Annotated in this window: 96 protein-coding genes, 1 tRNA gene and 2 pseudogenes (2 of these 99 cut by a window edge); 54 read left to right on the top strand and 45 right to left on the bottom strand. The window is 73.3% G+C overall.

From position 1 onward, the window contains the following. Nucleotides 1-68, bottom strand: partial view of a TIGR03085 family metal-binding protein gene (locus IE180_RS13510; protein WP_190157096.1) — the beginning only. 568 nt of this gene lie to the left of the window's left edge; only the first 68 of its 636 coding nucleotides appear in the window; it begins with the start codon at nt 66-68; its stop codon lies off the left edge, out of view. An 84-nt stretch (nt 69-152) separates the two neighbouring features. Between IE180_RS13510 and hisI the strand changes: the two genes are divergently transcribed. From hisI to lgt, 11 genes are all read left to right on the top strand, one after another. Continuing rightward, nucleotides 153-521, top strand: coding sequence for a phosphoribosyl-AMP cyclohydrolase (gene hisI / locus IE180_RS13505; protein WP_190157095.1), 369 nt, complete (start codon nt 153-155; stop codon nt 519-521). A gap of 11 nt (nt 522-532) precedes the next feature. Continuing rightward, nucleotides 533-2,023 (top strand): anthranilate synthase component I, encoded by a 1,491-nt coding sequence (locus IE180_RS13500; protein WP_190157094.1) that lies wholly within the window; start codon nt 533-535, stop codon nt 2,021-2,023. A 14-nt stretch (nt 2,024-2,037) separates the two neighbouring features. Next, nucleotides 2,038-2,688: a TIGR02234 family membrane protein gene (locus IE180_RS13495; protein WP_190157093.1), complete on the top strand. Its 651-nt coding sequence runs from the start codon at nt 2,038-2,040 to the stop codon at nt 2,686-2,688. A gap of 137 nt (nt 2,689-2,825) precedes the next feature. Further along, nucleotides 2,826-3,080: an HGxxPAAW family protein gene (locus IE180_RS13490; RefSeq protein WP_190157092.1), complete on the top strand. Its 255-nt coding sequence runs from the start codon at nt 2,826-2,828 to the stop codon at nt 3,078-3,080. A gap of 320 nt (nt 3,081-3,400) precedes the next feature. After that, nucleotides 3,401-3,877 carry a DUF2752 domain-containing protein gene (locus IE180_RS13485; protein ID WP_190157375.1) on the top strand — a complete coding sequence of 159 codons (477 nt, stop codon included), beginning with the start codon at nt 3,401-3,403 and terminating at the stop codon, nt 3,875-3,877. A 144-nt stretch (nt 3,878-4,021) separates the two neighbouring features. Next, the gene (gene trpC / locus IE180_RS13480; RefSeq protein WP_190157091.1) at nt 4,022-4,831 is read left to right on the top strand and encodes an indole-3-glycerol phosphate synthase TrpC; all 810 of its coding nucleotides are present in this window, start codon (nt 4,022-4,024) and stop codon (nt 4,829-4,831) included. Nucleotides 4,832-4,895: 64 nt separating this feature from the next. Beyond that, complete coding sequence (gene trpM, locus IE180_RS36405; protein WP_373302772.1) at nt 4,896-5,126, top strand: tryptophan biosynthesis modulator TrpM; 231 nt, start codon at nt 4,896-4,898, stop codon at nt 5,124-5,126. Nucleotides 5,127-5,573: 447 nt separating this feature from the next. Further along, nucleotides 5,574-6,857: a tryptophan synthase subunit beta gene (gene trpB, locus IE180_RS13470; RefSeq protein ID WP_190157089.1), complete on the top strand. Its 1,284-nt coding sequence runs from the start codon at nt 5,574-5,576 to the stop codon at nt 6,855-6,857. Continuing rightward, nucleotides 6,854-7,672: a tryptophan synthase subunit alpha gene (gene trpA, locus IE180_RS13465; protein WP_190157088.1), complete on the top strand. Its 819-nt coding sequence runs from the start codon at nt 6,854-6,856 to the stop codon at nt 7,670-7,672. The genes trpB and trpA overlap by 4 nt, the downstream gene beginning before the upstream one ends. A gap of 64 nt (nt 7,673-7,736) precedes the next feature. Next, the gene (locus tag IE180_RS13460) at nt 7,737-8,558 is read left to right on the top strand and encodes a DsbA family protein (protein WP_190157087.1); all 822 of its coding nucleotides are present in this window, start codon (nt 7,737-7,739) and stop codon (nt 8,556-8,558) included. A gap of 77 nt (nt 8,559-8,635) precedes the next feature. Continuing rightward, nucleotides 8,636-9,646, top strand: a complete 1,011-nt coding sequence (gene lgt, locus IE180_RS13455) for a prolipoprotein diacylglyceryl transferase (protein WP_190157086.1) — start codon at nt 8,636-8,638, stop codon at nt 9,644-9,646. Between the two features lie 68 nt (nt 9,647-9,714). Here lgt and IE180_RS13450 read toward each other — a convergent pair whose 3' ends face one another. From IE180_RS13450 to IE180_RS13420, 7 genes are all read right to left on the bottom strand, one after another. Then, the gene (locus IE180_RS13450; RefSeq protein WP_229860491.1) at nt 9,715-10,509 is read right to left on the bottom strand and encodes an HpcH/HpaI aldolase/citrate lyase family protein; all 795 of its coding nucleotides are present in this window, start codon (nt 10,507-10,509) and stop codon (nt 9,715-9,717) included. 77 nt (nt 10,510-10,586) lie between these two features. Beyond that, nucleotides 10,587-11,825 carry a CaiB/BaiF CoA transferase family protein gene (locus tag IE180_RS13445; RefSeq protein WP_190157084.1) on the bottom strand — a complete coding sequence of 413 codons (1,239 nt, stop codon included), beginning with the start codon at nt 11,823-11,825 and terminating at the stop codon, nt 10,587-10,589. Then, nucleotides 11,822-12,742: a ribokinase gene (gene rbsK, locus IE180_RS13440; RefSeq protein ID WP_190157083.1), complete on the bottom strand. Its 921-nt coding sequence runs from the start codon at nt 12,740-12,742 to the stop codon at nt 11,822-11,824. The genes IE180_RS13445 and rbsK overlap by 4 nt, the downstream gene beginning before the upstream one ends. Further along, nucleotides 12,739-14,304: an ADP-ribosylglycohydrolase family protein gene (locus IE180_RS13435; protein ID WP_190157082.1), complete on the bottom strand. Its 1,566-nt coding sequence runs from the start codon at nt 14,302-14,304 to the stop codon at nt 12,739-12,741. Before IE180_RS13435 ends, rbsK begins: the two co-directional genes overlap by 4 nt. Next, nucleotides 14,301-15,452 (bottom strand): ADP-ribosylglycohydrolase family protein, encoded by a 1,152-nt coding sequence (locus tag IE180_RS13430; protein WP_190157081.1) that lies wholly within the window; start codon nt 15,450-15,452, stop codon nt 14,301-14,303. Before IE180_RS13430 ends, IE180_RS13435 begins: the two co-directional genes overlap by 4 nt. Then, nucleotides 15,433-16,668 carry an ADP-ribosylglycohydrolase family protein gene (locus IE180_RS13425; protein ID WP_373302771.1) on the bottom strand — a complete coding sequence of 412 codons (1,236 nt, stop codon included), beginning with the start codon at nt 16,666-16,668 and terminating at the stop codon, nt 15,433-15,435. The genes IE180_RS13430 and IE180_RS13425 overlap by 20 nt, the downstream gene beginning before the upstream one ends. Nucleotides 16,669-17,225: 557 nt before the next feature. Next, the gene (locus IE180_RS13420) at nt 17,226-18,221 is read right to left on the bottom strand and encodes an ADP-ribosylglycohydrolase family protein (protein WP_190157080.1); all 996 of its coding nucleotides are present in this window, start codon (nt 18,219-18,221) and stop codon (nt 17,226-17,228) included. Nucleotides 18,222-18,472: 251 nt separating this feature from the next. Between IE180_RS13420 and IE180_RS13415 the strand changes: the two genes are divergently transcribed. The 3 genes from IE180_RS13415 to IE180_RS13405 all read left to right on the top strand — a co-directional run bounded on the left by IE180_RS13415 (nt 18,473) and on the right by IE180_RS13405 (nt 25,766). Continuing rightward, nucleotides 18,473-19,201 (top strand): VIT1/CCC1 transporter family protein, encoded by a 729-nt coding sequence (locus IE180_RS13415; protein ID WP_190157079.1) that lies wholly within the window; start codon nt 18,473-18,475, stop codon nt 19,199-19,201. 549 nt (nt 19,202-19,750) lie between these two features. After that, on the top strand, nt 19,751-24,313 hold the full coding sequence (gene gltB / locus IE180_RS13410; RefSeq protein ID WP_190157078.1) for a glutamate synthase large subunit: 4,563 nt from the start codon (nt 19,751-19,753) through the stop codon (nt 24,311-24,313). Further along, nucleotides 24,306-25,766 (top strand): glutamate synthase subunit beta, encoded by a 1,461-nt coding sequence (locus IE180_RS13405; RefSeq protein WP_190157077.1) that lies wholly within the window; start codon nt 24,306-24,308, stop codon nt 25,764-25,766. Before gltB ends, IE180_RS13405 begins: the two co-directional genes overlap by 8 nt. Before the next feature lie 118 nt (nt 25,767-25,884). Here IE180_RS13405 and IE180_RS13400 read toward each other — a convergent pair whose 3' ends face one another. From IE180_RS13400 to IE180_RS13385, 4 genes and pseudogenes are all read right to left on the bottom strand, one after another. After that, nucleotides 25,885-26,340 (bottom strand): hypothetical protein, encoded by a 456-nt coding sequence (locus IE180_RS13400; protein ID WP_229860465.1) that lies wholly within the window; start codon nt 26,338-26,340, stop codon nt 25,885-25,887. Beyond that, complete coding sequence (locus tag IE180_RS13395) at nt 26,337-26,663, bottom strand: hypothetical protein (RefSeq protein ID WP_190157076.1); 327 nt, start codon at nt 26,661-26,663, stop codon at nt 26,337-26,339. Before IE180_RS13395 ends, IE180_RS13400 begins: the two co-directional genes overlap by 4 nt. Beyond that, the gene (locus IE180_RS13390) at nt 26,660-31,846 is read right to left on the bottom strand and encodes an HD domain-containing protein (protein WP_190157075.1); all 5,187 of its coding nucleotides are present in this window, start codon (nt 31,844-31,846) and stop codon (nt 26,660-26,662) included. The genes IE180_RS13395 and IE180_RS13390 overlap by 4 nt, the downstream gene beginning before the upstream one ends. 93 nt (nt 31,847-31,939) lie before the next feature. Beyond that, a pseudogene (locus IE180_RS13385) lies at nt 31,940-32,137 on the bottom strand (LLM class flavin-dependent oxidoreductase); the annotation flags it as partial. A gap of 168 nt (nt 32,138-32,305) precedes the next feature. Here IE180_RS13385 and IE180_RS13380 point away from each other — a divergent pair. From IE180_RS13380 to IE180_RS13360, 5 genes are all read left to right on the top strand, one after another. Beyond that, on the top strand, nt 32,306-32,896 hold the full coding sequence (locus tag IE180_RS13380; RefSeq protein WP_229860464.1) for a PadR family transcriptional regulator: 591 nt from the start codon (nt 32,306-32,308) through the stop codon (nt 32,894-32,896). Next, nucleotides 32,887-33,606, top strand: a complete 720-nt coding sequence (locus IE180_RS13375) for a vWA domain-containing protein (protein ID WP_190157073.1) — start codon at nt 32,887-32,889, stop codon at nt 33,604-33,606. The genes IE180_RS13380 and IE180_RS13375 overlap by 10 nt, the downstream gene beginning before the upstream one ends. Nucleotides 33,607-33,701: 95 nt before the next feature. After that, a complete protein-coding gene (locus IE180_RS13370) occupies nt 33,702-34,082 on the top strand; it encodes a VOC family protein (protein WP_190157072.1) in 381 nt (126 codons plus the stop codon). Nucleotides 34,083-34,309: 227 nt separating this feature from the next. Continuing rightward, the gene (locus tag IE180_RS13365) at nt 34,310-34,972 is read left to right on the top strand and encodes a TetR/AcrR family transcriptional regulator (RefSeq protein ID WP_190157071.1); all 663 of its coding nucleotides are present in this window, start codon (nt 34,310-34,312) and stop codon (nt 34,970-34,972) included. A 305-nt stretch (nt 34,973-35,277) separates the two neighbouring features. Then, nucleotides 35,278-37,047, top strand: a complete 1,770-nt coding sequence (locus IE180_RS13360; protein WP_190157070.1) for a DEAD/DEAH box helicase — start codon at nt 35,278-35,280, stop codon at nt 37,045-37,047. Here the strand turns inward: IE180_RS13360 and IE180_RS13355 are convergent. Beyond that, the gene (locus tag IE180_RS13355; RefSeq protein ID WP_190157069.1) at nt 36,972-37,871 is read right to left on the bottom strand and encodes a tyrosine-protein phosphatase; all 900 of its coding nucleotides are present in this window, start codon (nt 37,869-37,871) and stop codon (nt 36,972-36,974) included. The genes IE180_RS13360 and IE180_RS13355 overlap by 76 nt on opposite strands. Nucleotides 37,872-38,269: 398 nt before the next feature. Between IE180_RS13355 and IE180_RS13350 the strand changes: the two genes are divergently transcribed. After that, nucleotides 38,270-38,695, top strand: coding sequence for a ribonuclease domain-containing protein (locus IE180_RS13350; RefSeq protein ID WP_190157068.1), 426 nt, complete (start codon nt 38,270-38,272; stop codon nt 38,693-38,695). 15 nt (nt 38,696-38,710) lie between these two features. Here IE180_RS13350 and IE180_RS37185 read toward each other — a convergent pair whose 3' ends face one another. Together IE180_RS37185 and IE180_RS13340 are read right to left on the bottom strand one after the other, a co-directional pair. Beyond that, nucleotides 38,711-40,180 (bottom strand): ankyrin repeat domain-containing protein, encoded by a 1,470-nt coding sequence (locus IE180_RS37185; protein ID WP_190157067.1) that lies wholly within the window; start codon nt 40,178-40,180, stop codon nt 38,711-38,713. Between the two features lie 69 nt (nt 40,181-40,249). Then, nucleotides 40,250-41,134 carry a hypothetical protein gene (locus IE180_RS13340; RefSeq protein ID WP_190157066.1) on the bottom strand — a complete coding sequence of 295 codons (885 nt, stop codon included), beginning with the start codon at nt 41,132-41,134 and terminating at the stop codon, nt 40,250-40,252. Nucleotides 41,135-41,325: 191 nt separating this feature from the next. Between IE180_RS13340 and IE180_RS13335 the strand changes: the two genes are divergently transcribed. After that, nucleotides 41,326-42,093 (top strand): S1 family peptidase, encoded by a 768-nt coding sequence (locus IE180_RS13335; protein ID WP_190157372.1) that lies wholly within the window; start codon nt 41,326-41,328, stop codon nt 42,091-42,093. A 98-nt stretch (nt 42,094-42,191) separates the two neighbouring features. Here IE180_RS13335 and IE180_RS13330 read toward each other — a convergent pair whose 3' ends face one another. After that, complete coding sequence (locus tag IE180_RS13330) at nt 42,192-43,937, bottom strand: glycoside hydrolase family 35 protein (protein ID WP_190157065.1); 1,746 nt, start codon at nt 43,935-43,937, stop codon at nt 42,192-42,194. An 81-nt stretch (nt 43,938-44,018) separates the two neighbouring features. On the opposite strand from IE180_RS13330, the gene IE180_RS13325 reads away from it, so the two are divergent. The 6 genes from IE180_RS13325 to IE180_RS13300 all read left to right on the top strand — a co-directional run bounded on the left by IE180_RS13325 (nt 44,019) and on the right by IE180_RS13300 (nt 52,156). Then, nucleotides 44,019-44,906 carry a helix-turn-helix transcriptional regulator gene (locus tag IE180_RS13325; RefSeq protein WP_190157064.1) on the top strand — a complete coding sequence of 296 codons (888 nt, stop codon included), beginning with the start codon at nt 44,019-44,021 and terminating at the stop codon, nt 44,904-44,906. Between the two features lie 11 nt (nt 44,907-44,917). Then, nucleotides 44,918-45,241 (top strand): chorismate mutase, encoded by a 324-nt coding sequence (locus IE180_RS13320; protein WP_123451275.1) that lies wholly within the window; start codon nt 44,918-44,920, stop codon nt 45,239-45,241. After that, a complete protein-coding gene (locus IE180_RS13315; protein ID WP_190157063.1) occupies nt 45,241-46,227 on the top strand; it encodes an asparaginase in 987 nt (328 codons plus the stop codon). Before IE180_RS13320 ends, IE180_RS13315 begins: the two co-directional genes overlap by 1 nt. A gap of 51 nt (nt 46,228-46,278) precedes the next feature. Further along, nucleotides 46,279-48,762: an aminopeptidase N gene (pepN, locus tag IE180_RS13310; RefSeq protein ID WP_190157062.1), complete on the top strand. Its 2,484-nt coding sequence runs from the start codon at nt 46,279-46,281 to the stop codon at nt 48,760-48,762. A 608-nt stretch (nt 48,763-49,370) separates the two neighbouring features. Next, nucleotides 49,371-50,747 (top strand): pyridoxal phosphate-dependent decarboxylase family protein, encoded by a 1,377-nt coding sequence (locus tag IE180_RS13305; RefSeq protein ID WP_190157061.1) that lies wholly within the window; start codon nt 49,371-49,373, stop codon nt 50,745-50,747. After that, nucleotides 50,744-52,156, top strand: coding sequence for a lysine N(6)-hydroxylase/L-ornithine N(5)-oxygenase family protein (locus IE180_RS13300; protein WP_190157060.1), 1,413 nt, complete (start codon nt 50,744-50,746; stop codon nt 52,154-52,156). The genes IE180_RS13305 and IE180_RS13300 overlap by 4 nt, the downstream gene beginning before the upstream one ends. Nucleotides 52,157-52,181: 25 nt before the next feature. Here IE180_RS13300 and IE180_RS13295 read toward each other — a convergent pair whose 3' ends face one another. Continuing rightward, nucleotides 52,182-53,981 carry a bifunctional metallophosphatase/5'-nucleotidase gene (locus IE180_RS13295; RefSeq protein ID WP_190157059.1) on the bottom strand — a complete coding sequence of 600 codons (1,800 nt, stop codon included), beginning with the start codon at nt 53,979-53,981 and terminating at the stop codon, nt 52,182-52,184. A 125-nt stretch (nt 53,982-54,106) separates the two neighbouring features. Here IE180_RS13295 and IE180_RS13290 point away from each other — a divergent pair, with 125 nt between their 5' ends. Together IE180_RS13290 and pyk are read left to right on the top strand one after the other, a co-directional pair. Then, complete coding sequence (locus tag IE180_RS13290; RefSeq protein WP_190157058.1) at nt 54,107-54,781, top strand: SIMPL domain-containing protein; 675 nt, start codon at nt 54,107-54,109, stop codon at nt 54,779-54,781. 146 nt (nt 54,782-54,927) lie between these two features. Further along, nucleotides 54,928-56,355, top strand: coding sequence for a pyruvate kinase (gene pyk / locus IE180_RS13285; RefSeq protein WP_190157057.1), 1,428 nt, complete (start codon nt 54,928-54,930; stop codon nt 56,353-56,355). Nucleotides 56,356-56,441: 86 nt separating this feature from the next. Here the strand turns inward: pyk and IE180_RS13280 are convergent. Continuing rightward, nucleotides 56,442-56,514 (bottom strand) — tRNA-Leu (locus tag IE180_RS13280). A 115-nt stretch (nt 56,515-56,629) separates the two neighbouring features. Between IE180_RS13280 and IE180_RS13275 the strand changes: the two genes are divergently transcribed. Beyond that, entirely contained in the window at nt 56,630-57,283 is a 654-nt protein-coding gene (locus tag IE180_RS13275; protein ID WP_190157056.1) for an ANTAR domain-containing response regulator, read from the top strand. A 76-nt stretch (nt 57,284-57,359) separates the two neighbouring features. On the opposite strand, the gene IE180_RS13270 is transcribed toward IE180_RS13275, so the two are convergent. The 9 genes from IE180_RS13270 to IE180_RS13230 all read right to left on the bottom strand — a co-directional run bounded on the left by IE180_RS13270 (nt 57,360) and on the right by IE180_RS13230 (nt 68,033). After that, nucleotides 57,360-58,076, bottom strand: coding sequence for an ABC transporter ATP-binding protein (locus tag IE180_RS13270; RefSeq protein ID WP_190157055.1), 717 nt, complete (start codon nt 58,074-58,076; stop codon nt 57,360-57,362). Continuing rightward, complete coding sequence (locus IE180_RS13265; RefSeq protein WP_190157054.1) at nt 58,073-59,146, bottom strand: ABC transporter ATP-binding protein; 1,074 nt, start codon at nt 59,144-59,146, stop codon at nt 58,073-58,075. The genes IE180_RS13270 and IE180_RS13265 overlap by 4 nt, the downstream gene beginning before the upstream one ends. Nucleotides 59,147-59,151: 5 nt before the next feature. After that, complete coding sequence (locus IE180_RS13260; protein ID WP_190157371.1) at nt 59,152-60,903, bottom strand: branched-chain amino acid ABC transporter permease; 1,752 nt, start codon at nt 60,901-60,903, stop codon at nt 59,152-59,154. Nucleotides 60,904-60,908: 5 nt separating this feature from the next. Continuing rightward, on the bottom strand, nt 60,909-61,841 hold the full coding sequence (locus IE180_RS13255) for a branched-chain amino acid ABC transporter permease (RefSeq protein WP_190157053.1): 933 nt from the start codon (nt 61,839-61,841) through the stop codon (nt 60,909-60,911). A gap of 125 nt (nt 61,842-61,966) precedes the next feature. Further along, nucleotides 61,967-63,205, bottom strand: coding sequence for a branched-chain amino acid ABC transporter substrate-binding protein (locus IE180_RS13250; RefSeq protein WP_190157052.1), 1,239 nt, complete (start codon nt 63,203-63,205; stop codon nt 61,967-61,969). 470 nt (nt 63,206-63,675) lie between these two features. Beyond that, nucleotides 63,676-64,134: a hypothetical protein gene (locus tag IE180_RS13245; protein ID WP_190157051.1), complete on the bottom strand. Its 459-nt coding sequence runs from the start codon at nt 64,132-64,134 to the stop codon at nt 63,676-63,678. After that, nucleotides 64,131-65,015 (bottom strand): trypsin-like serine protease, encoded by an 885-nt coding sequence (locus IE180_RS13240; protein ID WP_229860463.1) that lies wholly within the window; start codon nt 65,013-65,015, stop codon nt 64,131-64,133. Before IE180_RS13240 ends, IE180_RS13245 begins: the two co-directional genes overlap by 4 nt. Before the next feature lie 166 nt (nt 65,016-65,181). Next, nucleotides 65,182-65,676 carry a hotdog fold thioesterase gene (locus IE180_RS13235; protein ID WP_190157050.1) on the bottom strand — a complete coding sequence of 165 codons (495 nt, stop codon included), beginning with the start codon at nt 65,674-65,676 and terminating at the stop codon, nt 65,182-65,184. A 74-nt stretch (nt 65,677-65,750) separates the two neighbouring features. Beyond that, complete coding sequence (locus tag IE180_RS13230; protein ID WP_190157049.1) at nt 65,751-68,033, bottom strand: FdhF/YdeP family oxidoreductase; 2,283 nt, start codon at nt 68,031-68,033, stop codon at nt 65,751-65,753. Nucleotides 68,034-68,155: 122 nt separating this feature from the next. Between IE180_RS13230 and polA the strand changes: the two genes are divergently transcribed. Together polA and IE180_RS37360 are read left to right on the top strand one after the other, a co-directional pair. Then, a complete protein-coding gene (polA, locus tag IE180_RS13225; protein ID WP_190157048.1) occupies nt 68,156-70,867 on the top strand; it encodes a DNA polymerase I in 2,712 nt (903 codons plus the stop codon). Between the two features lie 255 nt (nt 70,868-71,122). Continuing rightward, nucleotides 71,123-71,812: pseudogene (locus IE180_RS37360) on the top strand (serine hydrolase); the annotation flags it as partial. A 301-nt stretch (nt 71,813-72,113) separates the two neighbouring features. Here IE180_RS37360 and IE180_RS13220 read toward each other — a convergent pair. After that, on the bottom strand, nt 72,114-73,013 hold the full coding sequence (locus IE180_RS13220; RefSeq protein WP_190157047.1) for a DUF4184 family protein: 900 nt from the start codon (nt 73,011-73,013) through the stop codon (nt 72,114-72,116). A 254-nt stretch (nt 73,014-73,267) separates the two neighbouring features. Between IE180_RS13220 and IE180_RS13215 the strand changes: the two genes are divergently transcribed. The 3 genes from IE180_RS13215 (at nt 73,268) to pgfA (ending at nt 76,394) form a co-directional block, all read left to right on the top strand. Next, a complete protein-coding gene (locus tag IE180_RS13215) occupies nt 73,268-75,082 on the top strand; it encodes a lytic transglycosylase domain-containing protein (protein ID WP_190157046.1) in 1,815 nt (604 codons plus the stop codon). A 165-nt stretch (nt 75,083-75,247) separates the two neighbouring features. Further along, nucleotides 75,248-75,388 (top strand): SPW_0924 family protein, encoded by a 141-nt coding sequence (locus IE180_RS13210; protein WP_107072740.1) that lies wholly within the window; start codon nt 75,248-75,250, stop codon nt 75,386-75,388. 10 nt (nt 75,389-75,398) lie between these two features. Next, nucleotides 75,399-76,394: a cell envelope lipid trafficking protein PgfA gene (gene pgfA / locus IE180_RS13205; RefSeq protein WP_190157045.1), complete on the top strand. Its 996-nt coding sequence runs from the start codon at nt 75,399-75,401 to the stop codon at nt 76,392-76,394. Here pgfA and hrpB read toward each other — a convergent pair. Both hrpB and IE180_RS13195 read right to left on the bottom strand, forming a co-directional pair. After that, nucleotides 76,378-78,969, bottom strand: coding sequence for an ATP-dependent helicase HrpB (hrpB, locus tag IE180_RS13200; RefSeq protein ID WP_190157044.1), 2,592 nt, complete (start codon nt 78,967-78,969; stop codon nt 76,378-76,380). The genes pgfA and hrpB overlap by 17 nt on opposite strands. A gap of 122 nt (nt 78,970-79,091) precedes the next feature. After that, complete coding sequence (locus IE180_RS13195; protein ID WP_190157043.1) at nt 79,092-79,931, bottom strand: class I SAM-dependent methyltransferase; 840 nt, start codon at nt 79,929-79,931, stop codon at nt 79,092-79,094. Between the two features lie 345 nt (nt 79,932-80,276). On the opposite strand from IE180_RS13195, the gene rpsA reads away from it, so the two are divergent. The 4 genes from rpsA to IE180_RS13175 all read left to right on the top strand — a co-directional run bounded on the left by rpsA (nt 80,277) and on the right by IE180_RS13175 (nt 84,107). Further along, nucleotides 80,277-81,782 (top strand): 30S ribosomal protein S1, encoded by a 1,506-nt coding sequence (gene rpsA / locus IE180_RS13190; RefSeq protein ID WP_030692649.1) that lies wholly within the window; start codon nt 80,277-80,279, stop codon nt 81,780-81,782. A 215-nt stretch (nt 81,783-81,997) separates the two neighbouring features. Continuing rightward, nucleotides 81,998-82,936 (top strand): PAC2 family protein, encoded by a 939-nt coding sequence (locus IE180_RS13185; RefSeq protein ID WP_190157042.1) that lies wholly within the window; start codon nt 81,998-82,000, stop codon nt 82,934-82,936. Nucleotides 82,937-82,967: 31 nt separating this feature from the next. After that, nucleotides 82,968-83,576: a dephospho-CoA kinase gene (coaE, locus tag IE180_RS13180; RefSeq protein ID WP_190157041.1), complete on the top strand. Its 609-nt coding sequence runs from the start codon at nt 82,968-82,970 to the stop codon at nt 83,574-83,576. 162 nt (nt 83,577-83,738) lie between these two features. After that, the gene (locus IE180_RS13175; RefSeq protein ID WP_190157040.1) at nt 83,739-84,107 is read left to right on the top strand and encodes a tetratricopeptide repeat protein; all 369 of its coding nucleotides are present in this window, start codon (nt 83,739-83,741) and stop codon (nt 84,105-84,107) included. Nucleotides 84,108-84,130: 23 nt separating this feature from the next. On the opposite strand, the gene IE180_RS13170 is transcribed toward IE180_RS13175, so the two are convergent. Continuing rightward, on the bottom strand, nt 84,131-84,400 hold the full coding sequence (locus IE180_RS13170; protein WP_190157039.1) for a DUF6343 family protein: 270 nt from the start codon (nt 84,398-84,400) through the stop codon (nt 84,131-84,133). A 92-nt stretch (nt 84,401-84,492) separates the two neighbouring features. Continuing rightward, a complete protein-coding gene (locus IE180_RS13165) occupies nt 84,493-84,828 on the bottom strand; it encodes a hypothetical protein (protein WP_190157038.1) in 336 nt (111 codons plus the stop codon). 170 nt (nt 84,829-84,998) lie between these two features. Between IE180_RS13165 and IE180_RS13160 the strand changes: the two genes are divergently transcribed. The 3 genes from IE180_RS13160 (at nt 84,999) to IE180_RS37355 (ending at nt 90,137) form a co-directional block, all read left to right on the top strand. Next, a complete protein-coding gene (locus IE180_RS13160) occupies nt 84,999-87,860 on the top strand; it encodes an SCO1167/SCO6262 family helicase (protein ID WP_190157037.1) in 2,862 nt (953 codons plus the stop codon). Continuing rightward, nucleotides 87,857-89,128: an SWIM zinc finger family protein gene (locus IE180_RS13155; protein ID WP_190157036.1), complete on the top strand. Its 1,272-nt coding sequence runs from the start codon at nt 87,857-87,859 to the stop codon at nt 89,126-89,128. The genes IE180_RS13160 and IE180_RS13155 overlap by 4 nt, the downstream gene beginning before the upstream one ends. A 208-nt stretch (nt 89,129-89,336) precedes the next feature. Continuing rightward, nucleotides 89,337-90,137: a chaplin gene (locus IE180_RS37355; protein ID WP_190157035.1), complete on the top strand. Its 801-nt coding sequence runs from the start codon at nt 89,337-89,339 to the stop codon at nt 90,135-90,137. 45 nt (nt 90,138-90,182) lie between these two features. Here the strand turns inward: IE180_RS37355 and IE180_RS13145 are convergent, their stop codons facing one another. The 3 genes from IE180_RS13145 to IE180_RS13135 all read right to left on the bottom strand — a co-directional run bounded on the left by IE180_RS13145 (nt 90,183) and on the right by IE180_RS13135 (nt 92,624). Next, a complete protein-coding gene (locus IE180_RS13145; protein ID WP_190157034.1) occupies nt 90,183-90,872 on the bottom strand; it encodes a DUF2293 domain-containing protein in 690 nt (229 codons plus the stop codon). 13 nt (nt 90,873-90,885) lie between these two features. Next, nucleotides 90,886-91,344, bottom strand: coding sequence for a plasmid transfer protein KilB (gene kilB, locus IE180_RS13140; RefSeq protein WP_190157033.1), 459 nt, complete (start codon nt 91,342-91,344; stop codon nt 90,886-90,888). 68 nt (nt 91,345-91,412) lie between these two features. Further along, entirely contained in the window at nt 91,413-92,624 is a 1,212-nt protein-coding gene (locus IE180_RS13135) for a pyridoxal phosphate-dependent aminotransferase (RefSeq protein ID WP_190157032.1), read from the bottom strand. 84 nt (nt 92,625-92,708) lie between these two features. Between IE180_RS13135 and IE180_RS13130 the strand changes: the two genes are divergently transcribed. Next, on the top strand, nt 92,709-93,338 hold the full coding sequence (locus IE180_RS13130; protein ID WP_190157031.1) for a winged helix-turn-helix transcriptional regulator: 630 nt from the start codon (nt 92,709-92,711) through the stop codon (nt 93,336-93,338). 194 nt (nt 93,339-93,532) lie between these two features. Here the strand turns inward: IE180_RS13130 and IE180_RS13125 are convergent, their stop codons facing one another. From IE180_RS13125 to IE180_RS13115, 3 genes are all read right to left on the bottom strand, one after another. After that, nucleotides 93,533-93,880: a MerR family transcriptional regulator gene (locus IE180_RS13125; RefSeq protein ID WP_190157030.1), complete on the bottom strand. Its 348-nt coding sequence runs from the start codon at nt 93,878-93,880 to the stop codon at nt 93,533-93,535. A 26-nt stretch (nt 93,881-93,906) separates the two neighbouring features. Beyond that, the gene (locus IE180_RS13120; RefSeq protein WP_190157029.1) at nt 93,907-94,659 is read right to left on the bottom strand and encodes an SDR family NAD(P)-dependent oxidoreductase; all 753 of its coding nucleotides are present in this window, start codon (nt 94,657-94,659) and stop codon (nt 93,907-93,909) included. 98 nt (nt 94,660-94,757) lie between these two features. Next, complete coding sequence (locus tag IE180_RS13115; RefSeq protein WP_190157028.1) at nt 94,758-95,174, bottom strand: VOC family protein; 417 nt, start codon at nt 95,172-95,174, stop codon at nt 94,758-94,760. Nucleotides 95,175-95,287: 113 nt separating this feature from the next. On the opposite strand from IE180_RS13115, the gene IE180_RS13110 reads away from it, so the two are divergent. Further along, nucleotides 95,288-95,923, top strand: coding sequence for a nucleoside/nucleotide kinase family protein (locus IE180_RS13110; RefSeq protein ID WP_190157369.1), 636 nt, complete (start codon nt 95,288-95,290; stop codon nt 95,921-95,923). A gap of 158 nt (nt 95,924-96,081) precedes the next feature. Here IE180_RS13110 and IE180_RS13105 read toward each other — a convergent pair whose 3' ends face one another. Next, on the bottom strand, nt 96,082-96,996 hold the full coding sequence (locus IE180_RS13105; RefSeq protein ID WP_190157027.1) for a carbohydrate kinase family protein: 915 nt from the start codon (nt 96,994-96,996) through the stop codon (nt 96,082-96,084). Next, nucleotides 96,993-97,913 carry a pseudouridine-5'-phosphate glycosidase gene (locus IE180_RS13100; RefSeq protein ID WP_190157026.1) on the bottom strand — a complete coding sequence of 307 codons (921 nt, stop codon included), beginning with the start codon at nt 97,911-97,913 and terminating at the stop codon, nt 96,993-96,995. The genes IE180_RS13105 and IE180_RS13100 overlap by 4 nt, the downstream gene beginning before the upstream one ends. Nucleotides 97,914-98,186: 273 nt before the next feature. Here IE180_RS13100 and IE180_RS13095 point away from each other — a divergent pair, with 273 nt between their 5' ends. The 4 genes from IE180_RS13095 to IE180_RS13080 all read left to right on the top strand — a co-directional run bounded on the left by IE180_RS13095 (nt 98,187) and on the right by IE180_RS13080 (nt 102,724). Then, nucleotides 98,187-98,543 carry a cupin domain-containing protein gene (locus IE180_RS13095; RefSeq protein ID WP_093876650.1) on the top strand — a complete coding sequence of 119 codons (357 nt, stop codon included), beginning with the start codon at nt 98,187-98,189 and terminating at the stop codon, nt 98,541-98,543. A gap of 364 nt (nt 98,544-98,907) precedes the next feature. After that, a complete protein-coding gene (locus IE180_RS37170) occupies nt 98,908-100,275 on the top strand; it encodes a discoidin domain-containing protein (protein ID WP_190157025.1) in 1,368 nt (455 codons plus the stop codon). After that, nucleotides 100,275-101,669, top strand: a complete 1,395-nt coding sequence (locus tag IE180_RS13085; protein WP_190157024.1) for an MFS transporter — start codon at nt 100,275-100,277, stop codon at nt 101,667-101,669. The genes IE180_RS37170 and IE180_RS13085 overlap by 1 nt, the downstream gene beginning before the upstream one ends. Nucleotides 101,670-101,716: 47 nt before the next feature. Next, a complete protein-coding gene (locus IE180_RS13080) occupies nt 101,717-102,724 on the top strand; it encodes a TolB family protein (RefSeq protein ID WP_229860462.1) in 1,008 nt (335 codons plus the stop codon). A 15-nt stretch (nt 102,725-102,739) separates the two neighbouring features. On the opposite strand, the gene IE180_RS13075 is transcribed toward IE180_RS13080, so the two are convergent. Beyond that, nucleotides 102,740-104,041: an MFS transporter gene (locus IE180_RS13075; protein WP_190157023.1), complete on the bottom strand. Its 1,302-nt coding sequence runs from the start codon at nt 104,039-104,041 to the stop codon at nt 102,740-102,742. A gap of 65 nt (nt 104,042-104,106) precedes the next feature. After that, complete coding sequence (locus tag IE180_RS13070; RefSeq protein ID WP_190157022.1) at nt 104,107-104,685, bottom strand: methylated-DNA--[protein]-cysteine S-methyltransferase; 579 nt, start codon at nt 104,683-104,685, stop codon at nt 104,107-104,109. Between the two features lie 277 nt (nt 104,686-104,962). Here IE180_RS13070 and IE180_RS13065 point away from each other — a divergent pair, with 277 nt between their 5' ends. The 5 genes from IE180_RS13065 to IE180_RS13045 all read left to right on the top strand — a co-directional run bounded on the left by IE180_RS13065 (nt 104,963) and on the right by IE180_RS13045 (nt 112,164). Next, the gene (locus IE180_RS13065; protein WP_190157021.1) at nt 104,963-105,877 is read left to right on the top strand and encodes an MHYT domain-containing protein; all 915 of its coding nucleotides are present in this window, start codon (nt 104,963-104,965) and stop codon (nt 105,875-105,877) included. A gap of 71 nt (nt 105,878-105,948) precedes the next feature. Beyond that, a complete protein-coding gene (uvrB, locus tag IE180_RS13060; protein WP_190157020.1) occupies nt 105,949-108,093 on the top strand; it encodes an excinuclease ABC subunit UvrB in 2,145 nt (714 codons plus the stop codon). Nucleotides 108,094-108,244: 151 nt separating this feature from the next. Further along, nucleotides 108,245-108,823 (top strand): TerD family protein, encoded by a 579-nt coding sequence (locus IE180_RS13055; RefSeq protein WP_030692674.1) that lies wholly within the window; start codon nt 108,245-108,247, stop codon nt 108,821-108,823. A gap of 100 nt (nt 108,824-108,923) precedes the next feature. Continuing rightward, nucleotides 108,924-110,927, top strand: coding sequence for a TerD family protein (locus IE180_RS13050; RefSeq protein WP_190157019.1), 2,004 nt, complete (start codon nt 108,924-108,926; stop codon nt 110,925-110,927). Nucleotides 110,928-111,156: 229 nt separating this feature from the next. Next, nucleotides 111,157-112,164: a TerC/Alx family metal homeostasis membrane protein gene (locus IE180_RS13045; protein WP_190157018.1), complete on the top strand. Its 1,008-nt coding sequence runs from the start codon at nt 111,157-111,159 to the stop codon at nt 112,162-112,164. Between the two features lie 76 nt (nt 112,165-112,240). On the opposite strand, the gene IE180_RS13040 is transcribed toward IE180_RS13045, so the two are convergent. From IE180_RS13040 to IE180_RS13030, 3 genes are all read right to left on the bottom strand, one after another. After that, nucleotides 112,241-113,527 carry an MFS transporter gene (locus IE180_RS13040; RefSeq protein WP_190157017.1) on the bottom strand — a complete coding sequence of 429 codons (1,287 nt, stop codon included), beginning with the start codon at nt 113,525-113,527 and terminating at the stop codon, nt 112,241-112,243. 129 nt (nt 113,528-113,656) lie between these two features. Next, nucleotides 113,657-114,313 carry an MBL fold metallo-hydrolase gene (locus IE180_RS13035; RefSeq protein WP_190157016.1) on the bottom strand — a complete coding sequence of 219 codons (657 nt, stop codon included), beginning with the start codon at nt 114,311-114,313 and terminating at the stop codon, nt 113,657-113,659. A 35-nt stretch (nt 114,314-114,348) separates the two neighbouring features. After that, a complete protein-coding gene (locus tag IE180_RS13030; protein ID WP_190157015.1) occupies nt 114,349-115,038 on the bottom strand; it encodes a maleylpyruvate isomerase family mycothiol-dependent enzyme in 690 nt (229 codons plus the stop codon). Between the two features lie 214 nt (nt 115,039-115,252). On the opposite strand from IE180_RS13030, the gene uvrA reads away from it, so the two are divergent. Beyond that, a protein-coding gene (gene uvrA, locus IE180_RS13025; RefSeq protein ID WP_190157014.1) for an excinuclease ABC subunit UvrA crosses the window boundary here: on the top strand, nt 115,253-115,343 show its beginning. Its footprint extends 2,897 nt past the window's final position; only the first 91 of its 2,988 coding nucleotides appear in the window; the start codon lies at nt 115,253-115,255; the stop codon falls past the right edge of the window.

Raw genomic sequence — 115,343 nt, 5'->3', positions numbered from 1 at the left:
GCGTCCGGGCCCGCCGCCTCCAACAGATCGGCGAGCAGAAGCCGTTCACGTTTCGCATGGGTCGACATGTCCGTCAGCGTACGACCGGCGCGCGCGGTCCGCCCAGTGGACTCCCCGCCGGACACCGCCCCGGAGCACGGCACAATGGCCCCATGAGCAGCACGCCCCGGACCCCCAGTGACCTCGATCCGGCCATCGCCGCCCGCCTCAAGCGCAGCCCCGACGGCCTGGTCCCCGCCATCGCCCAGCAGTACGACACGGGCGAGGTGCTGATGCTGGGCTGGATGGATGACGAGGCCCTCCACCGCACCCTCACCACGGGCCGCTGCACCTACTGGTCCCGCAGCCGGGGCGAGTACTGGGTCAAGGGCGACACCTCCGGACACGTCCAGCACGTCAGGTCCGTCGCCCTCGACTGCGACGCCGACACCCTCCTCGTCAAGGTCGACCAGGTCGGCGCCGCCTGCCACACCGGCGCCCGCACCTGCTTCGACGCCGACGTGCTCCCCGTCTCCCAGTAAGGTCCGGTGCCATGGATCTCGAGACCTTCCGCAAGCTGGCGGCCGATCGCCGCGTCATCCCCGTCAGCCGCAGGCTCCTCGTGGACGGCGACACCCCGGTCGGGCTCTACCGCAAGCTCGCCGCCGAACGCCCCGGCACCTTCCTCCTCGAATCCGCGGAGAACGGCCGCAGTTGGTCCCGCTACTCCTTCGTCGGAGTCCGCAGCGACGCCACCCTGACGGTGAAGGACGGACAGGCCCACTGGCTGGGCACCCCGCCCGTCGGCGTCCCCGTCGACGGCGACCCGCTCGCCGCCCTGCGCGCCACCGTGGAGACCCTCCACACCCCCCGGGACCTGGCGAGCGGCATGCCCCCGTTCACCGGCGGCATGGTCGGCTACCTCGGGTACGACATCGTCCGCCGCCTGGAGAAGATCGGCGAGCACGGCCGCGACGACCTGAAGCTCCCCGAGCTGACCATGCTGCTCACCAGCGACCTCGCGGTCCTCGACCACTGGGACGGCTCGGTCCTGCTGATCGCCAACGCGATCAACCACAACGACCTGGAGACCGGCGTCGACGAGGCGTACGCGCACGCCGTCGCCCGCCTCGACGCCATGCAGGCCGACCTGGCCCGCCCCGTCGCCACCGCCCCCGCCGCCCTGCCGGACTCCGCCCTGCCCGAGTTCTCGGCCCTCTGGGGCGGCCCCGCCTACCAGGACGCCGTCGAGGACATCAAGGAGCGCATCCGGGCCGGCGAAGCCTTCCAGGTCGTGCCCTCGCAGCGCTTCGAGACCCCCTGCGCCGCCTCCGCGCTCGACGTGTACCGGGTCCTGCGGGCCACCAACCCCTCCCCGTACATGTACCTCTTCCGCTTCGAGAACGGCTTCGACGTCGTCGGCTCCTCGCCCGAGGCCCTCGTCAAGGTCGAGGACGGGCGGGCCATGCTCCACCCCATCGCCGGCACCCGGCACCGCGGCGCCACCCCGCAGGAGGACCACGACCTCGCCGAGGAACTGCTCGCCGACCCCAAGGAACGCGCCGAGCACCTCATGCTCGTCGATCTCGGCCGCAACGACCTCGGCCGGGTCTGCACGCCCGGCTCCGTGGAAGTCGTCGACTTCATGTCGATCGAGCGCTACTCGCACGTCATGCACATCGTCTCCACCGTCACCGGAGAGGTCGCCGAGGGCCGGACCGCCTTCGACGTCCTCACCGCCTGCTTCCCCGCCGGCACCCTCTCCGGCGCGCCCAAGCCCCGCGCCATGCAGATCATCGAGGAGCTCGAACCCTCCCGGCGCGGCCTCTACGGCGGATGTGTCGGTTATCTCGATTTCGCCGGGGACGCCGACACCGCCATCGCCATCCGCACCGCCCTGCTCCGCGACGGAACGGCGTACGTGCAGGCCGGAGCGGGTGTCGTCGCCGACTCCGACCCGGTCGCCGAGGACAACGAGTGCCGCAACAAGGCCGCGGCCGTCCTCCGCGCCGTCCACACCGCCAACCGGATGAACGACAAGTGAGCACGTAAGGGATAGTGGGGTACGTGAGTGCCGTACCCGTACCCCAGCCCCGGGCCGCCCGCGCGGCCGTCCCCACCGGCGGCCGCCGCAGCCTGGCCGCGGCCCTCCTCCTCGGCGCCCTCGGTGCCACCGTCGTCCTGCTCTCCGCCGGCCAGATCTGGGCGGAGGGCACCGCGTCCGTCGGCGGCGGCAGCGTCCCCGTCGAGGCCGACGGCGGCACCGTCACCGGTGTGCCCACCGCCCTCGCGATCGTCGGCCTCGCCGCGCTCTTCGCCGTCTTCGCCGTCCGCCGCACCGGGCGCACGCTCGTCGCCGCGCTCCTCGCGCTCAGCGGCGCGGGCGCCGCGCTCGCCGCGGTCCTCGGCGCCTCCGACAGCACCGCGCTCGACGCCGAGGCCGCACGCATCAGCGGCGACACCGCCGCCGCCGTCGCCGGCCTCACCCACACCGTCTGGCCGTACGTGACGGCCGCGGGCGCCCTCCTCATCCTGCTCGCCGGCCTCTTCGCCCTCCGCTTCGGCAAGGACTGGCCGGCGATGGGCGGACGCTACGAGCGCTCCGGCGTCCCGCGCTCCGGCCGCAAGGCCCCCACCACCGACCCCGACCGGCCCGAGGACCTGTGGAAGGCCCTGGACCGCGGCGAGGACCCGACCCGGGGAGAGTGAGAGGGGGAGCCGGCCGCGACGCGTGATCGTCCCGGCACCCCCGATTCATCCCCGCGCGCCCGCGTGCGGGACAATGAGCGCCGAGTGTCCGCGCACGCGAGACCTCACCATCGAGCAACTGCAACGAGGAGCAACTCATGGCGGGCAGCGCCCACGGACACACCCCGGCCGCCTGGACCGGTGTCATCATCTCCTTCATCGGCTTCTGCATCGCCGGCGTCTTCATGGTGGCCGCCAACGTGCCCGGTTTCTGGGCCGGCATGGGCGTCATCGTCCTCGGCGGCATCGTCGGCGGCGGAATGAAGGCGGCGGGCCTCGGCATGCCGAAGGAGTCCGCCGAAGTCGCCGCCGCCCGCGAGGCCGCCACCACGACCGCCCGGGCCCGCGCCTGACGCGACACGCCGCATCCGAGGGCGCAGCCCGGCCGTGCCGGGCTGCGCCCTCGCGCGTCAGCGGCGAGAATCACCGCGTGGACGCGCAGCCGACGACCGAAGCCGAGACCTCTCCCACCCGCCCGGGCGAACCCGCCCGCCCGAATCCCCCGACACCCCCGGAGCGGGACGTGACGCCCCGGGGGGCCGTCGCGCCGCCCGTACCGCCGGGAGCCGCGCCGCCCCGGCCGGCCGCCGCCCCGACGGGCTTCGCCGCCCCGGTCGCGGTTCCGACCGCGGTTCCGGCCCTGGGGGCGCCCGTACCGCCGGGCTCCGCCGCCGTGCCGGGCGGGCTCGTACCGCCGGGTTCCGGCGTCCCGACGGAGGGGCCCGGGGGCGGATACGCACCCGCCCCGCCCCCGTCGCTCCCGAAACGGCTGCTGCCGCCCGTCGCCACCCTCGCCGGGGTCGTCGCCGCGTTCGCCTACGTCGGGGCCGTGGACCCCAACGAACCCGGGCACTACCCCGTCTGCCCGCTCCTCCGCTTCACCGGCCTCTACTGCCCCGGCTGCGGCGGTCTCCGCAGCGCCCACGCCTTCGCCCACGGCGACCTGCCGGCCGCCCTCGGCTCCAACGCCCTCGCCGTCGTCGGATACGGGATCTTCGCCGTCGTCATGGCCGTATGGCTGGTTCGCGCCGTCCGCGGAGTGCCCATGCGCCTCGCGGTCTCCCCGGTCTGGTGGTGGGGGACCGGGGCCGTCCTCGCCCTCTTCACCCTGGTCCGGAACCTTCCCTTCGGCTCCGCCCTGGCCCCCTGAGGGCCCGCGGGACTCCCCCGGGGAGTCCCAGCAGATGGGACGCGACTCCGGCCGATGCGATTCCCGGGCCGTCCTGCGGATAGGATCGAAGTGGCTGAACCCGGTTCATCATCACCGTCACCGTCCCGGAAGGGGGCCCCTCGCGTGAGTGTGCTCGACGAGATCATCGAAGGCGTGCGCGCCGACCTCGCAGAGCGACAGGCGCGGGTCACCCTCGACGAGCTCAAGGAGCGCGCCGCAAAGGCGCCGCAGGCCAAGGACGGCGTCGCCGCACTGCGCGGGGACGGCGTCAAGGTGATCTGCGAGGTCAAGCGCTCCAGCCCGTCCAAGGGGGCGCTCGCCGCGATCGCCGACCCCGCCGGTCTCGCCGCGGACTACGAGGCGGGCGGCGCCGCCGTCATCTCCGTCCTCACCGAGCAGCGCCGCTTCGGCGGCTCGCTCGCCGACCTGGAGGCCGTCCGCGCCCGGGTCGACATCCCCGTGCTGCGCAAGGACTTCATCGTCACCGCGTACCAGCTCTGGGAGGCGCGGGCGTACGGAGCGGATCTCGCGCTCCTCATCGTCGCCGCCCTGGAGCAGGAGGCGCTGGTCTCCCTCATCGAGCGTGCCGAGTCCATCGGGCTGACCCCGCTGGTCGAGGTCCACGACGAGGAGGAGGTCGAGCGCGCCGTCGACGCGGGCGCTCGCATCATCGGCGTCAACGCGCGCGACCTCAAGTCCCTCAAGGTCGACCGCTCCACCTTCGAGCGCGTCGCCCCGGAGATCCCCGCGCACATCGTCAAGGTCGCCGAGTCCGGCGTCCGGGGCCCGCACGACCTCATCGCCTACGCCAACGCCGGCGCCGACGCGGTCCTGGTCGGCGAGTCCCTCGTCACCGGCCGCGACCCGAAGGCCGCCGTCGCCGACCTCGTCGCCGCCGGCGCCCACCCGGCGCTCCGCCACGGGCGGAGCTGACCGCACCATGACCGTCGTCCGCGCCACGTCGACCGCCCAGGGCCCCGCCCCGGGCGGCCCGGTCGTGCCCGCGGGCGCCCCGGGGCGCCGCAGCCGGCTCCGTACCGCTGCCGCCCCCGTCTCCAAGCACGCCCCGCTGGCCCGCGGCTGTCGGCCGCGCGGCTGCCGGGCACCCGCCCGCCGTGTCCACGGCCGCCGGGTCCGCTACGTGATCGGCTCCGAGCCGGGTCAGGTCAACGGCATGCGATGGCGCCCGCGCCCCGCGCGCTTCCTCACGTACGCCACCTCCGCCTGACCGTCCGGCGACGGACGCCCGTCCCGCACCCCGCCGTCCCCCCCCCCGTGTGGGCAATCGTCCCGCCGGGGCGGGGGGTCCCCCCTGCTCGAGCGAAGCCGAGAGCTCGGGGGAGGGTGGGCACACGGGACGGCGCCCCTCAGCGGCGCCTCCGCGTTCCGCGCCCGGGCCCGCACCCCGCGTGCGGCGCACGTTCGGTGCGTGCCCGGGCGCGGGAGCCTCGGACGCCGGCAAGGGCGCCGTTCCGTCGTGCCCACCCTCCCCCCGAGCTCTCGGCTTCGCTCGAGCAGGGGGACCCCCCCCGCCCCGGCGGAACGACCGCCCACAACGGTGGGGGCGCCGCCCGCGACGGGGGCCACGGCGGTGCCGTACACGAGTGGCTCGCGCGCATACCGTGACCATCGACCCCACGTATCCCGGGGCACCCGCCCCGCGAGGAGCATCCGCATGTCCAGCGAGTTCTTCATCCCGGACCTGGAAGGCCAGGTCCCCAGCCCGGAGGGCTACTTCGGCGCCTACGGCGGCAAGTTCATCCCGGAGGCCCTCGTCGCCGCCGTCGACGAGGTCGCCGTCGAGTACGAGAAGGCCAAGTCCGACCCCGAGTTCGCCCGCGAGCTCAACGCCCTCATGGTCGACTACACCGGCCGCCCGAGCGCCCTCACGGAGGTGCCCCGGTTCGCCGAGCACGCCGGCGGCGCCCGGATCTTCCTCAAGCGCGAGGACCTCAACCACACCGGCTCGCACAAGATCAACAACGTGCTCGGCCAGGCCCTGCTGACCAGGCGCATGGGCAAGACCCGGGTCATCGCCGAGACCGGCGCCGGTCAGCACGGCGTGGCCACGGCCACCGCCTGCGCCCTCTTCGGCCTCGACTGCACCATCTACATGGGCGAGATCGACACCCAGCGCCAGGCCCTCAACGTGGCCCGGATGCGGATGCTCGGCGCCGAGGTCGTCGCCGTGAAGTCCGGCAGCCGCACCCTCAAGGACGCCATCAACGAGGCCTTCCGCGACTGGGTCGCCAACGTGGACCGGACGCACTACCTGTTCGGCACCGTCGCCGGTCCGCACCCCTTCCCCGCCATGGTCCGCGACTTCCACCGGGTCATCGGCGTCGAGGCCCGCCGCCAGATCCTGGAGCGCGCAGGGCGGCTGCCCGACGCGGCCATCGCCTGCGTCGGCGGCGGCTCCAACGCCATCGGGCTCTTCCACGCCTTCGTCCCGGACGCGGACGTGCGCCTGATCGGCTGCGAGCCGGCCGGCCACGGCGTCGAGACCGGGGAGCACGCGGCCACCCTCACCGCCGGCGAGCCCGGCATCCTGCACGGGTCCCGCTCCTACGTCCTCCAGGACGAGGAGGGCCAGATCACCGAGCCGTACTCGATCTCCGCCGGACTCGACTACCCCGGCATCGGACCCGAGCACGCGTACCTGAAGGACAGCGGGCGGGGCGAGTACCGGGCCGTCACCGACGACGCCGCCATGCAGGCGCTGCGGCTGCTCTCCCGCACCGAGGGCATCATCCCGGCCATCGAGTCGGCGCACGCCCTCGCCGGGGCCCTGGAGGTCGGCAAGGAGCTCGGCAAGGACGCCCTGCTCCTCGTGAACCTCTCCGGGCGCGGCGACAAGGACATGGACACCGCCGCTCGCTACTTCGGGTTGTACGACACCGACGCCGAGGTGGCCGCGAACCAGGCGGGCACCGCCGAGATCCAGGGGGACGCCAAGTGACCGGCAACATCCAGCTGCTCAGCGACACCCTCGCCGCCGCCGGGGCCGAGGACCGGGCCGCGCTCATCGCGTACCTGCCGGCCGGCTTCCCGACCGTCGACGGCGGGATCGCCGCGATCAAGGCCGTCTTCGACGGCGGCGCCGACGTGGTCGAGGTCGGGCTCCCGCACAGCGACCCGGTCCTCGACGGGCCGGTCATCCAGACCGCCGACGACATCGCGCTGCGCGGCGGCGTGAAGATCGCCGACGTCATGCGGACGGTCCGCGAGGCCCACGGGGCCACCGGCAAGCCGGTCCTCGTCATGACCTACTGGAACCCGATCGACCGGTACGGCATCGAGCGCTTCACCGAGGAGCTCGCCGAGGCCGGCGGCGCGGGCTGCATCCTGCCCGACCTGCCGGTCCAGGAGTCCGCCGTCTGGCGGGAGCACGCCGACAAGCACGGTCTCGCGACCGTCTTCGTCGTCGCGCCCAGCAGCAAGGACGAGCGCCTCGCCACCATCACCGCCGCCGGCTCCGGCTTCGTCTACGCCGCCTCGCTCATGGGCGTCACCGGCACCCGCGAGTCGGTCGGCGAGCAGGCGGCCGACCTGGTCCGCCGCACCCGCGCCACCTCCGACCTGCCGGTGTGCGTCGGGCTCGGCGTCTCCAACGCCAGGCAGGCGAAGGAGGTCGCCGGCTTCGCCGACGGCGTCATCGTCGGCTCCGCCTTCGTGCAGCGGATCCTCGACGCCGACGGTGACGAGGCGGCCGGGCTCACCGCCGTAAGGGAACTGGCGGCCGAACTCGCCGAGGGCGTCCGCCGCGCTTCGTAGCCCGATCGGGTGGATCTGGGACCGGGGAGGCGCGGATGTGCCTCCCCGGTTCGTTGCCTGGGGCGTGAGCGAGAACAAGCGGAACGGTACGCAGAACGCCCGGGATCGGCTCAAGGAGCAGCGCGAGCGCGACAAGGCCCGCGAGAAGCAGCGACGCGTCCTGATCGTGTCGGCGGCCGTGGTCGGCGTCCTCGGCCTGGCCGCCGTCGTCGGCGTGATCGCCGCGGGCGGCGACAAGAACAGCGGATCGGACAAGGCCGGACCGGTGGTCGCGCCGACCGCGGCGACGAACGAGGACGGCAAGCCCGCCATCCCCACGGGCCAGGCGGGCGCCCCGTCGACGCTCGCCGTCTGGGAGGACTTCCGCTGCCCGGCCTGCGCCCAGTTCGAGAACGTCATGCGGGACGCCGTCCACGAGCTCCAGGCCTCCGGCGCGCTCAAGGTCGACTACCACCTCGCCACCCTCATCGACGGGAACATGGGCGGCAGCGGCTCGCTGCGCGCGGCGAACGCGGCGGCGTGCGCCCAGGACGCGGGGAAGTTCACCGCGTACCACGACACGCTCTACGTCAACCAGCCGCCGGAGACGGACGACGCCTACGGGAAGAACGCCAAGCTGATCGAGCTGGCGGCGAAGGTGCCGGGGCTCGACACGCCGGCCTTCCGCAGCTGCGTGAACGACGGCACGCACGACGGCTGGGTGAAGAAGTCGCACGAGGCCTTCCAGAACGGCGGCTTCCGCGGCACCCCGTCCGTCCTCCTCAACGGAGAATCGATCTTCCCGACCAAGGGGAACGAGCAGATCTCCCCGGCGAACCTGAAGAAGTGGGTCGCCGAGGCCAACAAGGGCAAGGAGCCGGGCACCGCCTCCCCGTCGGGGAGCTGACGCGCCGGATTGGTTACCCAGAAGTTGCCGGGTGGGCTGCCGTCCTGCCCTCCCGGCAGGGTAGCGTCGGTCCTGTCATGGACCTTGCCTACATTCCCAGCCCGTCGACCGGCGTGATCCACCTCGGACCGATCCCGCTTCGCGGCTATGCCTTCTGCATCATCATCGGTGTCTTCGTCGCCGTCTGGCTCGGCAACAAGCGCTGGATCGCCCGGGGCGGCACCGCCGGCACCGTGGCCGACATCGCCGTCTGGGCGGTGCCCTTCGGCCTCGTCGGCGGACGCCTCTACCACGTGATCACCGACTACCAGCTGTACTTCAGCGAGGGTGAGAACTGGGTCGACGCCTTCAAGATCTGGGAGGGCGGCCTCGGCATCTGGGGCGCCATCGCGCTCGGCGCGGTGGGCGCCTGGATCGGCTGTCGTCGGCGCGGGATCTCCCTGCCCGTGTACGCGGACGTCATCGCCCCCGGCATCGCCTTCGCCCAGGCCATCGGCCGCTGGGGCAACTGGTTCAACCAGGAGCTGTACGGCAAGCCGACCGACGTGCCGTGGGCGCTGAAGATCACCGAGGGGACGAACCGCGAGGCCGGGCTCTACCACCCGACCTTCCTGTACGAGTCCCTGTGGAACGTCGCCGTCGGCTTCCTCGTCATCTGGGCCGACCGCCGCTTCAAGCTCGGCCACGGGCGGGCCTTCGCCCTGTACGTCGCCGCGTACTGCTCGGGCCGCGTGTGGACGGAGGCGCTGCGCGTCGACGAGGCGCACCACATCCTGGGCTTGCGGCTCAACGTGTGGACCGCGATCGTCGTCGGCCTGCTGGCCGTCGTCTACCTGGTGGTCTCGGCCCGCCTCCGGCCCGGCCGCGAGGAGATCGTGGAGCCGAGGGCCGCGGAGAAGACCGCCGGGAAGACGGACGCCGTCGAGGGCGCCGAGACCGCCGGGACCGCCGACGTCACCGACGCGGCCGGGGCCGGCGAGGACCGGGCCGCCGCCGAGGACCGGGCCGCCGGGCCCGGGGACGGGACCGAGGACGGGACCGAGGGCGACGGCGCCGGTCACGGCGCCGGGTCGGCCGCCAAGAGCTGACCGGCCGTACGTCGAGGGCCGCTGGGACCGAGAGGTTCCGGCGGCCCTTCCGCATGCGGGGGTACGGGTCAGCCGGCGCGGGCCGCGAGGGAGAGGACCCGGTGGGCGCCCTCCACCACCGCGGCGTCGACGAAGCGGCCGTTCGGCAGGGCGAGGGCGCCCTGCCCGGTCGCGGCCGCCTCGACGACCTCACGGGCCGCCTCCACCTCCTCCGGGGTGGGGAAGTAGGCGCGTTCGATGACCGGGAGCTGACGGGGGTGGATGGCCGCCCGGCCGAAGAAGCCCATGGCCCGGCCCCGGGCGCAGCCGGCCGCCAGCGCCTCCAGGTCGCGGACGTCCGGATGGACGGACTGGGCCGGCGGGGGGAGGGCGGCCGCGCGGGCCGCGACCACCACGCGTCCGCGCGGCCAGTCGAGGCCGCCGTCCTCCCGCACCCCCAGGTCGGCGCGGAGGTCGGCCTCGCCGAGGGCGATGCCGCGGACGGAGGGATGGGCGGTGGCGATCGCGTAGGCGTGCTCCACGGCGAGGGCGTTCTCCAGGAGCGGGTAGAGGGGCAGGCCCGGGGCGAGGCGGGCGATCCGGTGGATGTCAGTGGCGTGTGTCACCTTGGGCACACGGAGACCGCAGAGGCCGGGGAGGGGGGCCAGGGTGGGGATGTCGCGCGCTGTGTGGACGCGGACGTGGACCGGGACGGGGTGGACGTCCGCGAGGAGATCGGCCGTGGCGTCGAGGGCGTACGCCTTGCGTTGCGGGGCGACCGCGTCCTCCAGATCGACGATCACGACGTCGGCGCCGGAGGACAGGGCCTTGCGGACGACCTCGGGGCGGTCGCCGGGGGCGTACAGCCAGGTGAGGGGGGCCAGGGGGCGTGCCGGGGAGGGCGCGCCCGTGGGCTCGCCGGCACGCGTCCGTTCGTCCTCCGCGGGGCCGCTGAGGGGGCTCATACCGCTCCTTGCTCGCGGAGGGCGTCGATCTCGGCGGGGGTGAGGCCGAGTTCGGAGAGGACGGCGCCCGTGTCGGCGCCGTGCGGCCGGCCGGCCCAGCGGATGGCGCCGGGGGTCTCGGAGAGGCGGAAGAGGACGTTCTGCATCTTGATCGTGCCGAGTTCGGGGTCCTCCACCTCGGTCACGGTGCGGAGCGCCCGGTACTGGGGATCGTCCACGACGTCCCGGACGTCGTAGACGGGGGCGATGGCCGCCTCCGCCTTCTCGAAGGCCGCCATCGCCTCGTCGCGGGTGCGCCGGGCGATCCAGGCGCCGACCGCCTCGTCGAGGACGTCCGCGTGCTCGGCCCGGCCCGTGCCGTCGGCGAACCACGGCTCGTCGATCAGCTCCGGACGGCCGACGAGCCGCAGCACCCGCTCGGCGATCGACTGGGCGGAGGTGGAGACGGCGACCCAGGAGCCGTCGGCGGTCCGGTAGGTGTTGCGCGGGGCGTTGTTGCGGGAGCGGTTGCCGGTCCGGGGCTGGACGTAACCGAGCTGGTCGTACCAGAGGGGGTGGGGTCCGATGACGGAGAGCATCGGTTCGATGATCGCCATGTCGACGACCTGGCCGCGTCCGGTCGTCGTCCTGGCGGTGAGCGCGGTCATCACCGCGTACGCCGTGGCGAGGGCGGCGATCGAGTCGGCCAGGCCGAAGGGCGGCAGGGTCGGCGGGCCGTCCGGCTCGCCGGTGATGGCGGCGAAGCCGCTCATCGCCTCGGCGAGGGTGCCGAAGCCGGGACGGTGGGCGTACGGACCGAACTGGCCGAAGCCGGTGACCCGGGCCAGGACCAGACGCGGATTGACGGCGGACAGCTCCTCCCAGCCCAGGCCCCAGCGCTCCAGGGTGCCCGGACGGAAGTTCTCCACGATCACGTCCGCGTCGGCGGCGAGGGCGAGGAGGGTGTCGCGGCCGCCCGGCGAGGACAGATCGAGGGTGATCGCCCGCTTGTTGCGGCCGAGGACCTTCCACCACAGGCCGATGCCGTCCTTGGCGGGGCCGTGGCCCCGGGACGGATCCGGCTTGCGGGGATGCTCGACCTTGACGACGTCGGCCCCGAAGTCGCCCAGCATCATGGCCGCGAGGGGGCCGGCGAAGAGGGTCGCGAGATCCAGGACGCGCAGTCCGTGCAGGGGCGCCGCCGGGTGCTCGGCGGCCGTGGGGTCCGGCGGGGTGGCCGGGGCGTGGACGGTCATACGGCGTCGGCCTCCAGGATGCCGGGAGAGCGGAAGGCGTCCTCGATCTCGACGCGGTACGGCATCGAGGTCGACGCGCCCTCGCGCCGGACGGAGAGCGCGGCGGCCGTCTGCGCCCAGGCCAGGGCCTCCGGGGCGGGACGGCCCTCGCCGAGGGCCACCGCCAGGGCGCCGACGAAGGTGTCGCCCGCTCCCGTGGTGTCCACGGCCCGGACCCGGGGCGCGGGCACGGCGACCGGCTCGGCGCCGCGCACCGCGTACAGGCTGCCGGCCGCGCCCAGCGTGACGACCACCTCGGGGACGTCCCGCAGCAGGGCCCGGGCGGCCTCGCGCGGGTCGGTGAGCCCGGTGAGCGCGGCGGCCTCGTGCTCGTTCGGAACCAACAGGTCCGTGGCGGCGAGGAGTTCCGGCGGAAGCGGCTGCGCGGGAGCGGGGGTGAGGACGGTGCGGACGCCGAGCCGGCGGGCGGTTACGGCGCCCTCGACGACGACGGAGAGGGGGAGTTCGAGTTGGAGGAGCAGGGTGTCGGCGGTGCCGATGAGGGCCTCGTCGCCGTGGGTGAGGGAGGTGAGGGTGCCGTTGGCGCCGGGGACGACGACGATCGCGTTGCCGCCCTCGTCGTCGACCACGACGTGGGCGGTGCCGGAGGGGCCCTCGGCGGTGCGCAGGAGGTCGGTGTCCACCGCGCAGTGCTCCAGGGCGGCGCGGAGCCGCGGCCCGAACTCGTCGGCGCCGACCACGCCGATCATCGCCACCTCGGCGCCCGCGCGGGCGGCGGCGACGGCCTGGTTGGCGCCCTTGCCGCCGGGGATCGTACGGAAGGAGCGGCCGGTGACCGTCTCACCGAGGGCGGGGGTCCGCGGCACGTGGACGACGAGATCCATGTTCGTGCTGCCGAGCACGACGATGCTGGTCATGGGCGTACTGCCTCCAGGTGTGTCAGTTCGGCCAGGGTGTCGAAGCCGATGCCGTCGAAGGACGGCACCGAGGTCGCGAGCCGGTTCTTGAGGGGGGAGGTCCAGCGCTCCGGCAGCCGGTCCGGATGCCCGGCGAGCAGCCCGGCGAGCGAGCCGGCGGTGGCGCCGTTGGAGTCGGTGTCCCAGCCGCCCGAGACCGCCGCGCAGACGGAGCGGGAGAAGTCGCCGTCGGCGTGGGTGAGGGCGGCGGCGAGCAGCGCGGCGTTGGGGACGGCATGCACCCAGTGGTACCCGCCGAGTTCGGCGTGCAGCCGGTCGACGACGGCGTCGAAGTCGGCCGTGGTGCGGGCCGCCGTGATGCCCAGCCGGACGGCCGCCGCCAGACGCGAGCGCGGCGGGACCACGGCGAGGCCGGCGGCGAGCGCCTGGTGGACGTCGACGGTGCCGGTGGCGGCGGTGGCGAGGGCGGCGGCGACGAACATGGCGCCGTAGACGCCGTTCGCGGTGTGCGTGAGCACCGCGTCCCGGTGCGCCTGCGCGGCGGCGGCCACCGGATCGCCCGGGTGGCTCCAGCCGTGGACATCGGCCCGGATCTGGGCGCCGATCCATTCGCGGAAGGGATTGCGGCGGACGGCGGTCAGCGGAGGTTCCACGCCGTCCAGGAGGTTGCGGTAGGCGACGCGCTCGGCCGTGAAGGTGCGGCCGGCGGGGAGCTCGTCGAGCCAGAGGCGGGCGACGTCGGCGGTGGTGAAGCCGCGGCCGTACCGCTGGAGGAGCAGCAGGTTGAGGAGGGGATAGTTGAGGTCGTCGTCCTCGGGCATGCCGTCGATGTTCTCGGCGAGGGAGGTGGCGGCGGAGCGGCGGTTCCAGGGATGCGCGGCGAGCAGCTCCGGCGGGACGCCACGGGCGGTGAACCAGGTGGCGAGGGGCCAGTTGCCGGCGGCGCGGGCGAGGGCGCGGAGGGCGTGGAGGGGGAGCTTCTCGACGGGCTTGCCGAGCAGGCACCCGACGGCGCGCCCGAGCCAGGCGGCGTGCAGCCGGTCCCGGAGGGCGGTGTCCCGCACCGCCGCGGGCGGGCGTCCTGCGGGGCGGAACGGGTGGGCACGACCCCACGGCGCCGCCGCACGGACGGCTGCCGGTTCAGGCGCGGAAGCCTGGGCCCGGCAAGGGGCGCCGTCCCGTGGGCCCGCCCGTCCCGTACCAGCGGGACGGGTGCCCGCACGGGGGTGGGCGGAGGCGCCGCCCCGCCCGGTGCGGGCCCACGCGGGGCCGGGAGGGGGGCCGGAGGCCGTCGCCAGGGCCTGGATGGCGGGCAGGGCTGTGGGTTCGCAGGCCGACAGGGGCGTGGGGAGGGAGGCCAGGGTGTCCAGGAGTTCCTCCGCGAGGGGGCGGAGGTCCGGGCGGGGGACCCGGGACGCGCCGGCCGCCTCCGGGGCGGGCGGACCGCCGGCGGCCTTCCAGCGGGCCGCCGGGGCGCTCGCGTCGCGGCCGTCCTCCGCCGCCTGCCGGAGTTCGTGGCCCACCAGGTCCTCCGGCTGGACCCAGGTCAGACGGAGGGTCACCGGTCCCCGCTCGTCAGCGTCGCGAAGGCCGATGCGTGGGCTCGGCGCGCTTCCGCGTCCCGGACGAAGACCTCCCGGGCCACTTGGGAGAGCGCCCTCGCCGGGGCGTGCAGGTCCAGGCGGCTCGCCTCCGCCACCTGCTTCGCCCACTCGGAGGGGACGGCCGGTTCGCCGTGCAGCGCGCCCACGATCGCGCCCGCCATCGTGGCGATCGAATCGCAGTCGCGGCCGTAGTTGACCGCGCCCAGGACCGTACGCCGGAAGTCGCCCTCGCCGACGAGGAGCATGCCGAGGGCGATCGGGAGTTCCTCGATCGCGTGCAGCCGGGAGGGACGGCGGGCGCCGAGGGAGGGGGCGCGGTAGTCGGGCCCGACCGTGTCGAAGGGGGCGACCGCCCCGCGGAGGGGCGCGAGGGCGGACTCGAAGTCCGTGTGGCGGGAGGCGACTTCGGCGACCGCCTCGATCGCCGCGCGCGTTCCGTCCTTCGCCAGGGCCAGGGCCGTCTCGACCACGGACGCCGGCGTGGCGTCCGGCGCGCAGGCCGCCGCGACCGCCGCCGCGAAGACACCCGCCGCCTCCCGGCCGTAGGAGGACTGGTGCGCGCCCGTCAGGTCGATCGCCTCGGCGTAGGCGGCCGCCGGGTGGGCGGCGTTGACCAGGCCGACCGGCGCCACGTACATCGCCGCCCCGCAGTTGACGACGTTGCCGTTGCCGGCCTCGCGCGGGTCGACGTGGCCGTAGTGGAGCCGGGTCACGATCCACTTCTCGGCGAGGAAGATCCGCTGGAGGGGGAGCGCCTCGGCCTCCAGCTCCGGGATCCAGACGGGGGAGCCCATGAGTTCGGGGACGAGGTGGTCCGCGACCGCGTACGCGTCGAGGTGGCCGCGGACCTTCTCGTACACCCGGATCAGCGCGTGGGTCATCAGGGTGTCGTCGGTGACGTGCCCGTCGCCCTTGTGGTACGGCGCGATGGGGCGGGCGGTGCGCCAGTCGTCGCCGTTCCAGGGGCCGACGATCCCGGTGACGCGGCCGCCGTGGCGTTCCAGGATCTGCTCGGGGGTGTAGCCCTCGACGGGGCCGCCGAGGGCGTCGCCGACGGCGGCCCCGAGGAGGCTTCCGGTGATCCGGTCATCCAGTGTGGGTGTCATGTCGGAATTGTCCACCTGGGGTGGCCGGTTCCGTGGCTCCGAGCAGCCCGGCGAGTTCCACCAGATCCGTCCCCGCCAGCCGGGGCAGCGCGCAGCCCGCAAGCGTCCTGCACGCCTCGCGCCAGCTCGCCGGGACCGAACGGCCGCCGCCCAGCGCGCCGGTGAGCGCGCCCGCGAGCGCCGGGGCCGAGTCGGCGACCCGGGAGAGGCAGGCGGCGGCCGGCACGGCCGCCGCCATCCGGCCCCGGGCGGCGGTGGCGAGGGCCAGGGCGACCGGGACGGTCTCGGCGGCGGCGATGCCGTAGCTGTAGACGTGGTCCACGATCTGGTGCTCCAGGAGCGGGACGAGCTCGAAGGCCGAACCGGCGGCGTGGGCCAGCTTCACGGCGTGCCGGGCGTTGCGGCCGATCTCGGTGGCGGGCGGGAGTTCCGCGAGCGCCGCCGCGACGGCCTCGTCGACCGTCGCCCCGCCGAGGGCCGCGGCGACGGCCGCCGCCGTCGCCCGGGCGCCGTGGACGCCGTCGCCGTCCTGTGTGTACCGGGCGTCGAACTCGGCGAGTTCGGCGGCGGCTCCGGGGTCGCCCGGGTGGACCAGGGCCAGGACGGCTGCCCGGACGCAGGCCGCGTCGTCGAAGTAGTGCGGGTTGTCGTGGCCCGTGGCGGGCGGGCGCAGGCCGGTGGCGAGATTGCCGAGGCCGGCGCGCACCGAGATCCGGGCGCGGAGGGGGAGGACGGCCGACTCGACCTCGGGGGCGCGGTCGGCCGCGGCGGCGACCTGTCCGGCGAGGGCGTTCCAGGCGAGGTCGACGGCGGCGCGGAGCCGGCGCTCCCGGGGGAGGCCGGCGAAGACCGGGCCGGAGGCGGCGAGGACGGCCTCGGCTGTGAAGGCCGCCCACTCGGCGTCGTCGGAGGGGCCGAGGCGGAGGGGCTCGGGGGGCTGGTTGAGGGCGATGGGGACGGGGAGGGTGGTCGTCGCGTTCTGCTCGGCGAAGGTGTCGAGTTCGCGGGTGAGGCGGCGGGTCCATTCGGGCATGCGGGCGGCGCGGTGCCTCGCGGCGGGCCAGCCGGCGGCGTCGCCCGCGGCGATGCCGAGGAGGAGGCCCTCGACCGCGTCGCGCCCAGCCCTGTGGGGGGCGTCGAGCGGTGCGGCTTCACGGGTGCGCCGCGTCGCGGGGTCCTTGCGGGCGCCGCCGCCCCAGGAGCCGGTGCCCCGCACCGGGGCGGGGGCCTGCGGGGCCAGGTCCAGCTGCCCGGTGGGGCGTGCCGGGGCGGGGCTCCGCAGGGTCGGCTCGCCGGTGCCGTGTGCCGCGCACCGGTCCTGCGGGTCGCCGAGCAGGAGACCGGCCCCCGGCACCGGGGGCCGTGCCCGCCCTCCCCCGGGCTCTCGGCTCCGCTCGAACAGGGGGGACCCCCCTCGCCCTGCGGGGCGATCGCCCGCGGCGGGGGCGGCTGCGGCCGGGGCAGCGCCCGCGGCGGGGGTGATGTCCGCAGCCGGTGCGGCAGCCGCGGCGTCCACGGCGAGGGCGGCGGCCGCGGCGTCCATGGCGGGGGCGGCAGCCGCGGCGTCCGCCACGGGGGCGGCGCCCGTGGCGGGGGCGGTGCCCGCAGCCGGTGCGGCAGCCGCCGTGCCCGCATCGACGGCGGTGGTCGTGGTGCCCGTGCCGGGAGCGACGGCCGTGGCGGTCGCCGTGCCCGCAGCCGGTGCGAGAGCCGCGGCGTCCGCTGCTGGCGCGGTGGCCGTGGGCACCGGGTCCGGGGGCGTCAGGTCCGCGGTCATGCGGCCTCCTCCGGTGTGAGGAGGTCCGCGACGTCCAGGACGTGGTAGCCGCGCATCGAGGGGAGGCAACTGCCGGTGACCGGGGCGATGGCCCCGGCCCAGTCGGCCGGGATCGCGCCCAGGCCGCCCGCCGCGCCCGCCAGGGCGCCCGCCACCGCCGCCGTCGTGTCGGCGTCGCGGCCCATGTTGACGGCGGTGAGGACGGCCGTGCGGAAGTCGCCCCGGGCCGCCGCGAACGCGCCGAACGCCAGGCCCACCGCCTCCGGGGCCAGGTCCGTCCAGGGGTAGCCGCCGATGACGACGGCCGAGCGGACCTGGCGCTCGCGGGTGAGCGGGTCCGGCTGGACGCGCTGGGCCGCGACGACCGCGCGGCGCAGCGAGCGGGCCGTCCAGGAGTCCATCGGGACGACCGAGAGGGCCGCCGCGATCACCGACGTGACGGTCGCTCCCGTCATCGCCGCCGCCACGCCCGCCGCCACCGCCTGGCCGCCGTAGATGCCCTCGCCGTCGTGGCTGACGCTGCCGTCGATCGCGACCAGGCGGGCCGCCTCCGCGGGGCGGCCCGCCGCGAACACGCCGAAGGGCGCCGCGCGCATGGCCAGCCCGTCCGACCAGGCGTGGCGGTGCTGGGCGGAGATGGGGGCGGCCAGGCCCCGGCGGAGGTTCTCCAGGGTGCCGCGCTCGGAGAAGCCCGCGCCGCGGAAGGGGCCCTCGTCGAGGTCGGCGATCCAGTGGTGCCAGGCCCGTTCGACGTGGCGGACGGTGAGGGCGGAGCCGTGCCGGGCGAGGAGCAGGCCCGAGAAGATGGCGTACTCCGTGTCGTCGGTGCCCGCCGGGCTGTCCGTCACGAATCCTTCGATGCGGCCCCAGCGGCGGCGGATCTCGGAGGGCCGCATGTTCTCGGCGGGCGCGCCGAGCGCGTCGCCGACGGCGAGACCGAGGAGTGCCCCCCTCGCCCGTTCACGCGTGTCGCAGGCCGTGCTGGTCACCATCTCGCGCCCCTTCCTGGACAGGGGCGCCGACAGCGACGCCCCGATGCCTGGATCTGTGCCACCACGGGCCGCGAACTCGCCGAAGAAACGTCTCTGTCACCCGGCTGACACCCCGCCAGGTTGGGGTGCCCTCACTGAGGCGGGCCTTAGTAAGTACGGCCTGGCTTGCTGGCGCACCCCTTACATCGGGCGTATTTTCGAGGCGTTGGGGCGGCGGGTGCGACCCGGCCCGCCGGAACGAGGGGAGAGGCATGTCCATCATCGAAGCCCAGGCACCACTGCACGAGGCCCACCGCGACAACCACACGCACCGCGACGTGAACGGCGGTTGGCTGCGCCCGGCGGTGTTCGGCGCGATGGACGGGCTCGTCTCGAACCTCGCCCTGATGACCGGCGTCGCCGGCGGAGCGGTCTCCTCGGGGACCGTCGTCATCACCGGCCTCGCGGGCCTCGCGGCCGGCGCCTTCTCCATGGCGGCCGGCGAGTACACCTCCGTCGCCTCGCAGCGCGAACTCGTCCAGGCGGAACTGGACGTCGAGCGGCGCCAGTTGCGCAAGCACCCGGTCGACGAGATGGAGGAGCTCGCCGCGCTCTACGTCTCCCGCGGCGTCGAGCCCGAGCTCGCCCGCGAGGTCGCGATGCAGCTGTCGAAGGACCCGGAGCAGGCGCTGGAGATCCACGCCCGCGAGGAGCTCGGCATCGACCCGGACGACCTGCCGTCGCCGATGGTCGCCGCCCTCTCGTCCTTCGGCTCCTTCGCGCTCGGCGCGCTCCTCCCCGTCCTGCCGTACCTGCTCGGGGCGACCGCGCTCTGGCCGGCCGTCCTGCTCGCGCTCGCCGGGCTCTTCGCCTGCGGCGCCCTGGTGGCCCGGGTGACCGCCCGCGGCTGGCTCTTCAGCGGCATGCGCCAGCTCGTCCTGGGCGGGGCCGCCGCGGCCGTCACGTACGGGCTCGGCATGCTCTTCGGAGCCGCGTTGTAGCCCCGGTGGGTGCCGGTGCGGATTCCGTACCCGGCCGGTGCGGATTCCGCACCCCCGCGGAAGCCGGTGCGGAATCCGTGTCCCCGCAGAAGACCGAGAGGCCCCCGAAAGGGGCCTCTCGGTCTTTTCGTGGCACCCTTTCCCGACATAGGCCCCGAAACCTCTGTGACGTATATCCCTGGCCCGATCCGCCGGGGCGATGAGACACTATGCGGGACGCCACATAAGTAGCCGGTTACTCGGCGGTTTCGAACTCGTGACCAACGGGAAAGAGGCCTGAGCGCCACCGGGCAACGAAGCCCACTCCCAGTGACGGGTCGCCGAGTCCCGAAGAACATCCGGGCCCTGATCCGTCCCCGCGGGACAGTCCCTGTCGCCGCACCCCACAGAGGAACCCACACCACCGCTGCGTATCGGCGTTGTCCGCATGCTGGAATGAGCTATCCGCTTCGCGAGAAGCCAGCCATCATGTAACCTGCACGAAATTTCGCGGAGGGCCAACGTCGTCCCTCGGCAGCTCCATATGCCACGACGACGACGGGAGAGCCGATGCGTTCCGACGCCTGGTCGCCCATGGACGGTCGCCCCGCTCCTCAGGGGATGTACGACCCCCGTAACGAACACGACGCCTGCGGTGTCGGGTTCGTGGCCACCCTCACCGGTGTAGCCAGCCACACGCTGGTCGAGCAGGCGCTGACCGTACTGCGCAACCTCGAGCACCGCGGCGCCACCGGCTCCGAGCCCGACTCCGGCGACGGCGCCGGCATCCTGCTCCAGGTCCCGGACGCCTTCCTGCGCGAGGTCGCCGGATTCGAGCTCCCCGAGGCCGGCGCGTACGCCGTCGGCATCGCCTTCCTCCCCGAGGACGGCACCGACGAGACCGTCGCCGCGATCGAGGCCATCGCCGCCGAAGAGGGCCTGGACGTCCTCGGCTGGCGCGAGGTCCCCGTCGCCCCCGAGCTGCTCGGCGCCTCCGCCCGCGCCACCATGCCGGTCTTCCGCCAGCTCTTCGTGGCCGACGGCGAGAGCACGGGCATCGCGCTCGACCGCAAGGCCTTCGTCCTGCGCAAGCGCGCCGAGCGCGAGGCCGCGACGTACTTCCCGTCGCTCTCCGCCCGCACCATCGTCTACAAGGGCATGCTGACCACCGGCCAGCTGGAGCCCTTCTTCCCGGACCTGTCGGACCGCCGCTGCGCCACCGCCGTGGCCCTGGTCCACTCCCGGTTCTCCACCAACACCTTCCCGAGCTGGCCGCTGGCCCACCCGTACCGCTTCGTCGCCCACAACGGTGAGATCAACACCGTCAAGGGCAACCGGAACTGGATGACCGCCCGCGAGGCGCAGCTCGACTCCACCGTCTTCGGTGAGGGCACCCTGGACCGGATCTTCCCGATCTGCACCCCGGACGCCTCCGACTCGGCCTCCTTCGACGAGGTCCTGGAGCTCCTCCACCTCGGCGGCCGCTCCCTGCCGCACGCGGTCCTGATGATGGTCCCGGAGGCGTGGGAGAACCACGAGACCATGGACCCGGACCGCCGCGCCTTCTACCAGTACCACTCCACGCTGATGGAGCCCTGGGACGGCCCGGCCTGCGTCACCTTCACCGACGGCGTCCAGGTCGGCGCGGTCCTCGACCGCAACGGTCTGCGCCCCGGCCGCTACTGGGTCACCGACGAGGGCCTCGTCGTCCTCTCCTCCGAGGTCGGCGTCCTCGACATCGACCCCGCCAGGGTCGTCCGCAAGGGCCGCCTCCAGCCCGGCAAGATGTTCCTCGTCGACACCGCCGAGCACCGCATCGTCGAGGACGACGAGATCAAGGCCGCCCTCGCCGCCGAGCACCCCTACGCGGAGTGGCTGGAGACCGGCGAGATCGAGCTCTCCGACCTCCCCGAGCGCGAGCACATCGTGCACACCCACGCCTCGGTCACCCGCCGCCAGCAGACCTTCGGCTACACCGAGGAAGAGCTCCGCGTCATCCTCGCCCCGATGGCCCGCGCAGGTGCCGAGCCGATCGGCTCCATGGGCACGGACTCGCCCATCGCGGCCCTGTCGACCCGCCCGCGGCTGCTCTTCGACTACTTCACGCAGCTCTTCGCGCAGGTCACGAACCCGCCGCTGGACGCCATCCGCGAGGAACTGGTGACGAGCCTGCGCTCCTCGCTCGGCCCCGGCAGCAACCTGCTCGAGCCCACCGCCTCCTCGTGCCGCAGTGTCACCCTGCCCTTCCCGGTGATCGACAACGACGAGCTGGCCAAGCTCATCCACATCAACGCCGACGGCGACATGCCCGGCATGAAGGCCGTCACCCTCTCCGGCCTCTACCGGGTCTCCGGCGGCGGCGAGGCCCTCGCCGCCCGCATCGAGGCCATCTGCGCCGAGGCCGACGCGGCGATCGAGGGCGGCGCCCGCCTGATCGTCCTCTCCGACCGGCACTCCGACGCCGAGCACGCGCCGATCCCCTCGCTGCTGCTCACCGCGGCCGTCCACCACCACCTCATCCGCACCAAGCAGCGCACCAAGGTGGGCCTGCTCGTCGAGGCCGGTGACGTCCGCGAGGTCCACCACGTCGCCCTGCTCATCGGCTACGGCGCCGCGGCGGTCAACCCGTACCTCGCCATGGAGTCCGTCGAGGACCTGGTCCGCGCCGGCACCTTCATCGAGGGCATGGAGCCCGAGCAGGCCATCCGGAACCTGATCTACGCCCTCGGCAAGGGCGTCCTCAAGGTCATGTCCAAGATGGGCATCTCCACCGTCGCCTCCTACCGCGGCGCCCAGGTCTTCGAGGCCGTCGGCCTCGACGAGACCTTCGTCGCCACGTACTTCAACGGCACGGCCACCAAGATCGGCGGCGCCGGTCTCGACGTCGTCGCCAAGGAGGTCGCCGCCCGCCACGCCAAGGCGTACCCCGTCTCCGGCGTCCCCTCGGCGCACCGCGCCCTGGACATCGGCGGCGAGTACCAGTGGCGCCGCGAGGGCGAGCCGCACCTGTTCGACCCGGAGACCGTCTTCCGCCTGCAGCACGCCACGCGCACCAAGCGGTACGACATCTTCAAGAAGTACACGGAGCGGGTGAACGAGCAGTCCGAGCGCCTCATGACGCTCCGCGGCCTCTTCGGCTTCGCCACCGAAGGCCGTGCCCCGATCTCCATCGACGAGGTCGAGCCGGTCTCCGAGATCGTCAAGCGCTTCTCCACCGGCGCCATGTCGTACGGCTCCATCTCCCGCGAGGCGCACGAGACGCTCGCCGTCGCCATGAACCGGCTGGGCGCCAAGTCCAACACCGGTGAGGGCGGCGAGGACCCGGACCGCCTGTACGACCCGGAGCGGCGCTCCGCGATCAAGCAGGTCGCCTCCGGCCGCTTCGGCGTCACCAGCGAGTACCTGGTCAACGCCGACGACATCCAGATCAAGATGGCGCAGGGCGCCAAGCCCGGCGAGGGCGGCCAGCTGCCCGGCCACAAGGTCTACCCGTGGGTCGCCAAGACGCGTCACTCGACGCCCGGCGTCGGCCTCATCTCGCCGCCGCCGCACCACGACATCTACTCCATCGAGGACCTGGCCCAGCTGATCCACGACCTCAAGAACGCCAACCCGGTCGCCCGCATCCACGTGAAGCTGGTCTCCGAGGTCGGCGTCGGCACGGTCGCCGCCGGTGTCTCCAAGGCCCACGCGGACGTCGTCCTCATCTCCGGCCACGACGGCGGAACGGGCGCCTCCCCGCTGACCTCGCTGAAGCACGCGGGCGGCCCCTGGGAGCTCGGCCTCGCCGAGACCCAGCAGACGCTGCTGCTCAACGGCCTGCGCGACCGGATCGTCGTCCAGACCGACGGCCAGCTGAAGACCGGCCGCGACGTCGTCATCGCCGCGCTGCTCGGCGCCGAGGAGTTCGGTTTCGCGACCGCGCCGCTCGTCGTCTCCGGCTGCGTCATGATGCGCGTCTGCCACCTCGACACCTGCCCGGTCGGCATCGCCACCCAGAACCCGGTCCTGCGCGACCGCTTCTCCGGCAAGGCCGAGTTCGTCGTCAACTTCTTCGAGTTCATCGCCGAGGAGGTCCGCGAACTCCTCGCCGAGCTGGGCTTCCGCACCCTCGAAGAGGCCGTCGGCCACGCCGAGCTGCTGGACACCAGCAAGGCCGTCACGCACTGGAAGGCCCAGGGCCTCGACCTGGAGCCGCTCTTCCACGTGCCCGAGCTGCCCGAGGGCGCGGTCCGCCACGCCCTGATCGAGCAGGACCACGGCCTGGAGAAGGCCCTCGACAACGAGCTGATCCAGCTCGCCGCCGAGGCCCTGAACGCGCCCTCCGCCGAGGAGGCCCAGCCGGTCCGCGCCCAGGTCGCGATCCGCAACATCAACCGCACGGTCGGCACCATGCTCGGCCACCAGGTGACGAAGAAGTTCGGCGGCGCCGGCCTCCCGGCCGACACCATCGACATCACCTTCACCGGCTCCGCCGGCCAGTCCTTCGGCGCCTTCCTGCCGGCCGGCGTCACCCTCCGCCTGGAGGGCGACGCCAACGACTACGTCGGCAAGGGCCTCTCCGGCGGCCGGGTCATCGTCCGCCCGGACCGGGGCGCCGACCACCTGGCCGAGTACTCGACCATCGCGGGCAACACCATCGGCTACGGCGCCACCGGCGGCGAGCTGTTCCTCCGCGGCCGCACCGGCGAGCGCTTCTGCGTCCGCAACTCCGGCGCCCTGGTCGTCTCGGAGGGCGTGGGCGACCACGGCTGCGAGTACATGACCGGTGGCACGGCGGTCGTCCTCGGCGAGACCGGCCGCAACTTCGCGGCCGGCATGTCGGGCGGTGTCGCCTACGTGATCGACCTCGACCGGGACAACGTCAACTCCGGCAACCTGGAGGCGATCGAGGCCCCGTCGGACGCCGACAAGGCGTGGCTGCACGACGTCGTGCGCCGCCACTTCGAGGAGACCGGCTCCACGGTCGCCGAGAAGCTCCTCGCCGACTGGGACGCCGCGGCGGCCCGGTTCAGCAAGATCATCCCCACCACGTACAAGGCCGTGCTCGCCGCCAAGGACGCCGCTGAGCTCGCCGGTCTCTCCGAGGCCGAGACCACCGAGAAGATGATGGAGGCTGCGTCCCATGGCTGACCCCAAGGGCTTCCTGACCACCGGGCGCGAAGTCGCCCAGACCCGACCGGTGGCCGAGCGCGTCAGGGACTGGAACGAGGTCTACGTCCCCGGCTCCCTGCTGCCGATCATCAGCAAGCAGGCCGGCCGCTGCATGGACTGCGGCATCCCGTTCTGCCACAACGGCTGCCCCCTCGGGAACCTGATCCCCGAGTGGAACGACTACGCCTACCGCGAGGACTGGTCGGCGGCGCAGGAGCGCCTGCACGCCACCAACAACTTCCCGGAGTTCACCGGCCGCCTGTGCCCGGCCCCGTGCGAGTCCGCGTGCGTGCTCGGCATCAACCAGCCGGCCGTCACCATCAAGAACGTCGAAGTCTCCATCATCGACAAGGCCTGGGACGCGAACGACGTCAAGCCGCAGGCGCCCGAGCGCCTCTCCGGCAAGACCGTCGCCGTCATCGGCTCCGGCCCGGCCGGACTCGCCGCCGCCCAGCAGCTGACCCGGGCCGGCCACACCGTCGCCGTCTACGAGCGCGCGGACCGCATCGGAGGCCTCCTCCGCTACGGCATCCCCGAGTTCAAGATGGAGAAGCGGCACATCAACCGCCGCATCGAGCAGATGCGCGCGGAGGGCACCAAGTTCCGCACGGGCGTCGAGATCGGCCGCGACATGCCGGCGACGGCGCTGCGCCACCGGTACGACGCGGTCGTCATCGCCGCCGGTGCCACCACCGCCCGCGACCTGCCCGTCCCGGGCCGGGAGCTGAACGGCATCCACCAGGCGATGGAGTACCTGCCGCTCTCCAACAAGGTCGTCGAGGGCGACTTCGTGGCCCCGCCGATCACCGCCGAGGGCAAGCACGTCGTCGTCATCGGCGGCGGCGACACCGGCGCCGACTGCGTCGGCACGGCGCACCGCCAGGGCGCGGCCTCGGTCACGCAGCTGGAGATCATGCCGAAGCCGGGCGACGAGCGGAACGCCGGCCAGCCCTGGCCGACCTTCCCCATGCTCTACAAGGTCACCTCGGCGCACGAGGAGGGCGGCGAGCGGGTCTACTCCGTCTCCACCACCCACTTCGAGGGCGACGAGGACGGCAACGTCCAGTTCCTCCACCTCGTCGAGGTCGAGTTCGTCGACGGCAAGCTGACCCAGAAGCCGGGCACGGAGCGGAAGATCCCCGCCCAGCTGGTCACGCTCGCGATGGGCTTCACCGGCACGGACGTGGAGAACGGCCTGGTCGCGCAGTTCGGCCTGGAGCTGGACGAGCGGGGCAACATCGCCCGCGACGCGGACTTCGCCACCAACGTCGACGGCGTGTTCGTCGCCGGTGACGCCGGCCGCGGCCAGTCCCTCATCGTCTGGGCCATCGCCGAGGGCCGCTCCGCCGCCCGCGGCGTGGACCGCTACCTGACCGGCGCCAGCTCCCTGCCGGCCCCGATCCGCCCGACGGACCGTGCCCTGACGGTCTGATCCGGCCCCTTCGAACGTCCCGCACAACGACGTGCGGAACTGAGCGCAGCGCCCCCCTCCCTGTCCCCGACCGGACGACCTGGGGGGCGCTGCGGCGCGTTCCCGGACGGGTGGCCGGTCAGGCGACCGGGCCAGGCCAGATCCAGGTGATCAGTGAGGCCGCCGACACGGCGAGGACGCCGAGGAGACCCATCCACCGGGCCCAGCTGGTCATCAACCGAATGGTCCTGGCCCGCTTCTTCTCGTACCGCAGCAGATACTCCGCACCCGAGGGCAGCTTCCGTCCCGGCCGCTCGTGCACGGCCGAGACCATCAGCCAGGACGCCAGCAGGAGCAGCAGGAACGCCCCGGCGAGCAGCCCGATCACCCACCACCGGGGCCCGGTGGTCATCTTGCTCAGGTTCTCCTGCCCCTTGAGGACGAAGACGACGGTGAGCAGCCCGGTGAGCGTGGCGAGGAAGTTCCGGTAACCCTCGGCCTGCTGGAGCGCGGCCTTGAGCTGCTCGGGCGGGGCGGCCATGGCGCGCACCCGGTTGTCGGCGTCGACGAGCTCCTGGGGGGTGAACTCGTTCACAGTGAGAGCCCCTGCGGCGGAAGCGCGATCCAGAACGTGGCCCCGCAGCCGTCGGGGATCTCGGCCGGCCGGTTCACGTGCCAGGTGGGGCAGTGGCACTGGGCGAACTTCGGTTCGCCGTTGTCGAACGCCTGCTTGTCCGGCCCGGAGGGGCCTTTGGTGACGTACTGGATCTCCTCCCACACCCGGGTGGTCACGCACCGGCACTCGGGGCACTCCCCGGTGGCCTCGACGCGGCCGGCTCCGGCGGACTGCCACAGGAAGGTGGTGGCGGGCTGGGCGAGCGGGAGGTTCGTGCGGCGGTAGGGGGCGGCAGAACTCATGGGTGGGGGCCTCCGAAGGGGGGAAGGTCGAGGTCGAAGAGGCGGGAGTACGCGCGGAGCCGCTCCAGGACCTGCGCCTCCGGGAGATCGGTCTCCTCGGCGCACAGGGTGATGTGGTCGGGATCCACGGCGCCTTCGAGCGCCGGGGCGCGGCCGGTCAGCCGGGCGGTGAGCACGATGACGTCGCACCAGTCGGGCGCCAGGTCCCGTTCGGCCCCGACGGGCTCCGGGACGGTGACGTCGAGACCGAGACACCGGAAGGGCGCGTAGCGCTCGTACGCCTTCCCGAGGGTCCACCCGAACCGGCCCGCGACGAGGACGAGTTCGAGGGGGCCGAGGGCGCCGGGGCCGAGGAGACCGGGATCGAACGCGGCCAGGTCGAAGTCGTCGGGGACGAAGTCCTCCAGGGCCTCGGCGTCCGGGCCGGTGAAGGGGCCGGGGAGGGAGGGGCCGCCGACGGGGAGGAAGGCCTGGACGAGGCGGACGACATCGCCGAGGCCCTGGGAGGAGGCCATGGCCTGGAGCAAGAGCTGTCCGCAGCTGAGGGCGGAGTGGAAGGCCATCCGCTGGGTGAACCCGTCCTCCCTCTGCTCGAACCACATGGCGATCGCATGGTGGGGAGCGGCGGAGGCGACCGGCACGGGAAGGTCGGCGATCTTCAGGGGAAAGGGCAGGGGAAGGGCCCTCAGCCTCTCGATCTGGGCACCGAGCGTGCCCTTCTCCCGGGCGGCGAGAAGGGTCAACGGCGCTACTCCCAAGCCCTGTGCGTCGAGGTCCCAGCGTCCGCAGTCGTATGCCGAGTAGGGATGGACCGCATGCAAGAACCGGTCCAGATAGGGATCCAGGTCGGTGATCTGGGCCAGGTTCGCTTCGACGAGGGCGAGGCAGCCGGGGGCGAGTACACCGCAGGCGTCCAGGTGCCGCAAATCCTGACGCAATGAGGTGAGCCCGGTGTCGCCGGAGGAGTTGCGCAGGGCGGCGGCGAGGCGCCACGGCCCGAACGGTCCCCGCTCCTCCCCTTTCCAGGGGAGGAGATAACTGGCCCAGTGAGGGACGATCCAGTCGGCGACAGCGTCGGGAACGGACACCGCTGAGACCCCTGTGGCGGCGGTGAGGCCGTTGACCTGCTCCACTACGCGACCCACGGGCACTCGCATGCGCAGGGACCGGTTCAGCACATCGAACAAGCCGAGGTCCCCGCTGACCCAGGGGCGCTCCCCGTCCACGTCCCGCGAGAGGAGACGCCGCTCGTCGCCGGTCAGGGCTCGATGCCCGAGCGTGGTGTCGGACACGCCAGGGCCCAGGCGGAACCCCAGCTGTTCCAGTTCCGCGATCCGCTCGACGAGCTCTTCGCGCTGCTCGACCGCCGGGGCACGCACCAGTAGATCGACAGGGTGGACTGTGCCCTCCTGCCAGCCCCGTGGTTCCCTATCCGTGATCACGCTGACCGGAGTGGCCAGCGCGCTCGCCTCCGTGTCGAGGACGACGTGTCCGGAGAGTTCGGGGATGTCCTTCCAGCCCTCGACGGCCACGCTGCTCACCAGGTCCCGCGCTGCGGCGAGGGTCTCGTCCAGTGTGATCTCGTGAGCCGCCGAAACGGGCAGGAGCGCCGAGAGGCGTGCAGGCAGTGAGTTTTCCTCTCCCGGAGCGGACCGCCGCGCGTCCGTCTCCGCGTAGGAGAGGTCTGCCATGACCACGGTCGGAAACATGTTTCCGAGCGCTCGGATGTCGGTGGTCTCGGGCACCTTGACACCGGCGATGGCGTAGCGCCGCTGGGCGCGTACGGCCAGAGACAGGGGTTGACGGGTGAGAGCAGCCGCCCGCAGAGGCGCGACCCAGGAACCGTCGGGCACTGCGCGCTCGAAGAGCAGCGCGTCCAGACCACGAGGCAAGGGATACCCACGAGGTGTGAAGGGTTCATGTCCTTCGCGAAAGACACCCAGCAGAGAGCGCCGCCACCGGTCGAACAGCTGGCCTTCTCTTCGCCGGACGTCGCCGAAGGTGGGCTCGTAGTGGTTCAACCTGATGGATCTTCCGTCGAAGGGCAGGCATCCCACGACGCGCAGGTGAAGGGGGGAAGTGTCCAAGCTGCGCTCGGAGTGGGTGGCGTGCAGTACGCCCACAGCGTCTTCGTCGAGTGAGTCGAAGACCTTCACCGCCAGTCGCGGCTCTGTGAGGGCGATTTCCCACAGCCAGCGCAGCGACACCTCGTCGAACGACCGGACGGCCTCCGGCACGGCCGTGAGGAGGCGCTGCTCCACCCCCTCCTTGTCGTAGCTGATCAGCCCGTTCCGGTCCACCGTCGGCACCGGCTGGTCATGTTCGCGCAGATTGAAGACGTAGCCGTCGACCTCCGGCGCGTTCCTGATCACCACGCCGTCCAGGAGCAGCTGGCCCTTGCCCTGGACGAGCCAGGCGTCGGTCCCTGCCCTGGCCGGCCCGGTCGGCCAGTCCTCCGAGGGCTGGAGCTCGCCCGGATTCCACTCCGCCGAGCGGATCCGGTGGCCGTTCCGGTCCAGTTCCTCCGCCGTGACGTGGTGGTCACTCACCCACAGCAGCTTCCGGAGGGTCTCCACCAGTGACGGCGGTGTCTCGCCGTCCGCGCTCAGATAGAGGCGGACCACCGTTCCGCCGCGTTCCGGGGCGTCCGTGGTCTCCACGATCTCCAGGAGTCCAGAGCCCGACTGGATGGTGGCCTGCAGTGGTGCTTCCGTACGGGAGAGGTTGCCGTGAAGGTCGGTGGTGGCAGTGGTGACCACGACCTCCTCCGCCAGCATGAAGTAGCTGAACACGCCGATGCCGAAACGGCTGTTGAACGGGACCGGCTCGATGCCCGCCCGCCGCCAGTTCCGTCGCTCCTGCACGAAGTCCGGGTCCTGCTCGTACCGCTTGCCTGCCCGGGCGAACATCGAGGTGAGCTTTCTGCGACTCATTCCGGTGCCCGTGTCGCGGCACTCGATGTACGGACGGTCCTCCGCGTCGTACCCCTGGACGAAGGAGATCTCCGGGTCACGCCCCTTCGCCCCGCACTTGCGCAGGCGCCGCCCGTACTCGGCGCGCAGCTGCCGGTGCCGGCAGGCGTCCAGGGCGTTCTGGTAGAGCTCCCGGACGGCGAGCATCCTGTCGCCGTACAACTGGGTGCCCATGAGCAGTGGGCGGATCTCGTCCTCGGCGAGCCGGAAGCGCTCCAGCGGTTTGGTGTACTGCTGTTCGAGGGGTTCCAGAAACTCGGTGGTCACCTTCCGCGGGATGCCGCGCAGCAAGGGGGGAGCGGTCCTCTGGTCCTCCTTCCAGCCCTTGTGCCTGGCCCGGACCGACGCGTCAGCGGTCGCCGCCAGGTCCTCCACGGCCGCGTGCAGCGCGGGGTGCGGGCAGAGGAAGTGGACCGCGAGGTCGTATCCGTCATCACCGTCACCCGTCCGCGTGTGCTCGGCGGGGGACTCCAGGCGGTACTCGGAGAGAGCCGCGGTGACGTCCGAGGGGACGAGTCGGCGGTGGGCGCCCAAGTGGTCGACGAGCACGCTCGACATGCGCCGGGGGTCCGCGGCGAGGAGCGAGGCCAGCCAGACGAGGTACGCGAGGTCGGGGGCGCGCCACTGGTTGCCGGGCACGGCGGGGTGCTCGTTCCAACGGAGTTCGCCGCTGTCGTTGATGCGGGGGCTGCTGCCGGGCGCGACCGTGACGTGGGCGAGGACCTGACGGAGTTGGCGGTCGATCAGGGTGCGGTTCTGCGGGGATGTCTCGCTGGGCGATCCGGCGGTCACGGCCGCGACCACCATGGTGAGCAGGTGGTCGACCGCCGCGTAGTCGCCGGTGCGGTCCCACAGGCGGTCCCAGTCGGCGATGAACCGGTGCCGGAGCCAGTGATCGGCTGCCGTGGCCGGTTCGGTCAGATGGCGCTGGCGCAGGGTCTCGGCCGCCAGGCTGACCTGCGAGTGTGCCCGGGACACGTCCCGTGCGGCGTCGCACACCAGGTGGTCGTGAGGGGTGGCGGCCTCCCGTCCATGGCCATCCTCGATCCGGTCGATCCGGTCGGGCCGGAGTGCCGCCAGCTCGCTCAGGGCGACGGCGACGACGCCCTCGTGCAGCAGGGGTGCGGCGAGCAGTGCCGCCGTTTCGGCGGGGGAGAGGCGTTCACGGCCGGTGAGGCGGGCTGCTTCGACGAGTCGGCCGAGGCGGTCGACGACTCGGATCGGGTACTCGGGATCGCTCCAGGGCGTGGCGAGGGCGGAATCCGTGCCCAGGCGGCTTTTCGTGACCTCGCGCGCCAGGTCGGCGAGCTTGTCCTTGACCCGTTCGTGCGCGTCCGCGTGCGAAGTGTGCTGCCAGAGAACGGACTCGGAGACCGCCTCGACCCAGCGCTGGGTCTCCTGGGATCCCTGGCAGAGGACCAACCGTTCGGCGAGGCCCTCCACGCATTGGAAATCGACGGTCGGCGGAGGCTCCGTCAGCCGTGCGGTCAGCCGCTCGACCCTGCCCTGGACGAAGGCGTGGAGTTCCTTCAGGGTCTTCGGGGGACTGTTGCGGGACAACGCCTCGGAAAGGGCGATGCCGAAATAGCTGCCCTTCTCAGGGTCGGCGTAGGCGGGTTGTCCGCGTCCGGCCGCGAGGAGCCAGGCCACGTCACGGTAGGCGGAGTTCACCAGACGGGCCTCGTCCGCGTCCGCGGGCGAGGCCGGCTGGTCGGTCCGGCAGGTGTCGAGGCAGACCACGACCGTGACGCCCTCGGGGATCTGGCCCAACAGGACCTCGGGGGCGGTTTCGAGGATCGTCTGCGCTATGAGCGAGCCGTCGGCGCGGGGCCGTGTGTCCGAGGTGAGGAGGTACTCGCGCTCGCCGACGGTGACCCCGTGGGCGGAGACGTAGAGGAACGCCGTGTCCCCGGCCGTGCAGGAGAGGAGGAAGTCCTCCACCGCGCTCACGATCGAGCCGACACCCGTGTCACGCCGTTCCGGACTGGTGTGGCCGGGGTGGAGGGCGTCGACGCTGTAACCGGACTCGGCGAGGGCGGACCCGACGAGTTCGACGTCGCGGTCGACGAAACCGAGCAGGGGGAAGCGGCGGGCGAGGGTCTCGTCCCGTTCGAGAAACGGGGTCCTGCCGACTCCGACGAGCAGCGCCCGCCGTCTGCCGCCGACCGGCCCCTCGGTCGTGTCCTCCGACGCGGCCGTCGTCGCGCTCACCCGTACCCCCGACTCCGTTGTGCGGCCCCCCAGATCCCTCATGATTCCATGAACACCCCATCCGAATGGGGGCGTCGGGGAAGCCTCCCGGACTCACTCGGACGCCCGCGGCGCGCGGAAGCGCGGGATCACGTGCTCGCCCCACTGCCGGATCGTCTCCAGGCAGACGTCCTGCGGCACCGTGCCCATCTGGATCAGGCACATCACCTCGTCGACGCCGATCTTCCGGAGCCGTTCGACGGAGGCGATCGCGGTGGCCGCGTCCCCGTAGGCGTGGTCGGTGCGGTACGTCGTGGAGGACCTGGCGTTCGCGGGCGGGGGTGGGGTCGACGAGCTGTGCTTCGAAGATCGTGGAGAACCACACGGGACGCTCCTCCGGGGCAGGCAGAGTTCTATGCCTAGTCGAAATGCTTCTGGCAGGCACGGGGAGGGGGGAGGAAGAGCCGTAGACTGCCGTCCGTGGTGGACTCCGTGGCGGACCGAGAGGGCGTGCCGGGCCTTCCCGCGACCGGCTGGGCCGTGCTCGGACTGCTGTCCCACGGACGGGAGTCGTCCGGGTACGACGTCAAGAAGTGGGCCGACCGGTCCCTCGGCCTCTTCTACCGGAGTCCGTCCTTCAGCCAGGTCTGCAGCGAGCTCAAGCGCCGGGAGAACAGCGGCTACGCCACCTCGCGGCTCGTCGCCCCCGAGACCGGCAGCCGTGACAAACGCGTCTACCGCATCACCGACGAGGGCCTCGACGCCGTCCGCACCCGGGCCCGCACCGCCCCCCTCGACCCGCCCGTCCTGAAGCACGGGCCGATGCTCCGGCTCTGGCTCGGCCACCTCCTCGAACCCGAGCGGATGCGCGAGATCCTGGCCGCGCACCGGGAGCACGCCGAGCGCATGCGGCGGCGCGCCGAGGCGGACGTCGCGGGGGCGGACGAGGCGTGGGCGTACCCGCGGCTCACCCTCAAGTGGGCCGAGCGGTACTACACGGCCGAGCGCGACCTGGCCGACGCCATGCTCGCGGACATCGAGGAACGGGAGGGGGAACGGCCATGGCACTGAGCCTGCGGAAGGTCGAGGAGACCGCACCCGCCCTGGTGAGTCTCTACAAGGAGGCCGGGGCGTCACTGGCACGGAACGGGATCAGCGGACAGCGGGTCGCCGTCTACCTCGTCATCGACTACTCGGGTTCCATGAAGCCGTACTACGCCAACGGCACCGTCCAGACCCTCGCCGACCGGGTCCTCGGGCTCTCCGCGCACCTCGACGACGACGGGCGGGTGCCGGTGGTCTTCTTCTCCACCGACATCGACGCGGAGACCGAGATCCGGCTCGACGACCACGCCGGCCGGATCGGCCGGATCGTCGCCGGCCTCGGCCACATGGGGAAGACGAGCTACCACCTCGCCATGGACGCCGTCATCGACCACTACCTGGACAGCGGCTCCACCGCGCCCGCGCTCGTCGTCTTCCAGACCGACGGAGGGCCCATCAACAAGCTCGCCGCCGAGCGGTACGTCTGCAAGGCGGCCCGCCTGCCGATCTTCTGGCAGTTCATCGGCTTCGGCGACCCCGGCAGCCGGCAGTTCGAGTTCCTGCGCAGGCTCGACGAGCTGGCCGTGCCGGCGAAGCGGCCCCTCGACAACGCCGGCTTCTTCCACGCGGGCCAGGACCCGAACCGGGTCCCGGACGCCGAGCTGTACGACCGGCTCGTCTCCGAGTTCCCGGCCTGGCTCGCCGCCGCCCGGGCCCAGGGCGTCGTCCGGTCGTGACCCCGCGCCCGTTGCGGCGACCGAGGGGCGGCAACTCCGGTGCGAGGAACGGTAATCCGCTCGCCCCGGCCGTTGCCGCGGGCAATCATGGGGCCATGACCTCTCTCGTACGACACGTGACCGTCGACTGCGCCGACGCCTACGCCCTGGCGACCTTCTGGGCCAAGGTCCTCGACTCCGAGCCCTCCGACGACGACAAGCCCGGCGACCCGGAGGCGCTCGTCGAGTCGCCCGGCGCGAACCTCCTCTTCATCCAGGTCCCCGAGGGGAAGACGGTGAAGAACCGCGTCCACCTCGACCTCCAGCCGCAGGACCGCAGCCGCGACGAGGAGGTCGAGCGGCTGCTCGGCCTCGGCGCCACCCTGATCGACGACCGCCGGAACGCCGACGGCACCGGCTGGGCCACCATGGCGGACCCGGAGGGCAACGAGTTCTGCGTGGAGCGCAGCGCGGCGGAGCGCGCCGCCACCGCCTGAGACGCGTCACCGGAGCAACCCGGACAGTGGTTGTCGGGTATCCGGCTCTTCCGGGTGGAGCCGACCGAGGGCGTACGGACCTGGGTGGACGGAGAGGAGATCTGCTTCCGCAGCCGGGCGCCGGGACGCCCGACGCGGACGCTCCGGCGCGGCGACGACGGCAGCCCGCCGCGCCAGGAGGCCCGGCTCCTGGGTGGGCCGGCGCGCGGGGGGACCAGAATGGGCACGTGCCGAACACTGCGAACAAGAAGAAGACCCAAGTGAGCGGGGGACCCGAGCGGCGCCGTGAACTCCTCGACACGGCGGCCGAGGTGTTCGCCGCCCAGGGGTACAACGCGACCACCGTCCGCAAGATCGCGGACGCCGCCGGGATGCTCGCCGGCAGCCTCTACTACCACTTCGACTCCAAGGAGTCGATGCTCGACGAGATCCTCTCCACCTTCCTGAACGAGCTCTGGGAGGGGTACGACGCCGTCCTCGGCGCCGGGCTCGGCCCCCGCGAGACCATCGAGGCCCTCGTCACCGAGTCCTTCCGGGAGATCGACCGGCACCGCGCCGCCGTCGCCATCTACCAGAAGGAGTCCCTGCACCTCGTCGACCAGCCCCGCTTCGGCTACCTCGTCGACTCGCAGCGCAGGTTCGAGAAGGCCTGGCTCGGAACCCTGGAGCGCGGCGTCGCGGACGGGGTCTTCCGCGACGACCTCGACGTCCGTCTGACCTACCGCTTCGTGCGCGACACCGTCTGGGTCGCCGCGTCCTGGTACCGGCCGGGCGGACAGCACAGCCCGGAGGAGATCGCCCGCCAGTACCTGTCCATGGTCCTGGACGGAATCGCCGTGCGAGGTCCCGGGGCGTCCGGAGGGCGAGAGACCGGGGCGGAGAGGCCCTGAGGCTTCCGGGGGGCGGGGAGGTCCTGAGGCGTCCTGAGGCGTCCGGGGCGGAGAGGCCGGGGCGGGGAGGCCCTGAGGCGTCCGGGGGGCGGGGGGCAGGGGCGGGAAGGTCCTGGGGCGCACTATTGTTCCTGTAGACATCCGGGACCTGTATCGCGCGTCCCGGGAGAGACAGCCGGGGCCGTGTCGCGTGCTCCGGGAGAGACAGCCGGGGCCCGTATCTCGTGTTCCGGGCGGTACAGCCGGGGCCCGCACCGCGCAGGTGCGGGCCCCGGCCGTGCCGCGCACCGGCCAGGAAGGCACGAATGACCCGCTCCGAACGCCCCCACAAGCGCGGCCCCCGCACCGCCCAGGCGAAGTCCACGTCCCAGCCGAAGGGCGCCCGCGCCGGCCGTCGTCCCGCCGCGCCCCCGCCGCCGCAGGAGTTCACTCCGCCGGAGACGGTGACGCCCGCGCTGCCGCCCGTGGCCTCCTTCGAGGACCTGGACATGCCGGCCGCGCTGCTGCGGACGCTCACCGAGCAGGGCGTCACCGAGCCCTTCCCGATCCAGGCCGCGACCCTGCCGAACTCGATCGCCGGGCGCGACGTCCTCGGCCGGGGGCGCACCGGCTCCGGCAAGACCCTCGCCTTCGGGCTCGCGCTCCTCGCCCGTACCGCGGGCCGCCGCGCCGAGCCGACCGCGCCCCTCGCGCTGGTCCTGGTGCCGACCCGCGAGCTCGCCCAGCAGGTGACCGACGCCCTCACGCCGTACGCCTCCGCGCTGCGGCTGCGGATCACCACGGTCGTCGGCGGCATGTCGATCTCCCGGCAGTCCTCGTCCCTCCGGCGCGGCGCCGAGATCCTCATCGCCACGCCGGGCCGGCTCCACGACCTCATCGAGCGGGGCGACTGCCGTCTGGACCAGGTCGCCGTCACCGTCCTCGACGAGGCCGACCAGATGGCCGACATGGGCTTCCTGCCGCAGGTCACGAAGCTGCTGAAGCAGGTGGAGCCGGGCGGGCAGCGGCTGCTGTTCTCCGCGACCCTCGACCGGAACATCGACAAGCTCGTCAAGATGTTCCTCGACGACCCGGTCGTGCACTCCGTCGACCCCTCGGCCGGCGCGGTGACCACGATGGAGCACCACCTGCTCTACGTGCAGGACGAGACCGACAAGAAGGCCGTCACGCTGCGGATCGCGGCCCGCGACGGCCGGACGATCCTCTTCATGGACACCAAGCGGTCCGTGGACCGGCTGGTCAAGCGGCTCCTGGCCAACGGCGTCCGGGCCTCCGGGCTGCACGGCGGCCGCTCGCAGCCGCAGCGCAACCGGACCCTGGACCAGTTCAAGACCGGCCAGGTCACCACGCTGGTCGCGACGAACGTGGCGGCCCGCGGCATCCACGTGGACGACCTCGACATGGTCGTGAACGTCGACCCGCCGATGGACCACAAGGACTATCTGCACCGGGGCGGCCGCACCGCCCGCGCCGGCGAGTCCGGCAGCGTCTTCACGCTGGTCCTGCCCGAGCAGAAGCGGGACATGGGCCGGCTGATGTCGAACGCGGGGATCAGCCCCCGCACGGCGCAGATCAAGTCCAGCGACGAGGAGCTCGCCGAGCTCACCGGCGCCCGGGAGCCCTCGGGCGTCCCCGTCGTCATCGAGGTCCCGCAGCCGACCCCGCCGCGCAAGGCGACGGACGCCGGAAGCGGCACGGGCGGCGGCCGTCGCCGTCGCCGTCCGGCCTCCGGCGGTTCGGCCGGCGGGGGTACGGGGACGGGCGCGTCGGCCTCGGGCCGCGCCTCCGGCCCGTCCACCGGGCGGGCGCCCGGCTCGGGCACCACGGGCCGGGGTTCCGCCTCCGGGACCCCGACGGGCCGGGGTTCCGGCGCCTCGGGCGGCTCCGGTCGCGGTGCGGTCGGTGCGGGGCGCGGTTCGGGCGCGGGCCGGGGCGCGGGCTCCGGGGCGGGCGCGGGCGCCGGGCGCGGTGCGGCGGCCGGCGCCGGCCGGGGCGGGCGTCAGGCCTCGGGCACCAGCCGCTCGCGGAGCGCCGCGAGCTCGCGCAGCTCCAGGCCGAGGCCGACCGACACGTAACGGAAGAGGCTGCCGTACGAGGTGCGGAGCTGGTCGAGGGCGGTGTCCAGGTACTCGGCCCGCACCTCCTGCAGCGGCACGATCAGGTCCGGGTTCTGCATGAGCCCGCCCTGCTTCAGCCCCTCCCGCACCCGTGCGTCGTACGCGGCGCGGAAGGTGTTGGAGGCGAGGTAGTCCGCGCGGGCGGAGGTCTCCGGCACCCCGAGCAGGGTGAGCAGGAGCCAGCTCGTCCAGCCGGTGCGGTCCTTGCCGGAGGTGCAGTGCAGGAGCAGCGGCCCCCGGCGGGGGTCGGCCAGGTCCCGCAGGGTGGCCGCGAGGGCGGCCCGGTCGGCGGGGTCGGTGACGAAGGTGCGGTACACCTCGCGCATGAAGGCGGCGGCCCGGCCGTCGCCGAGCATCTCCTCCTGCCGCACCGGGTCGCGGGAGCCGATCGCGGCCGTCAGCTGCCCGAAGAGGCCGTGGTCGGTGACGGGCCGGGCCACCGGGGTCGCGCCGGCGGGCAGCCGGTCGGCGCCGTCGTGGTCGACCTCCAGCGGGATCCGCAGGTCGACCACGGTGCCGAGACCGAGCCCGGCGAGGGTGGTGAGGTCGGCGTCGGTGAGCCTGGCGAGGTGGTCGCCGCGGTAGGCGAGGCCGTGCCGGACCCGTTTGCCGTCGTAGGTGGCGTATCCGCCGAGGTCGCGGACGTTGACCGCGCCCTGGAGCGGGATCTGCCGGATCGCGGTGGCGGCCGTGGGGCGGGGGCGGGCGAGCGCGGGCGGCGCGGCGCCGAGGAGCAGTGCGGCACCGGTGGTGGTGAGCAGGGCGCGTCGGGACAGGGGCATGGCTGGGCTCCCTTGCGGACTGACGGACGTACGGGCGGTGGCCGTACGGCAGACGGACTCGGGGACGGCCGTGGGCGGACGGGCCCGCGGAGCCACTCCTCCACCTAACGTTAGTTAGGTGGCGTGTTGGCGAGGAAGGTAGCAGCCGCGGGGGCCGAACGGGAGGGGCGCGCGGGATTCGATCGGCGGGTCGCCCCGAGGGCCGCCACTCCGCGAGGCGCGAGGACGGGGCCGGCGGACGGTGAGGCCCCCCGAAGGGCGGTGGGCGCCAGGCCCCCGACGGGCCCGGTGCACGCCGTCCACGGGATCCGCACGTTGGGGAGGAACCGGTTGACGTCCGTGGAACTGAAGGCCGTTGGGGTTCCCCCGGGGGGTCTACGCGCGTCATCATCGCAGCCATGCGAATCCCCCCTCGATTCACCCTCGCCGGCGGTGTCGCCACCGCCCTCCTCTCCACCCTCCTCCTCGGCGCCCCGGCCACCGCCGCACCGGCCCCCGCGCCCGTCGCCGCCGTGTCCCCGGTCGCGGCGGTCTCGTCCGTCGGGGCCGTCTGCTACTCCGACCTGCCCGCCCAGGCGTACGACACCCTGAGGCTGATCGACGCCGGCGGCCCCTTCCCGTACAGCCAGGACGGTGCCGTCTTCCAGAACCGGGAGGGCGTCCTCCCCACCCACTCGTACGGCTACTACCACGAGTACACGGTGAAGACCCCGGGCGTCTCCACCCGTGGCGCCCGCCGCATCGTGACCGGCGGCACGGCCGACGAGGACTACTACACCTCCGACCACTACGCCACGTTCGACCTCATCGACCACGCCTGCTGACCCCCGGTCAGGACGTCAGGCGCGGCGCGGGGTCGTCCACTCCAGGCGGGTCCTCACCCGTGGGTCGCGGACGTGCTCCAGGGCGGCGAGCGCCGTCTCGCGCGGTGCTCCGTCCGCCTCCCCGTCCGCGAGGATCGACGCCAGCGCGTCGACGGCGCGCGGATCCTGACGGATCGCGAGCCCCCGCGCCGCCTCCGCCGCGGTCTCCGGATCGGAGTCGCCGAGCCGCTCGGCGAGCCCCTCCCGTACGAGCGGGGTGTCGTCGGGCAGCTCGGCGAGCGCCAGCGTCGCCCAGTCCCGCACCCGGGGGTCGCCGTCCCGGCTCAGCGTGAGCAGCACCCCGAGAGCCTCGACGTGCCCGGCCGGCACGATCCCGGCGAGGGCCGCCGCGACGGCCCGGCGCACCACCGCGTCGGGATGCCCGGCCGCCGCGAGCAGTTCGGGCACGGCGGCCGCGTCCGCGCACTCCCCGAGGGCGAGGACCGCCGAGAGCAGCGGCTCCCGCGCCGGGGGCACCGCCTCCGCCGCCAGGCGCCGCAGGACCGGGACCGCGCTCGGGCCGAAGCCCGGCAGCGCGCCGAGCACCCGTGCGCCGAGCGCCCGGCGCAGCGGATCGCGGTAGGCGCACCACCCGGCCGCCGCCACGAACGTCTCCTCGTCGGCCCGGCCGGCCAGTTCGGCCACCGCCGTCGTCCAGTCGTCGAGCTCCGGATCGCCGCGCCGCAGCGCCCGCGCCGCGAGCTCCTCGTGCGGGGTGCGCAGTCCGAGCGCCGCCTCCAGGAGCGTGGCGATCGCCGCGTGCCCGGTTCCCCGGTCGTCGCCGCGTCCGGGCGCCCCGTCCTCCCGCAGCAGTTCGACGACGACGGTGATCCCGCCGTCCTCCCGGATCCGCCGGACGGCCGCCTCGTACGTCTGTCCGCCCTCGTTCCCGGCGACGAGCCCGCGCCGCAGCTCGGCCGCGATGTCGACGCCGATCCACCGCCGTGCCTCCCGCAGGGCGGCCTCCCGGGCCCCCGCCCCGTGGTCGAGGAGCGCCCGCACGCAGCCGGTGGAGCCGCGCCGCGCGGCGGCGACGAGCGGGAGGATCCCGTCGGGTCCGGGCCGGTCCGGGTCGGCGCCGTGCTCCAGGAGGACCCGGGCGGTGTCGGCGTGGCCGAGGCGGAGGGCCCAGGCGAGGGCGGTGAAGCCGTACGCCTCCTCCTGGTCGGCCGCCGCGCCCGCCGCGAGCAGTGCCCGCACGACCTCGGTGTGTCCGCCGCAGGCCGCTCCGCACAGCGGCAGGTCCCCGTCGTCCTCGCCGCTGCCCCGGGCGGGGTCGGCCCCGGCGGCGAGCAGCACCCGCACGATGCCGGCCTCGTCGCCGACGGCCGCGCGGTACAGCGCGGTCTCCCCGTCCTCCCGGCCCTCGGGGTCCGCCCCGTCCCGCAGGAGCCGCACGGCCCCGTTCTCGTCCCCGTCCCGGATGGCGTCGAACAACGTGCTCATGCACCGACCCTGACCCGCCGTCGGCGTGCGGCGCAAATCGATTCGTGCGCCGCCGTGCGCGCCACCGCGTCAGGCCGCGCACTCCAGCACCGAGCCGCACACCCCGCACCGGGCCCGCAGGGTCCGTCCCGCCGGGACGCGCAGCCGCTGGCAGCAGACCGGGCAGGGGAAGGAGACGCCGGTCGCCGGGGCTCCGCCCCCGAAGGCGTACGGAGCGTCCTCGGGGGCCCGCCCCCTGCGCCGCTGCGAGGCGTACCGGCGGCGTTCGGCCCAGCCCGCCCCGGCGAGCGGCGGCGCGGTCCGCTCCCGCGCCGCCTCCGCCCGGCCGCGTACCCACGCCTCGTACGCCACGGCGCTGGTGAACCAGGGCGAGGGGTCCTCGCCGAAGACCTCGGCCCGCTTGGCGAGGACGTAGCCGAACTCCTCCGGGGTGAGGTAGCCGAGCTTCTGGCTCTCGACGCCGTCCTGCCGGTACGCGTCGAGCAGCAGCCAGCCGGCGCCCAGGTAGGCGGTGGTCACGTCGGTGAGGACCTCGTTCTCCGCGGTGGAGGGGAAGCCGAGGCCGAGCCGGTGCAGCAGGACGTGGGTGATCTCGTGGGCGAGGGCCGCGCCGATGTCCCTGCGGCGGGTGCGGAAGCGGTCGTTGAGGTCCACGAAGTACTCGGGTCCGGCCGTGAGCTCGACGGCCGCCGCGTGCTCCAGGGGGCGGAAGCTCACCACGATGCGCGCCTGGGGCAGCTGCAGGTGCCGGACGAGGGCGTGGGCCACCCGCTGGGAGCCGAGGTGGAGGTCCTCGTCGTCGTGGAGGACGACGTCGTCGGCGGTCACGCTGGCCGGGTAGCGGCGCACGCCGTCGGGGGAGAGGCGGCGGTAGAGCGCGGTGAGCGAGGCCCGCATCGTGGCGCGGTGCGGAAAGCCGTGGATGACACGGTCGGCCCCATGACGGTTCGGCATGCCCGATCCCCCTTCGCGTCCACTGTACGGTCCCCCCACCGGATCTGGCCGAAAAGGCTTTCTTGTGGTGCCGGTTGGGCGCTGCTCATAATCCGGACGTGCCTTGACGAGCGCATGTCATCGCGTGCATGTCATCCCTCCGTCGAGGCCGACCCCCCACGAGAGAAGGAAGACACGTGAAGCAGAACCGCATGGTCCGTGCCCTCCAGAAGCTGGCGGCCGCCGGCGCCGTCGTCCTGGCGGCCGTCAGCCTCCAGCCCACCACCGCCTCCGCCGCCCCCGCCCCCGTCGTCGGCGGCACCCGCGCCGCGCAGGGCGAGTTCCCCTGGATGGTCAGGCTCTCCATGGGCTGCGGCGGCTCCCTGATCACCCCTCAGGTCGTCCTCACCGCCGCCCACTGCGTGAGCGGCTCCGGCACCAACACCGGCATCACCGCCACCGCCGGAGTCGTGGACCTCCAGTCGAGCAGCGCCATCAAGGTCAAGTCCACCAAGGTCCTCCAGGCGCCCGGCTACAACGGCCAGGGCAAGGACTGGGCGCTGATCAAGCTCGCCACGCCGATCACCTCGCTGCCCAACCTGAAGATCGCCGAGACCACCGCGTACAACAGCGGCACCTTCACCGTCGCCGGCTGGGGAGCCGCCCGCGAGGGCGGGGCGCAGCAGCGCTACCTCCTCAAGGCGAACGTCCCGTTCGTCTCCGACGCCACCTGCCAGGCCGCCTACGGCAGCGACCTGGTCCCGGCCGAGGAGATCTGCGCCGGCTACAACCAGGGCGGGGTCGACACCTGCCAGGGTGACTCCGGCGGTCCCATGTTCCGCAAGGACGACGCCGGAGCCTGGGTCCAGGTCGGCATCGTGAGCTGGGGCGAGGGCTGCGCGCGGGCCGGCTACCCCGGCGTCTACACGGAGGTCTCGACCTTCGCCGCCGCGATCAAGTCGGCCGCGGCCACGCTGTAGCCGCCCGCCCTGAAAGGGCGCCCCGGAGCGGCCTCGGCTCCGGGGCGCCTTCACGCGCACGACGCCCTGCCCGCTGGGGAAGCACTCCCCGTGGGGCGTCAGAGGACGTCCAGCTCCACCGAGGACGGCCCCCCGCCCTCCAGCTCAAGGACCCACACCTCGTTCGCGCCCTCCCGCAGCACCGGCCCCGGCACGAACAGCGCCTCCTGCGGACCCGCCGACCAGTAGCGGCCCAGGCAGAAACCGTTCACCCACACGAAGCCCCGGGTCGCGCCCGGCAGCCGCAGCCGGGCGTCCCCGGCCCCGGCCACGGCAAGGACCCCCCGGTACAGGCCCGGGGCTTCCGCGACCGGGCCGAAGGGCACCCCGGCGACCGACTCCGTGCCGAAGGCGTCCAGGCGCAGCGCCCGGGCCCGTACTCCGTGCAGGTATTGCCGCTCGTGCCGTACGCCCCCGGTGATCCCCTTCGGCTCCGCGAGGCGCGGCCCGTAGTTGACCCGGCCGAGCGACTCCACCCACAGGTCCACGAGCGCCGGGCCCGCCACCGGCCCGGGAAGCGCCGCGTCCTCCTCGTCGAGGACCCCCGCCAGGCGTCCGTCGACGTACACCACGGCCCGGTCGCGCAGCCCCGTCACCCCCAGCGGGTACGGCTGCCGGGGGCCCGGCACCGCCACCCGGTAGCGGACCAGCCCCCGGTCCACCCCCAGTTCCTCGAAGGTCGGCGGCACCGGCGACACCGTCTCCTCGCCGCCGAGGACCTCCAGGACCCCGTCCAGCGGCGCCCACCCGTCCAGCACGCCGGAGACCGGCGCGCCGAGCCGGGCCGGCGGCTCCGGCACCTCCGGCAGCGGCCCCTCCGCGTACTCCGCGAGCACCTCGCGGAAGGCCCGGAACTTCTCCGTCGGCCGCCCCGCCTCGTCGACCGGCGCGTCGTAGTCGTACGAGGTCACCGTCGGCCGCAGCGGACCGTCGTGCAGCTCACCGTCCCGGTTCGCGCCCGCCCAGCCGCCGAAGTTCGTCCCGCCGTGCGCCATGTACACGTTGACCGAGGCCCCGCACTCCAGGACCTCCCGCAGCGCCGCCGCCGCGTCCCCCGCGTCCCGCACCGCGCGCGCCCGGCCCCAGTGGTCGAACCAGCCGCACCAGAACTCCATGCACATCAGCGGTCCCGACGGCTGGTGCCGCCGCAGCGTCGCGAAGCCCTCCCGCGCGCCCGAGCCGAAGTTCGCCGTCGCCAGCACCCCCGGCACCGAACCGCCCGTCAGCATGTGGTCCTCGGGCCCGTCCGAGGTGAACAGCGGCACGCCCACCCCGCAGTCCCGCAGCAGCCCCGCGACCCACTCCAGATAGCCCCGGTCGCTCCCGTAACTCCCGTACTCGTTCTCCACCTGCACCAGGACCACCGGCCCGCCCCGGTCGACCTGCCGCTCCACCACCTGCGGGAGCAGCCGCCGGAACCAGGCCTCCACCGGCGCCAGGAACTCCGGGTCCACGGTCCGCACCCGCCGGCCGAGCGGACCGGTCAGCCAGTGCGGAAGCCCGCCGTTCTCCCACTCGGCGCAGATGTACGGACCCGGGCGCACGATCGCCCGCATCCCGGCCCGCCCCACCGCGTCCAGGAACCGCCCGAGCGCGTCCGCGTCCACGTACCGGCCGGGCTCCGGCTCGTGCAGGTTCCACGGGACGTACGTCTCGACACAGTCGAGGCCCATCGCGCGCAGCATCCCGAGCCGGTGCTCCCAGTGCCCCTCGTGCACCCGGAAGTAGTGCAGCGCCCCCGAGAGCAACCGCACCGGCCGCCCGTCGAGCAGAAAGTCCTCGTCACCCACAGCGAACGTGCTCATGGCCCCACCCTCGCCCCCTGGCGGCGGCACGGTCCATGGACAAAGATCGTCGCAGTTTGGACGTTACGGAAAGGCCGGCGGATGTACCACACCTGGATGCGCTACTTCACGCCCAGCCCCGTCCACCACCGCCTCGGCCTCGTCTGCCTCGGCGTCGGACTCCAGCACGGCGCCCTGCCCACCGTCGGCCCGCGCACCCTCGACCACCACGTCGCCGTCGTCGTCTCCGCCGGCGGCGGCTGGTACCGGGGCCCCGACGGACGCCGCACCACCGTCACCGCCCCCGCCCTCCTCTGGCTCACCCCCGGCACCCCCCACCACTACGCCGCCGACCCCCGCACCGGCTGGGACGAGGCCTTCGTCGACTTCACCGGACCCGCCGCCGCCACCTACACCGAACTCGGCTACATCGAGCCCGACCGGCCCGTCGTCCCCCTCTCCGACGCCGCGCCCGCCCGCGCCGCCATCGGCCGGATCGCCCGCGCCGCCCGCCCCGGCAACCCCCTCCTGGAGGTCGAGACCGCCGCCGCCGTCCACGAACTGCTCGTCGCGCTGCGCCGGGCCCGCGCCGACACCAACGCCGACGGCGACCCCGTCCTCGCCGCCCTCGCCCGCGACGCCTTCCAGCCGCTCTCCGTCGCCGAGCACGCGGCCCGGCACGGCATGACCCCCGCCGAACTGCGCACCGTCGTCCGCCGCGCCGCCGGATGCAGCCCCAAGGACTACCTGCTCACCGTCCGCCTCGGCCGCGCCAAGGAGCTCCTCGCCGCCACCGAGCTGCCCGTCGCCGCCGTCGCCCGCCGCGTCGGCTACGACGACCCCGCCTACTTCTCCCGGCTCTTCACCCGCCGCGTCGGCACCGCGCCCATCCGGTTCCGCGAGCAGCAGGGAAGGACCGTGCACGGCGGGTGGAGCAACAGCGTTCCGGATCCCGAACACCCGCCCACGATCCTCCCGAGATCCGTCTAAGCTCGCAGGTCATGAGCGACACCAGCGACACCAGTGCCATCGATCCGGCCGTCACCGCCGAGCTGACCCGACTGCGCGAAAGCATCGACAACATCGACGCCGCGGTCGTGCACATGCTCGCCGAGCGCTTCAAGTGCACCCAGCAGGTCGGCGTCCTCAAGGCGAACCACCAGCTGCCGCCCGCCGACCCCGCCCGCGAGGCCCGCCAGATCGCCCGGCTGCGCGAACTCGCCGAGAGCGCGAAACTGGACCCGGCCTTCGCGGAGAAGCTCCTCAACTTCATCATCGCCGAGGTCATCCGGCACCACGAGACGATTGCGGACGGAGCACGCTGATGGGCCGCGTCACGGTCTTCACCCTCGGAGGCACCATCTCCGCCCGAGGCGGTGACGCAGCCCGCATGACCGGCCAGGAGGTCCTCGCCGGCCTCGGCGCCCCCGAGGACGTCGTCCTGCGGGACTTCCGCCGCGTCCCCAGCTCCACCCTCTCCTTCGAGGACCTCGCCGCCCTCGCCGACGAGGTGCGGGAAGCCGTCGCCGGCGGATCCGGCGTGGTCGTCGTCCAGGGCACCGACACCCTGGAGGAGACCGCCTTCCTCCTCGACCTGCTCTGCACCACCGAGCAGCCGATCGCCGTCACCGGCGCCATGCGCCGCCCCGACCTGCCCGGCGCCGACGGCCCCGCCAACCTCGCCGCCGCACTCGCCGTCGCCGCCGACCCCGCCTGCCGGAACCTCGGCGTCCTCGTCGTCCTCGCCGACGAGATCCACGCCGCCCGCCTCGCCCGCAAGACCCACACCACCTCCCTCGCCACCTTCGCCTCACCCGGCGCGGGGCCCCTCGGCACCGTCGTCGAGGGCCGGCCCCGGATCCTGCTCCGCCCCGCCGTCCCCGCCGCGCTCCGCCCGCTCACGCTCGACCCCTCCGTGCGCGTCGCCCTCGTGACCCTCTCCCTCGGCGACCGGGGCGAGCTCCTCGACGCCGTCGACGACCGCTTCCAGGGCCTCGTCGTCGCCGCCTTCGGCGGCGGACACGCCCCCGCCCCGCTCGTCGAACCCCTCGCCGCGCTCGCCCGGCGCATCCCGGTCGTCCTCGCCTCCCGCACCGGCGGCGGCGCGACCCTCACCGACACCTACCGCAGCCCCGGCTCCGAGCACGACCTGCTCCACCACGGACTGATCCCGGCCGGACCGCTCGACCCCGCCAAGGCCCGGATCCTGCTCCACACCCTGGTCTCCAGCGGCGCCGCGGGCCCCAGCGGCTACGACCGGCCCCGCATCACCGCAGCCTTCGCCCACCTGAACGGCTCCGGCCTGGCCTGAGCCCCCTACACCCCCTGCCCCGGGACGGAGCGATCGGGCAGCATAGGGCCCATGTCCGTACTGACGCGCGACGAAGCGCAGACCCGTGCCCAGCTCCTCGACGTCCACCACTACCGCGTGGACCTCGACCTCACCACCGGCGACGAGACCTTCGGGTCACGGAGCCTCATCCGCTTCACGGCCCGCGCCGCGGGGGACACCTTCGTCGAGCTCAAGCCCGAGACCCTCCACTCCGCCGAGCTCGACGGCGAGCCCCTCGACGTCACCGCCCTCGACGGCAACCGGCTCCCGCTGACCCTCACCGAGGGCGAGCACACCCTGCGCATCAGCACCACCATGCGGTACTCCCGCACCGGCGAGGGCATGCACCGCTTCACGGACCCCACCGACGGCGAGTCGTACGTCTACACCCAGCTCTTCATGGAGGACGTCCAGCGCGTCTTCGCCGCCTTCGACCAGCCCGACCTGAAGGCCGTCTTCGAACTGGGCGTCCGGGCCCCCGAGGGCTGGACCGTCCTCTCCAACGGCATCACCGAGCAGCAGTCCGACGGCCGCTGGCAGGCCGCCCCCACCCCGCTGCTCTCCACCTACTTCGTCTGCGTCGCCGCAGGCCCCTGGCACACGATCCGCACCGAGCACGCCGGCCTGCCCTTCGGCATCCACTGCCGCCGCTCCCTCGCCGCCCACCTCGACGCCGACGCCGACGAGATCCTCGCCGTCACCAAGGCCTGCTACGACCGCTACCACGAGAAGTTCGAGGAGCCCTACCCCTTCGACTCGTACGACCAGGCCTTCGTCCCCGAGTTCAACGCCGGCGCCATGGAGAACCCCGGACTCGTCACCTTCCGCGACGAGTTCGTCTTCCGCTCCGCCGTCACCGTCACCGAGCGCCAGACCCGCGCCATGGTCATCGCCCACGAGATGGCCCACATGTGGTTCGGGGACCTCGTCACCCTGCGCTGGTGGGACGACATCTGGCTGAACGAGTCCTTCGCCGAGTACATGGGCTTCCAGACCGTCAACGAGGCCTGCTCCGAGCTCTTCCCCGACACCTGGATCGACTTCGGCGTCACCCGCAAGGCCTGGGGGTACGAGGCGGACCAGCGCCCCTCCACCCACCCCGTCGCCCCCGATCCCGAGGCCGTCCCCGACACCGCCTCCGCCCTCCTCAACTTCGACGGCATCTCCTACGCCAAGGGCGCCTCCGCGCTCCGCCAGCTCGTCGCCTGGCTCGGCGAGAAGGACTTCCTCGCCGGCATCAACATCCACTTCAAGCGCCACAAGTTCGGCAACGCCACCCTCGCCGACTTCATCGACAATCTCGCCGCCGCCACCGACCGCGACGTCCACGCCTGGGCCGAACAGTGGCTGCGCACGACGGGCGTCGACACCCTCACCCCGCGCCTGACCGGCGAGGGAACCCACTGGCAGCTCCACGTCGACCGCGACGGCAGCCGCCCGCACCGGATCCAGGCCGGGATCTACGACCGGGAGCCCGACGGCGAACTCGTCCTGCGCGAGCGCCGCGAGCTCGACGTCCCGCAGGAGGCGCCCGCCGAACTGGGCGGCCCGCGCCCCGCCCTCGTCGTCCTCAACGACGGCGACCTCACCTACACCAAGCTCCGCTTCGACGAGGTCTCCCAGGAGACCGTCCTGCGCGGCCTCTCCCGCGTCCCCGACCCCCTGACCCGGGCCGTCGTCTGGAACGCGCTGCGCGACATGGTCCGCGACGGCGACCTCGCCCCCGCCGACTACCTGGAGGTCGCCCTCGCCCACCTGCCCGAGGAGACCGAACTCGCCCTCGTCCAGGGCATCCTCGGCTTCGCCCGCACCCAGATCGCCGACCGGTACGTCACCGGGGAGGAGCGCCCCGCCGCCCTCGCGACCATCGGCGAGATCGCCCGCGCCCTGCTGCGCCGCACCGAGGACGGCGAGGCGCCCGGACTGCGCCTCACCGCCGTCCGCGCCTGCATCGACAGCGCCACCACCCCCGACAAGATCGCCACCTGGCTCGACGAGGGCACCGTCCACGGCGGCCCGGAGCTCGACCCCGAGCTGCGCTGGCGGATCCTCGCCCGCCTCGCCGTCCTCGGCGCCACCGACGAGACCGTGATCGCGGCCGAACTGGAGCGGGACCCCAGCGCCACCGGCCAGGAGGGCGCGGCCCGCTGCCGGGCCGCCCTGCCGACGCCCGGGGCGAAGGCCGCGGCCTGGTCGTCCCTCTTCGACTCCGACGACCTCTCCAACTACCTCTTCACCGCCACCGCCCAGGGCTTCTGGCAGCCCGAACAGGCCGAGCTCGTACGGGAGTACGTGCCGCGCTTCTACGAGGCGGCCGTCGCGCTCGGCGACCGCCGGGGCCCCGCGATGGCCGAGGCCGCGGGCCGCCACGCCTTCCCGTCGTACGCGATCGACGAGGAGTCCCTGGCCCTGGGCGGGTCCCACCTCGCGGAGGACACCATGATCCCGGCCCTCCACCGCAAGCTGGTGGACCAGCTGGACGACCTGCGCAGGGCACTGCGCGTACGCGGCTAGGGGTCGAGCTGCCGGCCGGGCCGGGCCCGGCCGGCAGGACACCGCCCAGGGCCGTCCGGCGGATCGGACCGGGCCGGACGTCCGGTCCCAGCCGGTCGGCGCCGCGCGCACCGGGCACGCGGCGCCCGTCGGGTGGCCGTCGGCGCACCGGAGCAGGGCGAGGGCGCGCCGGCAGGCGGGGCTGTCGACGGCGATCCGGGCGACGGGGGCGCGGGTCGAGCAGCCGCACCCCCTCCGGGCCGTCGGGCGCGAAGGGCTGCGAGGCGACGCAGAGGTCCGCCTCCTGACCGCGCAGGCCGCGGGCCGTCTCCTCGGCGGCCCTCCGGTGGAGTCCGGCCTCGACGCCGGCGCGGGCCCGTTCGAACGCCCCGAGCGGTCCGGTCAGGGTGGGGAAGGCCTCCGAGGCCGGCCGTACGGGGCCGCCACCTCTTCCACCGACACGACGCGGAACACGAGGACATGGGCACGAGGGCCGACCCGGAGGCGACCTGACCTCCGGACCGCCACCGGCCCGCCCCCGCCCCGCATCCCGCCCCGCCGTCCCCCGTTCGGGTCACAGGACCCGACTCTCCGGACAAACCCCGGAAACCCCCGGCACCCTGTCGTCCATGCGTGCCGCACCCCCACCCCTCGCCGCCGACACCACCGCCCTGAGCCGTCTCCTCGGCACGGCCCTCGACGCCCTCGGGGAAGGAGCGCGGGCCAGGGGCGGCCCGCTCCCGGCGGGCGGCCCGGAGGCCGTGGCCCGGCGCGTGCGCGAGGCGCTGGGGGAGCCGCTTCCCGAGACGGGGCGGGGCCCCCAGGAGGCGCTCCGCACCCTCGTCCGGGTCCTGGCGGAGGGCGCCGCCGACCCCGCCGACCCCCTCTGCGCCGCCCATCTCCACACCCCGCCCCTCGCGCTCGCCGCGGCCGCCGATCTGGCCGCCTCCGCGCTGAACCCGTCGATGGACTCCTGGGACCAGGCGCCCGCGGCCTCCGCCCTGGAGGCCGAGGTCACGGCGGCGCTGGCCGCCGAGGTCTTCCCCGGCGCGGGAGCCCCCGACGCGCTCGTCACCACCGGCGGCACCGAGTCCAACCAACTCGCCCTGCTGCTGGCCCGGGAGCGGCACGGCGACGGGCTCAGGACCGTCGTCGGGGCCGGCGCCCACCACTCCTTCCGCCGCGCCGCCTGGCTCCTCGGCCTGCCGGAGCCGGTCGTCGTGCCCACGCCGAGCGGAACGATGGACCCGGAGGCCCTCCGCGAAGCCCTGGCCGGCGCGGGCGAAGGGCCCGTCCTCGTCGCCGCCACCGCCGGCACCACCGACGAGGGCCTGGTCGATCCGCTCCCGGAGATCGCCGAGGTGTGCGCCGGCGCCCGCGCCGAACTCCACGTCGACGCCGCGTACGGCGGTCCCGTCCTCTTCAGCCGTACGCACCGCCGGCTCCTCGACGGCCTCGACCGGGCCCGTACCGTCACCGTCGACCTGCACAAGCTCGGCTGGCAGCCGGCCGCGGCGGGACTCCTCGCCGTACGCGACGCCGCCGACCTCACCGTCCTCGGCCACACCGCCGACTACCTCAACGCCGACGACGACACCGAGGCCGGCCTCCCCGATCTGCTCGGCCGCTCCCTGCGCACCACCCGCCGCCCCGACGTCCTCAAGACCGCCGTCACCCTCCGCGCCCTGGGCCGCACCGGCCTCGGCGCGCTCGTCGACCGGTGCATGGACCTCGCCCAGGACCTCGCCGACCGGGTGGAGAAGGCCCCCGGCCTGGACCTCAAGGACCGGCCCACGCTCACCACCGTCCTCTTCCGGCCGTCCGGCGCCACCGACGAGGCCGTCGCGGCGATCCGCCGCACCCTCCTCGCCGAGGGCCGGGCCGTCCTCGGCCGGGCGAAGGCCGACGGCCGCCTCTGGCTCAAGGCCACCCTGCTCAACCCCCACGCCACCCCCGGCGACCTGGACCGGATCCTCACCCTCGTGGAAGGCAGCGCGCACCGATGACCGGCGACACCCCCCAGCAGGACCCCGATCAGCCCCACGACCTGGTGGGCGTCGGCATCGGCCCCTTCAACCTCTCGCTCGCCGCCCTCGCGGACGGCGTCCCCGGCGGCCTCGCCGCCACCTTCTACGAGCAGCGGCCGGCCTTCCACTGGCACCCCGGGCTGCTCCTCGACGGAGCCACCCTCCAGGTCCCCTTCCTGGCCGACCTGGTGACCCTCGCCGACCCCGCCAGCCCCTGGACCTTCCTCAACTACCTGAAGAGCCGCGAGCGCCTCTTCCCCTTCTACTTCGCCGAGAAGTTCCACATCCACCGCGCCGAGTACGACGCCTACTGCCGCTGGGTCAGCGAGCGGCTCCCCGGACTCCGCTTCGGCCACCAGGTCGACTCCGTCCGCTGGAACCCGGAGCGGCGGCTGTTCGAGGTCGACTTCACCCAGGTCGACCCGGAGGGCGAGGCCGAGGCCCTGGGCCGCGCCTACACCCGGAACGTCGTCCTGGGCGTCGGCACGGAGCCGTACGTCCCCGAGCCGCTCCGGCCGCTGGCCGACGCCCCCGGCGTCCCGGTGATCCACTCCGCCGACTACCTGGCCCACCGCGAGTCGCTGCTGCGCGCCGGTCACGTCACCGTCATCGGCTCCGGCCAGTCCGGTGCCGAGGTCTTCCTCGACCTGCTCCGCGCCCGCCCCGCCGGGGCCGAGCGGATCCACTGGCTGGCCCGGACCGAGGCCTTCGCCCCCATGGAGTACTCCAAGCTCGGCCTGGAGCACTTCACCCCCGACTACACCCGCTACTTCCACGCCCTGCCCGAGCCGGTGCGCGGCGAACTCGTCCCCCGTCAGTGGCAGTTGCACAAGGGGATCGACGCGGACACCATCGCCGCCATCCACGACGAGCTCTACCGCCGCACCCTGCACGGCGGCTGGCCCGACGCCGTCCTCACCCCCGGCGTCCGGGTCCGCACCGCGGGGCGGGTCGCCACCACCCAGGTCGAGCTGCACCTCGAACACGTCCAGCAGTCCACCCGCTCCCGGCTCACCACCGACGCCGTCGTCCTCGCGACCGGTTACCGGGAGCGCCCGGTGGACCGGATGCTCGCCGGGCTCGACCCGTACCTGCGCCACGACTCCGCCGGGCGCCCCCGGATCGACGAGCGGTACCGCCTGGTCCTCGACCCCTCCGTCACGGGGGCGGTGTACGTCCAGAACGCCGAGCGCCACACCCATGGCGTCGGCGCCCCCGACCTGGGCCTGGCGGCCTGGCGCAGTGCGACGATCCTCAACTCGGTCACCGGCAAGGAGCCGTACCCGCTGCCGCGCCGCACCGCCTTCACCAGCTTCGGCCTGGACGCGCGAGAGGCGCCGGGCATCCCGGCCCAGGGCCGGAAGCTGACGCCTCTCGTACAGCAGTAGGAACGGGAAGACCCGGCAGGGGGAACTAGAAGACCGGCACGCCGTCCCGGGTCAGCTTCCAGTCCACCGACGCGAAGAGACCCGGGTCGACCGTGCCCTTCGCCTTCACCCACTGGATGATGGTGTTGCGGATCTCGTCCGAGTTGGCCCACAGCTGCTCGGCCTTGGCGACGTGCGGGAAGGCGCCGCCGCCGCTGGCGCGGTAGTTGTTGACCGCGAGGACGAACTTCGCCGCCGGGTCGAGCGGCCTGCCCTCGAAGGCCAGGTTCACGATCCGCTGCCCGACCGGCTTCGCGATGTCGATGTCGTAGGTCAGGCCCGAGACGGCGTCGTAGTTGTAGTCCGGGGTGTTGTCCGCGTTGGTGAGCTTCGCGGTGTCGACGGGCGCGCCCGCCGGGGTCAGGACGTAGTACCTCGCCGAGTACTCCAGGTAGTCCTTCAGCTGGGCGCCGGTCAGCAGACGGGCCTCCAGCGTGTTCTCGAAGGGGTAGAGGCCGGCGGCGTCCTTGATGCTGATCTCCCCGGCGGGGATCCGGGCGGTGCGCGAGAAGCAGGAGGCCTGCGAGAGGACGGGCAGACCGGCGTACGCGCCGCCCGCGAGGGCCGCCTTCACCGTCTCGGCCTGGACGACGTTGATCAGGTCGATGATCGGCTCGTCCTTCCAGGGCGCGTCGGCCGTCGTCATGGCCGCCGTGGAGGTGCCGATGACCTGGTTGACGTACGCGACGACCTTCTTGTGCTCGTCGGCGAGCAGTCCGGTGATCTCCGGGTCCTCGGCGACCGTGTTGGAGTTGAGGACCTGGGCGCCGACCTTCTCGACCACCCAGCGGCCCTTCTCCCACACCAGGTCGAAGTCGAAGAGGGTGAGGCGCTGGCCCCACTTCAGGGGCTCGGACAGGACGACGTCCTTGCCGGTCTCCTTGTTCGCGACCTTGTACTCGGGGATCTCGGTGTGGGCGTGGCCCACGAGGATCGCGTCGATGCCGGGGACCTGCTCGGCGACGAGCGCGGCGGCGTTCTCGACGTACGGGAGCTGGTCGCCGTACGAGGAGGTGCCGGAGGAGCCGGAGTGGGCGGAGACGACCACGACGTCGGCGCCCATGGAGCGCAGCTTCGGCACCCACTTCGCGGCCTGCTCCTCCAGACCGGGGAAGACCATCCTGCCGGTGACGTTCGCCTTGTCCCAGATGGCGATGCCCGGGTTGGTCAGGCCGAGCACCGCGACCTTGACGTCCTTGCCGTGCGGGGTGCGCAGGCAGTGCATGCTGTACGGGGCGAAGGCCGGGCGCAGGGACTTGGCGTCGAGCGCGTTGGCGCCGAGCAGCGGGAAGTCGCACTGCTCCTCGAACTTCCGCAGCACCGGGATGCCGTAGTTGAACTCGTGGTTGCCGAGTGCGGCGGCGTCGTAGCCGATGGCGTTCATGGCCTGGGCCATGGGGTGGACCGGGCCGTCGGTCCGGGTGATCGGGTCGACCTTGGCGTAGTAGTACGAGAGCTGGGTGCCCTGGATGGTGTCGCCGGCGTCGATGAGCAGGGTGTTGCGGCGGCCCTTCGCGGCGCGGACCTGGTTCACCAGGGTGGAGATCTTGGCGAGGCCGACGTCGTTGTGCGCCTTGTCGTCGAACTCCTTGTCCGTGAAGTAGTCCCAGTTGAAGACGTTGCCGTGCAGGTCGGTGGTGCCCATCACGGTGAAGGAGTACCGCTTCTGCGGACGCGGGCGGCCGGGGCCGGCGGCCTCGGCGGGAACGGCGACGGCTCCGGCGACGGCCACTCCGGCCCCGGCGGCGGCCGAGCGCTCCAGGAACGTCCTGCGGTTCAGCGGCATGTGTTTCTCCCCTTGTGGTTCTGTCGACGCGTGCGCCGGCCACGGCGCACAACGCGCGTAGATTCTGGCTCAGACCGCACTGTCGCAACAGCCCTTTCGGGTTACGGAGTGGGAAAGTGTTCGGCATGACACAGCCACATCCCACCCCCGAGGCACCCCAGGTGACGGTCCGCGGCGAGGGCCGCCTGGAGGTGGAGCCGGAGCTGGCGCGGATCGGCGTGACGGTACGGGCCGGGGGCACCGACCGGGCCTCGGTGCTCGCCGCCCTGACGGGCCGTAACGCCGAGGCGATCGCCCTCCTCAAGTCCTGTGGCGAGGCCGTCGCCGCGCTGGAGACGGGCGCCCTGTCCGTCAGCCCCGAGCCGGCCCGGCACGGCCGCGGCGAGCGGGTGCGCGGCTACCGGGGCTGGGTGCACCTGTCGGCCGAGCTGACCGATTTCACCGCCCTCGGCGAGCTGGTCACGCACCTCGCCGACCTGGAGTGGACCCAGGTGGACGGCCCCTGGTGGTCGCTGCGTCCGGACTCCCCGGCGCACGCGGAGGCGCGCCGGCGGGCCGTGCGGGACGCGGTGCGCCGGGCGCGCGAGTACGCGGAGGCGCTCGGCACCTCCCTGGTGGCGCTCCTCGAACTCTCCGACACCGGACTCGCCCCGGGGATGCCGGCTCCGGCCGGCGGAATGCGCATGGCCTTCGCCGCCGAGGCGGTGGAGGCGCCCGCTCCGCTGGACCTCGAACCCCAGCGGCAGACGGTCACCGCGGAGGTCGCGGCACGGTTCACGATGGAGCCGCCCGCACTCTGAGACGAACGGCCTTTCGGCCCGTAACCCGCTCATCGGAGCAACCCGCCGCACAGATTCAAGACTTGTCAACAACCTTTCACGGAAAGGTTGTTGAGTAGTCATGCCGGGCGCCTTCGCTACCCGCTGGTAAGCCCTAGGCTCGCCTCATGCGCCGAGCGAAAATCGTTTGTACCCTTGGGCCCGCCACCGAAACATACGACCAGATCAAGGCGTTGATCGAGGCCGGAATGGACGTGGCCCGCTTCAACCTCAGCCACGGCAGCTACGCCGATCACGAGAAGCGCTACCAGCACGTCCGTGAGGCCTCCGACGAGACCGGCCGCAGCGTCGGCGTCCTCGCCGACCTTCAAGGCCCGAAGATCCGTCTCGGCCGCTTCCGCGAGGGGCCCGTACTCCTTGAACGCGGCGACGAGTTCACCATCACCGTCGAGCCCGTGGAGGGCGACCGCCGGCAGTGCGGCACCACCTACTCCGGCCTCGCCGAGGACGTGACCGCGGGCGAGTTCGTCCTCGTCGACGACGGCCGCGTCACCCTGGAGGTCACCTCCGTCGAGGGCCCCCGCGTGCACACCCGCGTCATCGAGGGCGGCATGGTCTCCGACCACAAGGGCCTCAACCTGCCCGGTGTCGCCGTCTCCGTCCCGGCCCTCTCCGAGAAGGACGTCGAGGACCTGCGCTGGGCGCTGCGCACCGGTGCCGACGTCATCGCCCTCTCCTTCGTCCGCAGCGCCCGGGACATCGAGGACGTGCACCGGATCATGGACGAGGAGGGCCGCAGGCTCCCCGTCATCGCCAAGATCGAGAAGCCGCAGGCCGTCGAGAACATCGAGGAGATCGTCGCCGCCTTCGACGGCATCATGGTCGCCCGCGGCGACCTGGGCGTCGAGATGCCGCTCGAACAGGTGCCGATCGTCCAGAAGCGCGCGGTGAAGCTGGCCAAGCGCAACGCCAAGCCGGTCATCGTCGCCACCCAGATGCTCGACTCGATGATCGACAACTCCCGCCCCACGCGCGCCGAGGCGAGCGACGTGGCGAACGCGGTCATCGACGGCACCGACGCCGTGATGCTCTCCGGCGAGACCAGTGTGGGCCGCTACCCGATCGAGACGGTCCGCACCATGAGCCGGATCGTCGAGGCCGCGGAGGAGGACGTCCTCGCCAAGGGCCTGCCCCCGCTGACCGAGCGGAACAAGCCCCGCACCCAGGGCGGCGCCGTGGCCCGCGCGGCCGCCGAGATGGGCGACTTCCTGGGCGCCAAGTTCCTCGTGGCCTTCACCCAGTCCGGCGACACGGTCAAGCGGCTCTCCCGCTACCGCTCGCCGATCCCGCTGCTCGCCTTCACCCCGGACCCGGCGACCCGCTCCCAGCTCAACCTCACCTGGGGCGTCGAGACCTTCCTCGGGCCGTCCGTGGACTCCACGGACGCGATGGTGGCCCAGGTCGACGAGGAGCTGCTGCGGATCGGCCGCTGTCGGCCGGGCGACGTCGTGGTCATCACGGCCGGTTCCCCGCCGGGCGTCGCCGGCACCACGAACCTGGTCCGGGTGCATCACATCGGCGAGCCGCTGACCTAGGGGGACCGAAGGGGTGTCGAGGGGGCGTCGACGGGGGCGGAGCTTGATCACCCCGTCCGTCTCAAACCTTGGAATCAAAGGTAAAGTGCCCCGGGTGGGATTCGAACCCACGCTGTATGGTGTTTGAGACCACTGCCTCTTCCGCTGGGCTACCGGGGCATCCTTCGAAACGAAGGTCGGTGATCACCCGCCGTGTCCCTACCTTACAGGAGGTGGGTAGGCTCATGGGGAGCTGTATCCGCCTCGGAACGAGGCCATCGAACGAGGAGCCCGCGTGACTGCCCCCGAGTCGCCCCAGCCCGCTGACGACGCCGAAGCGTCGCACGTCCCGCCGCTGACGACCCGCGTCGTCATCGCCGAGGACGAGGCCCTCATCCGTCTCGACCTCAAAGAGATGCTGGAGGAAGAGGGCTACACGGTCGTCGGCGAGGCCGGCGACGGCCAGAAGGCCGTCGAACTCGCCCGTGAGCACCGCCCCGACCTCGTCATCCTCGACGTGAAGATGCCCGTCCTCGACGGCATCTCCGCCGCCGAGAAGATCGCCGGCGAGTCCATCGCCCCGGTCCTCATGCTCACCGCCTTCTCGCAGCGCGAGCTCGTCGAGCGGGCCCGGGACGCCGGCGCCATGGCCTACCTGGTGAAGCCCTTCAGCAAGAGCGACGTGGTGCCGGCCATCGAGATGGCCGTCTCCCGCTTCGCCGAGCTCCGCGCCCTGGAGCAGGAGGTCGCCGACCTCTCCCAGCGCCTGGAGACCCGCAAGCTCGTCGACCGCGCCAAGTCGATCCTGCAGACCCAGTACGGCCTGACGGAGCCGGCCGCGTTCCGCTGGATCCAGAAGACCTCGATGGACCGCCGCATGTCGATGCAGCAGGTCGCCGAGGCCGTCATCGAGGACGCCGAGGAGAAGAAGGCGGCCAAGGGCCAGTAGCCCGTCACGCACATGAGAGGAGGCCCGCCCCGCGCGATGCGGGGCGGGCCTCCTCTCATGTGCGTGACGGGTGGTGCTACTCCTCGCCGAGGTACGTCTTGCGGACGTCGTCGTTCACGAGCAGGTCCCGGCCGGTGCCGGACAGCTTCATCGTGCCGACCTCCAGGACGTAACCCTGGTCCGCGAGGGAGAGGGCGGCCTGCGCGTTCTGCTCGATGAGCAGGATCGTCATGCCCTCGGACTTCAGCGTCGCGATGGTCTCCATGATCTTCTGCATCATGATCGGGGAGAGACCCATCGAGGGCTCGTCCAGCATCAGCAGCTTGGGCCGGGACATCAGCGCCCTGCCCATCGCCAGCATCTGCTGCTCACCGCCGGAGAGGGTGCCCGCCGCCTGCTTGCGGCGCTCGCCCAGGATCGGGAAGAGGTCGTAGGACTTCTGGATGTCCTTCTCGATCCCGTCCTTGTCCTTGCGGAGGAAGGCGCCGAGCCGGAGGTTCTCCTCGATGGTCAGCCGGGGGAAGATGTGCCGGCCCTCGGGGGAGTGCGCGAGGCCCAGCGAGACCACCTTGTGGGCCGGGATGCCGTTGAGCACCTGGCCGTCGAAGACGACCTTGCCCGAGGTGGGCTTGAGCAGGCCGGAGAGGGTCCGCAGGGTCGTGGTCTTGCCGGCGCCGTTGGTGCCGATCAGGGCGACGACCTGGCCCGCCTCGACGGAGAAGGAGATGCCCTTGACGGCCTCGATCTTGCCGTAGGCGACCCTGAGGTCCTCGACCTCCAGAAGCGCGGTCACTTGGAGTCTCCTTCGGTGGTGCTGTCCGCGTCGGCGGCCGGAGCCCCGTCGGCGGGGGTGTCGTCGGCGGGAGCGTCGCCGGCCTCTTCGGCTTCCGCCTCGGGGGCCTCTTCGGCCTCGTCGGCTTCCGCCGCGGGGGCCGCGTCGGCTTCGGCGGCGGCCTCTTCGGCGGTCTCCGCCTCGGCCTCGCCGGCCTCTTCGGCGGACTGGGTGGCCGCCTGCTCCGCGGCCTCGACCTCGGCCGCCTCCTCCGCGCCGGGCGCGTCCTCGTACGGCGTGCCCAGGTACGCGGCCACGACGCGCTCGTCGCCCTGGACGACCTCGGCCGTACCCTCGACGAGCTTCTCGCCCTGGACGAGGACGGCCACCCGGTCGCACAGCTTGAAGATGAACTTCATGTCGTGCTCGATGACCAGGACCGCGATGCCGAGGTCGCGGATCGCGAAGACGAGCTCCTCGGTGGTGCGGGTCTCGCTCTGGTTCATGCCGGCCGTCGGCTCGTCGAGCAGCAGCAGGCCCGGGTCGCTGGCGAGCGCGCGGGCGATCTCCAGCTTGCGCTGCTCGCCGTACGGCAGGTTGCGCGCCAGGTGCTCCGCCTTGTTCGCCAGACCCACGAACTCCAGGAGCTCCATGGCCCGCGCGTGCGAGGCGGCCTCCGCCTTCTTGAAGCCGGGGCCGCGCAGCAGCGCCGACCACAGGCCCTCCTTGGTCCGGGTGTGCCGTCCGACGAGGACGTTCTCCAGGACCGTCATGTTGGAGAAGAGGCGGATGTTCTGGAAGGTACGGGCGATGCCGGCCTGGGTCACCAGGTGCGGCTTCGGCGGCAGGACCGTCCCCTTGTAGCTGACCTGACCCTCGGTCGGGACGTACAGACCGGTCAGGCAGTTGAAGAAGGTGGTCTTGCCGGCGCCGTTCGGGCCGATCAGGCCGACGATCTCGCCCTCGCGGACGGTCAGGTCGACCCCGCGCACGGCGGTCAGACCGCCGAAGCGCATGGTGACGCCGCTGGCTTCCAGGACCGGCGCGGCCGTGACGGTGCCGGTGGCGGTTTCCGTGGTGGTGGTCGTCATGGTTCTCACGCCCCTGCCTTCGCCGTGCCGACGCCCGCGTCTGCGGACTGCCGCTGCTCCGGCACGACCTGCTGGTCGTCGTCGTTCTCGTGGAATTCCAACTTCGCCCGCTTGTTGGCGATGAGGCCCTCGGGGCGGAAGCGCATGAGCAGGATCAGGGCGATGCCGAAGCCGAGCAGCTGGTAGTCCTGGAGGAACGACAGCTTGGCCGGGATCAGGAAGAGCAGCGCGGATCCGACGATCGGGCCGGTGATGGTGCCCATGCCGCCGAGGATGACGGCCGCGAGCAGGAAGGCGGAGTTCGGCGGGACGGGACCGGCGAAGACGTAGTTCTCCGGGACCACCGTGGTGTTGACGTGCGCCTGCACCGTGCCCGCGAGGCCGGCCAGGGCCGCGCCGAGGGCGAAGGCGACCAGCTTGACCCGGAAGCCGTTGATGCCCATCGCGGTGGCGGCGGTCTCGTCCTCGCGGATCGCGACCCAGGCGCGGCCGATGCGGCTGTTGCCGGCGCGGGAGAAGACGACCACGACCAGCGCCATGATGAGGATCATGAGCAGGTAGTAGTTGGCGTAGGCGCCGAGCTCGATGCCGAGGACGGTGTGCGACTCGCCGAAGTTGTACCCGAAGAACTCCAGCTGCGGGATGTTCGGGATGCCGTTCGGGCCGTTGGTGATCTGCGGGCCCGAGGTGCCGTCGAGGTTGCCCATGGCGATGCGGAAGATCTCACCGAAGCCGAGGGTCACGATGGCGAGGTAGTCGCCGCGCAGCCGCAGGGTCGGGGCACCGATGACGACGCCGAACACCAGGGAGGCCGCCATGCCGGTCAGCGCCGCCGCCCAGAAGGGGAACTGCACGCCGAACGCGGAGGAGGTGGCGCCGGAGACGAGGGCCGCGGTGTACGCGCCGACGCCGAGGAAGGCGACGTAACCGAGGTCGAGCAGACCGGCGAGGCCGACGACGATGTTCAGACCGAGCGCGACCGTTGCGAAGATCAGGATGTTGACCGCGATCAGCGTGTACGTGTCGCCGCTCTGCTGGAGGAACGGGAAGGCGATCGCCATGACGATGGCGGCCGTGATCGTCACCTGGCGGTTGCGCGCGGTGATCGCGGAGAGCCGCCGGGTGAGCCCGGACTTGACCAGCGCGGTGGCGGAGAAGGCGACGAGGATCAGGTACGCGATGAAGAGCTGCGGCTCCGAGTCGTCGGTGTCGATGCCGAAGGTGACGACGTACAGGCCGAGGGCGAAGACCGCGACGATGATCAGGATCTCGGCCCAGGACGGCAGCTGCTTGGCGGGGGAGGCCTTGCGGGTGTCGTCGGGCAGCTTGTACGCGGCGAACGAGGCGACGGCCGAGGCGAGGACGGCGACGCCGGCGCCGGGCTCCAGGTCCACCAGGGCGCCCAGCTCCACGATGATCGAGAGCGCGGTGAAGAGGGTGGTGGCGAAGGTGCCGAGGGCGAGGATCCACACGGCCTTGCGGGCGCCGGTCGGCGTCAGCCAGCCGAGGCCCTTCACGCCGACCGCGGAGAGCGCGAACAGGCCGGTGAGGACCGCGCCGACCAGCGTGAGGAGCTGGAGCGGGGCGGGGTTGCCGTAGATCGTGAGGTTGCCGGGGAAGGCGGTGGTCCACGTCCAGGCGAGGAAGGCGCTCACGACGGTGACGACGCTGCCGGCGACGACCGTCCAGAGCAGGGCGGCCGGCTTCGCGCCGAAGGCCTTCACGGTGTTCTCGGTCTGGGTCTTGGTCTCGGTCATGGTGCTCACGCCCTGTCCGCGACGCGCTCGCCCAGCAGGCCCTGGGGCCGCACGAGGAGCACGAGGATGAGGAGGACGAAGGCCCACACGTTGGACCAGGCACCGCCGCCGAGCTGCTGCATGCCGGGGATGTCCTCGATGTAGGCGATCGAGAGGGACTCGGCGATGCCGAGGACGACGCCGCCGACCATGGCGCCGTAGATGTTGCCGATGCCGCCGAGGACGGCCGCGGTGAAGGCCTTGAGGCCGAGGATGAAGCCCATCTCGAAGTTGATCTGGCCCTTGTCGACGCCGTACGCGACGGCGGCGACGGCGGCGAACGCGGCACCGATGGCGAAGGCCATGACGATGATGCGGTCCGTGTTGATGCCCATCAGCTTCGCGGTGTCCGGGTCCTGCGCGGTGGCCTGCATGGCGCGGCCGCTGCGGCTCTTGGAGACGAAGAGGCCGAGGGCGAGCATGCACAGCGGGGCGAGGACGAGCACGAAGGCGTCGGCGCGCTGGATCGAGAGGCTTCCGGTGATCTGGAACGCCTCGCCCTGGAACTCGGGGAAGCTCACCGCCTTCTTGGCGTCCGGGTAGAACTGCCAGACCAGCTGCTGGAGCGCGATGGACAGGCCGATCGCCGTGATGAGCGGGGCCAGTCGGGGCGCGTTGCGCAGCGGGCGGTAGGCGAACCGCTCGGCGGCGGTGGCGACGGCCACGGAGGCTATCGCGCCACCGACGATCATGAGCGGTATCGCCACCAGCAGGGACGTGCCGCTCGGCAGAGCGCTGTAGGTGGTGAGGGCGCCGAAGCCCCCGATCATGAAGATCTCGCCGTGGGCGAAGTTGATGAGCTGGACGATGCCGTAGACCATGGTGTACCCGATGGCGATGAGGCCATAGAGGGCACCGAGGGCCAGGCCGTTGGCCAGCTGTTGCGGCAGTTCGTGCACCGCAGGCCTCCGATGAGCTTGTCGGATAAGACTCCGCGCGAGGGCGCTGTTTGCGCCCTCGCGCGGGTTGGTTCAGGGGGAGCGGGCTCCCTTGCGGGTGCCGGTGATGCGGGTGACGCCGGTGATTACTGGTTGAAGGTGTCGCTCTTGACGTCGACCCACTTGCCGCCCTCGACCTTGTAGACCGTGAGCTGCTTGTTGGTGGTGTCGCCGAACTCGTCGAAGGAGACCTTGCCGGTCACACCGTCGAAGGAGACCTTGCCCAGGGCCTCGGTGACCTTGGCGCGGGCGTCGGACGGCAGCTTGCCGTTGTTGGCGGCGACGACGGCCTTCACGGCCTGGATGACCGCCCAGCCGGCGTCGTAGGAGTAGCCGCCGTAGGCCGCGTACGGGTCCTTGTAGCCGCCGGCCTTGTAGTCCTCGATGAACTTCTTGGCGGTGGGGAGCTTCTCGACGGGGTAGCCGATCGAGGTGGCGAGGTCACCGTCGTTGGCCTCGGCGGAGGCGCTGATGAAGGCCGGGTCGTAGATGCCGTCGCCGCCCATGACGGGGATCTTGGCGCCGGTCTTCTTGACCTGGTCGGAGAGCAGGCCGCCCTCGGGGTACTGGCCGCCGAAGTAGACGGAGTCGGCGCCGGAGGACTTGACCTTGTCGGCGGTGGAGGAGAAGTCGGTCTCCTTCACGGTGACGTGGTCGGTGCCGACGATCGTGCCGCCGAGGCGCTTGAACTCGTCGGAGAAGATCGACGCGAGGCCGGCGCCGTAGGTCTGCTTGTCGTCGACGACGAAGACCTTCTTCTTGCCGGCGTCCTTGAAGAGGTACTGGGCGGCGAACTTGCCCTGGACGACGTCGGTGGCGGCGGTGCGGAAGTAGGTCGGGAAGGGGCGCTTGAACTCGCCCTTGCCCCAGTTGTCGCCCTGGCTCAGCGCCGGGTTCGTGTTGGCCGGGGAGACCTGGGCCAGCTTGGCGGAGGCGAAGACGCCCTGCATCTGCTGGGAGACGCCGGAGTTCAGCGGGCCGACGACGCCGAGGACGTCCTTGTTGCCGACGAGCTTGGTGGCGTTGGCCTGGCCGGAGGCCGGGACGGCCTGGTCGTCGAGCGCCTCGATCTTGAAGGTGACGCCGGGGACTTCCTTGTTCTTGTTGGCGGTCTGGACCGCCAGGTCCACGGAGTTCTTGATGCCCTGGCCGAGCGCGGAGAGGGAACCGGTCAGCGGCGCGTCGACGCCGATGACGACGGTCACGCCGCCGCCGTCCGCGTTGTTGTCGCTGCCGCCCTTGTCGTCACGCGAACCGCATGCGGTGAGAGTGAGCGCTCCCGTGGTGAGCACGCTGGTGAGGATGAGCAAAGAACGGTGTCGCACGAAAAATCCTTTCCCTGGCGCGGCCCCCTCAAGCTGAGGCGGTGCCGTGAAGCTGTGTAGCTAGAGGTGCCGTTTTCGATGCCGGGCCGTACTGGGTCGAGCAGGGCCGTGCAGTGGAAGCGCCCGGCGGCGCGGTGACTGGCCGTGACTCTAGGCGCAGGTGGGGAACGGCGGGGAGCGCCCAGGTCAGGATGTGACTGTCTTGTTATGCCGACGGGCGGAGATGGTGTGCATGTGGGGTGCAAACCCGGGCACAGTGGTCGGCGGCGCGGTGTTCACATGGTGAGAACGCCCAGTTCCGCTAAGGGGCTTGAGTGGATCACGGTCCTGACGGCCCGCCCGTGAGGGTCTCCGGATATCGGACACCGGTCCATTCGTCAGCGGACGAAGGGCAGGTCGGGCGCTGACCCGGCCATTCCGTTCGCGAATGGCGCGAAAGTTACGCAGTGTCACGGTGAACACGGCCGGGGTCATTCGCCGGGAGGGGCCCCCGGGGTCCCGGAAGGCGTCGGAGCGGTGGTCCACTCGTCGGGCGGACGCCAGTTCTCCGAGCTCCCCGTCGCTCCCTTCGCTGCCTCGCAGCGCCGCCGCGACTCCCGGTCCGCCAGCGCCTCGGCGCCCCTGCGCCCCGCCCGCCGCTCCTCGGCCCGGGCCGCCGCGAGCACCTGGTCGTGGATCTCGTACTGCTCGTTGGAGAGCCCCTTCTGCTCCCAGTCGAGCCCCGCCCACCTCGACCCCCTGAGCGCCTCCTTCACCCAGTACGAGACCAGGTTCGCGCAGACGTCGGCGGGGGTGCTGGTGCGGGGCGCGGGCGACGGTGCGGGGTGCGGGTCCGGGGCCCGGCCGCAGCCGGCGGACAGGGCGAGCGCGCACCCGGCCAGGGCCGCCGCGAGGGCGGCCCCGGCCGGTCGTGTCCGGGGGCGTGTCACGGGAGTTGGACGTACGGCTTCAGGAAGTCGCGCGCGCCGGTCGTGTCCAGGCGGTACGTGACGTTCGTGGCGTAACAGGGGGTGTCGCCGGTGATCGTGGTGGCGACGAGCGTCAACTTCCCGTTCAGCGTGGCGAAGTTGGGGCCGCCCGAATCGCCGTAGCAGGCACCGCCGTTGCCCTGGGGCGCGGTCATGGCGAGCCGGACCCACGCGTCGTTGAGGGCGTCGAAGGAGACCGGAGCCTTCATGCGGACCCCGCCGCCCGGGTGGGTCTGGCCGCCCGGCCCGCGCTCCGCCTCCTGCGTGCCGTACCCGGCCGCGAGGAACGCCGTGGAGTTCAGCCCCTGCGGGCCGAGCGCGGCCAGGGCGCCCGCCTTCGGCAGTGACGCCGGCGTGAAGGACCAGCGGGCCTTCACCGCCTTCGCCGGCAGCTCGATCACCGAGATGTCATGGGGGTCGGAGGCCGGGCCGGGGTAGGCGGGGTGGCTGTGCGCGGTCCCCTCGACGGCCACGCTCCGTGCAACGGCGGCGGGGTCGCCCGGGTGCTCGGCGGCCGCGCGGTCGAGGCCGGCCTGCACGTCCTGGTCGAGCGAGACGTAGAAACGCACGTTCGCCGGCCAGTCCGTCGTGCAGTGGGCGGCCGTGAGGAAGGTGTCCGCGTCGATCATGGTGCCGGAACAGACCCAGTCGACCCGGTCCGGCGTCGCCGGGTCGTCGTCGTCGTCCCAGGTCGCCACGAGCGCGCCGACCTCGGTGCGCTCGGGGGCGGGGACCGCGTTGTACGAGTTGATCGCCGAGGACGGGATCGCGGTGGCGATCACCGCGGCGCAGGCGGCGGCGGTGACGGCGGTCATCGCGGTGGTGGTGCGTACGGCTGTCACGAAGAACCCCTCGATGGGTGAATGGATCAGGTGTTCTCCTGTGGGGGAGGCCGCCAGTGAAGCGGCTGCCCCCACCGCGCGACAAGAGGGCGGAGCCGGGCGGGCGGACGAAACGGCGAAGGGGCGGAACGCACTGCGCTCCGCCCCTTCGCCGCGACGGGCTCCGTCACGCCCGGCCCGCCGACGGCAGGCTGTCCGCGTCCTTCGCGCCGATCTCGCGCAGCAGACAGGTCAGCCGTGCCGAACAGACCCGCTTGCCCTGCTCGTCCGTGATCACGATCTCGTACGTGGCGGTCGACCGGCCCCGGTGGACCGGGGTCGCCACGCCGGTCACCAGACCGCTGCGGACCCCCCGGTGGTGGGTGCAGTTGAGGTCGACGCCGACGGCGATCTTCGAAACCCCGCCGTGCAGCATCGAGCCGACGGAGCCCAGCGTCTCGGCGAGCACCGCCGACGCGCCGCCGTGCAGCAGTCCGTACGGCTGGGTGTTGCCCTCGACCGGCATGGTGCCGACGACCTTCTCGGCCGAGGCCTCCAGGATCTGGACACCCATCCGGTTCCCGAGGTGACCGGCCGAGAAGAGCGCCGGGAGGTCGACGCCCAGCGCCGCGTACTCGTCGATGACCTCCTGCGGGAACTTCACGTGCTGCTGCTCACCCATGGGCCCGGCTCCGTTCGTCTTCGTACGGCTGCTGATCTGTGTGGTCTGCCTGCTGCTCGCGCCTGAGCAAACGCTTAGGCGGAGGCCGATTGTTCCAGACGCACGATCACGGACTTGCTGGCGGGGGTGTTGCTGACGTCCGCCGTCGACTCCAGCGGGACCAGCACGTTCGTCTCCGGGTAGTAGGCGGCCGCGCACCCCCGGGACGTCGGGTAGTGCACCACCCGGAAGCCGGGCGCCCGCCGCTCCGTGCCGTCCGTCCACTCGCTCACCAGATCCGCGTACGCCCCGTCCGCGAGACCGAACGCCGCCGCGTCCTCGGGGTGGACGAGGACCACCCGGCGGCCGCCCCTGATCCCCCGGTAGCGGTCGTCCAAGCCGTAGATCGTGGTGTTGTACTGGTCGTGCGAGCGCAGCGTCTGCAGCAGCAGCCGGCCCTCGGGCACCCTCGGGTACTCGACGGGCGCGGCCGTGAAGTTCGCCTTGCCGGTCTTCGTGGGGAAGCGGCGCTCGTCGCGCGGGCCGTGCGGCAGCGCGAAGCCGCCCGGGTCCGCCGCGAGCCGGGCGTTGAAGTCCTCGAAACCGGGCACCACGCGCGCGATGCGGTCCCGGATCCTGGCGTAGTCCGCCTCGAACTCCTCCCAGGGCGTGGCCGATCCCTCGCCGAGGACGGCCCGCGCCATCCGCGCCACGATCGCCGGCTCGGACAGCAGGTGCGGGCTCGCCGGCGGCAGGTTGCCCCGGGAGGCGTGCACCAGGCTCATCGAGTCCTCGACCGTCACGAACTGCCGCCCGCTCTTCTGCACGTCCTTGTCGGTGCGGCCGAGCGTCGGCAGGATCAGCGCGCGCGTGCCCGTCACCGCGTGCGAGCGGTTCAGCTTCGTCGAGACGTGCACGGTCAGGCGCGCGTTCCGCATGGCCGCCTCCGTCACCTCCGTGTCGGGCGTCGCCCCCACGAAGTTGCCGCCCATCGCGAAGAACACCTTCGCCTCGCCGTCGCGCAGCGCCTGGATCGAGCGCACCACGTCGAAGCCGTGACGGCGCGGCGAGACGATCCCGAACTCCTTGTCCAGGGCGTCGAGGAAGGCCGGCGCGGGGCGCTCGAAGATGCCCATCGTGCGGTCGCCCTGCACGTTCGAATGACCGCGCACCGGGCACACGCCCGCGCCCGGACGGCCGATGTTCCCGCGCAGCAACAGGAAGTTGACCACCTCGCGAATGGTCGGAACGGAGTGCTTGTGCTGGGTGAGCCCCATCGCCCAGCAGACGATCGTGCGCTCCGACGCGAGCACCATCTCCAGGGCCCGCTCGATCTCGGAGCGCGCCAGCCCGGTCGCGGCGAGCGTCTCGTCCCAGTCGGCCGCCTTCGCCGCCGCCGCGAACTCCTCGTACCCGTGGGTGTGGTCCCGTACGAACTCCTCGTCGACCGCCCCGGCCGTCTCCAGGACCAACTTGTTGAGCAGCCGGAAGAGGGCCTGGTCGCCACCGATCCTGATCTGCAGGAAGAGGTCGGTGAGCGCCGTGCCCTTGAGCATGCCCTGCGGGGTCTGCGGGTTCTTGAAGCGCTCCAGACCCGCCTCCGGCAGCGGGTTCACCGAGATGATCCGGGCGCCCGAGGCCTTCGCCTCCTCCAGGGCCGAGAGCATGCGCGGATGGTTCGTCCCCGGGTTCTGCCCGGCCACGATGATCAGGTCGGCCCGGTGCAGGTCCTCCAGGGAGACGCTGCCCTTGCCGATGCCGATCGTCTCCGTCAGCGCCGAGCCCGAGGACTCGTGGCACATGTTGGAGCAGTCCGGCAGGTTGTTCGTGCCGAACTCGCGCGCGAAGAGCTGGAGCAGGAACGCCGCCTCGTTGCTCGTCCGCCCCGAGGTGTAGAAGAGCGCCTCGTCCGGCGAGGCCAGGGCCCGCAGCTCCTCCGCGATGATCGCGAAGGCCCGCTCCCAGCTCACCGGCTCGTACCGCTCGCCGCCCTCCGGGAGCAGCATCGGCTGCGTGATGCGGCCCTGCTGCCCCAGCCAGTACCCGCTGCGGGTCGCCAGGTCCGCCACCGGGTGCGCGGCGAAGAACTCGGGCGTCACCCGGCGCAGCGTCGCCTCCTCGGCGACCGCCTTCGCGCCGTTCTCGCAGAACTCCGCCACATGCCGCTTGTCGCCCTCCGGCCAGGCACAGCCGGGACAGTCGAAGCCGTCCTTCTGATTGACCTTGAGCAAGGTCCGGGCGGTGCGCCGCAGACCCATCTGCTCCTGCGCGATCCGCAGCGTGTGCCCGATGGCGGGCAGGCCGGCTGCGGCGTGCTGCGGCGGCGTGACCTGCGGTGCGTCCTGGACCGGGTCACCGGCCGGCGGCTTGCTGACCATCGCGCTCTCCCTTGAGCGGTAATCCTCTGGCGTACGCCTCCGATCCTGTCACGCGGCACCGACAGCCCGGCACCCCGACCGCTGTGGACGGGATTGTCGGCGGGCCGTGGCAGGATCGTCCCGTGGCCGAGACAGCATCGAAGACCCCCGCAGACACCCGCCCCCGCCTGCTCCTCATGGACGGGCACTCGCTCGCGTACCGGGCGTTCTTCGCGCTGCCCGCGGAGAACTTCACCACCGCGACCGGACAGCCGACGAACGCGATCTACGGGTTCGCCTCGATGCTGGCGAACACGCTCCGCGACGAGGCGCCCACGCACTTCGCCGTCGCGTTCGACGTGTCCCGCAAGACCTGGCGGTCCGAGGAGTTCCCGGAGTACAAGGCGAACCGCTCGAAGACCCCCGACGAGTTCAAGGGCCAGGTCGAGCTGATCGGCGAGCTCCTCGACGCGATGCACGCGCCGCGCTTCGCCGTCGACGGCTTCGAGGCCGACGACGTCATCGCCACCCTCGCCACCCAGGCCGAGGCCGAGGGCTTCGAGGTCCTCATCGTCACCGGCGACCGGGACTCCTTCCAGCTCGTCACCGACCGCACCACCGTGCTCTACCCCACCAAGGGCGTCTCCGAGCTCACCCGCTTCACCCCGGAGAAGGTCCAGGAGAAGTACGGCCTGAGCCCCTCGCAGTACCCCGACTTCGCCGCCCTGCGCGGCGACCCGTCCGACAACCTCCCGGGCATCCCCGGGGTCGGCGAGAAGACCGCCGCCAAGTGGATCAACCAGTTCGGCTCCTTCGCCGAGCTCGTGGAGCGCGCCGAGGAGGTCAAGGGCAAGGCCGGGCAGAACTTCCGCGACCACCTGGAGTCGGTCAAGCTCAACCGCCGTCTGACCGAGATGGTCCGGGACGTCGAGCTGCCGAAGACCGTCACGGACCTCGCCCGCGAGCCGTACGACCGCGCGGCCGTCGCCCTCGTCCTCGACACCCTGGAGATCCGCAACCCCTCGCTGCGCGAGCGGCTCCTCGCCGTCGACCCGGGCTCCGCCGAGGAGGCCGCTCCCGCCCCCGCCGCGGGCCTGGAGCTCGACTTCACCGTCCTCGGCGCGGGCGAGCTCGCCCCCTGGCTCGCCGAGCACGCCACCGAGCCCCTCGGCATCGCCACCGTCGACAGCTGGGCCCTCGGCACGGGGAACGTCAGCGAGGTCGCCCTCGCCGCCGCCGGGGGAGCCGCCGCCTGGTTCGACCCCAGCACGCTCGACGAGGCCGACGAGCGGGCCTGGGCCGCGTGGATCTCCGACCCCGACCGGCCGAAGGTCATGCACAACGCCAAGGGCGCCATGCGGGTCTTCCCCGAGCACGGCTGGAGCATCGCCGGCGTCACCATGGACACCGCCCTCGCCGCCTACCTGGTCAAGCCCGGCCGGCGCTCCTTCGCCCTCGACGCCCTCACCGTCGAGTACCTCGGCCGCGAACTCGCCCCGGCGGCCCCCGCCGACGGCCAGCTCGCCTTCGGCGCCGACGACACCGCCGAGGCCGAGGCCCTCATGAGCCAGGCGCGGGCCGTCCTCGACCTCGGCGCCGCCTTCGACGAGCGGCTCGCCGAGGTGGGCGCCCGCGAGCTCCTCCACGAGGTCGAACTCCCCACCTCCGCCCTCCTCGCCCGCCTGGAGCGGCACGGCATCGCCGCCGACCGCGACCACCTGGAGGCCATGGAGCAGCAGTTCGCCGGCGCGGTCCAGCAGGCCGTCAAGGAGGCCCACGCCTCCGTCGGCCACGAGTTCAACCTCGGCTCGCCCAAGCAGCTCCAGGAGGTCTTCTTCGGCGAGCTGAACCTCCCGAAGACCAAGAAGACCAAGACCGGCTACACGACGGACGCCGACGCGCTCGCCTGGCTGGCCGGCCAGACCGAGCACGAACTGCCGGTGATCATGCTCCGCCACCGCGAGCAGGCGCGCCTGCGCTCCACGGTCGAGGGCCTGATCAAGACCGTCGCGGCGGACGGCCGCATCCACACCACCTTCAGCCAGACGGTCGCGGCGACCGGCCGCCTGTCCTCCACCGACCCCAACCTGCAGAACGTGCCGGTCCGCACGGACGAGGGCCGGGCCATCCGGCACGGCTTCGTCGTCGGCGAGGGCTTCGAGGCCCTCATGACCGCCGACTACAGCCAGATCGAGCTGCGCGTCATGGCCCACCTCTCCGAGGACGAGGGCCTCATCGAGGCCTTCACCTCGGGCGAGGACCTGCACACCACCGTCGCCTCCCAGGTCTTCGGCGTCGAGCGGTCCGCCGTCGACGCCGAGATGCGCCGCAAGATCAAGGCCATGTCGTACGGCCTGGCCTACGGCCTCTCCGCCTTCGGCCTCGCGCAGCAGCTGACCATCGACCCGGCCGAGGCCCGGATCCTGATGGAGACCTACTTCCAGCGCTTCGGCGGGGTACGGGACTACCTGCGCCGCGTCGTCGACGAGGCCCGCGCCACCGGATACACCGAGACGATGCTGGGCCGCCGCCGCTACCTCCCGGACCTCAACAGCGACAACCGGCAGCGCCGCGAGGCCGCCGAGCGGATGGCGCTCAACGCCCCCATCCAGGGCACGGCCGCCGACATCGTCAAGGTCGCCATGCTGAACGTCGACCGGGCGCTCACCGAGGCGGGCCTCGCCTCCCGGATGCTCCTCCAGGTGCACGACGAAATCGTCCTCGAACTCGCCCCCGGCGAGCGCGAGCAGGTCGAGAGCCTGGTGCGCGAACAGATGTCGGCCGCCGCCGACCTCCGCGCCCCCCTGGACGTCTCGGTGGGCGTCGGCCAGAACTGGGACGCGGCAGCCCACTGACGACGGCAGCCAGCCATTCCGCCGGGGCGGCGCCCACCCCCGCTCCCGGCGCCCTCGTCGTGGGCAGTCGTTCCGCCCGAGCAGGGGACCCCCCTCGCTCCAGCGGAACGATCGCCCACACGGGGAGGGGCGGGCAGGGCACCGCCCGGCAGGGAGCGGGCCCACACGCCGGCCGTCCGGCACCGTCCGGCGGATGTGCGCCAGTCGGACCAGTCGGAGGGCGGCCGAACCAGCCGCCTCCCGAGACTGGAAAGCATGATCCGCCGCCCCCACCTCCCCGCCTGGGCCCTCCTGGGCGCCCTCCTGGGCGCGTCAAGCACCGCCTGGTCCTGGCCCGCCGAGGCGCACCGGGCGCCCGCCCTCTGCACCTCGTCCCGCGAGCCGACCCTCGCCGCCCGCCTGTCCCAGGACATCGCGGCGGCGCTCAAGGGCCGCGAGAGCACGGTCTCCGTCGCGGTCCACGCCCCCGTGCGCGGACTGCGCTGCCGGCTCGCCGACACCGTGGCGTACGACTCCGCCAGCATCGCCAAGGTCCTGATCATGCAGGCCGTCCTCGGGCGCGCGGAGGAGCTCGGCCGGGCGCCCACCCGGCTGGAGGCGCGACGGCTGAAGGCGATGATCACCCGCTCCGACAACACCGCCGCCACCGAGCTGTGGGAGGGGCTGTCCCGCGCCCGGCTGAACAGGGTGCTGAGGGAGGCCGGGGCCCGGGACACCGTCCTGGGCCACGACACCTACTGGGGCCTCACCCGCACCACCGCACGCGACCAACTCGCCCTGCTCGCCGCGGTGTCACGCCGCAGCGAGGCCCTGTCCCTGATGGGGCAGGTGGTCCGCGGACAGGCCTGGGGCGTCACCGCGGGCGCGCCCCGCACGGTCAAGGTCCACCTCAAGAACGGCTGGCTGCCCCGCGCGACCCACGCCTGGCGCGTCCACAGCGTCGGCATCGTGCGCCCGGCAGCGGCCCCGCCGGGCACGGGACCGAGCGCGGGCACCGGTACGGGGTCGAAGCCAGGCACCGGGACGGGTCCGAAGCCAGGCACCGGTACGAACACGGGCACGGGCAGTCGTACCGGCGCGGACACCGGCACGACGAGCCCCGCCGTCGACTACCGGATCGTCCTCCTCAGCCACGACAACCCCACCATGCGGTACGGCGTCCGCACCCTGGAGAGCATCGCCCTCGTCGTGCACCGCAGGCTCTCCGGCGGTGCCGCGGCCCGAGGCTTCACCCCGTCGGAGAAGATCAGCGAGATCCCGGACGGGAGTGCTCCGGCCGAGGTCCCGGACCGGAGTGATCCCGGTGCACCGGCCCCGGGGCGGTCGGGGTCCGGGCCCGCGACGATGCGAGGAGCCGCGCCCCCGCCCCGTACAGCACGAGCCCCACGGCGAGCCCCGCGCCGGCGCCGAAGCAGGCCGTGGGGATGACGTCGAGGGGCGTCTCGATCCGGTCCCAGCCCCAGTACGCCGCCCAGCGCAGCACCCGGTGGGCGACACCCGCGAGGACGCAGCCGCCGATCAGCCCGGCGGCCAGGAACCGGCCGCGCCGGCCGGGGACGGGGACCCGGGACGGCAGTGCCGCCCCCGGAGGGGAGGTGCGCAGCGCCCGCGCCACGCACCGGGCGAGGATTCCCAGGGCCAGCGCCGAACCCCCGTACTGCGCGTAGAGGTAGACCGGGAACCCGGCGACGACCTCGCCGAGGACGGGGACCGCGCGGGTGCCCCAGCGGTCGAGGTGGGTGAAGGAGTCCCACACCACGTGCGTGGTGGCGCCGATGACCGCCGAGAGACAGAACCACCCGGCGAGCGCCGCCGGGTGCCGCTCCCGCCAGGGACGGCCCCGGACGAGCCCGTACACCCGGCCGCGCCACCGCTCGGGCAGCAGCGCCACGAGCGGTTCGCGCACGGTCAGCCACAGGGCCACGAGCACGGCGGTGATCAGCACGTCGGCCGTGACGATCCCGGCGGGGGAGTGGGTGACGTCCCCGAGGACCATCGCCCCGGGGAACGCGGTCGCGGCGAAGTAGGTCATGTCGGGCGAGAAGGACCCGGCGACGAGGGCGGACGCGACCAGCGGGCCGCGCGCGGTCCCGTCCCGGCGCAGCGCGGGCAGCACGGCGGCGGCGTGGCTCAGCGTGAACGGCAACGGGAGTTCCCCCAGGGTTCCGACGGTGACGGCGGCCGGTGTGCGTGGCCGACCGGAGTGCAAACCGGAGTGCAAGAGGGGTGCGACGCTCCGATCGGTTCCCGGGACCGACCTGGTCGGCACGCGGCCAAGAGGTGACGAAACCGTGAAACACGGTCAGGGGCCGGTGTTCGGCGGTCCGGAGTTGGCATAGGGTCACCTGAGGTCTCACGCGGGGAGCGTGGGACCGCGTCGATGGGGAGGGGACGACGGATATGGGAGCGCACATCGGCCGCCGACTGCGCAAGGGAGCCACCAGTGGTGTGGTGATGGCCGCGGCGGTCGCCGCGCTCGCCGCCTCGCAGGCACCGGAGGCGACTCCGCCGGCGACGGACAACACCAGCGGGGACCAGGCCATCGGTGCCGGTGACACGACTTCGCCGTCCGGACACGGGTCCGTGACGGGCGATTCCCCGTACTACACGGACCTGCCGCCGCTGAACCCGCCGAACCTGCCCGGGGCGAGCACCAAGCTGCCGCTGACGGCCGGCCCCGCCGAGGCCGGCATACCCGCGTCCGTCTACTCCGCCTACAAGCGGGCCGAGCTCTCGATACGCTCGACCGACCCCGGCTGCAACCTGCCGTGGCAGCTGCTCGCCGGCATCGGCAAGGTCGAGTCCGGCCAGGCGAACGGCGGCAGGGTCGACGCCAACGGCACGGCGTCGCCGCGGATCCTCGGCCCCGCCCTCGACGGCAACGGCTTCGCCCTGATCACCGACACCGACGGCGGCGCCTACGACGGCGACACCAAGCTCGACCGGGCCGTCGGCCCGATGCAGTTCATCCCGTCCACCTGGGCCACCTGGGGCCAGGACGCCAACAGCGACGGCAAGAAGGACCCGAACAACATCTACGACGCGGCGCAGGCCGCCGGCCTCTACCTCTGCGCGAACGATCGCAACCTCGCGCTCAAGGCCGACCTCGACCAGGCGATCCTCAGCTACAACCGGTCCAGGGAGTACCTGAACACGGTCCTGTCCTGGGTCGCCTTCTACGAGCGCGGCACCCACCAGATCCCGGACGGCACGGGCGTGCTGCCAGTGGGACGCAGCGACAACGGCAGCAGGGGCGGCCGTCCCCGTCCCGCCACGTCGCTCCCCACCGTCCCCACGGCACCGACGCCCGGCACCCAGAAGCCGAAGCCGCCGGCGGAGAACCGTCCCGGGACGGCCAAGCCGCCGACCGTCCCCACCGAGCCGCCGGTCACCCCGCCGGTGACGCCGCCCGCCCTCCCGGCGGTCGCCAGGGTCGCACGGCTCATGATCGTGGCCAACGAGAAGCCGACCGCGACCACCGGCAGCGCCTTCACCGGACTTCCCCGGGTCGCGGCGCTCGACGCCTCGGGCAAGCCGGTCCCCGGCGTGAACATCCGCTTCGAGATCATCGGAGCCACGGACACCCGGTTCGGCGCCGGCGGGACCACCGCCACCGTCACCACCGGCTCGGCCGGCCTCGCCACCTCTCCCGCCCTCCGGGCCGGCGAGAAGACGGGAGCCTTCACCGTGCGGGCCACCGTCGTGGGCCGGACCCTGGGCGCGGCCGACTTCGCCGCGACCGTCACGGAGCGGCAGGCGGACACCCTCACCCGGCTCGCCGGCGACCCGCTGGCGGCCACGACCGGCACCTCCTTCACCCAGAAGGTCCAGGTGAAGGCCACCGACAAGGGTGCCCTCGCCCCCGGCGTGCGCGTCACCGCGGTGATCGTCACCTCGAAGACGGACACCGCGGAGAGCGCCGACGGCCCGTCCTTCAAGCGCGCGGACGGCACCACGGCCCGCACCGTCACCCTCGTGGCCGGCACGGACGGACTGCTCACCCTCGAGCCCGGCGACCTCCTCGCGGGCGACAAGGCCGGCACGTACTACGTGCGGCTGACCGCACCGGGCGGCGGCACCGCCTTCATCGACCTGACGGTCAACGCCCCCGCCACGACGAACCCGGACCCCACCCCCACCCCGAGCCCGACGCCCTCCGGGGGCACCCCGTCCGAGACCACCACCCCCTCGCCCGGCACCTCGCCTTCGGCCTGACCGCCCGCGCCTCCGCGCCGCGTTCCTCCGCGCCGCCCCCCGTCCGCACCGGACGCGGGGGCGGCGCTTCGCTCCACCCGGGTGCGACGTGTTCTCATCTCGCGGCCGCGTTGCTACGGTGCCCCCGCCCTGACGCCCTATCAGATCGCACCCGGGAGGCCGACCATGCGCGCCCTCGTCGCCGCCGCCATCGGACTCGCCCCAGTCCTCCTCTTCGTCCTGCTCCTCTCCGTGGTCGATCTGCCGCCCGACGGCCCCACCTCGCCCAAGCCCCTGCTGACCGCCGACCCCGGCCCCAAGAAGTAGGGGGCCGACCGTGCGCCGCCGAGCCAGCCTCGTCCTCCTCGCCCTCGCCGTCTTCTGCGCGGCGATGGCCCCCACCCTGCGCTGGTACGCCTTCCCCCGCCTCGCGAAGATCCCGCCCGACCAGTACCAGGAGACCGTCCTGGAGGCGCGGCCCGCGACCCTCCTCGACTACTCCACGCTCAAGGCCGAGAAGGTCGACAAGATCACGATCATCCAGACCCTCAAGGGCAACGTGGAGGAGTCGCGGCGCATCGAACGCGACGCCGGGCGTGACGTCGTCGTCTGGGACGCCCTCGCCTACGTGACGGGGCCCGACGGCAAGATGGTCTCCAAGGTCCCCGAGCGGTACGTCTTCGACGCGCACACCCAGGACCCCGTCCACGCCACCGGCGAATCGGTCGACGGCGACCCGGTCCGGCGCGAGGGCGTCGAGTTCAAGTTCCCCTTCCTGACCGAGAAGCGCGACTACCAGTACTTCGACGCCCAGACCCGCACCGCGGCCCCCATCCACTACAAGGGCACCCGCACCTTCCGCGGCATGGAGGTCTACTACTTCGAGCAGACCGTCCCCTGGACCAGGGTCCCCCTGCCCAAGACCATGCCGGTCAAGGGCATCACCCCGGAGATCCTGGCCGACTCCGGCCTCACCCGCTGGTACACGACCAAGCGCATGTTCTGGATCGAGCCGATCACCGGAGCCCCCGTCAACGGCGAGGAGATCCACGAGGAGGAACTCCGCAACGCCAAGGCACTGATGGGGCGGGACACCCTCACCGTCTTCGCGGGGCACGTGAAGATGCGCGAGGACTACCTCGAGAGCATCGGCGAGACGGTCTCCTCCAACCGCCTCATGGTCCTCATGCTCGTCTCCTACGTCCCGTGGACCCTCACCGCCCTCGCCCTGCTCCTCCTCGTCCTCGCCCTCTGGCTGGAGGCCCGCTCGCGCCGCCCCGCACAGGAGCCGCCCCCCGCCCCCGCCCCGACACCGGTCAGCGCTCCCCTCTGAGCCGCGCGCTGGTGTGCCGGGTCGGCACCGCCGCGGACGGATCCTCCGGCCACGGGTGCTTCGGATACCGCCCCCGCAACTCCGCCCGCACCGCCCGGTAGCCGTCCCGCCAGAACGACGCCAGGTCGGCCGTCACCGCGGCCGGCCTGCCCGCGGGGGAGAGGAGGTGGACGAGCACCGGCACCCCCGCCACCCGGGGCGTCTCGGCCAGACCGAACATCTCCTGCAGCTTCACCGCGAGCACCGGCCGCTCGCCCCCGTACTCGACCCGTATCCGCGAACCGCTCGGCACCTCGATCCGCTCCGGCGCCAACTCGTCCAGCCGGACCGCCTCGCCCGACGCCCACGGCAGCAGCCGCCGCAGCGCCTCCCCGGCGTCGATCCGCCCCAGATCCGCCCGGCGTGACGCCCGGGACAGCTCCGGTTCCAGCCACTCCCCGGCCCGGTCGATCAGCGTCCCCTCCGACACGTCCGGCCAGGGCTCCCCCAACTCCCGGTGGAGGAAGGCGAGCCGCTCGCGCAGCTCCCCGGCCTCCCGACGCCACCGCAACAGCCCGAGGCCCTCGCGCCGCAGGCCGTCGAGCAGCGCCTCCCGCACGAGAGCGGGCTCGGCCCCGGCGCCCAGGGGACGGACCGTCAGCTCGATCGCGCCCAGCCGGTCCACCGACCGCGCGACCACGTCCCCGTCCTCCCAGCGGACCTCCTCTCCGGTGCTCCGCAGATGCCCGGCCGCCCGGCACGCCATGGACTCGTCCACCACCGCCGCGAGCCGCACCCGCGCCGTGGCGTCCCGCGCGGTGCGGTCCGCCACCGCCACGGCGAGCCACGGGCCGGTCCCCAGCCGGGAACCCCCGGCCAACCGCGCCCCGCCTCCCGACACCATCAGATAGCCGCCCTGCTCCCGGGCCCTGGCCACCCGCTCCGGGAACGCCAGCGCCGTCACCAGGCCGGCCACGGCGTCGTCGCCCTCCCGCTCCCCGACGGCGGCACCCCCGCCCCCGGCCTCACCGGCCGACCGATCCGCCACGGCGGCACCCCCGCCCACCACCTCACCGGCCGACCGATCCAGGCGCCGCGCCTCCGCCCTCCACCGCGCCCCGTACCCGTCGGTCCCCCGACGGGCCGCACGCCAGGCCGCCACCAGGTCGTCCCCGTACTCGCGCGGCGGCTCCTCGCTCAGCAGCGCCACCACCTCCGCCGCCCGCCGCGCCCCGACCTCGGGCGCGCCGTCCAGGAGCGCGCGTCCCAGCCGGGGATGCAGCCCGAGCCGGGACATCCGCACCCCCCGCTCCGTGGCCCGGCCGTCACCGTCGACGGCCCCGATCGACCCGAGCACCGCGCGCGCCGCCGCCATCGCCCCGGCCGGCGGCGCGTCGAGCAGCGCGAGCCCCTCCGCCGTCGGATCGCCCCAGCAGGCGGCCCGCAGCGCGAAGTCCGCCAGATCGGCGATCCGGATCTCGGGCGACGGGAACCGCGCCCGGCCGCCGTCCTCCGCCTCGGCCCAGCAGCGGTAGACCACGCCGGCCGCCTCACGGCCCGAGCGCCCCGCCCGCTGGGTCGCCGCCGCGGTCGACACCGGCACCGTCGCGAGCGAACCGAGGCCCCGGGCGTGGTCCGTCCGGGGCTCCCGCGCGAGCCCCGAGTCCACGACGATCCGCACGCCCGGAACCGTCAGGCTCGACTCCGCCACCGACGTCGACAGCACCACCCGCCTGCGACCGTCCGGCCCGGCGCCCCGCAGCACTGCGTCCTGGACGGCGGCGGGAGCCCGCCCGTGCAGCTGGAGCACCTCCGCGTCGACGCCGTCGAGCAACCCCGCCGTCCGCGCGATCTCCCCCGTACCCGGCAGGAAACAGAGGACATCGCCCCGGTGCCGCTCCAGCGCGAGCCGGACCGTCGACGCCACGTGCCGCAGCAGGGCCGGATCCACCCAGGTGCCGTGCGCGGGCCTGATGCCGGCCGGAGGTGCGGCGAACCTCACCGCGTACCCATGGCCCTCGCCCCTGCTCCGCACGATCGGCGCGGGACCGCTCCCCTCCAGGACCGTGAGCAGCTCCGCCCACGCCTCGGCGTCGCTCGTCGCGGACGCCGCGATCAGCTTCAGCTCCGGTCGCAGCGTCGCGCGGACGTCCACCAGGAAGGCCATGGCCGTGTCGGCGTCGAGATGCCGCTCGTGACACTCGTCGAGCAGCACCACGTCCACCCCCGCCAGCTCCGGATCGCGCTGGAGCCGCTGGAGCAGGATGCCCGTCGTCACCACCTCGACCCGCGTCGCGGCCCCGGTCCGCCGCTCACCGCGCACCGAGAAGCCGACCGTGCCACCGACCTCCTCGCCGAGCAGCCAGGCCATCCGCCGGGCCGCCGCCCGCACCGCCATCCTCCGCGGCTCGGCCACGAGCACCCGCCGCGCCGGCCCGTCCCCCATGAGCCCCGCGAGCGCCAGCGGTACCAGCGTCGTCTTGCCGGTGCCGGGAGGAGCGGACAGCACCGCCGCGCCGCGCTCCGCGAGTGCGGCGAGCAGCTCGGGGACGGCATGGCGGACGGGGAGACGGTCGAGTGCGTCGTTTCGGATCACGCACTCAGTCTCGTACGCGCCGCGAAGAAGAGGGGCCCCGTCGTCCACAGGGCCCCTCATTAGTACGACTACCGGCCGTCCCGCTCGCGGACGGAACCGGGCGTCCCGCTCGCGGACGGAAGTCAGCCGTCCCGTTCGCAGACAAAGATCGCCGTCCCCGGGATCAGGTTCCCCCGCAGCGGGGACCAGCCGCCCCACTCCTGACTGTTCCAGGCCGGCCACTCCGGTTCGACCAGGTCCACGAGCCGGAAGCCGCCGGCCACCACGTCCCGCACCCGGTCCCCGACGGTCCGGTGGTGCTCCACGTACACGGCCCGGCCCTCCTCGTCCTGCTCGACGTACGGCGTGCGGTCGAAGTACGAGGCGGCGACCGACAGGCCCTCCGGCCCCGGCTCGTCCGGGAACGCCCAGCGGATCGGGTGCGTCACCGAGAACACCCATCGGCCGCCCGGCCGCAGCACCCGGCGCACCTCGCGGAAGACCCGCACCGGGTCGGCGACGAACGGGACCGCGCCGTACGCCGAGCACGCCAGGTCGAAGGAGCCGTCCCGGAAGGGCAGCGCTCCCGCGTCCGCCTCCACCAGCGGCACCTCCCCGCCGATCCGCAGCGCGTGCTGGAGCTGCCGGTGCGAGAGGTCGAGGGCCACCGGCCGCGCCCCCCGGGCCGCCAGCCAGCGCGAGCACTGCGCGGCGCCCGCGCCGATCTCCAGGACGTCGAGGCCCTTCAGCGAGGCGGCCGGACCCAGGAGCCCGGCCTCGGCCTCGTCGAGTCCCTCGGGCCCCCACACGAACCGGTCGTCGCCCAGGAAGGAGCCGTGTTCGCTCTGGTACTCGTCGGCGTTCCGGTCCCACCAGCCGCGGCTCGCCCGGCTGCTCTCCGCGTCCCCCGCGTCACGCCGGGTCGCCTCGGCCTCTTCGGCCTCTCCGTCGACCGCGTCTTCGTGTCCGTACTCTTGGTTCATTTCGCCCGCCGATGTAGTTTGCGCTCAGTGCAGCCGTGCGGCGGACCCCGCCGTGGTGGCGCAAGAGGCATGAGTGGTGCCGGAATTGAGCGGATCTGCCTCGGGTGCGCGCTTCGCGCATTGACCCTGTCCGGCCGCCCCCGTATGCTAAAGGTTGCGCTGCGGGCCTGCGCGCCTCAGACGGAGCAGGCCGTGCTCGCACCTGTTGTATGTCCCCTCGGTTTTCGAGGTTCCCTCCCGTTCGCGGAAGGGTGCTTCATTGGCTGTCCGGCTTCTTGGTGCGATACGGGCTCTCGGCGTAGCAGTACCTACGACTTTCTGTCCGTAACCGGAGCCCTTTCCCACATGACGAGCAGCACCGAGACCACCGCCACCACCCCGCAGGTTGCGGTCAACGACATCGGTAACGAGGAAGCCTTCCTCGCCGCGATCGACGAGACGATCAAGTACTTCAACGACGGCGACATCGTCGACGGCGTCATCGTGAAGGTCGACCGGGACGAGGTCCTGCTCGACATCGGTTACAAGACCGAAGGTGTCATCCCGAGCCGCGAGCTCTCGATCAAGCACGACGTCGACCCGAACGAGGTCGTCAAGGTCGGCGACGAGATCGAGGCCCTTGTTCTCCAGAAGGAGGACAAGGAAGGCCGCCTGATCCTCTCGAAGAAGCGCGCCCAGTACGAGCGTGCCTGGGGCACCATCGAGAAGATCAAGGAAGAGGACGGCATCGTCACCGGTACCGTCATCGAGGTCGTCAAGGGTGGTCTCATCCTCGACATCGGCCTCCGCGGCTTCCTCCCGGCCTCCCTGGTCGAGATGCGTCGCGTCCGCGACCTCCAGCCCTACGTGGGCAAGGAGCTCGAGGCGAAGATCATCGAGCTGGACAAGAACCGCAACAACGTGGTCCTGTCCCGCCGCGCCTGGCTGGAGCAGACCCAGTCCGAGGTTCGCCAGACCTTCCTCACGACCCTCCAGAAGGGTCAGGTCCGCTCCGGCGTCGTGTCCTCGATCGTCAACTTCGGTGCCTTCGTGGACCTGGGTGGCGTCGACGGCCTCGTCCACGTCTCCGAGCTGTCCTGGAAGCACATCGACCACCCGTCCGAGGTCGTCGAGGTCGGCCAGGAGGTCACCGTCGAGGTTCTCGACGTGGACATGGACCGCGAGCGCGTCTCCCTGTCGCTGAAGGCGACGCAGGAGGACCCGTGGCAGCAGTTCGCCCGGACCCACCAGATCGGCCAGGTCGTCCCGGGTAAGGTCACCAAGCTGGTTCCGTTCGGTGCGTTCGTCCGCGTGGACGAGGGCATCGAGGGTCTGGTCCACATCTCCGAGCTGGCCGAGCGCCACGTGGAGATCCCGGAGCAGGTCGTCCAGGTCAACGACGAGATCTTCGTCAAGGTCATCGACATCGACCTCGAGCGTCGTCGCATCAGCCTCTCGCTGAAGCAGGCCAACGAGTCCTTCGGTGCCGACCCGGCCTCGGTCGAGTTCGACCCGACCCTGTACGGCATGGCCGCGTCCTACGACGACCAGGGCAACTACATCTACCCCGAGGGCTTCGACCCCGAGACCAACGACTGGCTCGAGGGCTACGAGGCTCAGCGCGAGGCCTGGGAGACCCAGTACGCCGAGGCGCAGGCTCGCTTCGAGCAGCACCAGGCTCAGGTCATCAAGTCCCGCGAGGCCGACGAGGCCGCCGCTGCCGAGGGCGCTGCCGCCCCGGCCGCCGGCAACGCCGGTGCGGGCATCTCGGGCGGTTCGTACTCCTCGGAGTCGGACGACAACTCCGGCGCCCTGGCGTCGGACGAGGCGCTCGCCGCCCTGCGCGAGAAGCTGGCCGGCGGCCAGAGCTGAACAGGCTCTCCGCTGAGCGCTAGCCGCTAGCGAATCCGAGGCCCGCTCCCCTTCGGGGGAGCGGGCCTCGGTCGTTCTCCCGGGAAGCTCGGCCGAACCGCTCCCGTCCGGCAGCCGCCGGCGCCGCCGAGTTCCGCAGGCGGAAGATCGCCGCACCGGGAATTGCCGTGCCGCGTAAGGCGTTTCCAGAGAGAACACGAGGAGGAGCGGTAATCGTGCTTGATCCCCAGGATTTGTACGAATGGGACCCGAAGGGCGTGGCCGTCGTCGACCTGGCCCTGGCGCAGGAGTCGGCCGGGCTGGTCATGCTGTACCACTTCGACGGCTACATCGACGCGGGCGAGACCGGTGAGCAGATCATCGACCGGCTGCTCGACACCCTTCCCCACCAGCTGGTGGCCCGCTTCGACCACGACCGGCTCGTGGACTACCGGGCCCGCCGCCCCCTGCTGACCTTCCGGCGCGACCGCTGGACCGCGTACGAGACGCCGTCCATCGAGGTCCGTCTCGTCCAGGACGCCACCGGCGCCCCCTTCCTCGTCCTCTCCGGCCCGGAGCCGGACGTGGAATGGGAGCGTTTCGCCGTCGCCGTCCGGCAGATCGTCGAGCGCCTCGGGGTGCGCCTCTCCGTCAACTTCCACGGCATCCCCATGGGCGTCCCGCACACCCGCCCGGTCGGCCTCACCCCGCACGGCAGCCGCACCGACCTCATGCCGGGCCACCGCAGCCCCTTCGACGAGGCCCAGGTCCCCGGCAGCGCCGAGTCCCTCGTCGAGTACCGGCTCACCGAAGCCGGCCACGACACCCTCGGCGTCGCCGCCCACGTCCCGCACTACGTGGCCCGGTCCCCGTACCCGGACGCGGCCCTGACCGCCCTGGAGGCCGTCACCGCCGCCACCGGCCTCGTCCTCCCGGGCGTCGCCCACTCCCTGCGGACCGAGGCCCGCCGCACCCAGACCGAGATCGACCGCCAGATCGGCGAGGGCGACGAGGAGCTGGTCGCGCTCGTGCAGGGCCTGGAGCACCAGTACGACGCGGCGGCAGGCGCCGAGACGCGCGGCAGCCTCGTCGCCGAGCCGGTCGAACTGCCCTCGGCCGACGAGCTGGGCCGGGAGTTCGAGCGCTTCCTCGCGGAGCGGGAGGGCGACTCCTGACCCCGTCGGGGCAGGCCCTAAGCTGCCGCTCATGCTGAAGGTGGGCCTGACCGGCGGGATCGGCGCCGGCAAGAGCGAAGTGTCGCGGCTGCTCGTCTCGTACGGAGCCGTACTGATCGACGCGGACCGCATCGCGCGCGAGGTCGTCGAGCCCGGGACCCCGGGGCTCGCGGCCGTCGTCGCGGCCTTCGGGGACGACGTCCTCACCGAGGAGGGGACGCTGGACCGGCCCAGACTCGGCTCCATCGTGTTCTCCGACGCGGACCGCCTCGCCACCCTCAACGCCATCGTCCACCCCCTGGTCGGGGCCCGGTCGGCGGAGCTGGAGAGCCGCGCCGGCGCCGGGGACGTCGTCGTCCACGACGTACCGCTGCTCACCGAGAACGGGCTCGCGCCGCTGTACGACCTGGTCGTGGTCGTGGACGCCTCCCCGGAGACCCAGCTCGACCGACTGGTACGCCTCCGCGGCATGGCCGCGGCCGAGGCCGAGGCCCGGATGGCGGCCCAGGCCACGCGCGCGCGGCGACTGGCCGTCGCCGACCTCGTGATCGACAACGACGGACCGCTCGACGCGCTCGAACCCCAGGTGCGGAAGGTCTGGGACGAGCTGGAGCGCCGCGCGAAGGCCGCCGGGGCGTAGGCCCCGTCCGGTCGAGCAGGCCCCGCGAGCCTTTCGGACCGAGATCGCGATCAGGACCCGCGGACCCGGCACGGTCCGAGAGGCGGCCCCTGGGACGTCGTTCGACGGAATGCGGCCGCGGGGTCCGGTGTTCAACCACCGGATCGAGGGAAGGATTCCATCGTGGCCGACAGGAACCCGGAAACGCACGTCATCGACTTCCGCGCCGCCGAGCACCTGCTGGCCGCGCGGGACCCTCGTGGGGCCGTGAAGCTGCTGGACTCGGTCATCGCCGCCCACCCCGAGAACACGGCCGCCCGCCTGCTGCGCGCCCGGGCGTTCTTCGCCGCCGCACAGCTCCGGCCCGCGCAGCTGGAGTTCGAACTGGTCCTGGAGCGCGAGCCGGACAACGCCTTCGCCCACTTCGCGCTGGCCCGCACCTTCGAGCGCTCCGGGCAGACCGCCCAGGCCACGCGGCACTTCCGCCTCGCCGCCGCGCTCGATCCGAAGCCCGAGTACCTCCAGGCCGCGGGCTTCGACACGCGGAACTGAGACGGCCGCGTCGAGCCGGGACGTCAGCGTCCCGTGCCGCCCCGATCGGGTTCGTACGGCGGGACGCTCCGGCCGGGCTGCCAGTGAGCGCCCTGGTGGAGGTGGCGCAGCACCACCGCCAGGTCGACCAGTACGACCAGGAACAGCACCCCGCAGGCCGCCGCCCAGCCGGGGAGGCCCACCAGGGAGAACACGGTCGTGCCGAAGGCCGCCCAGAGCAGCCCCCACAGGCTCAGCCAGAACCTCAGCCGCAGGGCACTGCGCGCGGTGGCCGGCTCGTTACCCGATCGCATGACGGTCGCATCTCCCCCAGGAGTCCCGAGGTCACTTCCAGCATGTACCCCGGGCGGGGGAAACGGAACGCCTACCGGGCGGCCGGGACCGACTAGTGGATGACGCTGTAGCTGCGCCAGGGCAAGGTGTCCGGGGCGATCGTGTCGCCGGTGTTGCTGGGCACGTAGATGGAGTTGCCTCCCCGGCAGTCGCGGGTCCGGTACATCACGAGGTCGTTCAGGGAGTTGTTCTCGACCTTGGTCACGCCCGAGGGTGCCAGGCGGTGGCAGCCCTTCACCGACGGGCTGGTCACGGTCACCACCAGGTCGCGTTCCGTCTCGTACCTGATCGTGCCCACGGCGCTGCGGCCGAGGCCCGAGCAGCCGGCGACGGCGAGAGTGAGCAGCACGGCCCCGGTGGCGGTCGTGAGACGCCGGCGAACGGACATGGCGGATCCTCTTCTGTCGTGTCGTTTCAGGCCACCATGCCGTCGGCGGGCAGTGCTGTCATCCGTTGTTGGGCCGCCCGGGGGAACCGCCCGACGGTCGTTGTCAGACCCCACCCGTAAGGTCGGAGGTCCAGTGGGGGAGCGACACACAGCGGGAGGGGAACACAACCGTGGCACACACCTGGACGACCAGCGCCGCCGTCTTCCTGCCCGCCGCCCTTCCCCGTGACGGCCGGATCGCCTTCTGGGCCCCCGACGGCGGCGCGCCGCCGGACCCGGCGGCGAGCGGGGCGGAGCGGGTCGAGCTGACCGTGGCCCGGCGGCACGGCAGCGGTGCCCGGGGCCGCTCCGTGCCCGCCGTGACCCTGCCCGTCGAGGCCGCGCTGCCGCACCTCGTCGCGGCCCGCCACCACCCGGCCGCGCACCCCGCCACCGCCGGCTGGGGCGCCGCCGCCCTGCACGCCCTGCACCTGGCCGCGCGCGGACGGGTGCTGCCCGGACTGACCGCCGACGACCTGGACGCCTGGCGGGCCGGACCGCTGGACGCCGAGGACATCGCCCATCTGCGGGCCGTCGCCGCCGCCCTGCCGTACGAGGGGTACGCCGTGCCGGTGCCGGGGCGCGGCCCGCTGCGGCTGCCCGAGCCCGAGGCCCTCGTGCGCGCCTTCCTCGACGCGGTCGCCGACATCCTGCCCCGGACCCCGGCCGCCGCCCACGCGGTCGGCGCGCCGTTCGCGGCGCGCGCGCCGCAGCACCTGCCCCGCGCGCGTGCCTGGGCCGCCGAGGCGGCGGCCGGGATGGACGCCGGGGTGCGGGTCTCGCTCCGCCTGGACCTGTCACCGTACGAACTCTTCGACGCGACGGACACCACGGGCACCGCCGGCCCGGGCGGCGAAGGGGACGGGGATCGCCACGCCGCCGCCGCGCTCCTCCAGGTCCACAGCCTCGCCGACCCCACCCTCGTCATCGACGCCGCGGACCTGTGGGCGGGGGACGGCGAGCACTTCGGGCCCCGCGCCCGGATCGACGCAGTCCTCGCCCTGCGCCGGGCCGCCCGCGTCTGGTCCCCGCTCTCCCGTCTCCTGAAGCGGGACGTGCCCGACGTCCTCGCCGTCTCCGAGGACGAGTTGTACGAACTGCTCGGGCCGGCCGCCGCCCGCCTCGCCGACGCCGGGGTCGCCCTCCACTGGCCGCGGGAACTCGCCCGCTCCCTCAGCGCCTCCGCCGTCGTCCGTCCCGCGCACGCCGCGCCGGGCTCCGCCACCGACGGCACCTCCTTCTTCGACAGCGAGGAACTCCTGCGGTTCAACTGGCAGCTGGCGCTCGACGGCGATCCGCTCACCGAGCGCGAGATGGACCTCCTGGCCGAGACCCACCGGCCCATCGTGCGCCTCCGCGACCAGTGGGTCGTCGTCGACCCCGCCCTCGTCCGCAAGGCCCGCAAGCGGGAACTCGGCCTGCTCCAACCGGTCGACGCCCTCGCCGCCGCGCTCACCGGCACCGCCGAGGTCGACGGCGAGTCCGTCCCCGCCGTCCCCGTCGGAGCCCTCGCCGCGCTCCGCGACCGGCTCCTGGCCGGCCCCGAGGACGTGCAGGCGCCCCCCGGCCTCACCGCCACCCTGCGCGACTACCAGCTCCGCGGCCTCGCCTGGCTGGACCTGATGACCTCCCTCGGCCTCGGCGGCTGCCTCGCCGACGACATGGGACTCGGCAAGACCGTCACCCTCATCGCCCTCCACCTGCGCCGCGCCCGCCGCGCCCCCACCCTCGTGGTCTGCCCGGCCTCCCTCCTCGGCAACTGGCAGCGGGAGGTGCGTAAGTTCGCCCCCGAGGTGCCCGTCCGGCGCTTCCACGGCACGGACCGGGACCTCGACGGCACCGAGGGCGGCTTCGTCCTCACCACCTACGGCACCCTGCGCACCAGCGCCGCCCGGCTCGCCGAGCGGGAGTGGGGGATGGTCGTCGCCGACGAGGCGCAGCACGTCAAGAACCCCTTCTCCGCGACCGCCAAGGCGCTGCGCGAGATCCCCGCCCCCGCCAGGGTCGCCCTCACCGGCACCCCCGTGGAGAACAACCTCTCCGAGCTCTGGGCGCTCCTCGACTGGACCACCCCCGGGCTCCTCGGCCCGCTCAAGGCCTTCCGCTCCCGCCACGCCCGGGCCGTGGAGAACCACGAGGAGGTCGAGCACGAGGAGGCCGTCGAGCGGCTCGCCCGGCTCGTGCGCCCCTTCCTGCTGCGCCGCCGCAAGTCCGACCCCGGGATCGTCCCCGAACTCCCGCCGAAGACGGAGTCCGACCATCCCGTCGCCCTCACCCGCGAACAGGCCTCGCTCTACGAGGCGGTCGTCCGCGAGACCATGGCCCGCATCGAGGGCGCCGAGGGCATGGCCCGCCGGGGCCTCGTCATGAGCCTGCTGACCTCCCTCAAGCAGATCTGCAACCACCCCGCGCAGTACCTCAGGGAACAGGCACCGCGCGGCAGCGGCACCGCGCGGCTCGCCGGTCGCTCCGGGAAGCTCGCCCTGCTCGACGAGCTCCTCGACACGATCCTCGCGGAGGACGGGTCCGTGCTCGTCTTCACCCAGTACGTGTCGATGGCGCGGCTCCTCGCCGACCACCTGGCCGCGCGGGGCATCCCCGCCCAGCTCCTGCACGGGGGAACGCCGGTGGCCGAGCGGGAGCGGATGGTCGACCGCTTCCAGGCCGGTGAGGTCCCGGTCTTCCTGCTCTCCCTGAAGGCCGCGGGCACCGGCCTCAACCTCACCCGGGCCGGCCACGTCGTCCATTACGACCGCTGGTGGAACCCGGCCGTCGAGGAGCAGGCCACCGACCGGGCCTACCGCATCGGGCAGACCCAGCCGGTGCAGGTCCACCGGCTCGTCGCCGAGGGCACCGTCGAGGACCGCATCGCCGAGATGCTCCGCGCCAAACGGGCCCTGGCCGACGCCGTCCTCGGCTCCGGCGAGGCCGCCCTCACCGAACTCACCGACCGGGAGCTCGCCGACCTGGTGTCCCTGAGGAGGCCCTCGTGAACCGCGCAAGGGGCGCCCGGGGCGCCGCCCCCCGGCACGACGACCGCCGTCGCAGCTTCCCGCAGGTCGCGCCGCGCTCGGCCCCCGACGGCCGGTTCGCCGCCACGTGGTGGGGGAACGCGTGGGTGGCCGCCCTGGAGGCCACCGCCCTCGACGCGGCCCGTCTCGCACGGGGCAAGGCGTACGCCGGGCGCGGCCACGTGGACGCGATCACGGTCACCCCGGGCCGGGTCGTCGCCTACGTCCACGGCAGCCGGCCCCGCCCGTACCGCACCGAGATCAGGATGCGGACCCTCGGCGACGACGGCTGGGAGCGGTTCCTCGACGAGGCCGCCGCCCGCCCCGACCACATCGCCGCCCTCCTCGACAAGGACGTGCCGCACGCCCTGGAGACGGTCACCGGGCTGCTGCCCGCGCCGGGCGACCTCGTCCCCGACTGCTCCTGCCCGGACGACGGCTACCCCTGCAAGCACGCCGCCGCCCTCTGCTACCAGGCCGCCCGCCTCCTCGACGAGGACCCGTTCGTCCTCTTCCTGATGCGCGGCCGCGGGGAGCAGGAGCTCCTCGCCGAGCTCACCCGGCGGAACGCCGCCCGGGGCGCCGCCGAGGCGGGTGCCGCGGCCCCGCCGATGCCCACGGTTCCCGCCCGCATCGCGCTCGACGCGGCCACCGGGGCCGGGCTCCCGCCGCTGCCGCCCGAGCTGCCGGTCCCGGACCGGCCCGGCCGCCCGGCGGTCTTCCCACCGGACCCGGACGCCCCCGATCCGCTCGCCCTCGACCTCCTCGCCACCGAGGCCGCCGCCCGCGCCCACGCCTTCCTCGCCACCGGCCACGACCCGGTCGCCGCGCTCACTCCCTGGCAGGACGCGGTCCGGCTGGCCGCAGCGCACCCCGGCTCCGGACTCACCGCCTCGTCGCGCGCGCTCTACCGCGACCTGGCGGGCGCCCTCGACCGCACCCCCACGGAGCTCGCCCGTGCCGTCGCCGCCTGGCGCCAGGGCGGCGCGGCGGGCCTCGCCGTCCTCGAAGAGCCCTGGGACCCGCCGGCCGGTCCGTTCGACCGGGCCAGACCCGCCCTGCTCGCCGCCGACTTCCCCGCCTTCCGTCCCTGGCGCAACCGGCTCTCCGGCGAGTCCCTCCAGCTCCGGCTCGGCCGTGACGGCCTGTGGTACGGATACGAGTCGGACGCCGGCCGCGAGGACTGGTGGCCGCGTGGCACCCCCGACCCGGACCCGGTGGGCGCCCTCACCGATCTCCTGGGGCGCTGACGGGCGTTGGCGGGTGTCGGCGGGTGGGGACGGGCGTCGAAGAGGCTCGGCAGGGGGTGAAGAACGTCGAAGGGTGTTGACCCGACACTCGAACGGAGTCCCACTCGATGGAGTGAAACCCGTCAACGGCCGGATCCGGCACACGCGTTTGTCGCGTTGATTCCGGTACGGGCACTTGCCCGTGCACACATCCGGAAGGCAGGAAGCCATGAGGCAGATTCGCCGAAGTGGTCTGGCCACGCTGTTGGTCACGGGCGGAGCGCTCGCCCTCTCGGCGGGCGCCGCGCACGCCGAAGCCGGCGCCGAGGGCGCCGCGATCGGTTCGCCGGGAGTCGGTTCCGGCAACACGATCCAGCTGCCGGTGCACGTGCCGGTCAACGTCTGCGGCAACACGGTCAACGTCGTCGGACTACTCAACCCGGCCGCGGGCAACAGCTGCGCCAACCGCTCCGCCGACCGCGAGACCGGGGGCTACGGGGACGAGAAGGGCGGAGGCTCCCACAAGGACATGCCCGCCACCCCGCGCGGCGGCGAGCAGGCCGGCGGCTCCTCCCACGGGGGCTCCTGGACCGGCTCCCACGGCGGCGCCTCCAACGGCGGCGGCTCCACCGCCGAGACCCACGCCCAGGGGTCCCCCGGCGTGCTCTCCGGAAACGGCATCCAGCTGCCCGTCGACCTGCCCGTGAACGTCAGCGGCAACTCGGTCAACGTGGTCGGCCTGCTCAACCCGGCCATCGGCAACACCGCGGTGAACGGGCCGGCCAAGCCCCAGCAGCCGATCGAGACGCCGACGCCGCGCCCCCAGACCCCCGTGCGGAACGTGCCGGGGCCGCGGGCCGAGACCGTGACGCCCGCCCCGGCCCCCGCGCCGCAGGGCGAGACGAGCACGGCCTCGCTGGCCGCCACGGGTTCGGACGCCATGGGCTACGCCGGTTCCGTGAGCGCCGCACTGCTCCTCGGCGGTGCCCTGCTGTACCGCCGAGGCCGCCACGCCGGCGACCGGGTCTGAGGTCGGTTCTCCGAGGGCCGGCCGACGCGGCTGACGCCCGAGCCGTCAGCCGCGTTCCCGGCCGCTCGTGGTCCCGCCGTCCTGGCGCCAGGTCCGGAGCACCGCCTCGATCGCGGGAGCGACCCTCGTCCGGGCCTGGTGCCGGGGGACCCCCTGCATCAGCAGGGAGTCGTACGGCGTGTCGACGTGCCGTACGGAGGCTCGTACCGCGGCGGTGACCGCGCCGCGGTCGAGGGAGCGGCCCGCGGCCGTGCGCCCCACCCGTCCGCTGCCCTTCGCCGAGGCGTGGACGGCGATCTCCGTGGCCCGGTCCGCCGGGCAGGACGGGAAGAGCCGCAGGATCTCCGCCAGGAGCGCCGCGGTGATCCCGGCGTCGACGGCCGCGCGCCGCACCGCGTCCCGGGCCCGCCGCGCGGCCCGCGCCTCGGCGTCCTCCAGGCAGGCCCGTTCCGCCTCCGCGAGGGCGGCCTCCTCGACGAGCAGGCCCTGACGCTCGTACCGCGTGCGGCGCCGGTTGTGCCGTACGACCACGGCCCAGAGCGTGCTGGCCTCCCGGGCACGGCGGGTGAGCGCCGTGTCGCCCCGGCGCAGGAAGACCAGATGGCCGAGGTCGGCGCAGTCCAGACAGACCGGCGCGTTGAACTCGACGATCATCCGGTCCAGCGGCCCCCGGTGGCATTCCGAGCAGCGGCGCCGGCGGAGCGGTTCGACGACGACGGGGGCGACGAGGTCCACGGCCGGTCCCCGGTCAGCGGAGGCTGGGCCCGGCGGCGGCGATGAACACGGCGAGCGCCTCTTTCGCCTGTTCCGAGCGGCGGGCGCGTTCCGCCTCGTCGTCGGCCTCGTGAATGCAGTGGGATTCCACGAAGGCCTCTTCGGCGAGGCGCCGGACCCGCGGGTCGTCACACACCAACTGGACGCGGAAGAGGGCCTGTCGGGCGGCGGTGCGCTGCCGGTAGGAGGCGTGCCGGGAATTTTCCGCCTCCTGCGAGCCGGGCTGCCGGAGCGCCCGGAACCAGCGGTCGTTCTGACTGTGCCGGTAGTCGACGACGGCGCCCGCGAAGGCGCTGTAGGTCGCGATCCGCTCCTGCCGGAGCTGTTCGGTGCGGGCGAGGGCGGCCGTGCGCTCGGTGGCCCTCCCCTGGAACCAGTGGGTGAAGACGACGCCCAACAGGGTTCCCGCCACGGCTATCAGCGCCGCATCCATGACCGGCCGCCCTCCCGTTTCCCTCGGCGTTCAGACCCGTAGATCATGACAGCACGAGGGGCCCGACGTCACTGCCGGTAGCCGCTCAGGAATCGGCCGATGCGGCTGACGGCGGCGTCGAGGTCGTCGGCGTACGGCAGGGTCAGGATGCGGAAGTGGTCCGGGCGCGGCCAGTTGAAGCCGGTGCCCTGCACGACCTGGATCTTCTCCCGCAGCAGCAGGTCGAGGACGAACCTCTCGTCGTCGTGGATCTTGTGCACGGCGGGATCGAGGCGGGGGAAGGCGTACAGCGCGCCCTTCGGCTTCACGCAGGAGACGCCCGGGATCTCGTTGAGCTTCTCCCAGGCCCGGTCGCGCTGTTCGCGCAGCCGGCCGCCCGGGGCGCACAGCTCGTGGATCGACTGCCGGCCGCCGAGCGCGGCCTGGATGGCGTACTGGGCGGGGGCGTTGGGGCAGAGCCGCATGGAGGCCAGCATCGTGAGGCCCTCCAGGTAGTTCCTGGCGTGCTGCTTCGGGCCGGTGACGACCAGCCAGCCGGAGCGGAAGCCCGCCACCCGGTAGGTCTTGGAGAGGCCGCCGAAGGTGAGGACGACCAGGTCGGGGGCGAGGGAGGCGATCGGGTGGTGGACGGCCTCGTCGTAGACGATCTGGTCGTAGATCTCGTCGGCGAGCACCATGAGGTTGTGGCGGCGGGCGAGGTCGAGGACGCCGTCGAGGACCTCCTTCGGATAGACCGCGCCGGTGGGGTTGTTGGGGTTGATGACGACGACGGCCCGGGTGCGGTCGGTGATCTTCGACGCCATGTCGTCGAGGTCCGGGTACCAGTCGGCCGACTCGTCGCAGAGGTAGTGCACGGGCTTGCCGCCCGCGAGGGTCGTGACGGCCGTCCACAGGGGGTAGTCGGGGGCCGGGATCAGGACCTCGTCGCCGTCCTCCAGGAGAGCCTGGGTGGCCATCGAGATGAGTTCGGAGACGCCGTTGCCGAGGTAGACGTCGTCGACGTCGACCCCGGTCAGTCCCATGGACTGGCAGCGCTGGGCGACGGCGCGGCGGGCGGACAGGATGCCGCGCGAGTCGGTGTAGCCGTGGGCCTTGGGGAGCATCCGGATCATGTCCTGGACGATCTCCTCGGGCGCCTCGAAACCGAAGAGCGCGGGGTTGCCGGTGTTGAGGCGCAGGACGCTGTGGCCCGCCTCCTCCAGGGCATTGGCCTGCTCGATGACCGGGCCGCGGATCTCGTAGCAGACCTCGCTCAGCTTGCTCGACTGCCGGAACTCCATGCGCCGACCTCCCCAGAAGTGTTGTTGCTTGGTTTTACCAAGTTCGAGCTTGGAAAGTCCAACAACATGTCTAGACTGCGTCGCATGCCACGTCAGCCACGCCGCCGCAGCTATGACCAGCACTGCGCCGCCGCGCGCGCCCTCGACCTCGTCGGCGACCGCTGGACCCTGCTCGTCGTCCGCGAACTCCTCGCCGGGCCGCGCCGCTACACCGACCTCCACGCCGACCTGCCCGGCGTCAGCACCGACGTGCTCGCCGGCCGCCTCAAGGACATGGAGGGCGCCGAACTCGTCATCCGGCGCCGACTGCCCCCGCCCGCCCCGGCGCACGTGTACGAACTCACCCCGCGCGGACGCGACCTGCTGCCCGTCCTGCGCACCCTCGCCGCCTGGGGCGCGCCCGAACTCGGCGAGCCGCGCCCCACCGACGCCGTCCGTGCGCACTGGTACGCGATCCCGCTCCTCGGCGCGCTGACGGAACTCGGTACCGGGGTCGTCCAAGTGACCCTCGACGAGGGCGAGTTCCACGTACGCCTCGGGGCCGACGGCAGCGTGGCCTACGGGGACGGAGGAGCGGACGCGCCCGACGCCCGGCTGCGGACCGACACGGCGACCTGCAGGGCCCTCGCCGCGGGCGAGCTGACGCTCGGCGAGGCGGTGGAGTCGGGCCGCGCGGTGCTCGAACGGCCGGCGCCGGTGGCCGCGCGGGGCTGAGCACGGGACGGCCGCACAGGCCCGTGCGGTGGGCCCTGGGCTCGGACCGGGCCGGGCTGAGCGGTGTCGGACCGGGCCGGGCGGTGTCGGGCCGGACTGAGCGGTGTCGGGCCGGGCGGTGTCGTGCCGAGCCAGGCCGGGCGGTGCAGTGCCGGGCCGGGCCGGAGTCCGGTCCCGTGCGGCGAGGCCCCGGCTCAGGACCGGGCGGCCAGCGCCTTCGCCAGGCGGTCGCGGGCGGCGGTCTGCGCCGCGATGCGCGCGTCGATCACGGCGAGGCGCTCGCGGGCGATCTCCAGGGCGCGGGCGGACGGCGGAGCCGCGGACACGTCCCCGTCCAGGCAGGTGCGGAACGCGGAGACGTCGTCCAGCGTGAACCCCGCGTCCAGCAGGTACCGGATGTTCGACACCCGGGTGACGGCGACCTCCTCGTACACCCGGTACCCGTTGGCCGCGCGGGCCGACGTGATCAGCCCCGCCTGCTCGTAGTGCCGCAGCGCGCGGGCCGACACCCCGGTCCGCCGGGCCAGTTCACCGATGCGCAAGGGCGCCACCTCCCCGCGCAGTCGTATCACGAGACCAGCGCGCCCCCGTCGACGGGCAGGACGGTGCCGGTCAGGAAGGCGGCGTCCGGAGCGGCGAGCGCCGTGATCGCCCAGGCGACCTCCTCCGGTCGTCCGATCCGCCCCAGCGGGGTGTGCGCCAGCTGCCGGTCCCGCACGGCCTTCCGCTGCTCCGGGGTGAGGCCCATGTGGTCCGCGATCGGGGTCTCGATCGCACCGGGCGCGACCGCCACGACCCGGACGCCGGCCGGCGCGAGTTCCAGCGCCCAGCAGCGGGTGAGGGTCTCCAGGGCGCTCTTGGTCGCCGGATAGACGGAGCCGGCGGGCCAGCCGCGCTGGCCGATCGTCGTCGTCACGTTCACCACGACGCCCCGGGACTCCCGGAGCGCGGGGACGGCCGCCTGGGCGAGCAGGACCGGGGCGACGAGGTTCGTCTCCAGGAGCGGGGCGATCACGGAACGGTCGAGGGTCCCGAGGGGGCCGCCGGCGGAGATCCCGGCGTTGTTGACGAGGACGTCGAGCCGGCCGTGGTCCGTCAGCGCGGCGCGGACGATCTCCTCGGCCGCGCCCTCCGCCGTGACGTCGGCGGCGAACGGGCGGATGCCCGGGTGTCCCTCGGCGGTCTCCCGCAACGGCTCCTCACGGCGGCCGACGGCGACGACCGTCGCCCCCTGCGCGGCGAAGGAGCGCGCGGTGGCCCGGCCGATGCCGGTGCCCGCGCCGGTGACGACGACGACCCTGGTGGGTGGGGTGGTGTCCATGGATCCGATGGTCGGACCCTGACGCCAGTGACAGGGTCAAGCCCGGCTCGGTGCTCCGGCCGGACCGGTCTTCGAACCGACCCGGCGCTCGGGCCGGCTCAGCGCTCGGGGCAGAGGAACTCCAGCCGGTTCTCGTGGCAGTCGGCGACGTAGAAGCGACGGTGGCCCGGGAAGTTGTCGTCCCAGGTCACCTCGACGCCCCGGGCGGTCAGCCGCTCGGCCAGGCCGTCGAGGTCGGCGACCAGGATGCCCGGGTGTCCCTTGCGGGCCGGCCGGAAGTCCTCCTCGACGCCCAGATGGATCTCCAGCGCGTCCGAACGCACCCACAGCCCGCCGCGCGCCGCGAGGACCGGGGGCTTGCGGATCTCGGTCATGCCGAGGACGTCCACGTAGAATCGACGGCACGCCTCCTCCTCGCCCGGCGGCAGGGAGAGCTGCACGTGGTGCAGTCCGAGGCCGAAGGGCGTCGTCGCCTCCGTGGTCTCGTAGGGCAGTGCTTCCTGACGCAGGCTCATGGGGGAACGGTTCCTCTCCTCCGCGGGTGCCGTGCGGTCGCGCGGCCAGGTCACCGTAAGGCCGGGGCGTCGGCCGGTACACGTCAGGGGGAGCGACGGGCAGGATGAGCGGGATGCGATACGAGGCGATCACCTGGGACCGGCTGGCGGAGGGACTCGCCCGCCACCTCGACACGTCACCCGCCGCCGCGGGCGACGCCTGGCTCAAGGTGGGCGTCGACGGGCCGCCCGCCGCGCCCGGGGACGAGTTCGCCGGGCTCCTCGCCGAGGCCCTGCGCACGCGCGGGCGAGCGGTCCACGTCGTGGGGACCGGTGGCTTCCTGCGGCCCGCGTCCCTGCGGTACGAGTACGGCAAGCAGGACCCCGACGCGTACTACAGCGGGTGGACCGACACCGGGGCCCTGTGGCGGGAGGTCTTCGGCCCGCTGGAGCCCGGTGGCAGCGGGCGCGTGCTGCCGGATCTGTGGGACCCGGCCACGGACCGCGCGACCCGCAGCCCGTACGTCACGCTGCCGCCGCGCGGGGTGCTCGTGCTGCACGGGCCCTTCCTGCTCGGCCACTGGTTCCCCTTCGACCTCGCCGTGCACCTGCGCCTCTCGCCCGCCGCCCTCGCCCGGCGCACGGAGGAGTCCTGGACCCTGCCCGCTTTCGCCCGGTACGAGACGGAGGTCGGTCCCACCGAGGCGGCGGACGTCGTCGTGCGGGCGGACGACCCGCGCCACCCGGCCTGGACGGGACTCAGGCCGTAACGCCCGGCTCCAGCGGCGAGTCCGGGTCCCGGCAGCCCGGCAGCCCGGCAGCCCGGCAGCCCGGCAGCCCGGCAGCCCGGCAGCCCGGCAGCCCGGTAGCCCGGTAGCCCGGCAGCCCGGTAGCCCGGTAGCCCGGTGCCTCGGCGACCGTCCCGCCGTCAGTCGGTGACCGGGCCCTCCGAGGGTCTGCCGCCCACGGTGGTGACCGCCTCCGCGCCCGCGCGGCAGCCCGCCTCCGCGGCCCGCACCGGGGCCGCGCCCCTGAGCCGTGCGGCCAGGAACGCCCCGGCGAACGCGTCGCCCGCGCCCGTCGAGTCCACGGGCCGCACCGGTGGCGCCGCCACCCGCGCGGTGACCGTGCCGCCCTCGGCGACCAGCGCGCCCGCCGCCCCGAGGGTGACCACGACCAGCGGGAAACGACGGCTCAACTCCGCTGCCGCCGCCTCCGGTTCGCCGCACCCGGTGAGCGACCGGGCCTCGTCCGCGTTGGGCAGCAGGGTCTCGGCGCCCTCCGCCGCCGCGAGGAAGCGGTCCGCTCCCAGCTCCGCCAGGAACCCCGCCGAGGCCGGGTCCACGCTCACCGGGACCCCCGCGTCCCGTGCGTCCCGCAGCGCCCGCCGGGCCGTCTCGCGGCTCGGCGCGGCGAAGAACAGGTACCCCGAGAGGTGCAGCCGGGCCACGCCGTCGAGCAGCCCCGCGGACCAGTCGGCGGGGGAGAGGCGCAGCGCGGCGCCGCTGTCCGTCAGGAAGGTGCGCTCCGACGAACCGTCCACCAGCGCGATCACGGTGGCCGTCGCCGCGTCCGCGTCCGGGACGAGCAGGGGGCGCACGCCCGCCCCGCGCAGCGCACGCTCGTGCCAGCCGGCCGCGTCCGTCCCCACCCGGCCGAGCAGCCGCACGTCGCCCCACCCCGAACGTACCGCCCAACAGGCGGCGTTGGCCCCGGCACCGCCCGGCAGGGTCCGGATCTCCGCCGCCGTGTCCGTGGCGGGAGCGAGCGGGGTCCGGTGCCGGGCGACGACGTCCGTGACCACGTCCCCGACGACCAGCAGCGCGCCTCCGGCCCGGGTCACCGGCCGTCGGCGCCGGTCGCGTACGCCCCCGCGATGCTCGCGGCGAGCCGCACGTTGCCGCGCACCGCCGCGAGGTTGGCCTCCAGGGACGCTCCTTCCGTGTGCACCATCAGGTATGCGAGGAGGAACGGCGTCACCGCCTGCCCGGTGATCCCCTTCTCCTTCGCCGCCGCCAGGCCCCGCGCGAGCACCCGGTCGTGCAGGGCGGGGTCCAACTGCTCGGCCTGCGGCACCGGGTTGGCCACCACGAGCGCGGCTCGCGGGCCGTCGAGCCCGTCCTGCGCCCGCATCACCCCCGCCACCTCCTCCGGGGTGCGCAGGGTCCAGTCGACGGGCTCGCCCGAGGAGGAGAGGTAGAAGCCGGGGAAGCGGTCCGTGCCGTAGCCGACGACCGTCACCCCCAGCGTCTCCAGGCGCTGGAGCGTCGCGGGCACGTCGAGGATCGACTTGACGCCGGCGCACACCACGGTGATCCCGACCCGGGCGAGCAGACGCAGGTCGGCGGATTCGTCCTGTGTCGCGCTCCACTCGCGGTGCACGCCGCCGAGCCCGCCCGTCGCGAACACCCGTACGCCGGCCGCGTCCGCCAGCCGGGCCGTCGCCGAGACCGTCGTCGCCCCCGTCGCCCCGGTCGCCAGGGCGGGCGCCAGGTCACGGTGTCCCAGCTTCCGCACCGACGGGTCCTCGGCGATGCGGGTCAGGGCCGGCCGGTCGAGGCCGATCCTGGCCGTGCCGTCGATGACCGCGATCGTGGCGGGGACGGCGCCTCCGGCCCGTACGGACTCCTCCAGCTCCACCGCCACGGCGAAGTTGCGCGGGCGCGGCAGGCCGTGGGCGATGAGCGTCGATTCCAGCGCGACGACGGGCCGGCCCTCGTGGAGCGCTTCCCGTACCTCTTCGGACACCTGTGTGGGCATGGGTGATTCCTTGGCGCGCTCACCGGCCCCGCAAACCTCGCCGGCGACCTCCTGCCACACCCGGGCGAGCACCTGCGGAATCCGTGACGGAGCGCCGGACGGAAGCGGCGGCGACGGCCGCGACACCCTGGGGCGCTGCGACGGAGGCCCGGTGCGGATTTCGTCGCCTTTCTCGTTCCCGGCATCACCCCTGGTGGGGGTTGAAACGGAGGCTTCCCTTCCATGTGATCCCGGCCTTGGAGGGCCTCCGGGGCCCGGCTACAGTCACCGCCCATGACGACTCATGACCTGCCCTCCTTCGCCGTGCACATCCCCGACGCGGAGCTCGAGGCCGAGCCCCTCGACCCCGGCCAGATCGTCTCCGGCACGCCCGAGGTGACGGGCAAGGTGCTGTGGGAGTCGGCCGACGGCAAGCAGCTGCGCGGCATCTGGCAGATCACGCCCGGCGTCGTCACCGACACCGAGGCCAACGAGCTCTTCGTGGTGGTCTCCGGACGGGCGACCGTCGCCGTCGAGGGCGGCGACACCCTGGAGATCGGTCCCGGCGACGCGTGCGTGCTGCGGGAGGGCGACCGGACGACCTGGACCGTGCACGAGACCCTCCGCAAGGCGTACCACATCAGTCTCTGAGGGCCCTCCCCGCTCCGGGCCGAAGTCCTCGGGGGTCCTCCGAGGCCCGGGCCGAAGGCCGGTCGAGCCCCTGAAATCCGGCCGGGGGAGGGGGAACCGGGAGTCTGGTAGGAAACCTTACTATCCGCTATTCTCCCCGGCAGCGGCTTGGCGCGGCGCCCCGTCCGAGGGGCGTGACGCGCTCAGCGAGAGCTCTGACCCGGCCGCCGGGCACCACCCCGCCGTGGGGCGCCGCACCGCCACCCGGCCGGCCGCCCGTGTCCGTCCCCACGGCACGGGCGCCCCGGCCCGCGCCCGCGGCCGGTCCGTGGTGCCCCGCACCGGTGTCCAGCTCTCGCCGACCCCCAGGCCAGGGAGCCCAGGTATGCGCCCGTTCGCCTCCGCCCCGCCCCGCCGCACCACCGACCGACTGCCCCTCGTCCTCGCCGCCGTGCTGCTGCTCGTCGGCGGGCTCCTGCTCGCCCTCCCGGACCGGGCGGGAGCCGCCGCCGACACCCTGATCTCCCAGAGCAGGCCGGCCACCTCCTCCTCCGTCGAGGACTCCACCTTCGGCCCGGAGAAGGCCTTCGACGGCGTCTCCACCACCCGCTGGGCCAGCACCGAGGGCGTCGACCCGCAATGGATCAAGGTCGACCTCGGCCCCTCGGCCACCGTCTCCCGCGTCAAGCTCGTCTGGGAGGCCGCCTACGCCAAGGCCTACCGCGTCGAGATCTCCGCCGACGGCACCACCTGGACCCGCCTCGCCACCGAGACCGCGGGCAACGGCGGCACGGACGACTGGACCGGGCTCACCGGCACCGGCCGCTACCTGCGCGTCTACGGGACCGCGCGCGGCACCTCGTACGGCTACTCGCTCTACACGGTGGAGGCCTACGGCACCACCCCCACCACCCCCACCCCCACCCCCACTCCCACCACGCCCCCGCCCACCGGCGCCTTCACCGTCGTCGCGGCCGGCGACATCGCCGCCCAGTGCACCGCCTCCAGCAGCTCCTGCGCCCACCCGAAGACCGCCGCGCTGGCCCAGCGGATCGCGCCGTCCTTCTACCTGACGATGGGTGACAACCAGTACGACGACGCCCGTCTGTCGGACTTCCGGAACTACTACGACAAGACCTGGGGCGTCTTCAAGGCGCAGACCCGGCCCGTGCCCGGCAACCACGAGTCCTACGACCCGGCCGGCGCGTTCTCCGGCTACAAGTCGTACTTCGGCGCGATCGCCTACCCCCAGGGCAAGCCCTACTACAGCTACGACCAGGGCAACTGGCACTTCGTCGCCCTCGACTCCAACACCTTCGACGACGCCGCGCAGATCCAGTGGCTCAAGGACGACCTCGCGCGGAACACCAAGGGCTGCATCGCCGCCTACTTCCACCACCCGCTGTACTCCTCCGGCGGCCACGGCAACGACCCCGTCTCCAAGCCCGTCTGGCAGATCCTCTACGGGGCCAGGGCGGACCTCGTCCTCAACGGACACGACCACCACTACGAGCGCTTCGCCCCGCAGGACCCGAGCGGACGGGCCACCGCCGACGGCATCGTCGAGATCGTCGGCGGCATGGGCGGCGCCGAGCCCTACGACATCGAGACGGTCCAGCCCAACAGCCAGAAGCGGATCAGCGGAACGTACGGCGTCCTGAAGCTGGACCTCACCGACACCACCTACACCTGGCAGTACGTCGGCACCGACGACCAGGTCAAGGACTCCGGCCCGACCTACACCTGCCACTGATGTACCTCGCGACCACCGGTCGCCGCGACGCGCCGCCCCGCCCCGCCGGGGCCCGGCGGCGCGTCCCCGGCACCGTCCTCGTCCTCGGCACGGTCAGCCTCGTCACCGACGTCTCCTCGGAGATGGTGACCGCCGTCCTGCCGCTGTACCTGGTGCTCGGACTCGGCCTCTCCCCGCTCCAGTTCGGCCTCCTCGACGGCCTCACCACCGGCGCCACCGCGCTCGTACGGCTCCTCGGCGGCGTCGGCGCCGACCGGGGCGGCCGCCACAAACAGGTCGGCGGCCTCGGCTACGCCCTCTCCGCCTGCTCCCGGCTCGGCCTCCTCCTCGCCGGCGGGGCGACCGGCTGGATCGCCGGAGCCCTCGCCGTCGACCGGCTCGGCAAGGGCGTCCGCACCGCGCCCCGCGACGCGCTCATCACCCTGCACAGCCCGCCCGAGGACCTCGGCCGGGCCTTCGGCACCCACCGTGCCATGGACACCACCGGCGCCCTCCTCGGGCCCCTCGCCGCCTTCGCCCTGCTGTGGGCGACCGCCGAGACGTACGAGACGGTCTTCGCCGTCAGCTTCTGCGTCGGCGCGTTCGGCGTGCTGGTCTGGCTGCTCCTCGTCCCGGGGCGACCGAGGGACCCGGGCCGGCTGCGGAACCCCGGTGAGCCGCTCGACTCCGGCGGGCAGCAGGGCCCCGGCGGGCAGCAGGGCCCCGGCCGACCGCGGGACCTCGACGGGCCGCGGGACCCCGCCCGGCCGCGGGACGACCGTGACGCGCGGCCGAAGGCACCGGCGGCGCCACGCGCGCGTGGCGGCCTCCTCGCGGTACCGCGCTCACCCGCGTACCGCCGGATCGTGCTCTGCGCCGCCCTCCTCGGCGCCGCCACCGTCGGCGACTCCTTCCTCTACCTGCTGCTCCAGCGGCGCCTCGACCTCGACGCCACCTGGTTCCCGTTCCTGCCGCTCGGAGCGGCCGCCGTCTATCTGCTGCTCGCCGTCCCGGCGGGCCGCCTCGCCGACCGCGTCGGGCGCCGCCGGCCCCTCCTGTACGGGCACGGGGCCCTGCTCCTCGCCTACGGACTGCTCCTCGTCCCCGTGCCCGGCGCGGCGGCCCTCGTGGGCGTCCTCGCCCTGCTCGGGATCTTCTACGCCGCCACCGACGGCGTCCTGATGGCCCTCACCGGACCGTTCCTCACCGAAGGACGGCAGGCCGGCGGCCTCGCGGCCGTCCAGACCGCGCAGGCGCTCGCCCGGCTCGGCGCCACCGTCGCCTTCGGCGCCGTCTGGACGGCGAGCGGGCCGGAGACGGCCCTCGTGGCGGCGCTCCTGGCCCTCGCGGCGGCCCTGGTCTGCGCCGCCCGCCTGCTGCCGGCCGGGCCGGCCCGCGAAGGAAGTTCGACATGACCGTCCTGGAGGGGGGCACGACACGGCCGCCCCGAAGGGAGCCCGGCGTGAACCGTCCCCGATGGGAGCTCGACGTGAACACCCCCGCCTCCACGCGCACGCGCGTGTGGATCCTCGTCCTCGCCCTCCTGCTGCTCGGCGGCGGGGCCACCGCCTACACCCTCCGCGCCGCCTCCGGGCGGACCGCCGCCACCGGCACCGCCGAACCCGGCTTCACCCTCGACGGCGGCACCGGCGCGCTCTACGTCCGCGACGCCGCGAGCGGGCGCGTCGCGCGCGTGGACCCGGCCGCCCCCGGCGGCCGGGTGGCGGGCGGACCCTCCTGCGACCGCTTCCACGCGGCCGGCTCCACCGCCCTCTGCCTGCAGCGGCGGCCGGGCGTACCGGCCCGCTCGTACGTCCTCGTGCTCGACGGCCGGCTCCGCGAGGTCCGCCGCATCGCCCTGCCCGGCATCCCCAGCCGGGCGAGGGTCTCCGCCTCGGGACGCATGCTGTCCTGGACGATGTTCGCCACCGGCGACTCGTACGCGCGCTCGGCCTTCTCCACCCGCACCTCGATCCTCGACCTGCGCACCGGCTACCTGGTGAAGAACATCGAGCAGCTCCCGCTCACCCTCGACGGCCGCCGCCACCACGCCCCGGACGTCAACTACTGGGGCGTCACCTTCGCCGCCGACGACAACCGCTTCTACGCCACCGTCGCGACGGGCGGCCGCACCCACCTCGTCGAGGGCGACATGCGGAACTGGTCCGCCAGGGCCCTGCGGGAGAACGTCGAATGCCCCTCGCTCTCCCCCGACGGAACCCGGATCGCCTTCAAGAAGCGGGTCTCGGACGGTCCGCGCGAACCATGGCGGCTGTACGTGTACGACCTGCGCACCGGACGCGAGCACCCCGTCGCCGAGCGGCGCGGCATCGACGACCAGGCACTGTGGACGGACCAGAAGACCCTCGCGTACGGATACGGGGGAGCGGTCTGGTCGGTGCCCGCCGACGGCACGGGCACCCCGCGGCGACTGGCCGACGGGGCCTCGTCCCCCGCGGTGCCGCGCTGAGACCGGACGGTCCGGTCAGACCTTCCGCAGGGCGCCCCGCAGCGCGAGCGCCGCCATCGGCAGCAACAGGCAGGCGGCGATCGCGTTCAGCGGCCCGTAGCCCGCCTGCGAGACGATCAGGCCCGCCGCGAGGCCGCCGATCCCGGCGGCGGTGTTCATCACGAAGTCGGAGAGTCCCTGGACGGCGGCCCGCGCGGCCTGCGGCACCGAGTCGGTGAGCAGCGCCGAGCCGGACACCAGCCCCGCCGACCAGCCCAGACCCAGGACGAAGAGGCCCAGCGCGATCCGGCCGTGCGACGGTCCCGCCGTGCCCGCGACGAGCGCCGCCGTACCGATGAGGCCGACCGCGAGCCCGATCACCGAGAGCCGGCCGAGGCGGTCGGACAGCCAGCCCATCAGCGGTGAGAAGGCGTACATCCCGGTGATGTGCCCGCTGATCACGAGTCCGATCAGCTGGATGTCCGCGCCGTGACGGGTGAGCGCCACCGGGGTCATCGACATGATCGACACCATGGCGGTGTGCGAGCCGGCGATGGTGACCAGGGCGATCCGGGCCCGCGGTGACTTCCGCACCGCGTCCATCCCGGCCCGCAGGGAACGGCCCTCCTCCGCCTCGCCCGTTCCGGCGGCCGACAGGGCACGGGCGGTGAGCAGCGGGTCCGGACGCAGCAGCACGGCCACCACGGCCGCCGCGAGCACGAAGACGCCGGCGGCCCAGACGAACGGGCCGGCGGTGGCCGGGACGCCCAGGTCCGCGACGCTCTTCCCGGCGGGCGCGGCGACGTTCGGGCCGAGCACCGCGCCGATCGTGGTCGCCCACACCACGGTGGAGATGGCCCGGGCCCTGCGGTCCGGCTCGGCGAGGTCGGCGGCGGCGAAGCGGGCCGCCAGGTTCGCCGAGGAGCCGGCGCCGAAGCCCACGAGGCCGACGAGCAGCAGGGGGAAGTTCCCGAGGACCGCCCCGAGCACCACCACACCGGCGCCGAGAGCGGCGAGCAGGTACGCGAGGACGAGTCCCGTCCGGCGCCCCCGCGAGGCCATCAGGGTGGCCAGCGGCATGGCGACCAGCGCCGAGCCGGCCACCGACGCCGTCGAGGCGAGGCCGGAGAGCGCCTCGGTGCCGCTGACGTCCCTCGCCAGGACGGCGGCGAGGGCGAAGCCGATGGCGATCCCGAGGCCTCCCAGGATCTGGGTGGCGATCAGTGTGGCCTGGACGCGTCGGCGGAGGGCGGGCAGCTCGGCGGGAGCGACGGGGGCAGCGGGCGCGGATATCTCGCCGGGCACGGCAGCGTCAGGGGCACCGGGGGTGTGGGTCACTTACGTGAGTGTGCCAGCCGTCCCATCCGAGGGGAACGCCCCCTCTTCCCCGGGGCCGCCCGAGCTCAGAAGAGCGGCGCCGGCAGCACCCCCTCCAGGGCCAGCAGCTGCCGCTTCGTCTCCAGACCGCCGCCGAAGCCGCCGAGACCGCCGTCGCTCTCCACCACCCGGTGGCAGGGCACCACGACCGGCAGCGGATTGGCACCCATCGCCGCCCCGACCGCCTGCGCCGCGCCCGGCTGCCCCACGCGCCTCGCCAGCTCCCCGTACCCGACGACCGTTCCGTACGGAACGCCCGCCGCCAGCTCGCGCAGCACCTGCCGGTTGAAGCCGGTCGTCAGGCTCCAGTCCAGCGGCAGGTCGAGGCGGTCCGGCTCGCCCGCGAAGTACCGGTCGAGCCGGCGTACCGCCTCCGCCAGCCGTCCCGAGGCGCACTCCACCGGCTCCGCGCCGAGCTGCCCCGCCAGCCGGTCGGGCATCCGCTCCCGCCGCGCCGCGTCGGCGTGGAACTCCACCCGCACGAGCCCCCGCCCGGTCGCGGCGAGGAAGAGCGGCCCGACGGCGCTCTCCACGACCGTCCACTCCACCGTGCCGGCCCGCTCCCGGCAGCCCGGCCCCGCTGCCGCCCCCGTGTCGATGTCCATGCCGCCCACGGTACGACCCGCCACCGACAACGGGGCCCGGAACCGCCGCCCGGCCCCGACCCGACGCGGACGAGCCGGTCCGGGACGGTCGCGCCCCACCCGGCCCGGAGCCGTTCCCGAGATCACGGACCGGTCTCGCTCCGGTCTCGCGCATGGAAATTCCCCGGTCACATGGTCGCCGGGCTCCCGGCGCGCCATAATCTCGCCCCGGTAGTACTACCCAGCGGTACCGACTGTTTTCGGACGACGTTGCACCAGGGGTGGAGGGCACACGCTCATGCAGGGCACGGTCGACGGATTCAGCTACGGGCTCGTCACGCCGGTGGCCGCCTTTCTCATGGCCTGCCTCGGCGGCGCCCTCGGTCTGAGGTGCACCACCCGATCGCTCCGGCACCGGGACACCTTCAAGGCGGGCTGGCTCGCCCTCGGCGCCACCTCGATCGGCACCGGCATCTGGACGATGCACTTCATCGCCATGATGGGCTTCTCCGTCGAGCAGGCGCCCATCGACTACGACCGCCCCATCACCTTCGCCAGCCTGGGCGTCGCCGTCCTCATGGTCGGCATCGGCATCTTCATCGTCGGCTACCGCGGGGCGACCGCCCTCACCCTGATCACCGGCGGCACCATCACCGGCCTCGGCGTCGCCACCATGCACTACCTCGGCATGGCCGGTATGCGCTTCCAGGGCCGGATCGAGTACGACACGGTCACCGTCGCCTTTTCCGTGGTCATCGCCGTCGTGGCCGCCACGGCGGCCCTCTGGGCGGCCGTCTCCGTACATGGATTTCTGGCCAGCCTCGGCGCGAGCCTGGTGATGGGCGTCGCCGTGAGTGGTATGCACTACACCGCCATGGCCGCCGTCAGCGTCCACCTGCACGGCACCGGGGCCCGCGCCGGAGCCGACGACCCCGCCTCCTCGCTCCTCCTGCCCATGCTCATCGGCCCGGCGGTCTTCCTGATCCTGGCCGCCGTCGTCGTCATGTTCGACCCGCTGCTCGTGATGGGCGACCCGGACTGGCAGCGGCCCGCCGCCCGGCCCCCCCACCGCCCCGGCGTCCCCGCGCCGCGCCACGTCCCGTCCTCCTACGGCGAGCCCGCCAACTGGAACGCCCGCCCCGCCGGCCGCCCCGCCGGACGAGTCGCGCGCAGGGCCGTCCCGCGCGGCGGGCACCGCTCCCAGGACTGGTGACGGGCCGCCCGGCGCCCGAGCGGTGAACCGATCACCGCCCGAGTGTCGGTGCCGGGTCGTACGGTGGTTGCATGCGGCCCGTTTCCAAGATCGAACGTTCGGTGGCGCCCTTCGAGGTCGTCAGCGAGTACAAGCCCAGCGGCGACCAGCCGACCGCCATCGCCGACCTCGAGCGGCGCATCCGCGCGGGCGAGAAGGACGTCGTGCTCCTCGGCGCCACCGGCACCGGAAAGTCGGCGACCACCGCCTGGATGATCGAGAAGCTCCAGCGCCCCACCCTGGTGATGGCGCCGAACAAGACGCTGGCCGCCCAGCTGGCGAACGAGTTCCGCGAGCTCCTGCCGAACAACGCCGTCGAGTACTTCGTCTCGTACTACGACTACTACCAGCCCGAGGCGTACGTCCCGCAGTCGGACACCTACATCGAGAAGGACTCCTCCATCAACGAGGAGGTGGAGCGGCTCCGCCACTCCGCGACGAACTCCCTGCTCACCCGCCGGGACGTCATCGTGGTCGCCTCCGTCTCCTGCATCTACGGCCTCGGCACGCCCCAGGAGTACGTGGACCGGATGGTCCCGCTCAAGGTCGGCGAGGAGATCGACCGCGACCAGCTGCTGCGCCGCTTCGTCGACATCCAGTACACCCGGAACGACCTGGCGTTCACCCGCGGCACCTTCCGGGTGCGCGGCGACACCATCGAGATCTTCCCCGTGTACGAGGAGCTCGCCGTCCGCATCGAGATGTTCGGCGACGAGATCGAGGCCCTCTCCACCCTCCACCCGCTCACCGGCGAGGTCATCAGCGAGGACCGCGAGCTGTACGTCTTCCCCGCCAGCCACTACGTCGCCGGACCCGAGCGCATGGAGCGGGCGATCAACGACATCGAGCGCGAGCTGGAGGGCCGCCTCGCCGAGCTGGACAAGCAGGGCAAGCACCTGGAGTCCCAGCGCCTGCGGATGCGCACCACGTACGACATCGAGATGATGCGGCAGATCGGCTCCTGCTCCGGCATCGAGAACTACTCGATGCACTTCGACGGCCGCGAGCCCGGCTCCGCGCCCAACACCCTCCTCGACTACTTCCCCGAGGACTTCCTCCTCGTCATCGACGAGTCGCACGTCACCGTGCCCCAGATCGGAGCCATGTACGAGGGCGACGCCTCCCGCAAGCGGACCCTGGTCGACCACGGCTTCCGACTCCCCTCCGCCCTCGACAACCGCCCGCTGAAGTGGGAGGAGTTCCAGGAGCGGATCGGCCAGACCGTCTACCTCTCCGCGACCCCCGGCACCTACGAGCTCTCGCGCGGCGACGGCTTCGTCGAGCAGATCATCCGCCCCACCGGACTCGTCGACCCCGAGGTCGTCGTCAAGCCCACCGAGGGCCAGATCGACGACCTGGTCCACGAGATCCGGCTGCGCGCCGAGCGCGACGAGCGGGTCCTCGTCACCACCCTCACCAAGAAGATGGCCGAGGACCTCACGGACTACTTCCTGGAGCTCGGCATCCAGGTGCGCTACCTGCACAGCGACGTCGACACCCTGCGCCGCATCGAGCTGCTGCGCGAACTGCGGGCCGGCGAGTACGACGTGCTCGTCGGCATCAACCTCCTCCGGGAGGGCCTCGACCTGCCCGAGGTGTCCCTGGTCGCCATCCTCGACGCCGACAAGCAGGGCTTCCTGCGCTCCGGGACCTCCCTCATCCAGACGATCGGCCGCGCCGCGCGAAACGTGTCGGGCCAGGTCCACATGTACGCGGACCGGATCACCCCGGCGATGGAGCAGGCCATCGACGAGACCAACCGGCGCCGCGAGAAGCAGATCGCGTACAACACGGAGCACGGCATCGACCCGCAGCCGCTCCGCAAGAAGATCAACGACATCGTCGCGACCATCGCGCGCGAGGAGATCGACACCGAGGAACTGCTCGGCACCGGTTACCGGCAGGCGAAGGAGGGCAAGGGCGCGAAGGCCCCGGTGCCCTCGCTCGCCGCGCACGGCCCCGCGGGCAGGGCCAAGGGCAAGGGCGGCAAGGCCGGTTCCGTCGTCGAGCTCGGCGACCGGCCCGCCACCGAACTGGCCGCGATCATCGAGGAGATGACCGACCGCATGCGCGCCGCGGCGGCCGAGCTGCAGTTCGAGGTGGCGGCCCGGCTCCGCGACGAAGTGGGGGAGCTGAAGAAGGAGTTGCGCCAGATGAAGGAGGCGGGACTCGCCTGACCGGGGAGGGCGCACGGGCGGTCCGGTGTGTTGCAAGACCGACACAAAACCGGACCGCGTCTCCGCGGTGTCGGTGCCGCTGCGTAGGGTGCTCGACAACCGCACGCACCGGACAGCGGGCGCGGGGAACGCTAATGAGAGGGGCAAACGCGTGTCGGTCAACATGACCAAGGGTCAGGCCATCAGCCTGGAGAAGAGGGGCGGGGGCAGCCTCACCCAGGTGCGGATGGGCCTCGGCTGGCAGGCCGCGCCGCGCCGCGGTCTCTTCGGCTCGCGCACCCGGGAGATCGACCTGGACGCCTCGGCCGTCCTCTTCGCCGAGAAGCAGCCGGTGGACGTGGTCTTCTTCCGCCACCTGGTCAGCGACGACGGCTCGGTCAAGCACACCGGCGACAACCTCGTCGGCGGTGCGGGCCAGGGCGGCGACGACGAGGCGATCCTCGTGGACCTGGAGCGGGTGCCGGTCCACATCGACCAGATCGTTTTCACGGTGAACTCCTTCACCGGCCAGACGTTCCAGGAGGTGCAGAACGCCTTCTGCCGGATCGTCGACGAGACGAACGGGCAGGAGCTCGCGCGCTACACCCTGGACGGCGGCGGCAACTACACCGCGCAGATCATGGCGAAGGTGCACCGGGTCGGCTCCGGCTGGCAGATGACGGCCCTGGGCAACCCGGCCAACGGGCGCACCTTCCAGGACCTGATGCCCGCCATCCTGCCGCACCTGTAGGACGAGCCCGGCAGGGCACACCCACAGCTCCCGGAGGCGCGAGGCCGCCGGGAGCTGTCCGCATGATCCGCACCCGGGAACACCGAGGGGAACAGAGACGATGACGGCCGAGCTGGTCCGGGGGCAGAACCACCCCCTGCCCGAGACCCGACTGGAGATCCGGGTGTCGGCCGGCCATCCCGTCCTCGCCGGAGCCGCGCTCGGCGACGAGCAGGGCCGGGTCGCGGGCGCGGAGTGGATCGCCCACCCCGGCGCCGCCTCCCCGCCCGGTGTCGACGTGCCCGGAGGGGCCGCCGCCGACCACCGCCTCGCCGTCGACCTGGACGCCCTCCCCGGCGCCGTCCACCGCGTCTCGGTCCTCCTCGCGCTGACCGGCGGAGCCGTCCGTTTCGGAGCCCTCGCGGCCCCGTTCGTCGCCGTCGTCGGCCCCGACGGCACCGAGATCGCCGGCTACGCCATCACGGGCCTCGACACGGAGTCCGCCCTCGTCGCCCTGGAGTTGTACCGCCGCCAGGGCGCCTGGAAGGTCCGCGCCATGGGCCAGGGGTACGCGGGCGGGCTCGCCGCCCTCCTCGCCGACCAGGGCCTGGAGCGCCCCGCGGACCTCGCGGCCGCGATCCTGGCGACGGCGTCCCCGGCCCCGGCCCCCGCCCCGGCCGGCCCCGTCCCGGCCGACCTCTCGTCCGCCGCCGTCTCGTCCGCCGACCCGTCGCCCGCCGCTTCGTCGCGCGTCCCCGAGCCGGAGCCCGTACGCCACACAGCGCCGCCCACCGCACCGGACCCGGCACCGGCGGCCCCGTCGACCGCCCCGGACCCGGGACCGGCCCCCACCCCGGCGACGGGGACGGCCATCGGCGGGCCCATCGACTACTCCCATCCCCGGCGCCGGACGGCCCCCGCCGAGTCCGCCCCCGCCGCCGGGCCGGTCCCCGCCGCCGAGTCCGCCCCCGGCCCCGAGCCCCGGCAGGGCCCGCCCGTGCCGGTCGCCGGGGACGCCACGGGCTGGTCCATGGACGAGCGGCTCTACAACCAGGTGTGGGGCATGTTCGAGGACCTGGCCCGTACCGCCGCCGCCTACCGCAGCGCCTGCGACTTCGCGGAGTCCCGGCTCGACCGTGAGCTCGACGAGGTGCTCACCGACTACCGAGCCCGGGCCGGCGGCGCGAACGACGCCGCGCGGGCCGCCGCCCGCGCCCGGCGGGACGAGCTCGTGGAGCGCGCCCGGGCGGTCCTGGACCGGGACCTCGCCCAGCTCGTCGCCGAGTCCGAGGTCGTCGAGCCGGCGCTGCCCGTCGCCTACGCCCGCTGGGACAGCCCCGTCTGGCACGCCTACCGCGTCCCGGCCGAGGAGCCGATGGCCGTCCGCCTCGGCGACCTCCACCTCCCCGAGCGCACCGATCTGCGGATCCCCATGCTCGTCCGGCTGCCGCTGGAGCGCGGACTGTGGGTGGACTCCGGCCGGGGCCACTCCGAGGCGGCCGGGTTCCTCGACGAGGCCGAGCTGAGGCGGCTCGCCCTGGACTGCGCGGTGGCGCACGCGGCGCGGCTCCTCGCGGCGCACCCGGCCGGCGGTTTCACCGTCCACCTGATCGACCCGGCGGGCACGGGCGCCACGGCCCTCGCGCCCCTCGTGGAGACGGGGGCGGCCGCCCCGCCGGCCCGGGGAGCGGCCGGTGTCTCGGCGGTCCTGGAGCAGCTGACGGAGCGGGTGGACCTGCTGCAGATGGCGCTCCGGGGCGGAGCGGCCGACGCGCTGCCGCCCGGCCTGGACACGGCCCGGCAGTTGCTGATCGTGCACGACTTCCCGCACGGCTTCGACGACCGGGCGGTCGCGCGGCTGCGGTACCTCGCCGACGAGGGTCCCCCGGTCGGCGTCCACCTGCTGATGGTCGCGGCCCGGGAGGACGCGGCCGCGTACGGGCCGCTGCTCGACCCGCTGTGGCGCTCGCTGCTGCGCCTCACCCCCGTGCCCGACGACCACCTGGCCGATCCGTGGGTCGGTCACGCCTGGTCGTACGAGCCGCCGCTCCTTCCGCCGGGTAGCGGGATCCTCCGTCAGGTCCTCGGGCAGGTGGCGGCCGCCCGCCATGGAAAGCGGGCGTGACCTGGACTTTTGGATCTCCTTTACCCTGCCCTTTACCTTCTCTTGGTTTTTCGGGTAGTCTTCTTGGTGCGGAGGGGAGTACTCCCTGTACGCGGCGTACCCGTCAATACGGACGGATCATCAGTGATCCGATCCCGGGGCGCCGGCCCGGCGGCCCGTCCGCCGCCGGGTGGAGGAGACCTCCGGCAGCGACGACGCTGATCAGTAGCCGTACGACGCCGGAGGCGCAGTGGACGTTTCAATGACCCTGTGGGTACTGACCATTCTCGGTCTGGGTGCCCTCATCGGTGCCGACTTCTTCATCGGGCGCAAGCCCCATGAGGTCTCGGTCAAGGAAGCCGGAACCTGGACCGTCGTCTGGATCGTGCTCGCCGCGCTCTTCGGGCTCGGCCTGCTGTTCTTCGGCAACAGCCAGGCGTCCGGCGAGTTCTTCGCGGGCTACATCACCGAGAAGTCGCTCAGCGTCGACAACCTCTTCGTCTTCGTCCTGATCATGGCGAAGTTCTCGGTCCCCTCGCACCTCCAGCAGCGGGTGCTGCTCGTGGGCGTGCTGATCGCCCTGGTGCTCCGCGCGATCTTCATCGCCGCCGGCGCCGCGATCATCGCGAGCTTCTCCTGGGTCTTCTACCTCTTCGGCGCGTTCCTGATCTACACCGCCTGGAAGCTCATCCAGGAGGCGCGCTCCGACGAGGACGAGGAGGACTGGGAGGAGAACCGTCTCCTCAAGGCCGCCGAGAAGAGGTTCGGCGTCGCCGACCGCTACCACGGCACCAAGCTCTTCATCCGCACCAACGGCAAGCGGGTGCTGACGCCGCTGATGGTCGTCATGCTCGCCATCGGCACCACCGACATCCTCTTCGCCCTCGACTCCATCCCGGCGATCTTCGGCCTGACCCAGGACCCGTACATCGTCTTCACGGCCAACGCCTTCGCCCTCATGGGCCTGCGGCAGCTGTACTTCCTCATCGGCGGCCTGCTCAAGAAGCTGGTCCACCTCAGCTACGGCCTGTCGGTGATCCTCGGCTTCATCGGCGTCAAGCTCGTGCTGCACGCCCTGCACGAGTCCGGGGTGCACGTCCCGGAGATCTCCATCCCCTTCTCGCTCGGCGTCATCGGCGGCGTCCTGGTCATCACGACCATCACCAGCCTGATCGCCTCCAGGAAGCAGGCCCGGCTCGCCGGGGCCGAGGCCCCGGCCGCCGTCGAGGACACCCCGAAGGACAGCGTCGGGGCCTGACGCCCCTCCCGCACGCGTCGACGGCCGACCGGGACCACCCCGGTCGGCCGTCGCCGTCCCGTACCGCCCGGACGGATCAGACCGCGGCGGGCTCGGGCGCCGGACGTCCGGCACGGCCGGGGAGGGTCTCCGGGAGGAGGGCGAAGCAGCCGAGGCTCAGGAGCGCGACCAGCGTCAGGTACGCCGCGACGCCCCAGGGCGGGCCGGAGCCGCCGTCGGAGAGGGTGGTGGCGACGAGGGGCGTCAGCGCGCCGCCCAGGACGCCGGCCAGGTTGTAGCCGACGGCCGCCCCCGTGCAGCGGACGCGGGGCTCGTACAGCTCCGGGAGGTACGCGGCGATCACCGCGAACATGGTGATGAACGCCAGCAGCGAGCCCAGGAAACCGAGGAACATCAGCAGCGGCCGGGCCGTGTGCAGCAGCGCCACCATCGGGAACATCCAGAGCGCCGAGGCCGCGCACCCCGCCAGACAGAGCGGCCGGCGACCCCAGCGGTCGCCGAGCAGGGCCACGAACGGGGTGGCCGCGCCCATGACCGCCACCGCCGCCATGACGCAGACCAGCATCACCGTGCTGCTCACCCCGAGCCGCTCGGTGCCGTAGGCCAGCGCCCAGGTGGAGACCGTGTAGAAGACGGCGTACCCGACCGCGAGCGCCCCGGCCGTCAGCAGCACGAGCCGCCAGTGGTCGCGGACCACCTCCGCCAGCGGGGCGCCCGCGCGCCGCCCGGACGCGGACAGCTCCTCGAACTGCGGGGTCTCCGCGAGCGAGGAGCGCAGCAGCAGACCGCCGACCGCGAGCAGCCCCGCCGCCCAGAACGGCACCCGCCAGCCCCAGGCACGGAACTCCGCGTCGCTCAGCCCGGCGGTGAGCGCCAGCATCACCCCGTTCGCCAGGAGGAAGCCGATCGCCGGCCCGACCTGCGGGAAGCTCGACCACAGCGCGCGCCGGTGCTCGGGGGCGTGCTCGGCGGTCAGCAGGACCGCCCCGCCCCACTCGCCGCCCAGGCCGAGACCCTGCAGGAAGCGGAGGGCGAGCAGCAGTGCCGGGGCGGCGATGCCGAGCGACGCGTACGTGGGGACGCAGCCGACCGCGACCGTGGCGCAGCCCGTCAGGAGCAGCGAGGCGAAGAGGACCGGCCGTCGGCCGTACCGGTCGCCGACGTGCCCGAAGAGCACCGAGCCGAGAGGGCGGGCGAGAAAGCCGGCGGCGAAGGTGCCGAAGGCGGCCAGGGTCCCCGCCAGGGGCGAGAAGGTGGGGAAGAAGAGCGGCCCCAGGACGAGGGCGGCGGCGGTCCCGTAGACGAAGAAGTCGAAGAACTCGATGGCGGTGCCGACGAGCGAGGCGGCGGCGAGCCGTCCCATCGAAGGGGCGGAGGGCGGCCGGGACGGCGACGGAGGGTGACTTTGGCGCATGTCGCGCCAACTACCCCGCCGCCGCCCCGGTTACGGGGGCGTGCGGAGGTGCGCAGCTCGGGGGCCGTGCGCCCGGCGTCACCAGCCGCGCTCGCGCCACTCCGCGAGGTGCGGGCGCTCGTCACCGAGCGTGGTGTCCCGGCCGTGGCCGGGGTAGATCCAGGACTCGTCGGGCAGGACCGCGAAGAGCTTGGTCTCCACGTCGTGGAGCAGGCTCGCGAAGGCCTCCGGGTCCTTCCAGGTGTTGCCCACGCCGCCCGGGAAGAGGCAGTCGCCGGTGAAGACGTGCGGGTGGCCGTGCGGGTCGTCGTAGATCAGGGCGATCGAGCCCGGGGTGTGCCCGACCAGGCGGCGCGCGGTCAGCTCGACCCGGCCCACCCGGATCGTGTCGCCGTCCTCCACCGGTTCGTCGGTCCCGACCGGGATGCCCTCCGCGTCGTACGCGCCCGCGTAGGTCCGGGCGCCGGTCGCGGCGACGACCTCTTCCAGGGCCTGCCAGTGGTCGCCGTGCCGGTGGGTGGTGACGACGGCGGAGATGCCGTCGTCACCGATCAGCGTGAGCAGCGTCGAGGGCTCGTTGGCCGCGTCGATCAGCAGCTGCTCACCGGTCGCCCGGCAGCGCAGCAGGTACGCGTTGTTGTCCATCGGGCCGACCGCGACCTTCGAGATCATCAGGTCCGTCAGCTCGTGCACGTCCGCCGCGCCGCCGACCTTCACCACTCCGCTGTACGTCATGGCCTCAGACTAGCTCCGGCGACCGACGGCGGCGGCTACAGCGGGGGAAGCTCCGGCAGGGGGCCGCCCTCGGTCTTCAGGGCGGAGCCGTCGCGGCGGCCGGCGAGCCAGCCGAGGAGCTCGGGGGAGGGGCCGCTCACGGTCACCTCGGTGCCCTCCGCGGAGCCGGTGGTCCACGCGCCCGTGCCGTCCGCGGCCAGGACCCGGGTCGGCGGGACGGAGGCGTTGCCCGTGAACCGTTCCGTCAGGAACTCGATCTCCCGCAGGACGAACTCCTCCGGCAGGTCCTCCAGCTCGTAGCCGACGCCCAGGTCGACGTGGTGCAGGGCCACCTCCACCCAGCGGCGGAAGGGGATCCGGGAGGCGCTGTCGGTGACCCCGTTGCGGAGCTCGACCGTGCGGCTCCAGTCGGCGGGCTCGGCGCCGGCCTCCTGGAAGCGTTCGCCGGTCGCCCGCAGGTCGGCGAGCTGGGCGTCGAGGGGGCGGTCCGCGTCGCGCTCGATGTCGGCGTCGCGGGTCTCGGCGCTGGCGTACATCGGCCGGCCCCGGAGGACGTTCACCAGGGCGTCGGCGTTGCGGGAGACGTGGGCGAGGACATGGCCGCGGGTCCAGCCGGGAAGCCGTGACGGCTCGGCGACGGCCGCGTTGTCCCAGGAGGCGGCGTCGTTCAGCAGCCGCTCGGTCGCTTCTCGTACGGAAGCGAGGTCGCGCTCGTGGTCGATCATGGCCCGCACCCTAGGGGGTGTCGTGCCGGTGGGGCCAGATCCGGTCCCGCCCGGCCGTCGGGGCGCCCCGCGCGCCGCCACTCGTTCGGGTGAAGCGGTCTCCACGCGGCCGGAAATCGAATGTGCGTGCTATAGGCTCGATGGAAGCATCCGGCATCCTTGGTTGTTGGGTGTGTCAGGCACATCCGCTCTCTCAAGAAAGGTGCGGACCGGCGTGGCCGACCGTCTCATCGTCCGTGGCGCTCGCGAGCACAACCTCAAGAACGTCTCGCTCGACCTCCCGCGTGACTCCCTCATCGTCTTCA

The sequence above is a fragment of the Streptomyces litmocidini genome (genome assembly GCF_014649755.1).
Lineage (GTDB): Bacteria > Actinomycetota > Actinomycetes > Streptomycetales > Streptomycetaceae > Streptomyces > Streptomyces litmocidini.
This window is presented reverse-complemented; position numbering and strand designations above follow the sequence as displayed.

What these genes read in the sequence shown, in the direction of transcription:
- hisI (WP_190157095.1), top strand. Translation starts at nt 153, where the DNA reads ATGAGCAGCACGCCCCGGACCCCCAGTGACCTCGATCCGGCCATCGCC.
- IE180_RS13500 (WP_190157094.1), top strand. Translation starts at nt 533, where the DNA reads ATGGATCTCGAGACCTTCCGCAAGCTGGCGGCCGATCGCCGCGTCATC.
- IE180_RS13490 (WP_190157092.1), top strand. Translation starts at nt 2,826, where the DNA reads ATGGCGGGCAGCGCCCACGGACACACCCCGGCCGCCTGGACCGGTGTC.
- trpB (WP_190157089.1), top strand. Translation starts at nt 5,574, where the DNA reads ATGTCCAGCGAGTTCTTCATCCCGGACCTGGAAGGCCAGGTCCCCAGC.
- lgt (WP_190157086.1), top strand. Translation starts at nt 8,636, where the DNA reads ATGGACCTTGCCTACATTCCCAGCCCGTCGACCGGCGTGATCCACCTC.
- IE180_RS13445 (WP_190157084.1), bottom strand. Translation starts at nt 11,825, where the DNA reads ATGACCGTCCACGCCCCGGCCACCCCGCCGGACCCCACGGCCGCCGAG.
- rbsK (WP_190157083.1), bottom strand. Translation starts at nt 12,742, where the DNA reads ATGACCAGCATCGTCGTGCTCGGCAGCACGAACATGGATCTCGTCGTC.
- IE180_RS13430 (WP_190157081.1), bottom strand. Translation starts at nt 15,452, where the DNA reads ATGACACCCACACTGGATGACCGGATCACCGGAAGCCTCCTCGGGGCC.
- IE180_RS13420 (WP_190157080.1), bottom strand. Translation starts at nt 18,221, where the DNA reads ATGGTGACCAGCACGGCCTGCGACACGCGTGAACGGGCGAGGGGGGCA.
- IE180_RS13415 (WP_190157079.1), top strand. Translation starts at nt 18,473, where the DNA reads ATGTCCATCATCGAAGCCCAGGCACCACTGCACGAGGCCCACCGCGAC.
- gltB (WP_190157078.1), top strand. Translation starts at nt 19,751, where the DNA reads ATGCGTTCCGACGCCTGGTCGCCCATGGACGGTCGCCCCGCTCCTCAG.
- IE180_RS13405 (WP_190157077.1), top strand. Translation starts at nt 24,306, where the DNA reads ATGGCTGACCCCAAGGGCTTCCTGACCACCGGGCGCGAAGTCGCCCAG.
- IE180_RS13395 (WP_190157076.1), bottom strand. Translation starts at nt 26,663, where the DNA reads ATGAGTTCTGCCGCCCCCTACCGCCGCACGAACCTCCCGCTCGCCCAG.
- IE180_RS13375 (WP_190157073.1), top strand. Translation starts at nt 32,887, where the DNA reads ATGGCACTGAGCCTGCGGAAGGTCGAGGAGACCGCACCCGCCCTGGTG.
- IE180_RS13370 (WP_190157072.1), top strand. Translation starts at nt 33,702, where the DNA reads ATGACCTCTCTCGTACGACACGTGACCGTCGACTGCGCCGACGCCTAC.
- IE180_RS13360 (WP_190157070.1), top strand. Translation starts at nt 35,278, where the DNA reads ATGACCCGCTCCGAACGCCCCCACAAGCGCGGCCCCCGCACCGCCCAG.
- IE180_RS13355 (WP_190157069.1), bottom strand. Translation starts at nt 37,871, where the DNA reads ATGCCCCTGTCCCGACGCGCCCTGCTCACCACCACCGGTGCCGCACTG.
- IE180_RS13350 (WP_190157068.1), top strand. Translation starts at nt 38,270, where the DNA reads ATGCGAATCCCCCCTCGATTCACCCTCGCCGGCGGTGTCGCCACCGCC.
- IE180_RS37185 (WP_190157067.1), bottom strand. Translation starts at nt 40,180, where the DNA reads ATGAGCACGTTGTTCGACGCCATCCGGGACGGGGACGAGAACGGGGCC.
- IE180_RS13340 (WP_190157066.1), bottom strand. Translation starts at nt 41,134, where the DNA reads ATGCCGAACCGTCATGGGGCCGACCGTGTCATCCACGGCTTTCCGCAC.
- IE180_RS13335 (WP_190157372.1), top strand. Translation starts at nt 41,326, where the DNA reads ATGGTCCGTGCCCTCCAGAAGCTGGCGGCCGCCGGCGCCGTCGTCCTG.
- IE180_RS13330 (WP_190157065.1), bottom strand. Translation starts at nt 43,937, where the DNA reads ATGAGCACGTTCGCTGTGGGTGACGAGGACTTTCTGCTCGACGGGCGG.
- IE180_RS13325 (WP_190157064.1), top strand. Translation starts at nt 44,019, where the DNA reads ATGTACCACACCTGGATGCGCTACTTCACGCCCAGCCCCGTCCACCAC.
- IE180_RS13320 (WP_123451275.1), top strand. Translation starts at nt 44,918, where the DNA reads ATGAGCGACACCAGCGACACCAGTGCCATCGATCCGGCCGTCACCGCC.
- IE180_RS13315 (WP_190157063.1), top strand. Translation starts at nt 45,241, where the DNA reads ATGGGCCGCGTCACGGTCTTCACCCTCGGAGGCACCATCTCCGCCCGA.
- pepN (WP_190157062.1), top strand. Translation starts at nt 46,279, where the DNA reads ATGTCCGTACTGACGCGCGACGAAGCGCAGACCCGTGCCCAGCTCCTC.
- IE180_RS13305 (WP_190157061.1), top strand. Translation starts at nt 49,371, where the DNA reads ATGCGTGCCGCACCCCCACCCCTCGCCGCCGACACCACCGCCCTGAGC.
- IE180_RS13300 (WP_190157060.1), top strand. Translation starts at nt 50,744, where the DNA reads ATGACCGGCGACACCCCCCAGCAGGACCCCGATCAGCCCCACGACCTG.
- IE180_RS13295 (WP_190157059.1), bottom strand. Translation starts at nt 53,981, where the DNA reads ATGCCGCTGAACCGCAGGACGTTCCTGGAGCGCTCGGCCGCCGCCGGG.
- IE180_RS13290 (WP_190157058.1), top strand. Translation starts at nt 54,107, where the DNA reads ATGACACAGCCACATCCCACCCCCGAGGCACCCCAGGTGACGGTCCGC.
- pyk (WP_190157057.1), top strand. Translation starts at nt 54,928, where the DNA reads ATGCGCCGAGCGAAAATCGTTTGTACCCTTGGGCCCGCCACCGAAACA.
- IE180_RS13265 (WP_190157054.1), bottom strand. Translation starts at nt 59,146, where the DNA reads ATGACGACCACCACCACGGAAACCGCCACCGGCACCGTCACGGCCGCG.
- IE180_RS13260 (WP_190157371.1), bottom strand. Translation starts at nt 60,903, where the DNA reads ATGACCGAGACCAAGACCCAGACCGAGAACACCGTGAAGGCCTTCGGC.
- IE180_RS13235 (WP_190157050.1), bottom strand. Translation starts at nt 65,676, where the DNA reads ATGGGTGAGCAGCAGCACGTGAAGTTCCCGCAGGAGGTCATCGACGAG.
- IE180_RS13230 (WP_190157049.1), bottom strand. Translation starts at nt 68,033, where the DNA reads ATGGTCAGCAAGCCGCCGGCCGGTGACCCGGTCCAGGACGCACCGCAG.
- IE180_RS13215 (WP_190157046.1), top strand. Translation starts at nt 73,268, where the DNA reads ATGGGAGCGCACATCGGCCGCCGACTGCGCAAGGGAGCCACCAGTGGT.
- IE180_RS13210 (WP_107072740.1), top strand. Translation starts at nt 75,248, where the DNA reads ATGCGCGCCCTCGTCGCCGCCGCCATCGGACTCGCCCCAGTCCTCCTC.
- IE180_RS13195 (WP_190157043.1), bottom strand. Translation starts at nt 79,931, where the DNA reads ATGAACCAAGAGTACGGACACGAAGACGCGGTCGACGGAGAGGCCGAA.
- rpsA (WP_030692649.1), top strand. Translation starts at nt 80,277, where the DNA reads ATGACGAGCAGCACCGAGACCACCGCCACCACCCCGCAGGTTGCGGTC.
- coaE (WP_190157041.1), top strand. Translation starts at nt 82,968, where the DNA reads ATGCTGAAGGTGGGCCTGACCGGCGGGATCGGCGCCGGCAAGAGCGAA.
- IE180_RS13170 (WP_190157039.1), bottom strand. Translation starts at nt 84,400, where the DNA reads ATGCGATCGGGTAACGAGCCGGCCACCGCGCGCAGTGCCCTGCGGCTG.
- IE180_RS13165 (WP_190157038.1), bottom strand. Translation starts at nt 84,828, where the DNA reads ATGTCCGTTCGCCGGCGTCTCACGACCGCCACCGGGGCCGTGCTGCTC.
- IE180_RS37355 (WP_190157035.1), top strand. Translation starts at nt 89,337, where the DNA reads ATGAGGCAGATTCGCCGAAGTGGTCTGGCCACGCTGTTGGTCACGGGC.
- kilB (WP_190157033.1), bottom strand. Translation starts at nt 91,344, where the DNA reads ATGGATGCGGCGCTGATAGCCGTGGCGGGAACCCTGTTGGGCGTCGTC.
- IE180_RS13135 (WP_190157032.1), bottom strand. Translation starts at nt 92,624, where the DNA reads ATGGAGTTCCGGCAGTCGAGCAAGCTGAGCGAGGTCTGCTACGAGATC.
- IE180_RS13130 (WP_190157031.1), top strand. Translation starts at nt 92,709, where the DNA reads ATGCCACGTCAGCCACGCCGCCGCAGCTATGACCAGCACTGCGCCGCC.
- IE180_RS13120 (WP_190157029.1), bottom strand. Translation starts at nt 94,659, where the DNA reads ATGGACACCACCCCACCCACCAGGGTCGTCGTCGTCACCGGCGCGGGC.
- IE180_RS13115 (WP_190157028.1), bottom strand. Translation starts at nt 95,174, where the DNA reads ATGAGCCTGCGTCAGGAAGCACTGCCCTACGAGACCACGGAGGCGACG.
- IE180_RS13110 (WP_190157369.1), top strand. Translation starts at nt 95,288, where the DNA reads ATGCGATACGAGGCGATCACCTGGGACCGGCTGGCGGAGGGACTCGCC.
- IE180_RS13100 (WP_190157026.1), bottom strand. Translation starts at nt 97,913, where the DNA reads ATGCCCACACAGGTGTCCGAAGAGGTACGGGAAGCGCTCCACGAGGGC.
- IE180_RS13095 (WP_093876650.1), top strand. Translation starts at nt 98,187, where the DNA reads ATGACGACTCATGACCTGCCCTCCTTCGCCGTGCACATCCCCGACGCG.
- IE180_RS37170 (WP_190157025.1), top strand. Translation starts at nt 98,908, where the DNA reads ATGCGCCCGTTCGCCTCCGCCCCGCCCCGCCGCACCACCGACCGACTG.
- IE180_RS13085 (WP_190157024.1), top strand. Translation starts at nt 100,275, where the DNA reads ATGTACCTCGCGACCACCGGTCGCCGCGACGCGCCGCCCCGCCCCGCC.
- IE180_RS13070 (WP_190157022.1), bottom strand. Translation starts at nt 104,685, where the DNA reads ATGGACATCGACACGGGGGCGGCAGCGGGGCCGGGCTGCCGGGAGCGG.
- IE180_RS13065 (WP_190157021.1), top strand. Translation starts at nt 104,963, where the DNA reads ATGCAGGGCACGGTCGACGGATTCAGCTACGGGCTCGTCACGCCGGTG.
- uvrB (WP_190157020.1), top strand. Translation starts at nt 105,949, where the DNA reads ATGCGGCCCGTTTCCAAGATCGAACGTTCGGTGGCGCCCTTCGAGGTC.
- IE180_RS13050 (WP_190157019.1), top strand. Translation starts at nt 108,924, where the DNA reads ATGACGGCCGAGCTGGTCCGGGGGCAGAACCACCCCCTGCCCGAGACC.
- IE180_RS13040 (WP_190157017.1), bottom strand. Translation starts at nt 113,527, where the DNA reads ATGGGACGGCTCGCCGCCGCCTCGCTCGTCGGCACCGCCATCGAGTTC.
- IE180_RS13035 (WP_190157016.1), bottom strand. Translation starts at nt 114,313, where the DNA reads ATGACGTACAGCGGAGTGGTGAAGGTCGGCGGCGCGGCGGACGTGCAC.
- IE180_RS13030 (WP_190157015.1), bottom strand. Translation starts at nt 115,038, where the DNA reads ATGATCGACCACGAGCGCGACCTCGCTTCCGTACGAGAAGCGACCGAG.